At 49.2% G+C, this 82,672-nt stretch carries 64 protein-coding genes (1 of these 64 running past the window's edge); 29 read left to right on the forward strand and 35 right to left on the reverse strand.

Annotated features, from left to right (window positions below; translation table 11 throughout):
- On the reverse strand, nucleotides 1-1,255 hold the 5' portion of the coding sequence (locus IC229_RS14870; protein WP_190887780.1) for an amidohydrolase family protein. The gene continues 170 nt to the left of window position 1, outside the view; only the first 1,255 of its 1,425 coding nucleotides appear in the window; the start codon lies at nucleotides 1,253-1,255; the stop codon falls past the left edge of the window.
- 190 nt (nucleotides 1,256-1,445) lie between these two features.
- A complete protein-coding gene (alaS, locus tag IC229_RS14875) occupies nucleotides 1,446-4,124 on the reverse strand; it encodes an alanine--tRNA ligase (RefSeq protein WP_190887781.1) in 2,679 nt (892 codons plus the stop codon).
- Nucleotides 4,125-4,265: 141 nt separating this feature from the next.
- Between alaS and IC229_RS14880 the strand changes: the two genes are divergently transcribed.
- The 4 genes from IC229_RS14880 to IC229_RS14895 all read left to right on the forward strand — a co-directional run bounded on the left by IC229_RS14880 (nucleotide 4,266) and on the right by IC229_RS14895 (nucleotide 7,895).
- Complete coding sequence (locus tag IC229_RS14880) at nucleotides 4,266-4,625, forward strand: MerR family transcriptional regulator (protein WP_190887782.1); 360 nt, start codon at nucleotides 4,266-4,268, stop codon at nucleotides 4,623-4,625.
- A 140-nt stretch (nucleotides 4,626-4,765) separates the two neighbouring features.
- Nucleotides 4,766-6,478: a GMC oxidoreductase gene (locus IC229_RS14885; protein ID WP_190887783.1), complete on the forward strand. Its 1,713-nt coding sequence runs from the start codon at nucleotides 4,766-4,768 to the stop codon at nucleotides 6,476-6,478.
- 78 nt (nucleotides 6,479-6,556) lie between these two features.
- Entirely contained in the window at nucleotides 6,557-7,681 is a 1,125-nt protein-coding gene (gene dprA, locus IC229_RS14890; RefSeq protein ID WP_190887784.1) for a DNA-processing protein DprA, read from the forward strand.
- A gap of 67 nt (nucleotides 7,682-7,748) precedes the next feature.
- Nucleotides 7,749-7,895 carry a 30S ribosomal protein THX gene (locus tag IC229_RS14895; RefSeq protein ID WP_190887785.1) on the forward strand — a complete coding sequence of 49 codons (147 nt, stop codon included), beginning with the start codon at nucleotides 7,749-7,751 and terminating at the stop codon, nucleotides 7,893-7,895.
- A gap of 193 nt (nucleotides 7,896-8,088) precedes the next feature.
- Here the strand turns inward: IC229_RS14895 and IC229_RS14900 are convergent, their stop codons facing one another.
- Nucleotides 8,089-9,090 (reverse strand): 3-hydroxyacyl-CoA dehydrogenase family protein, encoded by a 1,002-nt coding sequence (locus IC229_RS14900; RefSeq protein WP_190887786.1) that lies wholly within the window; start codon nucleotides 9,088-9,090, stop codon nucleotides 8,089-8,091.
- Nucleotides 9,091-9,113: 23 nt separating this feature from the next.
- On the opposite strand from IC229_RS14900, the gene IC229_RS14905 reads away from it, so the two are divergent.
- Nucleotides 9,114-9,464, forward strand: a complete 351-nt coding sequence (locus IC229_RS14905) for a hypothetical protein (protein ID WP_190887787.1) — start codon at nucleotides 9,114-9,116, stop codon at nucleotides 9,462-9,464.
- 71 nt (nucleotides 9,465-9,535) lie between these two features.
- On the opposite strand, the gene IC229_RS14910 is transcribed toward IC229_RS14905, so the two are convergent.
- Nucleotides 9,536-10,276 (reverse strand): EcsC family protein, encoded by a 741-nt coding sequence (locus IC229_RS14910; RefSeq protein WP_190887788.1) that lies wholly within the window; start codon nucleotides 10,274-10,276, stop codon nucleotides 9,536-9,538.
- 105 nt (nucleotides 10,277-10,381) lie between these two features.
- On the opposite strand from IC229_RS14910, the gene IC229_RS14915 reads away from it, so the two are divergent.
- Nucleotides 10,382-11,143 carry a murein L,D-transpeptidase catalytic domain family protein gene (locus tag IC229_RS14915; protein ID WP_190887789.1) on the forward strand — a complete coding sequence of 254 codons (762 nt, stop codon included), beginning with the start codon at nucleotides 10,382-10,384 and terminating at the stop codon, nucleotides 11,141-11,143.
- Here IC229_RS14915 and IC229_RS14920 read toward each other — a convergent pair.
- From IC229_RS14920 to IC229_RS14935, 5 genes are all read right to left on the reverse strand, one after another.
- Nucleotides 11,071-12,315 (reverse strand): L,D-transpeptidase family protein, encoded by a 1,245-nt coding sequence (locus tag IC229_RS14920; protein WP_190887790.1) that lies wholly within the window; start codon nucleotides 12,313-12,315, stop codon nucleotides 11,071-11,073. The two genes, IC229_RS14915 and IC229_RS14920, sit on opposite strands and share 73 nt — an antisense overlap.
- Nucleotides 12,316-12,520: 205 nt before the next feature.
- Nucleotides 12,521-12,763 carry a hypothetical protein gene (locus IC229_RS14925; RefSeq protein ID WP_190887791.1) on the reverse strand — a complete coding sequence of 81 codons (243 nt, stop codon included), beginning with the start codon at nucleotides 12,761-12,763 and terminating at the stop codon, nucleotides 12,521-12,523.
- Nucleotides 12,764-12,864: 101 nt separating this feature from the next.
- Nucleotides 12,865-15,264: a T9SS type B sorting domain-containing protein gene (locus IC229_RS14930; protein WP_223834002.1), complete on the reverse strand. Its 2,400-nt coding sequence runs from the start codon at nucleotides 15,262-15,264 to the stop codon at nucleotides 12,865-12,867.
- Between the two features lie 227 nt (nucleotides 15,265-15,491).
- Nucleotides 15,492-15,617 carry a hypothetical protein gene (locus IC229_RS35730; protein ID WP_262893390.1) on the reverse strand — a complete coding sequence of 42 codons (126 nt, stop codon included), beginning with the start codon at nucleotides 15,615-15,617 and terminating at the stop codon, nucleotides 15,492-15,494.
- A gap of 73 nt (nucleotides 15,618-15,690) precedes the next feature.
- Entirely contained in the window at nucleotides 15,691-17,121 is a 1,431-nt protein-coding gene (locus IC229_RS14935; RefSeq protein WP_190887792.1) for an FG-GAP repeat protein, read from the reverse strand.
- 205 nt (nucleotides 17,122-17,326) lie between these two features.
- On the opposite strand from IC229_RS14935, the gene IC229_RS14940 reads away from it, so the two are divergent.
- Both IC229_RS14940 and IC229_RS14945 read left to right on the forward strand, forming a co-directional pair.
- Nucleotides 17,327-19,033: a tail fiber domain-containing protein gene (locus IC229_RS14940; RefSeq protein ID WP_190887793.1), complete on the forward strand. Its 1,707-nt coding sequence runs from the start codon at nucleotides 17,327-17,329 to the stop codon at nucleotides 19,031-19,033.
- Between the two features lie 85 nt (nucleotides 19,034-19,118).
- On the forward strand, nucleotides 19,119-20,861 hold the full coding sequence (locus IC229_RS14945) for a tail fiber domain-containing protein (protein ID WP_190887794.1): 1,743 nt from the start codon (nucleotides 19,119-19,121) through the stop codon (nucleotides 20,859-20,861).
- A 192-nt stretch (nucleotides 20,862-21,053) separates the two neighbouring features.
- Here the strand turns inward: IC229_RS14945 and IC229_RS14950 are convergent, their stop codons facing one another.
- The 3 genes from IC229_RS14950 to IC229_RS14960 form a co-directional block, all read right to left on the reverse strand.
- The gene (locus IC229_RS14950; protein ID WP_190887795.1) at nucleotides 21,054-22,310 is read right to left on the reverse strand and encodes an RNA polymerase sigma factor; all 1,257 of its coding nucleotides are present in this window, start codon (nucleotides 22,308-22,310) and stop codon (nucleotides 21,054-21,056) included.
- Nucleotides 22,310-22,939 (reverse strand): CPBP family intramembrane glutamic endopeptidase, encoded by a 630-nt coding sequence (locus tag IC229_RS14955; RefSeq protein ID WP_190887796.1) that lies wholly within the window; start codon nucleotides 22,937-22,939, stop codon nucleotides 22,310-22,312. Before IC229_RS14955 ends, IC229_RS14950 begins: the two co-directional genes overlap by 1 nt.
- Nucleotides 22,940-23,134: 195 nt before the next feature.
- Nucleotides 23,135-23,488, reverse strand: a complete 354-nt coding sequence (locus IC229_RS14960; RefSeq protein ID WP_190887797.1) for a YciI family protein — start codon at nucleotides 23,486-23,488, stop codon at nucleotides 23,135-23,137.
- A gap of 317 nt (nucleotides 23,489-23,805) precedes the next feature.
- On the opposite strand from IC229_RS14960, the gene IC229_RS14965 reads away from it, so the two are divergent.
- Nucleotides 23,806-27,975, forward strand: coding sequence for a hybrid sensor histidine kinase/response regulator transcription factor (locus IC229_RS14965; protein WP_190887798.1), 4,170 nt, complete (start codon nucleotides 23,806-23,808; stop codon nucleotides 27,973-27,975).
- An 87-nt stretch (nucleotides 27,976-28,062) separates the two neighbouring features.
- On the opposite strand, the gene IC229_RS14970 is transcribed toward IC229_RS14965, so the two are convergent.
- Nucleotides 28,063-29,277 (reverse strand): glycoside hydrolase family 88 protein, encoded by a 1,215-nt coding sequence (locus IC229_RS14970; protein ID WP_190887799.1) that lies wholly within the window; start codon nucleotides 29,275-29,277, stop codon nucleotides 28,063-28,065.
- A gap of 169 nt (nucleotides 29,278-29,446) precedes the next feature.
- On the reverse strand, nucleotides 29,447-30,568 hold the full coding sequence (locus IC229_RS14975) for an alginate lyase family protein (protein ID WP_190887800.1): 1,122 nt from the start codon (nucleotides 30,566-30,568) through the stop codon (nucleotides 29,447-29,449).
- A 69-nt stretch (nucleotides 30,569-30,637) separates the two neighbouring features.
- Between IC229_RS14975 and IC229_RS14980 the strand changes: the two genes are divergently transcribed.
- The 6 genes from IC229_RS14980 to IC229_RS15005 all read left to right on the forward strand — a co-directional run bounded on the left by IC229_RS14980 (nucleotide 30,638) and on the right by IC229_RS15005 (nucleotide 39,686).
- Complete coding sequence (locus IC229_RS14980; RefSeq protein WP_190887801.1) at nucleotides 30,638-30,901, forward strand: hypothetical protein; 264 nt, start codon at nucleotides 30,638-30,640, stop codon at nucleotides 30,899-30,901.
- Between the two features lie 41 nt (nucleotides 30,902-30,942).
- Nucleotides 30,943-34,071: a SusC/RagA family TonB-linked outer membrane protein gene (locus IC229_RS14985; protein ID WP_190887802.1), complete on the forward strand. Its 3,129-nt coding sequence runs from the start codon at nucleotides 30,943-30,945 to the stop codon at nucleotides 34,069-34,071.
- A gap of 26 nt (nucleotides 34,072-34,097) precedes the next feature.
- The gene (locus IC229_RS14990; RefSeq protein WP_190887803.1) at nucleotides 34,098-35,867 is read left to right on the forward strand and encodes a RagB/SusD family nutrient uptake outer membrane protein; all 1,770 of its coding nucleotides are present in this window, start codon (nucleotides 34,098-34,100) and stop codon (nucleotides 35,865-35,867) included.
- 19 nt (nucleotides 35,868-35,886) lie between these two features.
- Complete coding sequence (locus IC229_RS14995) at nucleotides 35,887-36,282, forward strand: DUF5018 domain-containing protein (RefSeq protein ID WP_190887804.1); 396 nt, start codon at nucleotides 35,887-35,889, stop codon at nucleotides 36,280-36,282.
- An 18-nt stretch (nucleotides 36,283-36,300) separates the two neighbouring features.
- The gene (locus IC229_RS15000) at nucleotides 36,301-37,296 is read left to right on the forward strand and encodes a DUF4466 family protein (RefSeq protein ID WP_190887805.1); all 996 of its coding nucleotides are present in this window, start codon (nucleotides 36,301-36,303) and stop codon (nucleotides 37,294-37,296) included.
- 203 nt (nucleotides 37,297-37,499) lie between these two features.
- Complete coding sequence (locus IC229_RS15005; protein ID WP_190887806.1) at nucleotides 37,500-39,686, forward strand: polysaccharide lyase family 8 super-sandwich domain-containing protein; 2,187 nt, start codon at nucleotides 37,500-37,502, stop codon at nucleotides 39,684-39,686.
- Nucleotides 39,687-39,856: 170 nt separating this feature from the next.
- On the opposite strand, the gene IC229_RS15010 is transcribed toward IC229_RS15005, so the two are convergent.
- Entirely contained in the window at nucleotides 39,857-48,094 is an 8,238-nt protein-coding gene (locus tag IC229_RS15010; protein ID WP_190887807.1) for a putative Ig domain-containing protein, read from the reverse strand.
- A 473-nt stretch (nucleotides 48,095-48,567) separates the two neighbouring features.
- On the opposite strand from IC229_RS15010, the gene IC229_RS15015 reads away from it, so the two are divergent.
- Nucleotides 48,568-49,038: an FKBP-type peptidyl-prolyl cis-trans isomerase gene (locus IC229_RS15015; protein ID WP_190887808.1), complete on the forward strand. Its 471-nt coding sequence runs from the start codon at nucleotides 48,568-48,570 to the stop codon at nucleotides 49,036-49,038.
- A gap of 93 nt (nucleotides 49,039-49,131) precedes the next feature.
- The gene (locus IC229_RS15020; RefSeq protein WP_190887809.1) at nucleotides 49,132-50,085 is read left to right on the forward strand and encodes an L-threonylcarbamoyladenylate synthase; all 954 of its coding nucleotides are present in this window, start codon (nucleotides 49,132-49,134) and stop codon (nucleotides 50,083-50,085) included.
- Between the two features lie 2 nt (nucleotides 50,086-50,087).
- On the opposite strand, the gene IC229_RS15025 is transcribed toward IC229_RS15020, so the two are convergent.
- The 4 genes from IC229_RS15025 to IC229_RS15040 all read right to left on the reverse strand — a co-directional run bounded on the left by IC229_RS15025 (nucleotide 50,088) and on the right by IC229_RS15040 (nucleotide 53,880).
- A complete protein-coding gene (locus tag IC229_RS15025) occupies nucleotides 50,088-50,432 on the reverse strand; it encodes a carboxymuconolactone decarboxylase family protein (RefSeq protein WP_190887810.1) in 345 nt (114 codons plus the stop codon).
- Nucleotides 50,433-50,563: 131 nt separating this feature from the next.
- Nucleotides 50,564-51,637, reverse strand: a complete 1,074-nt coding sequence (locus tag IC229_RS15030; protein WP_190887811.1) for a phosphotransferase family protein — start codon at nucleotides 51,635-51,637, stop codon at nucleotides 50,564-50,566.
- 63 nt (nucleotides 51,638-51,700) lie between these two features.
- Entirely contained in the window at nucleotides 51,701-52,969 is a 1,269-nt protein-coding gene (locus IC229_RS15035; RefSeq protein WP_190887812.1) for an acyl-CoA dehydrogenase family protein, read from the reverse strand.
- 35 nt (nucleotides 52,970-53,004) lie between these two features.
- The gene (locus IC229_RS15040) at nucleotides 53,005-53,880 is read right to left on the reverse strand and encodes a 1-aminocyclopropane-1-carboxylate deaminase/D-cysteine desulfhydrase (RefSeq protein WP_317171578.1); all 876 of its coding nucleotides are present in this window, start codon (nucleotides 53,878-53,880) and stop codon (nucleotides 53,005-53,007) included.
- A 76-nt stretch (nucleotides 53,881-53,956) separates the two neighbouring features.
- On the opposite strand from IC229_RS15040, the gene IC229_RS15045 reads away from it, so the two are divergent.
- From IC229_RS15045 to IC229_RS15065, 5 genes are all read left to right on the forward strand, one after another.
- Nucleotides 53,957-54,985 (forward strand): RluA family pseudouridine synthase, encoded by a 1,029-nt coding sequence (locus IC229_RS15045; protein ID WP_190887813.1) that lies wholly within the window; start codon nucleotides 53,957-53,959, stop codon nucleotides 54,983-54,985.
- A 31-nt stretch (nucleotides 54,986-55,016) separates the two neighbouring features.
- Nucleotides 55,017-55,373 (forward strand): four helix bundle protein, encoded by a 357-nt coding sequence (locus IC229_RS15050; protein ID WP_190887814.1) that lies wholly within the window; start codon nucleotides 55,017-55,019, stop codon nucleotides 55,371-55,373.
- A 46-nt stretch (nucleotides 55,374-55,419) separates the two neighbouring features.
- Entirely contained in the window at nucleotides 55,420-55,872 is a 453-nt protein-coding gene (locus IC229_RS15055) for a GNAT family N-acetyltransferase (RefSeq protein WP_190887815.1), read from the forward strand.
- A 120-nt stretch (nucleotides 55,873-55,992) separates the two neighbouring features.
- The gene (locus tag IC229_RS15060; protein WP_190887816.1) at nucleotides 55,993-58,275 is read left to right on the forward strand and encodes a transglycosylase domain-containing protein; all 2,283 of its coding nucleotides are present in this window, start codon (nucleotides 55,993-55,995) and stop codon (nucleotides 58,273-58,275) included.
- A gap of 75 nt (nucleotides 58,276-58,350) precedes the next feature.
- A complete protein-coding gene (locus tag IC229_RS15065; RefSeq protein WP_190887817.1) occupies nucleotides 58,351-58,719 on the forward strand; it encodes a hypothetical protein in 369 nt (122 codons plus the stop codon).
- An 18-nt stretch (nucleotides 58,720-58,737) separates the two neighbouring features.
- On the opposite strand, the gene trmD is transcribed toward IC229_RS15065, so the two are convergent.
- From trmD to IC229_RS15105, 8 genes are all read right to left on the reverse strand, one after another.
- Nucleotides 58,738-59,412, reverse strand: a complete 675-nt coding sequence (gene trmD, locus IC229_RS15070) for a tRNA (guanosine(37)-N1)-methyltransferase TrmD (protein WP_190887818.1) — start codon at nucleotides 59,410-59,412, stop codon at nucleotides 58,738-58,740.
- On the reverse strand, nucleotides 59,402-59,992 hold the full coding sequence (gene rimM / locus IC229_RS15075; protein WP_190887819.1) for a ribosome maturation factor RimM: 591 nt from the start codon (nucleotides 59,990-59,992) through the stop codon (nucleotides 59,402-59,404). The genes trmD and rimM overlap by 11 nt, the downstream gene beginning before the upstream one ends.
- Before the next feature lie 115 nt (nucleotides 59,993-60,107).
- Nucleotides 60,108-60,857: a 30S ribosomal protein S16 gene (locus tag IC229_RS15080; RefSeq protein ID WP_190887820.1), complete on the reverse strand. Its 750-nt coding sequence runs from the start codon at nucleotides 60,855-60,857 to the stop codon at nucleotides 60,108-60,110.
- Between the two features lie 261 nt (nucleotides 60,858-61,118).
- Nucleotides 61,119-61,949 carry an alpha/beta fold hydrolase gene (locus tag IC229_RS15085; protein ID WP_190887821.1) on the reverse strand — a complete coding sequence of 277 codons (831 nt, stop codon included), beginning with the start codon at nucleotides 61,947-61,949 and terminating at the stop codon, nucleotides 61,119-61,121.
- A 96-nt stretch (nucleotides 61,950-62,045) separates the two neighbouring features.
- A complete protein-coding gene (locus IC229_RS15090) occupies nucleotides 62,046-62,633 on the reverse strand; it encodes an NAD(P)H-dependent oxidoreductase (RefSeq protein ID WP_190887822.1) in 588 nt (195 codons plus the stop codon).
- Nucleotides 62,634-62,708: 75 nt separating this feature from the next.
- A complete protein-coding gene (locus IC229_RS15095; protein WP_190887823.1) occupies nucleotides 62,709-63,299 on the reverse strand; it encodes a Crp/Fnr family transcriptional regulator in 591 nt (196 codons plus the stop codon).
- Nucleotides 63,300-63,380: 81 nt separating this feature from the next.
- On the reverse strand, nucleotides 63,381-64,334 hold the full coding sequence (locus tag IC229_RS15100) for an alpha/beta fold hydrolase (protein WP_190887824.1): 954 nt from the start codon (nucleotides 64,332-64,334) through the stop codon (nucleotides 63,381-63,383).
- Nucleotides 64,335-64,577: 243 nt separating this feature from the next.
- Nucleotides 64,578-65,891 carry a glycosyltransferase gene (locus IC229_RS15105; protein WP_190887825.1) on the reverse strand — a complete coding sequence of 438 codons (1,314 nt, stop codon included), beginning with the start codon at nucleotides 65,889-65,891 and terminating at the stop codon, nucleotides 64,578-64,580.
- A 356-nt stretch (nucleotides 65,892-66,247) separates the two neighbouring features.
- Here IC229_RS15105 and IC229_RS15110 point away from each other — a divergent pair, with 356 nt between their 5' ends.
- The 4 genes from IC229_RS15110 (at nucleotide 66,248) to IC229_RS15125 (ending at nucleotide 69,489) form a co-directional block, all read left to right on the forward strand.
- The gene (locus IC229_RS15110) at nucleotides 66,248-66,766 is read left to right on the forward strand and encodes a hypothetical protein (RefSeq protein WP_190887826.1); all 519 of its coding nucleotides are present in this window, start codon (nucleotides 66,248-66,250) and stop codon (nucleotides 66,764-66,766) included.
- A 105-nt stretch (nucleotides 66,767-66,871) separates the two neighbouring features.
- Nucleotides 66,872-67,369, forward strand: coding sequence for a deoxycytidylate deaminase (locus IC229_RS15115; RefSeq protein WP_190887848.1), 498 nt, complete (start codon nucleotides 66,872-66,874; stop codon nucleotides 67,367-67,369).
- A complete protein-coding gene (locus IC229_RS15120; RefSeq protein ID WP_190887827.1) occupies nucleotides 67,350-67,946 on the forward strand; it encodes an acyl carrier protein phosphodiesterase in 597 nt (198 codons plus the stop codon). Before IC229_RS15115 ends, IC229_RS15120 begins: the two co-directional genes overlap by 20 nt.
- A gap of 103 nt (nucleotides 67,947-68,049) precedes the next feature.
- A complete protein-coding gene (locus IC229_RS15125; RefSeq protein WP_190887828.1) occupies nucleotides 68,050-69,489 on the forward strand; it encodes a serine hydrolase in 1,440 nt (479 codons plus the stop codon).
- Between the two features lie 29 nt (nucleotides 69,490-69,518).
- Here the strand turns inward: IC229_RS15125 and IC229_RS15130 are convergent, their stop codons facing one another.
- From IC229_RS15130 to IC229_RS15150, 5 genes are all read right to left on the reverse strand, one after another.
- On the reverse strand, nucleotides 69,519-70,958 hold the full coding sequence (locus IC229_RS15130) for a DUF1501 domain-containing protein (protein ID WP_190887829.1): 1,440 nt from the start codon (nucleotides 70,956-70,958) through the stop codon (nucleotides 69,519-69,521).
- A 19-nt stretch (nucleotides 70,959-70,977) separates the two neighbouring features.
- Nucleotides 70,978-74,187, reverse strand: a complete 3,210-nt coding sequence (locus IC229_RS15135; protein ID WP_223834003.1) for a DUF1553 domain-containing protein — start codon at nucleotides 74,185-74,187, stop codon at nucleotides 70,978-70,980.
- Nucleotides 74,135-74,365, reverse strand: coding sequence for a hypothetical protein (locus IC229_RS15140; RefSeq protein WP_190887831.1), 231 nt, complete (start codon nucleotides 74,363-74,365; stop codon nucleotides 74,135-74,137). The genes IC229_RS15135 and IC229_RS15140 overlap by 53 nt, the downstream gene beginning before the upstream one ends.
- A gap of 50 nt (nucleotides 74,366-74,415) precedes the next feature.
- Nucleotides 74,416-75,240, reverse strand: coding sequence for a 1,4-dihydroxy-2-naphthoyl-CoA synthase (gene menB, locus IC229_RS15145; protein ID WP_190887832.1), 825 nt, complete (start codon nucleotides 75,238-75,240; stop codon nucleotides 74,416-74,418).
- Between the two features lie 101 nt (nucleotides 75,241-75,341).
- The gene (locus tag IC229_RS15150) at nucleotides 75,342-75,800 is read right to left on the reverse strand and encodes a DUF2452 domain-containing protein (RefSeq protein WP_190887833.1); all 459 of its coding nucleotides are present in this window, start codon (nucleotides 75,798-75,800) and stop codon (nucleotides 75,342-75,344) included.
- Between the two features lie 116 nt (nucleotides 75,801-75,916).
- Between IC229_RS15150 and IC229_RS15155 the strand changes: the two genes are divergently transcribed.
- From IC229_RS15155 to IC229_RS15165, 3 genes are all read left to right on the forward strand, one after another.
- Complete coding sequence (locus IC229_RS15155) at nucleotides 75,917-76,387, forward strand: QcrA and Rieske domain-containing protein (protein ID WP_190887834.1); 471 nt, start codon at nucleotides 75,917-75,919, stop codon at nucleotides 76,385-76,387.
- A gap of 69 nt (nucleotides 76,388-76,456) precedes the next feature.
- Entirely contained in the window at nucleotides 76,457-77,506 is a 1,050-nt protein-coding gene (locus tag IC229_RS15160) for an AMP-binding protein (RefSeq protein WP_190887835.1), read from the forward strand.
- Nucleotides 77,507-77,521: 15 nt separating this feature from the next.
- Nucleotides 77,522-78,265 carry a hypothetical protein gene (locus IC229_RS15165; protein WP_190887836.1) on the forward strand — a complete coding sequence of 248 codons (744 nt, stop codon included), beginning with the start codon at nucleotides 77,522-77,524 and terminating at the stop codon, nucleotides 78,263-78,265.
- On the opposite strand, the gene IC229_RS15170 is transcribed toward IC229_RS15165, so the two are convergent.
- From IC229_RS15170 to IC229_RS15180, 3 genes are all read right to left on the reverse strand, one after another.
- A complete protein-coding gene (locus tag IC229_RS15170; protein ID WP_190887837.1) occupies nucleotides 78,240-78,905 on the reverse strand; it encodes a class I SAM-dependent methyltransferase in 666 nt (221 codons plus the stop codon). The two genes, IC229_RS15165 and IC229_RS15170, sit on opposite strands and share 26 nt — an antisense overlap.
- An 84-nt stretch (nucleotides 78,906-78,989) precedes the next feature.
- The gene (locus IC229_RS15175; RefSeq protein ID WP_190887838.1) at nucleotides 78,990-81,425 is read right to left on the reverse strand and encodes a tol-pal system YbgF family protein; all 2,436 of its coding nucleotides are present in this window, start codon (nucleotides 81,423-81,425) and stop codon (nucleotides 78,990-78,992) included.
- Complete coding sequence (locus IC229_RS15180) at nucleotides 81,388-82,446, reverse strand: hypothetical protein (RefSeq protein ID WP_190887839.1); 1,059 nt, start codon at nucleotides 82,444-82,446, stop codon at nucleotides 81,388-81,390. The genes IC229_RS15175 and IC229_RS15180 overlap by 38 nt, the downstream gene beginning before the upstream one ends.
- Between the last annotated feature and the right edge of the window lie 226 nt (nucleotides 82,447-82,672).

The raw sequence follows: 82,672 nt of genomic DNA on the forward strand, positions 1-82,672 counted from the left end.
CACCGTATTGAGTTGATTTCCGCAGAAATGCTGGCCCCGGAATAATGGCAGCCTGTAGTGCCTGCAATGGGGTCAACCCCGCTTTTACGAAGTAGCCAAGTTCATTATGTAAGCCCAAACCTGGGTACACGTAGGAATTCAGAAATCCGGCATCGGTTCCGGCCATAATAGTTACACCAGCTTTATGCAAAAGGGGAAGCAGAGAACTTGTTTTTTCATACAGCGCGTGCCGTTCAGCAATGGCGTCGGAGCTATCCTTCGCTACCCGGCTCACTCGCCATGCATATGTATTTTTCAAGCCCTGACCGATATATTGTAGGTATGTATCGTTCTGGTGATTATCCTGATCCAGAAACGCAATGGTACGACTGATCGTCAACGTAGGCACCACGAACGTACCGTTTTTCGCCATCCGCCGATACACCGCCAGCGCCGTAGCTTCATCAAAACTCTGCGCAATCATTGGCAAAGCGACTCGGGTGGTTAATTGCCCCGTCCGCACTTTGTCGGCCACTTCTTTATCCCGTGTTGAGCCAGCTTTGAGCACGTAACTCATGTGTTCAACCGAGCCTAACCCAGCCGACGAAACTTCATCCATCGTAAGGGCAAAGGGCACGTGGCCAGAGGTTTTCATACCTCGTTTTTTGGCTTCCTGCAAAATGTACAGATAAATGTCTGGCTTGATAGCATTATCGGTAATCTTCACAAAATCAACTTTCAGCCCCTGCAAAGAGTCAAGCATTTTGTCGACTTCGGCATTCGTGCTGACTTCAATATCGCCTATCCAGGTTGATTTATAGCCTTCCAGTTTCGGGCCTGATGTAAAGAGCGTTGGCCCAATCAGTTCACCCTTCGCAATCTGGTCACGCCATGTCAAAACGGATGGACTCAGATCGGCAGCGGCATCCCGAATAGCCGTAATACCGTGGGCGATATAAAGCGGCAACAGGTTTTTATTTTCCTCAATTAACGTATCCCCTCCGCCGAAATGAACGTGCATGTCCCAAAGGCCAGGGATGATGTATTTTCCCGAAGCATCGACAACCCTTTTCGCCTGAAAATTCTTCTCCTGCGACGCATCGAATACACCGACAATGGTTTTAGCACGCGTAGCAATCAGTTTGTTTGTCAGAATTTTACCTGATCGCACGTCAATCATATTACCCGATTTTATCAATACGTCGACCGGCTGCTTCTGGGCGTAGGCAGCATGAATCAGGAATGAAAGAAACAGGCAAACAAGAATAGGTCGCATGATACGTTTGCTGTGGGATAGAGTTTCAGGAAAGGCTATGTTTTCCAATTAAATTTCAGAGGCAAGCCCACAAATGAGCATTTTTGTCATGCTGAGGTACGAAGCATCTTAGTGTTTCCTGACTAGTTCGCGTGGATACGTAAAGATGCTTCGTGCCTCAGCATGACAAAAAATCAAATCTAATCAGCCATTACCCCAATAATTCTTTCCCCTGCGCCAGAGCCGCATCCAGCCCCGATGAGTCAGATCCGCCCGCCGTGGCGAAGAAGGGCTGCCCTCCCCCACCGCCTTTGATGTTTTTGGCGAGTTCTTTCACCACCTGTCCAGCGTTCAGGTTTTTGCCTTGAATAAGTGAATCAGGCAGCATGACCGCCAGTTGGGGTTTGCCGTTTATGTCGGCACCCAGCACTACGGCGAGATTATCGACTTTGGCTTTCAGGTCGTATGCCAGTTGCTTGAGCGCATCAGCTGTCGGTACGTCTACTTTTTCAACCAGACGAGAATGCCCATTTACGGTTTCAACTTTAGCCAGCAATTGGTTTTTCAATTGCTGAACCTTCTCGTTCTGAAGCGCTTCGACCTGTTTCTGCAACGCGCTACGTTCCTCCAGCAAAGCTTGTACAGCTTTCACTACCGCGACGGCGGACCGGTCCTTCGGCGCTTTGAGCAATTCTCTCACTTCGTTAAGAACGGCCATTTGCTCATTCACCAGTGCTTCTGCACCCGCCGACGTTTTGGCCTCAACCCGACGAACACCCGTCGATACGGAACCTTCGCCCGTAAACTTGAACAGACCGATGTGGCCCGTCGCCGGTACGTGCGTACCCCCACAAAGCTCAACGGAGTAATTCGGATCGAACGTAATGACGCGAACAAAATCGCCGTACTTCTCACCGAAAAGTGCCGTTGCGCCTAAGGCTTTGGCTTCTTCAATTGGTACGTTACGTTTCTCATCAAGTTTAATGTCTTCGCGAATTTTCTCGTTGACGATACGTTCCACTTCGGCCAGTTGTTCGTCGGTCACTTTGCTGAAGTGCGAGAAGTCGAAACGTAGCGCGTCGGGGCCGACGTACGAGCCCTTCTGTGCTACGTGTGTCCCCAATACGTCACGTAACGCCGAGTGTAACAGGTGCGTAGCGGAGTGGTTGCTACTGGTAAGGCCACGGCGCGACGTATTGATGACGGCGTATACTTTATCGGCTTGCGTTAGCAGGTCGTCAATTCCTGTAAGATCCTCAACGATATGTATGCTCAAATCATTCTCTTTTCGGGTGTCCAGCACCGTCAATGTGCCGATTTGATCAGAGCCATTGAACAGTTCAAGTACGCCCGTATCACCAATCTGACCGCCTGATTCAGCATAGAACGGCGTTTTGTCAAGCACAACCTGTACCTGCGTTCCCTGCTTATTCTGAATTTTCCGATACTTCACAATCTGGGCATACGAATCAGGCTGGTCGTAGCCAACGAACTCAACTTTATTGTCTAATTCAGCCAGTTCAATCCAGTCACCTGCCGATGCCTGTGCATCTTTCCGCGAACGGGCTTTTTGTTCCTGTAATGCTTTCTGAAAACCGGTTTCGTCGATACTCAAGCCTTTCTCGCGCGCGATCAAAGCGGTCAAGTCAGCCGGGAAGCCGAACGTATCGTTAAGTTCGAAAACGGTTTCGCCGGGAATCTCCTTTTTACCATCCGTTGTCAACTGACCAATAATCTGGTCCAAGCGGCCCAAGCCCGTACCCAGCGTCCGCAGGAAAGCGATTTCTTCCTCCCGAATTACCGTAGCGACAAAATCGCGCTGGGCGTTCAGTTCGGGGAATACGTCGGCGAACTGCATAGCCAGCGTAGGCACGAGTTTGGTCATGAACGGCTCCATCAGATTCAGATACGAGTAGCCATAACGAATGGCACGACGCAGAATCCGGCGGATAACGTAGCCAGCTTTGGCATTGCTCGGCACCAGCCCGTCGGCAATGGCGAACGATACGGCGCGGATGTGGTCAGCAATCACACGCATTGCTACGTCCTGCTTCTCCATGCTGCCTGTGTATTTTTTACCGGAAAGCTCTTCGATGACACGTATCGTTCCCGAAAAAACGTCGGTATCATAGTTCGATTGCTTGCCCTGAATGGCCATGCACAACCGCTCAAAACCCATTCCTGTATCGACGTGACGGGCGGGTAATTCTTCCAGCGAGCCATCGGCTTTCCGGTTGAACTGCATGAATACGTTGTTCCAGATTTCGACAACCTGTGGATGATCAGCATTGACAAGTTCTTTGCCAGGTTTCTGCGCTACGTCGTCTTCCGAACGCAAATCAATATGAATCTCGGAACACGGACCGCATGGCCCCGTATCGCCCATTTCCCAGAAATTATCTTTTTTATTGCCGAGAATAATCCGCGATTCATCACCAATGATTTCTTTCCAGAGATCCCACGACTCCTGATCGAACGGTACGTTGTCTTTTTCGTCGCCTTTGAATACTGATACGTAAATCCGGTCTTTGGGCAGCTTGTACACCTCCGTCAGCAGTTCCCACGACCAGTGAAGGGCTTCTTTTTTGAAGTAATCACCAAACGACCAGTTGCCTAGCATTTCGAACATCGTGTGGTGATACGTATCGAAACCTACGTCTTCGAGGTCGTTGTGCTTACCCGACACGCGCAGACATTTCTGCGTATCGGCTACGCGTTTGGCCGGGGGCGTACCGTTGCCCAGGAAAAAATCTTTAAACTGCGCCATGCCTGAGTTGTTGAACATCAGCGTCGGGTCGTTTTTGGCAACGAGGGGAGCCGATGGCACAATCAGGTGTTGTTTGGAGCGGAAAAAATCAAGAAAATGCCGACGTATTTCGGAAGAAGTCATCTGTTTAGTCATTAGTCGATCGTCATCAGTCGATAGTCATAAAACGCTTTCTCTGACGACTCATGACTATTGACTAACAACTAGTCTTGCAAAATTACGCCAAAACTTGCAGGTTTGGCCGAAGCTAGGGAAGTTTGTACTATGGAAGGTCCAGGCAAGTTGTATTACGGCATTAAAGAAGTAGCGGAGAAGTTCGGCATCAACGCGTCTAAACTCCGGTATTACGAGAAAGAATTTCCGACCCTTCAGCCGAAGAAAAACCGCGCCGGAGATCGGGTATACACCCAGGCCGACATCGACCAGCTAACCGAAATTCTGGATTTAATCGACCGGCAAAAATACACCCTTCCCGGTGCCCGCGAATTTCTGAAACAACGCGAAGCCCGTCGTCAGGAAGCCGCTCGCTACGTTGGTAAACTCCAGAAAATCAAATCATTTCTGGAACAGATGCGCGCCGATCTCGACAAACCCCAGGATGATTCTGGTGAAGAATCTGAATAGATTCCCTTCGGAATGTAACGCCAGATTTTGCTTCTTTTGCCCGTGCTACGTTCTCATTTCCACGGCTTTTTCTGATAGGTATAATCGGCCATTTAAGACTTTTAAGGGTACATAACAGGAACATCCTACTCCTTACCCTTATGAACCTAAATCTGAAAGCACAGGCCAATAATACTTTCGATGCCATTGTAGTTGGCTCGGGCGTGAGTGGTGGCTGGGCCGCTAAAGAACTTACGCAAAAAGGTCTCCGCGTATTGATGCTCGAACGGGGCCGTGATCTTCAGCACGTAACGGGTTATACTACCGCCCTGAAAGCGCCCTGGGAATTTGCCCATCGGGGACGTAACATTCTACCGACCGATAAAGAGCCCGTCGATTTTCGGGTTCGCCCGTACAACGAACAGGGCGGTGATTTTTCATTCGACGATCGGAACGCACCTTATAAAGAGATTCATCCATTTGCCTGGTATCGCCCTGACGTACTGGGTGGTAAGTCGATCATGTGGGGGCGGCAGAGTTACCGATTCAGCGAAATGGATTTTGAATCCAACGCCCGCGATGGCTTCGGTACCGACTGGCCGATCCGGTATAAAGACCTGGCTCCCTGGTACAGCTACGTCGAGCGGTTTGCGGGCATTTCGGGTGCCAAAGAGGGGTTGGCGCAGTTGCCTGATGGTGAATTTTTGCCACCCATGGATTTGAATTGTGTAGAGCAGCATGTCCGCGATCGACTGAAAACCAAAATGAATCGCGTGCTCACCATTGGCCGGACTGCCAATCTGTCGAAAGCTAATCCGGTGCATATGGATGTTGGCCGGGCTCCATGTCAGTATCGGAACAAGTGCGCGCAGGGTTGTCCGTATGGTGGGTATTTCAGTACGTTATCTGCTACGTTGCCAGCTGCTAGGAAAACCAATCGGCTAATTGTTCGACCGGATAGTATTGTTTCTGAGGTTTTGTATGATGAGAAAACAAAACGCGCCCAGGGTGTTCGAGTGATTGATTCCAAAACCCACCAAACGACGGAGTACTACGCCCGGATTATTTTCCTGAATGCGTCGGCGATGGCCACGAATTTTATTCTGATGAACTCGGTTTCGAATCGTTTTCCCAATGGGTTCGGGAACGATAGCGGTACGTTGGGCAAATACATCATGGATCACCATTTTCAGGCGGGAGCCAATGCACAGGCCGATGGGATGGGCTTCGACGATAAATATTACTACGGTCGGCGGGCTAATGGCATTTACATTCCCCGTTATCGTAATATTGGTACCGACAAACGGGAGTACCTGCGAGGTTTTGGTTATCAGGGTGGTGCGTCGCGGTCGGGCTGGCAGCGGCTTATTGCTGAAGCTGGATTCGGTACTGACCTGAAGGAAAAAGCGGGTCAACCCGGCCCCTGGAACATGGGTATCATGGGTTTCGCTGAATGCTTGCCCTACGAAGATAATAAGGTGACACTCAACAAGGAGCGACTCGACAAATGGGGATTACCGACGTTGATATTCGACGTAAAATTCCGCGAAAACGAGCATCTCATGCAGAAGGATATGATGAACGATGCCGCTGAAATGCTCGAGGCTGCCGGACTGAAAAACATCAGCACGTACAATAACCACTCCGTGCCGGGTCTTGCCGTTCACGAAACGGGCGGTGCTCGCATGGGTCGCGATCCAAAAACATCGATGCTTAATGCGCATAACCAGGTTTGGGAAGCTAAAAACGTATTCGTTACGGACGGGGCTTCTTTTGCCTCGGTAGCCTGCCAGAATCCTTCGCTAACGTTTATGGCCCTCACGGCCCGAGCCGCTGATTTTGCCGTCAACGAACTTAAAAAGCAGAATTTATAAGCTATCAGCGGATGACCAGTTGAAGGAATTTCGTCTCAACCAAATCCGCTGTCTAGTTTACCATTCATTACGCTTTTTGTGTCAACCGAAACCCAGCATCAAATTGCTCTTAGCCTGATTCCAGGCGTGGGAAGCATTCTTATTCGTCAACTGATTAGTTATTGTGGTTCGGCCACGGATGTCTTTCGATCGCCGTTGTCCCGGCTAGTTAAAATTCCGGGCATTGGCAACGTAACGGCTCGTGCCATTTTAAAAACCAGTACGTTATCCGAAGCCGAACATATCATCAAACAACTGGAAAAATTAGGTGCTACGTCCCTGTTTTATACCGACAAAGCGTATCCCAACCGCCTGAAAACGCTGTATGATGCACCGGCTATCCTCTATTTTCGCGGCTCCGGCGATCTGAATGCGATTCGTACGCTTGGCCTGGTCGGTACGCGGCAGGCTACCGATTACGGGCGACGTATCACGAGTGAAATTATTGAAGCCTTAGTTCCTTTCAACGTAACGATTAGTAGCGGGTTGGCTTATGGAATCGATATTGCCGCCCATCGTGCCAGTCTGACCAATAATTTGCCTACGATCGGCGTGATGGCTAGTGGCTTAGACATTATTTACCCGAACATCCATCAGAAAACTGCACAGGATATGCTCACGTTGGGGGGGCTGCTTACCGAAAGTCCGCCGGGTACCAAGCCTGATGCACATCTATTCCCGGCTCGTAATCGCATTATTGCCGGTCTGAGCGACGTAGTAGTGGTAGTCGAAGCAGCCGCAAAAGGCGGAGCACTCATTACGGCTGAATACGCTAATAATTACCATCGAGATGTATTTGCCGTACCTGGGAAACTAACACAAACGTTCTCAGCGGGTTGCAATAAACTTATTCGGGAGAATAAAGCGCAGATTTACACCAAACCGGGCGACATTATTGAAGCGCTCAATTGGGATAAGCCGGAAACGCATCCTTTAAAATCCATAAAACAATCTATTAATCAGCCAGCTTTACCAACAGATATTACCGACGAGGAGAGCCAGATTATTGCCCTACTACGTCCGGTAGCGGATTTGCACATCGATGAATTGAGCTGGCAAAGTCAGATTCCGATGGGGCGACTGGCTTCCCTCCTGCTCAATCTGGAATTCCGGGGATTTGTACGTTCGTTACCCGGAAAGAAATACGCCGTTGTGTACGTATGATTGTGGATAATTAGGGTAATTTCGAGGCAACGTAGGACCAATCCAATCGTAAACCAGATTATCAATTATGGGCAAAGGCGACCAAAAATCTCGGAAAGGGAAAATTTCAATGGGTTCGTACGGGAACACGCGTCCGCAAAAATCGGCTAAATCAACAGCAGGAAAACCAGTTGCGACTCCGGCTGCTACGTCGGAAAACGAAGGGGAAGCGTAATTAACGTGAATTATGGTTAACTGATTTTTGTCATCCTGACGCAGGAAGGATCTTAACATCTCCTTAGTAAGTGTTAGGAGACGTTAAGATCCTTCCTGCGTCAGGATGACAAAAAACTTCCTGTAAGAATCTGAAAATCAATCAATTTAGAGAAATAGTCAAAACTCGCGTTAATAAGGCATCAATAGTTCGGTTAGCTTTCTGGTGCTACGTCTTTCAATTGTTTTTCGTTTAGCTTTCGTTTGACAACATCTGCCGGATATTTCAGGGCCAGCTTTCGAATTTCGTAGGTAAACTCCGTGAACGTTTCTTCCCAAAGTTTTGCCTCTTCGGGAGTATACTCATGAAACCCCTTCGCATTCGCAATGCCTTTGCCACCTTCTCTGACAATCCGGTCGATGAGTTCGGGTACCTGCGTGCTGTTATTAAGCGTCGGGAGTAAGTCTTTCATCACCGTATGATAAGCCGGAACGCCCGTCAGGTCCATCCAGCGAAACACCCCGACCAACGTCATATAATACCCCGCGTTGTTGCGACACGACCGGTCAACGTCCTCAACCGTAGCATATCCCCCCTCGACCAAACTGATTGCCTCGCGATACATGGCGTACATCAGCCGATTGGTAATAAATCCGGCGATGTCTTTACGTACCAGAATCGGTTCTTTGCCCCACAGTGCCGACAATTCATACAAGTACTCACCAAGTGTTACGTCGCTCTGATCGCCACAGATGATTTCGAGAAAACGAGTTGTGTGCGCCGGTTCGGTCCAGTGCAGGCCGAAAAAACGCGCGGGACGCTGAATGAGTTTTTGCAACGTACTGATCGGAATCGCCGACGTATTGCTGGTTATCAGCGCATCCACCGATACCACAGCTTCTATTTTATTGAGTACCGTATCTTTTATCCCGATATTTTCGATGGTACATTCAATCACCAGTTGGCAGGGACGTAAAGAGTTATACTCTTCTGTAATGGTGAGGTTTTGCGTATAAAATTCGGGCTGTTGTTCAATGAGTCCGTTTGCCAGTGATTGAGCCAGGTGTTCGTCGATACGTTGACGGGCGTGCAACAAGTCATCCGGAATGGGCGCCAGAGCCACTACTGGATGTCCTGATATAAGCAGACACGTAGCAATACTACAGCCCATCAATCCTAAACCGACTACGCCTATTACAATTTCCTGCGGATTCATAGGTCCCATTTAATTGATGCTTTTTGATAACTTTCCTTTTTACGCTGAACTACGTAGCAATGACGATACGCTTTCCTGAACAAGAGATAGAAATGATGAGAAATTACTTTAAAAAAATTGCTTCCGGGGAAACCCAAAAGCAATCAGATGGCTTGCAGCATGATTCGCCTGAATGGACTACTATTTTTCTCTTGCTCCGAAAATTGCTTGCTTACGGTATTCACAACAACGTAGCGACTCTTCAAGGCACAAACTACGTAGCGTTGCAGTCCAAAACTCAGAAATCCAGAGACATGCTGGTGAATGTTCACGCGCACCTGGATGAATTTGAAAATTTATTGGCTACGTATTTAGTTAACCGCAAAGACCGCTAAGGTATTCGCAACGTTACGCGAAGCCCTCTGTGGCTCTTTGCGAATACCTTAGCGGTCTTTGCAGTTAAACTTTACTCCGTCAGAAGTGCTTTTTTCTCGGCGATGAGCCGCATTCGGTAGGCGTTCATGGCCGTTCGACCCAGTTGATTGACCAGCCGATAGTTGACAACGATACCAACGGCGGCACCGATGCCGGGTATGAGTTGAGCCATTTTTGCCAGATCAATGTAATCGCGGTATTCCTGCTGAAACGTGAGCCAGTCAAACTGGTTGATATCATCGGGAAGCTGGCGGCTGTGTTCGGGCCAGTTGGCAATATATTGGTACACCGTCTGCCGACGCTCCTGACTCGAAAAAGCCAGCTGAAATACGTAGAGAATATACACCCGTTCGCGGTAATCCTCAACCGAGTAACCATACAGGCTGGCAATCTCAAAAAGCATTTTCATTTTCAGGGTAAGCAATATCGGAAAGTCGGCCAGACTGAGCCAGAAACCACCCGCCCCCGTTACACCACCCTCGGCCGCACTGGTCTTTTTGTAAAATTCGATACGTCGGGCAACGGCAGCTTCCCGCTCGATGAACGTCATGGATTCGGCAGGTGGTCGGGTCAAAAATTTGGCTCCGAACAGCACGGCTCGGGTCATCTGTTTGATGGTAGCCGTAATGACGTCATGTACGCGTTTAGGAATAATGCGGTTGATGCGCCGTTGCAGCGACGAAGAGAGTCGCCCAAAGCCAGAGGGAGGCTTTTGCATGGCCTGCTGCCAGCGAATTAATTCGGCCTGAACGGATTTTTCGTATGCACTCATGTTAGAAAATGTCGGGAAAAAGTGATACCTTCATCGAATTAAAACGCCTGTAATTCTGTTTCTTTCACATATCCTCATAAAGCCTTACCGTAGCTTTTTGTCTGTATGAAGAATATTTTTTTGCTTCTGGTGGCTCTTGCCGTAGTTTATTTTGCCACCACCGGATCCAAAAGTACCCGTACCGTTGCAAAAGCCGTCCCGGCCACCTCTCTCAAAAAAAATATATCGGTCGGTCATCTCGCCGTATACGATCAACTGAATCTGGAACAGTCTGGTTTACAGAGAGACGTATTCGAATATGCGCTGCGTGGCTGGCAGAAAATGGACACCAGCAAGGCTATGCTGACTATCGTTGACCTCAGCCAGCCCTCCAACCACAAACGTCTGTATGTGGTCGATCTGTTCAATAAAAAATTACTTTTCAATACATACGTATCACACGGACGCAACTCCGGCGACCTGGTTCCGACTCAGTTTTCCAACACGCAGTCATCGTTTCAGAGCAGTTTAGGGTTTTATCAGACGCTTAATACGTACATGGGCCGTCATGGTCTGTCGCTGCAATTGAAAGGGCTGGAAAAAGGCTACAACGATAACGTCTATAACCGCAACATCGTACTGCACGGTGCTGATTACGTGTGTGAGGATTTCATTCGCAAAACGGGCCGTTTGGGTCGTAGCCAGGGTTGCCCGGCTGTTCCTTACGCCGATTCGAAGGCGATTATTCAGGCCGTAAAAGGCGGCTCCTGCCTGTTTGTTTATTCGCCAAATCCCAATTACCTGAAAGAATCGGCTTATTTAGCTTCTCCGTACACGTCTTTAAAAAACTTGAGTTTGCCAGCCGCATCAACGTCAGCAACGTTGTAGGTAATAAACACCGGAAAAGGTTTCGCAATAGGCAGGCTGCGTGGTTTCTGGTCGATCAGGCATTTGTTCATAAACTCATCATCAAAGGTTTCAGCGCCCAGCACCAGGTTGGCTAGTTCAACCGGTTTCTGCACGCGCACGCAGCCATGACTCCGCCAGCGATCTTTGGTGAGTGTAAACAGGTCGCGGCTGTTGGTATCGTGGAGGTAAATAGCCAGCGGATTGACCAATTCGAACTTCAATAAACCCAGCGAATTCTCGCAACCCGACGCCTGCCGAATCCGATACGGAAAATTCGTTTCTGAAACTTCATCCCAGTCAACCTTTTCGGGATCAACTTCGACACCTTTGTCGTTCAAAACCTGAAAGTTCTGGTTGTTCAAATAGGCCAAATCGCGTTTTATGTGGGGCAAAATTTCCTCCAGCGCAATATTCTGCGGTACGTTCCAGTATGGATACGCCACAATTGCCCGAATATAGGTAGTCATGCAGGGCGTTTTCCGGTCGGGTTTTCCCGTTATTACCTGCATCGGTAACAACCGTTTTCCGTTACGGTCAAAAACATTCAATTCACCGGCTGGAATGTTCACCATCACAAACCGGTCGGGGTCGAAGCGATTAACGTATCGGTAAAAGTTGAGCGTCTGCCGAATCAGACGTAGCGAATCGGCCACCGTCGGGTTGTTACGTCCTTTCTTTCGAAGCCGGTTATAGTGTCCAACCAGTTGAGTATAAGGCCTGAACGTAGTGAGGCTAATCAGCGGCTGAGTGGAACGTAGCGTTTTGACTTTGTCGGCCCAGGCCGAATCTACAGCCTCTTGCAAACCACTAAATTCCAGACGCGATGGTTTTTTGCCGTAGCGCGCTTCCAGCAGCAATTGCCGCATTGTTTCTTCGGTTTCCAGAGCCCCACGTTTCGAAGCGTTAACGTAGCGGCTGGTATCTATTCCGACTGAGTCGGCGTACTGGCAGACCTGATGAAACAGCAGCCGGGTTTGTCTGGCTTCGGCTTCGGCCTGTTTCTGTTTTTCCTTGCGCACCTGCTCAAGCCGGGCAGCTTCTTTGGTAGCCTCGCGCTTTCGAATCAGCCATTTTCCTAAAAAGATCAGGACAAACAGGCCCACCACGATAGCAGCCCCTATCACAATCTTTCGCTTATCAATATTGTCCATTAGTCGTTGTCGTGAATGAATTACTTCATCCGTATAACGTAGAAATTGAATGATTGGTTAAGCAAGGCCCTGACAGTCTCTGACTGTCAGAGTCACTCCAGCGACTAACTACATACCATCCGGCAACTCCGATAGCCATAGACTGTCGGGGTCTATATTGGCCATAAAAAAGGGCAACTCGTTGTGAGTCACCCTGATTACGTGCTTAGCTATACGCTGGTTTATCAATATCTGGTTTATCCGGATTGCGGTTCGGATGCGTCATACGCACATTGGCGCTCAGTTCGTCGCCGTCCATATATTCCTCTTCCAGTGCGTCGGGTGCCAGTTCTTCGGGGTCAATCTCGCTACCTATGCCACTGGTTCCTTCAACCGACTGATTGGCCAGTCCTGCTGGCGAAATGGCCTGTTTGGCTCTGATGATGTCTTCTTTATCTTGATTTTCCATAACGTTATTGCGCTGTTTTTATACAAACTTTAACCAGCCAGCGAACGTATTGTTTTATGTAAAATCAGTTCAATTAGTTAAAACGACGTAGCATAATTACGTCAACGAATAACCGTTATCTGGCCTCGATACGTAGTGAAGAGCGGTTCAGCGTTGGTACGTATCTGATACGTATAGACACCCGATGGAACAAACTCCTGATGATACGTCCCATCCCAGGCTTTGGCATAGCCTTTTGAGTAGAAAATCAACTCGCCCCAACGGTCGTAAATAAACACTTCGCACTGCGGAAACGACGTAGCATTGGGAATAATCCATTCGTCGTTCTGTCCATCGCCGTTGGGCGAAAACGCTGATGGAATATATAGTGGCTCAATCACTTCGACCTCTACCGCCAGGGTGGCCGAGCAACCTATCGCCGTAATCGCCGTCACTCGATACGGCGTCGTTACTTCCGGGCTGGCTACGGGACTTGCTACGTTGGCCTGACTAAGGGCAGCAGGCGGGTTCCAGACGTAGCGGCTGACGGGTTCGTTGACCTTCGTAACGAGCTGAACACTACGTCCTTTTACAATCCGATACGTCTCCTGCCCCGTCAGATTCAGTCCGCCCGACACCTCTACCTGTCTGTTTTTTTCAGCACGGCAGCCTTTGTCGGACGTATAGGTATACGTAATGGTATGATGCCCCGGTCCAGCCTGACTTGGGTCGAAACTAGCGCCGGAAACACCGGGGCCGGTGTAGACTCCGCCTGCTGGCTGGCCACGTAACGTAACCGTTCGGGTATAGCCAAAACAAAAAGACGGAATGGAATCAAGTTGCGCTACAGGTTGGGCATACTGAGTCAATGTCAGCGATTCGGAGCCAGCCGTACAACCCGTTGGCGCCGTCACAACCAGTCGATAAACACCCGGCTGATGGGCCACAAACCGGTCGGTCTGATTGGTCTGTCGAGTGTTGTTATACTGCCAGGCGAGGCTGTTTCCGGGAGATTCCGTGGCGGTAATCAGCACCGAATCGGTTGGGCAGAAAGCCAGTACGGGCGCACTGATTTTCGCTACAGGACGCGGATTAACCGTTATACTCAAGGTATCCTGACCTTCACAAACGGCTTGTGTCGGTTTGGCAAATACCTCATACTTTCCTGACTGATAAACCCGAAGTCGGGATTGAATTTCACCCGTCATATCTTTCCCATCGCGTTGCCAGCGATACACATAATTGGGCTGCCCCTGAGCCTGAAGTGTCAACGTATCACCGGTGCAGTACGGTTTTGTAGCCGACAGCGATAGTTTAACTGCTGGCGCCGTTACGAACGTAATTTTGATGCCCTGCGACGTAGTATCGTTGGCACAGGCATTGGCGCGGCTTTTCACAACGGTATACACACCTGAGTCACGCACCCGCAACGTATCGGACGTAGCCCCACTGATGTTATCGCCATCTTTCTGCCACTGATACGCCCAGGCCGAATTTTTCTCAACCGACAATACCAGCGGCTGGCTTCCACACCAGGCCATGTCAATTGCTCTCTTCCCATTAGCCGACACTACGGCCGCCGGTGGCGTATTTTTAGAGCAATCGACCACTGGTAACTGAAAATCCCGACGCACCAGGCCAATACGTTCTCCATTCCGGAACTCTTCGACCTGAACTGTAAATAGATACAATCCTTCCGTAGATGCCCTGATCGACAGCAAACCGGTATTGGGATTGACACTTAGAGGTGGCTTACCTGGAATGACGTTCGTCAGACTGTAACCCGTTCCCCAATTTATAGCCGGATAACTGGTCCGGGCTGTCTCTACGCCGAACGGGTTGTTTTTATTAGTATAGCCATTGAGGGGTGTTACGAGCGAATAACGCAACTGGTCGCCATCGGCATCAACGGCACTGGCATTGAATGTAAAGGGTTTGTTGATACAGATGTAATCGCCGTTGGGTAGCCGGAAATCGGGGGATGAATTGATGAAATTCCCGCCGTTTTTGACCATAGGCGGAAATTCAAGATAAAACGTCATGGCCACTCCATTAACAGTCGATGCCCGGACATTGGTCAGGCCATCGTTTCGGCAGCAACGCTCCCAAACGACATAATAACCGCCCGGATCGGTATACTGACTGACGTTGAACTGATACGTTGCGTAGTAGCGGGCTTCGGTGAAGCTAAGCTTACGGAACTCGGCACAGGCGAGATTATCGAATGTCAGTGGTACCTTTTCCTGTAAACTAATCTCGATACGGTCAATCAGGCGTGGGTTATTTTTCCGGTAAACCAGCATCGTAACGGTTGGGTCCTGATTTCCCGTACCGATCTGAGTTTCATCCCAATATTGATTCAGTTGTATCCTGAACAGTCCTGGGGTAGCCCCTACCGCCCGCATACTGATGTCGCCCCCAATGATATGAATAGCCCGTAGGTCGACCGATACCAGCAAACCAATTGCCAGAATCAGGTATACCAGAAATTCCTGGGGCTTGTTAACATCAACCGCTAGCATACTACCAAGGATGGATTACCAGACTAGTTCAGTAAGCGTTACAGAATTAAACTCTGAATATACTCAGATTTACAGGATGTATGGGTTGGTTACAGCAAATGACTTAGTATTCGGTTACGTAGTAACAGTACGTATGCAGCATGGAAACTGTTGCATTAAAACGAGTTATAAAGTTTTACCGCATGCGAAGCCAACTTTACAACCCTACAACTCTATAACTCTTATAGTTACTTAGAAAACACCCCGCGGGCAATGAGGTACGGAATCAGAATCCACAACAGGCCCTTGATCAGAAAAAACAGAAAGCCCACCCAGCCGACGCGCTTGAGCCAATATTTGAACCGCTCATTCATGCGGTAAAGATAACGATTTCTGAAGGTTACCTTTCACTACGTTGGCTCGCGTGTTCAGGAACGTAGTGAAATCTCAATTAACCGTACCAAAAGCAACTTTACCCCGATTGTTTTGAAAACCGGGTCCGCCGATGATGAACGTACCATTGGATAACCCAACTGACGAACCATTAAACGTATCGGATGTGCTATTATCGGTCACGCTTTGCTGCCGAATCCAGCTACTGCCGGAACGCTTGAATACGTAGGCAGCTCCCTGATACTGATTACTACCAATGGTTTTACTGGCAGCCCCGATGACTGCATAATCCCCTGATATTGAAACGCTTGTACCGAAGTCATCATTGGCCACACCGTCGTTGGCGGTAAGAAGCTGCTGATTCCAGGTACTACCAGTTCGTGCAAACACATAAGCCGCTCCCTGGGCAGAATTGCTATTAACAGTTTTATTAGCTGCGCCGACAATAGCATAATCGCCCGAAATGGCTACTGCGTTACCGAAGTGATCGTTAGCCGCCCCATCGTTAGCGACGAATCGCTGTTGCTGGGTCCAGGTGCCGCCCCCCCGCACAAACATATAGGCGGCTCCCTGATTAGTGTTAGGACTAATAGCTTTGCTGGGAGCCCCGACAATGGCATAATCGCCCGAGATGGCTACACAACTACCGAAATAATCCCCCCCTGTTCCATCGCTGGCGGTAAGTCGTTGCTGCTGGGTCCAGGTGATACCACTACGTGTAAACACATAGGCTACTCCCTGAGAAACGCCGAAAACAAATTTATTTTCGGCTCCGATGATGGCATTATCACCTGAAATAGCTACACTCCAGCCGAAATGGTCACTAGGGGCGCCGTCGTTGGCGGTAAGGCGCTGCTGTAGGTTCCAATTGTTGCCCGATCGCAGGAAAACGTAAGCGGCTCCCTGCGACGTGCTACTGTTAATGGTTTTAAAATGGGCCCCGACAATGGCATAATCGCCCGAAATGGCTACACTACGACCAAATAAATCACTGGCGGCTCCATCATTGGCCGTGAGTTGCTGCAGTTGGTTCCAGCTATTACCACTCCGCACGAATATGTAGGCAGCACCCTGCGAAAGTTTACCGCCAATGGTTTTGCCATTGGCCCCAATAATAGCATAATCGCCCGAGATGGCTACGCTTGTACCAAATTGATCATTCGTTGCTCCATCGGCGGCAGTGCGGCTGGCGGGGGCCAATAGATTAGGATCGGTGGTGAGCAAGGGTAACCAGTTCTGGCCATCGTAGAGATACATGGTGCTTTTATCAGAGTCGTATACAAAAGCGCCCGGTTGCGGGTTGGGTATTGCCTGACGCTGAGCACTGGTCAGACGAGGTGGGTAAAACGCTTTATTATTGGTCGGTGATTGTAGGTCCAGCACCGCTGAGGAATGTGGAGTGCCACTGATGCCAATCTGAGCAAATGAAGCAGGATGACTCAGCAGGAGCGATAAGAATAAAAAGATGTAAATAGTACGCGTCATTAATGTGTTGGTTTTGAGTTAATTACACCTTGAAGATACGTTTTCACCCTCTTTGGCTACGTTGGAGTGGTGCTTTTTTTACTGAATGGCAAAGTATACAGTTCAAACGCGTTCCAAATAAGAAAAACCAATACCGTTAAATAAGACAACTCCCTGATCTCCAGAAGTTATCGATAAATTATCGCCACTTAAACCTCTTCCAGATATGATGCTACGTCTTCTTACGCTACTGCTGAGCCTGTGTCTGGCTCCTTTCACTATATTGCTGGCTCAGATGGGTTTTAACCTGCCCACGAGTGTCCAGCCAGTCAATGATTTCGAATTCTATAGCCGCAATAATTTTGTGGTGAAGCAGAAATATCAGTTCACAACGGTAAACCCAGCGCTTAGCGTCAATAATCTCAGTTGTGCCACTATGCCAGCCAGTATATCTCCTCTGGCGGGTATTCTGAAAGACCCATCTGGCGATGGTCCTTACTCAGCCAATCAGAACTGCTTTCAAAATTTATCACTCGACGATGCTGTAATAGGCATTGAGATTACATTTGAGCAACTGGATACCGAAGCCAACGACGATAAAGTTGTCCTGAACACCGACATTACCAGCCTTACATTTTCCGGTACCAGCCTTCCTCCCACCACTACGTTCGCAGGAAAATATCTCACCGTAACCTTTTTATCAGATGGGGACGCAACCATCGGACAGGGATTTCGGCTGCGCTGGAGAGCCTTGGTTGGCGATAATCCACCATTAACACAACCCGTTGAAGTGGGCAATACACTCCGATTTAATACTGTCGACGGTTGGTTTAAGGCGGGCGGGCCCCGCAACGTAGTGAATGCACAGGCATCGGCTGCAATCGGTGAATACAACACCGTCTTTGGCCCGGTAAGTGCTGCTCTGGGAATCGACAACGTTATCAAAACAGGATCGTCAGCCGCCATTACGTTGGGCAATAGCAATACAGCGGCATCCGCCAATTCGATGGCAATTGGTTATAAGAACGTAAGTGAAAACCTGACATCGGTTGCCATAGGCAGCAGCAATTCCGCCCTATCAAATTCCAGCCTTGCGTTGGGGACAAACAATAGGTCTGATGATAGCCGTTCCGTCGCTATTGGATACCGGAACGTATCGCAGGGCGTTGAAGCAATAACTATGGGCTCCGCCAACACGGCTACAGCTGACCAGAGTGCCGTTATTGGCTGGAATAGCGCTGCTGGCGGTCAGTATACCATGGCAATGGGTCGGCGGGTATCAACCAATTCATTACAGGGTTCCTTTATTCTGGGCGACAATACCAGCACTACGGCAGTGACTACTACTACGAATTCGAATCAATTTACGGCTCGATTTACGGGAGGCTTCCGTATGATAACAGCCATCAATACGTCAGGCGTACCCACGGCAGGCGTCTCGCTAACGGCGGGTGGTACGTCCTGGGCAACCCTTTCCGACTCGTCCCGAAAAGAACTGTTTCTGCCCGTTGATGGCCCCGATTTGCTACGTAAAATTGGAGGAATGAAACTTACTACTTGGAATTACAAAGGCCAGCGGGGCATCCGGCATTACGGACCGATGGCGCAGGAGTTTTTCAGTTTGTTTGGGCGTGATGAACACGGTACAATTGGTACAGACAGATTGATAACTACACAGGATATTGAGGGCCTTACGCTAACGGCGGTACAGGCATTGGTACGTGAAAATGAGCAATTTAAAATCGAAAATGCTGGCTTAAAAAAACGTACCGAACGCCTTGAGCAACAGATTGTCCAACTCAGGAAAGAGCAGAAAAATCAGGAAGATTTTCTGGAAGCCCGGTTCCAGCGGCTGGAAAACAATCTCCCTAAATCACGCAAAACAGTTGCTACGTTGCCAATCGACCAGAAACGTAGTACGCTACGTCCGTAACGCTACGTTCAACTTAGTTTTTTCTACAAACGTAACGCCTGATTATCAAACGTATCATTCACACAATTCCTAAACGAATCCAGAAATGAATACATTACTACGTTACGCTCTGTTACTGAGTTTATTACTGGCTCCATGTACTACGTTGCTGGCTCAGATCGGTATCAATTCGCCAACGGGTGTAAAACCGACCAACGATTTCGAAGTGTATACCCGTGGTAACTTTTTTGTTCAGCAGAAATATCGTTACGTTACAACCGACCCCAATGCCAGCATTAACAACCTAAGTTGCGTTTCACCGTCAGCGAACCTGACAGCGCTGGCCGGGATTTTAAAAGATCCCAACGGCGATGCGAACTACACACCCGGACTTAGTTATTCCTGTATTCAGACAGTTTATTTGGGAAGTATCGATTCCCAAACCCTGGCCGGTGGAGTTATAATAGGCATTGAACTCACCGTCGAAGAATTCGGTACCGATTCTGATGATCGTCTGCTTATCCATAATTCAGATAACAAAAGCGTTATCTACCCGCTGTCGGGCAGTGACTGGGCTGGATTGAAACTGATTGTTACTGGGACTACTGCCAGGTTTTCGTTCATAACCGACAATGATGCAAATGCGGGTTCTGGGTTTCGGATAAAGTGGCGGGCGCTTATTCAGGAAAATTCGGATCCTAATGCATTTATTGTCAACGCGTTTGGAAGTGGATTTTCGTTCGATACGTACAGAAGTTCCTTCCGGGCGGGTATGCTTAACCAAAGTCAGACCGGGGAAGGATTTTTCACCTTTGCAGCCGGTTATCAAAATGAGGTTTCAGGGGCGAGTTCAGCAGCACTGGGGCATCAAAATGACGTAGATGGCACCTCGTCAGTCGCATTAGGCAGAGACAATTTTGTCAATAATTCCGCGTTCGCTGCCATCACGGCTGGAAGAAGCAATACGGCCATCGATGATTATTCCCTTTCAATGGGTGACAATAATCGAGCGGCTGGCGATGCTTCTCTGGCCCTGGGCAGGCAGAATTCTACATCGGCCGTGGGAGCCAGTTCCATTGGCTTGCAAAACCGGGCGCTTGGCGAAGCGGCTCTGGCACTTGGCGAATCTAATACGGCCATCTCGGCCAATGGTGTCGCCATTGGACTGAGTAACATCAGCCAGGGTATATCTGCGGTCACAATTGGTGAATCTAGCTCCGCGCTTGGGCAACGGTCGGTGGCGATGGGGTATAAAGCATCCACCAACAACTTTGCTGGCGCGTTTATTTTAGGCGACAACAGCACCACGACCATCACCAGTACAACAGCCAATCAGTACACAGCACGATTCACCGGCGGCTTCCGTATGGTTACTGCCGTCAATGGCTCAGGCGTACCCACGGCAGGCGTCTCGCTAACGGCGGGAGGTACGTCCTGGGCAACCCTTTCCGACTCGACCCGAAAAGAACTATTTCTCCCTATTGATGGACCCGATCTACTCCGGAAAATTAGTGGTATGAAACTCACTATGTGGAACTACAAAGGCCAGCGGGGCATCCGGCATTACGGACCGATGGCGCAGGAGTTTTTCAGTTTGTTTGGGCGTGATACGTATGGAACAGTCGGTTCAGATAAGCTGATAACCACGCAGGATATTGAGGGCCTTACGCTGACGGCGGTACAGGCATTAGCACGTGAAAATGAGCAACTAAAAGCCGAAATAAAAGCGTTAAAAACCGAACGTAGCACCCAGGCAAATCGAATTGCACAATCCGAAAAACGACTGGACGCCCTAGAATCGATCTTACTGGCGAAACGGCAACGTAGCGCTTACCGGGTAGCGCGATAAGTCAACATGAATAATGGATTAATTGGCCAGTTAACTAACTCTTTTACAGAACGTTGCTGACGCGCGGGACTTCGACAGGCTCAGCCTGACAAACCAGTTTGAGTCAACAAATTCAAGTATACTGTCAGGCTGAGCCTGTCGAAGCCCCGCGCGTCAGCAATACGTTAATTTATAGCCTGGCCAGGCTACAACTCAGCCGGAAAATCGGTTTAGTTTCTTTTGTAGAAGGTCCTTTTCGGCGGAAGCCGTAGTAAGGTCAATGGCTCGTTTATAATGGTTTTGGGCGAGTTCTATCTGATAATTCTGTTCGTATAAATCGCCCAAAATTGCGTGGTAATACTGCATGGTATACAACCCTGACAATGCCAAAGCTTCGGTAAGCGCCTGCTGGGGTCCATGTACGTTTGCGACCACTACCGTACGGTGCAGGGCAACAACCGGTGTAGCCGTTTGCTTCAACAATAAATCATAATACTGGAGAATGGTCAGCCAATCGGTGGCTTCATACGTAGCAGCAATGCAGTGCTGCATGGCAATACCAGCTTCGAAATGGTAATCGCTAAACTGCTCTCCTTCAGCCGACCGGTCCAGGTAGTATTGCCCTTTTTGAATAAGTTTCTGATTCCATCGACTCCGGTCCTGATCGGGTAGCAGTATAATAGCACCGTCCTTGTCGGTTCGGGCATCGAAACGAGCAGCCTGAAAACAGAACAACGCCAGCAGTGCATCCACAACTGGGAATTTAGTACGTGGGGTTTGGGTCAACAACAGGCAAAGTCGCATGGCTTCTTCGCACAAATCCCGCCGAATAAGTTGGTCGGACTGCGACGAATTGTAGCCTTCGTTGAAAAGTAGATAAATGACTCTCAATACGTTATCCAATCGACCAACGAGCTGATTTCCGGCGGGCACTTCGAGTTGTATGGCTTCCTGCCTGATTTTTTCTTTTGCCCGATAAATACGTTTAGCGATGGTTTCGTCGGTCGTCAGAAAAGCGCTGGCAATCTCCCGAACGCTCAGGCCGCACAGAATTTTCAGGCACATCGCCATCTGCGACTCGACCCCAATAGCCGGGTGACAGATGGCAAACAGCATCTGTAACTGACTGTCGGTGAGATCATCGTCGAAAAACACGGGCTGATTCATGGCTTCTGTGGCTTCCTGCTGAAGCAGGTAGTCAACATCCGGGCTAATTTGCCGGAATCGATTTTCGCGCCGTACTACGTCCAGTGCCTTGTTTTTGGCGATCCGATACAACCAGGCGCTTGGGTTATCGGGAATTCCCTGAAAGGACCAGCTACGTAGCGCCTGCATCATGGTATCCTGCACGACGTCCTCCGCCAGATCGACTCGGTCGAAACCCAGCATACAGGTCAGCACAGACACGATACGTCCGGCCTCGTGACGAAACAGGTGGTCAACCAACTGACTTGAATCGGAAGGCGGCATTACAGTAAAAAGGCGATGATTGCGTACGACAACGTATTGCCTAAACCATGCGCCATCCAGCCTGGAATGATGCTGCCATTGGCGAATTTTTCCTTGATGTAACCAATTAGCCAGCCGGCGAATCCCGAAAAGAGAAAGAAGAAAACCAGCGTAAACGGCGACGATTTGACAATCAGCCAGAATAAAAGCAGGTGTACTAAGCCAAAGATTACCGCCTGTGCTACGTTACCTACGTTAAATCCAAGACTGGCTATCAGCCGTTTGGCAATAAATCCCCGAAAGAAAATCTCTTCCGAAAGCGACGTTTTAATCAGCGCGATTAGTAACAACGTAGTAACCGACTCGACCGAAAAACCCATCTGACGAAGTTGCCCCGTAACGCTTTTGGGAGACGTAACGGCCTGTCGGATACCGTCGTCCAAAAAGGCAAAGCCGACGCCAACCGCCAGAAACAACAGCAACGTAGCAAACGTGTACTGCATGGATTTTCGGGTCGGGTTATAGAAACCAATGTATTGCCCAAAAGTGATTTGTTTGTTACGTCGGAATAGAAAAAACAAAAACGGAATCAATGTAAACAATGCTACCTGAAGCACCGCCGAAATGGCTTGATTGATCAATGTCGCCATGCTGCCAACAACGTTTAGAACTTCCCAACAAACGTACTGTGAATCACAATTTACGGATTATGCACCAAGCACACCAGTAATCCACAAATAGTTAATGAGTGGTTTAAACGTAATTGTCTTTGTCATGCTGAGGCACGTCCGGTTCATAGCAGAACCGTGTCCTCATCCACCATGAATGAGGACACGGTTACCGTTTTACTCGAAGTTGATAATAGGCCGAACCTCAACAGTGCCGTCCATATCGAACATAGGGCATCCTTTTGCCAGTTCAACGGCTTCGTCCAGGCTGGCCGCTGTCAGGAGCATATAGCCGCCAACAATCTCTTTTCCCTCGGTAAATGGCCCGTCTGTGACCACCTGCCCTCCTTTCTTCATGACTTTACCGACGGGTGCCAGCGCATCAGTACCTAGCATTTTGCCTTGTGCCGCCAGTCCGCCAATCCAGTTGTTCCACTTCTGAATTTCGGCCTGAATGGCTTCTGGAGATTGCTCAATATAAGCCAATTCCTGCGAATAAGGGGAGTAAAAAACGAGCATGAACTTGTCCATTGTACTTGATTAGTTAGGGTGATTAATTGGTTTTCGTCACTAAGACGAATGAGAATGCCCAAATCGGACACGCATCTGAAAAAAATTCAAAAATTTTCTGAGTCGTTTTTGTCATACTGACGAAGGAAGCATCTTAGGGTACCCTTGACCTCATGTATTGAGACCTTAAATGCTTCCTTCGTCAGCATGACAAAAAAAACTTACTCGAAACGTTAAACAACTTCCGAGTAAAAACATCGCTGTACTCGCATTTTGTATTTGAATTGTACCATCATTCAGCAGAACAATTCAGGTTTAACCCATACCCGTATGCGACCATGAGCTTTACAAAAACCATCCTTTTTTCCGGTCTGTGGGCGGTTTATAGCTTTTCTCTACGTCCGGTTGCGGTTTGCCAGTCTGAGCTACAGACCTTTAGTCATCTCTCGGTTGAGGAGGGTTTGTCGCAAAGCAGTGTGTATGCCATTACGCAGGACACCAAAGGCTTTATGTGGTTCGGCACCCGCGACGGACTGAATCGATTTGATTCACACCGGGTTGCGGTTTACAATACACAGGGCAGCAAAAAAAATAGCCTTCCATCCAATACGATCAACGGTTTACTGGTCGATAAGCGGGGTCAGTTATGGGTCGGCACCAGCAGAGGGCTAACCAGATATAGACCGCTACAGGATGATTTCGAGCGGATTTCGTTCGCAGACAGCCGAGTTGCTACGTTGCCTGATTCCAATATTACCAGCCTTTTCGAAGATCACCAGCAACAGCTCTGGGTCGGTACGTTGCACGGACTCTATCGGCTACACCCGAAAAATCCTAATCAGTATCAACCCATCAAAACGCTGACGAAAAACCCGCTTGACCTATCGAAAGCGTATATCCGAACAATTTATCAGGACCGGGAACATACTCTTTGGGTCGGTACGTCGGCTGGCTTAACCAGACTTCGGCCGATGAAATCCGGCCAGTTTCAGCTAACTAATTATTTTCTGGCTCCTGCCGATTCGATTTACCACGATGTCTCGAACGGCGTCAATGCCATTGCCGAAGACCAATCCGGACGGTTGTGGGTCGGTACCGAACGTAAAGGCATTGCTATATTCGATAAGCGGACAGGGCACGTTGTTTCGTGGCATCCTGCGGCTGGACTGGATTTAAGTATGCAGACCGTACGGACCATTCAGCCTGACGGAAAAGGGAGTTTTTGGGTCGGTACCATGTCGGGGCTGTACATTATCGCACAGGACGGCAACCGGTTCAAAACGTTGACCAATCAGCCCGCTGACCCTGGCTCACTGAGCGACAATTCGATACGTTCACTTTTTCAGGACCGGGACGGTTCCTTCTGGGTCGGTACGTATTATGGTGGGGTGGATATGTACAGTCCACTGGCCCGGCAGTTTGGTTCGTTTCGCCCGCTTGATCGATTGGGGGGAATGCCCTTTAAAATTGCCAGTTCCATTCTGCCAGCACAAAATCCACGTCAATTATGGCTGGGGACGGAGGATAAGGGCCTACTTTTGGTCAACAATAATCAGACGATTGCCCGGCACTTCAAACACGACCCTAAAAATGCGCAGTCGCTGTCGAACGATAAGGTGAAATGCCTGCTGGCTGATGGCACAAAAGGCTTGTGGATTGGCACGATTAAGGGGCTAAATTACCTGGATGTGCGTCGGCAGGTCATTACGCAATTCCTGCACGAACCGACAAACCCGCGCTCACTGCCGAATGACCGTATTTATGATCTCAAACGGGATAAACAGGGAACGTTATGGGTTGCAATCAATCAGGGCGGCCTTTGCCGATATGATCCGATTACGCGCTCATTTGTGTCGTTGGTTCATCAGGCTTCGCAAAAAACTTCTCTCAGTGCCAACAGTATTACTACGTTACTGATCGACAGTCAGGGTGCTTTATGGGTGGGGACTATGGGTGGGCTAAACCGAAAAATGGATGGCAAAGACGAATTTATCCGGTTTATCCACCGTGATGACGATGCTACGTCCATCAGCAGCAATCACATCAGTTGTTTTTTTGAAGATCAGTACCATCGGCTCTGGATTGGTACTCGGGATAATGGTCTGAACCTGCTGCTTCCCGATGGGCGTACGTTTAAACACATCACCAGCAAACAAGGTCTGCCCAGCAATTCGGTCATGGGTATTCAGGAAGATAGCCGGGGCTGGTTATGGATCAGTACCGACAAAGGGCTGGTCCAGTTCGATCCACAGCAGGAATCCTTCATTCGGTATAATAAAAATGATGGGTTGATCTGCAAAGAATTCACCCCAAATTCGACGTATCAGGATACACGTGGGTACCTGTATTTCGGTGGCTATAACGGCATCGTTCGTTTTCACCCGGACAGTATTCGCCGGAACAACAAAGCTCCTTTGCTGGCTTTCACGCAGTTACGTTTGTTTAACGAGCAGGTCACGAATCTTCCGTCTGGTCAAAGCCCGGTTGTGTTCGACGATAAGCAGGGACTCACGTTCACGCACCGCCAGAACGTATTTTCGCTGGATTTTGCTGCGTTTAACTTCATCAACTCGGCCAAAAACCGCTACGCTTATAAGCTTTTAGGCTTTGATAACGACTGGAATTACGTCAGTGAACCCAGAGCCTTGTACATGAATCTGGAACCCGGAGACTACGTATTGCAGGTAAAGGGCGCCAATAACGATGAGGTGTGGGCCAGGAAGCCACTGGAACTGGTGATTACGGTGCTGCCCCCCTTCTGGAAAACGTACTGGGCTTACGCTTTGTACGTAGTAATTTTTGTGATTTTACTACGTCTCTGGTCGGGCTTTAATCGAAGTCGGATGCGGCTTGCTCACGAGTTGGAAGTCGAACATCTGGAGAAAAACAGGCAACAGGAACTCCATCAGACAAAGCTGAATTTCTTTACGGAGATTGCTCACGAGATTCGTACACCGTTAACACTGGTAATCGGGCCGCTCGAAACCCTGACCGAACGCTACGTCGATGAGCCGTTTATTCAGAAGCAGGTCGCCGTGATGCGCAACAGTACCGACCGCCTGCTACGTTTACTGAATCAACTGCTGGATTTTAGAAAACATGAGACGGGTAATGTTCAGCTACATCGACAGCAGACAGACGTAGTGGTTTTCCTACGTACCATCACCGACTCTTTTCTGGATTATGCCCGGTCGCGCCAGATTACGCTGACGAATGAATCGGAGGTTGCTACGTTATTCGCCTGGATCGATGCCGGGGAAATGGAGAAAGTGATTTATAATCTCTTGCTGAATGCGTTCAAGTTTACTCCGGCTGGCAGCACCATTTCGGTACGTCTGCAACAGGATTTTACTAGCAATGGTATTGAGAAAGCCATTATCATCATTGAAGATGCGGGCGTGGGAATTCCAGCCGGTGATTTAGACCACATTTTCAACCGATTTTATCAGGTCAATCAGGCCAAAACACGCGATTCCGGATTTGGGCTTGGTTTGGCCCTCAGCAAAAGCATCGTTGAGCAACACAATGGGCAAATCACGGTAGAAAGTCAGGAGGCCGAGCGGGATAAATTGGGCTTTACGCGCTTCACCATTACACTCCCGCTGCTGAGCAATACTTCTGATTCGATGCCTCCCTCAGCCCAATCGACGGTCCTTACTACGTTGCCGTCTTTGGTAACGGAAACGGCGTTTGAGTCAACAGATGATACGTTGCTGGAAACACAGGTTAGCACGATCGCGGATAAACCGCTGCTGATGATTGTAGAAGATCAGGCAGATATTCGCGTCTACATTCGGGAGTTGTTTTCACGAACGTACCAGATTATTGAGGCTCAAGATGGTCTGGAGGCCTGGGAAAAGGCTTCGCAACTGTTGCCCGATATCATTATTACCGATGTGGCGATGCCGTTTATGGATGGGTTAGCCCTGACACAGCGCCTAAAGTCGGATGAACGTACCAGTCATATTCCGGTGATTTTGCTCACGGCCAAAGATACCGTGGATAACCAGTTAGCAGGTCTGGAAATCAGGGCCGATGACTACGTAGCGAAACCGTTTCACCCTATGCTGCTTCAGGCTCGCGTAAGGAATTTGCTTCGGCTACGTCAGCAGTTAAAAGCGAAGTATCACCGAATCGTTTCCCTACAACCTGAAGCCCCAGAACTGGATCACCCCGACGAAAAATTCCTCCGGCAACTGATGACCTTACTGAATTCACACCTTTCCGACGCTGATTTCAACGTAACGAGCCTGGTTAGCGAAATGGGTATGAGTCGGCCGGTTCTGTTTCGGAAAGTAAAAATGCTGACGGGTTTATCGGTTATTGATCTGCTACGTACTACGCGGCTCAAGAAGGCGGAACTGTTGTTAAAACAGAAAAAAATGAGCGTGGCCGAAGTTGCTTTTTCCGTTGGCTATAACGATCCTAAATATTTCAGCCGTGCCTTCCGCGCTCAATTTGGTCAAACGCCTACGGAGTATATTCATCAACTGGCAGAGTCGGTTTAATGGCTGGGACGCAGAGATACACAGAGATTTATCTGGAATTTCTCTGTGTATCTCCGTGTGTCTCTGTGCATCTCTGCGTTACAACATTTAAAACAACTTCTTTTTTTCGTTTAGCTTTTTAGCCCGCAACAGTGCTTCCAGGAAATAATAATCGGCGTAGATAATTGGAACGTCTACTTCGCTGTTCTGCGGTTTTGACCCTGTGCTGTGCAACAGTAAAAATCCGTGACTCTGCCCTACCGGTGCCAAATAATTCTTAGCCAGATTAGCAATAACCTGATCAGCCTTCTGACGATAATGAGCGCCATTTGCACTGTATGTACTCAACTCGTATAATCCAGATGCCATAATCGTAGCGGCCGATACGTCGCGCGGCTCGTTGGGAATGCCTGGCGCATCGAAATCATAATAAGGAACCAGGTCAGCGGGCATGTGCGGATGGTTGAGTAAGAATTTAGCGACGGCTTCCGCATGTTTCAGAAATTGCGGGTCACGAGTTTCGCGGTAGCAGAGCGTGTAGCCATACAATCCCCAGGCTTGTCCCCGCGCCCATGCCGACTCGTCATTGTAGCCCTGGTGCGTATTTTTCTTCAAAACTTTGCCCGTTAACGTATCGTAATCCACTACGTGAAAGGAGCTATTATCGGGCCGGTAATGGTTTTTCATCGTCGTGCGAGCGTGCGAAACAGCGATCTTGTAATACGTTGAGTCGCCGGTCAGTTGGGTAGCGGCAAAGAGCAGTTCCAGATTCATCAGATTGTCTATAATAACCGGACATTGCCACTGATCTTTATGATGATCCCACGAGCGGATAATGCCCGCAGCCGGTTTGAAACGCTTAATCAGGGTTTTGGCTCCCTGAATGATGACATCCCGATACATATTGTCGCGCGTCAGTCGATAGCCATTGCCATAACTACAATAGAGTTTAAAACCCATGTCGTGGGTAGTGGCATTCATCTTCTCGTTTTCGAGCTTTGCCATGGATTGTTTTGCCTGCTCAGCCCAGCTTTTTTGGCCCGTATACTGATAAAGAAACCACAATTCGCCAGCGAAAAAACCGCTTGTCCAGTCGCGGGCGGACACTAGTTGGAGCGTTCCATTGGCATTTAACGATCGGGGCGATACCGGCACCGGTTTTTTATCTGATGTCGCCTGACTGGCCGCTGCTACGTCCGTCAGCAAAAGCTTCGTTTGTTGCTCGGCGCGTTTGAACAGATTTTCAATCAGCGAATTAGGCACAAAGCTTATTGAAAAGACCGAGAGAATCAGTAGTATGAATGCAGTTTTAACGATTTGCATAAGGTAGGTTGATTAGGGATGAAAAACAGGTGCTTTTTGTCATACTTTTTTGTCATTCTGAGGAACGAAGAATCTTATATCCTCCTAACGCTCAGGTGAGGATACCTTAAGATTCTTCGTTCCTCAGAATGACAAAAGCCAGCATGACAAGAAAGCGCTTCTGCGTAAATTAATTCAGCCAGATAACTGGATTGCGAATGGGCAAATTACGTAGCACCTCCTCTACCTGTGGGTCATGATCTAGCCGTTTCCACGTAGTGAACCACTCGTTTTGCCCATAGGCCAGCGCGCCAAATACCAGGAACGGATGGGCTACCGGCCAATCATTCCAGTACATGATATCAGGCTTCAGTGGCCATTTTGCTTTATTATCAACAAACGGATATAGATACGTAACGCCCGTTCGGATGTTACGTCCGTCGGATGTTTGATACGTCCAGAGGTTGTCAGTGGGCGTTGACAGAATCTGACAGATGGTGGTCATGGCATCGAGGTTGAAGAGCGAATAGCCGTAGGGCTTGGTCCGACGCAGTTCCTGTGGGAAACTCCCGTCGGCGGCCATCTGATCGGGTAACAATACGTTCTTGTAGCGATTTCGACAGAACGTCATCAACGTATCATTTCCCGTCAGCCGGGCGAAGGCGGCCACCTGCATGACCCAGCACGTACCGTGGTTATTTTTGGCATTCATCTCATCGCGCCCGTACGGATGCGTGGTCAGCCAGGTCAGGTAATCGGCAAACCATCGTTTTATAGCAACCACAGCCTTTTTATCAACTGATTTGGCACTTTCCATAACCTGAACGGCCTGCGCTGCTTCCATCAGATGAATCGTATCGATAATGCCGATGCCACGTCCTGTAAATCGTCCTTTGATCGCCTGTGCGTACAGCAGAGATGGATTCATTCGCGTATCGGCGTCTACAAACCAGGCCTTGAGGTGCTGGAACGCCTGCCGAACGTAGCGTTCATCGTGAGTTAGTACGTATGCCGACGCCAGACTTCCCACAATGCGGCTGAAACGTATCATGGCCTGCCGGTGCGCGACAAAATTATCGGGATTAGTCATGCCATCCCGCTGGATGTATGGTCCCTGTAGGTTGGTCGAATCGGGCCACCAGTAATCGCCTTCGGAAAAGAAATCGTGTTTGCCACCCGTACTACGTACCGATGTCTGCGCGGTTACAGTAATGGGTTGCTGCTGCATCGCCCATCGCGCTTCGGCCAGAATATGCGGCTCTAACGTAGTAACTACGGCATCCCGTTTGGGCGATTGACCAGTTACTTTCATAACTACCAATTGGCAGAGAGCGACGATCAAAAGGTATCGATATAGGGCTAGACGTATCATTAGAGTAAAATGGAGAGAAGAAAAACGAGCAGTGTGATGAGCAGCATAAGCGACCCAGCTTCAGCCAATGTTAGTGTAAATCTGTCTTTTTTCACCCGTTCCGATCTGTTACTATTTATCAATGCAAGTTTAGGGACAGGCGATCTCTGCATGGTTATAGCAATTGCTCAAAAAGGAGGACAAACCGTTCAGGCAGGTGAAAGAACGTTCAAAGGGGTGGACGAAGCGTTCAATTTAGATTATTCCGTTATTTTTTATTCACATGGCAATTAATATTGCTTCATCGGGCAATAGTTAACCAACCCTTTATTGCTATGTGTAAACGTTTATTAACCAAATTTCTTAACTGGACACTTTTTGGCTGGCTGGCAATCGTCCTGCTGGCAGGGGGCCATGTGCTGGCTCAGGCGAGTGGACAGGCGCGACCAACGTACCGCTTTTCCGGTCGGGTGCTCGACGAAAAAGGCGCTGGTCTCCCCGGCGCGACTGTGGTATTGAAAAACGATGCCAAAACCGGTACTACGTCCGACGCCGACGGCAAATTCACAATCAATATCCCAACTGGTGGCGGTACGTTAGTGGTATCGGCAATTGGCTACCTAGGGCAGGAAGTGAATGTAACGAGCGAAACCACGCTCGACGTAACGATGGCGCCCGACGTAAAAATTCTGAACGAGGTCGTTGTGGTCGGTTATGGTACACAGAAAAAAGAAAACCTGACCGGAGCTGTGGCCGCTATCACCATCGACGACAAAATCTCAAGTCGCGCCATTGCCAACGTATCGTCGGGATTATCCGGGCTGGTGCCGGGGCTATCGGTGCAGCAATCGACTGGTCAGGCGGGGCGCTCCGGGGCCGCGCTGATTATTCGGGGGTTAGGTACGGTGAACAATGCGGGGCCACTGATTGTGGTGGATGGGATGCCCGACGTGGACATCAACCGGATCGATATGAACGACGTAGCAAGTATTTCGGTGCTGAAAGATGCGGCTTCGGCATCGGTTTATGGCTCGCGGGCATCCAACGGTGTGGTGCTGATTACGACCAAAAACGGTTCGCAGAACAAGAAAGCGCAGATTACGTACACTGGTACGTATGGCCTCTCGCAACCGACCAATTTCTACAATTATTTCGCCGATTATCCGCGTTCGCTGACGATGCATTTGCGCGCTTCGGGGGCTGGTGCTTCTTCGACAACGTATCGGTATGGCACCATCGAAGAATGGCTTTCCAAAGGTCTGGTCGATCCAATTAACTACCCAAATACCGACTGGTGGAAAACGATTCTGCGCGATAATGGGCGTATTCAGACGCACAATATATCGGCTGCGGGTGGCAACGACAAAATGAATTTCTACCTCTCAGCGGGTATTTACGACGAATTGGGCGTGTTGATCGAGCACGATTATAAGCGCTACAACACGCGTTTCAACCTGGATTACAAAGTTCGCGACAACCTCAAAGTCGGTATTCGGATGGATGGCCAATGGTCGAAGCAGAAGTTCGCCAACTCTGAGGGGTTGATTACGTACACCGGTACCGCGGGTTATGACATTCGCTACGCTGTTGCGGGCATTCTTCCGCAAAATCCGAATACCGGCCAATATGGCGGCATCATGGCTTATGGCGAGGATGCATTTGCCCGGAATATGCTCTCGCTGTTCGAGATCAACCACAACTTCCGCGATCGACAGGAAATCAACGCCAACCTGTACAGCGAATGGACGCCCATCGACGGCCTGACGCTACGTGGTGACTACGGGCTACGTTATTACAACCAGTTTACCAAAAGTTACTCCGACCCAACCGACGAGTGGAATTTCCAGACCGGCCTGATTTCACGGAACGTAGTGGCCGCCAGCGCTGGTGTTAGTAACAGCACCAATCAGGGCTACAAAACACTGCTTCAGGGCCGTGCTACGTATAACAAAACCCTGTTTGGCAACCACCAACTCAGTTTATTAGCCGCCTATACCGAAGAATACTGGTTCAACCGGAACCTGTCCGCCAGCCGTCAGGACCGGATTAACCCGCTTCTGAGCGAAATCGACGCAGCCTTGACGACGACTCAGGCCGCTGGAGGTAACTCCGATGCGGAAGGTTTGCGGTCGGCAATTGGCCGTATCAACTACGTAGTGAACGACAAATACTTGTTTGAAGTCAACGCGCGCTATGATGGGTCTAGTAAGTTCCTGCCGGGTTTCCAGTATGGCTTCTTCCCTTCCGCTTCGGCGGGCTGGCGATTCTCCGAAGAGTCATTTTTCAAGAAATTCTCTTCAGTTGTATCGTCGGGTAAACTGCGAGCTTCGATTGGGAAACTGGGGAACAACTCGGGCGTAGGTCGCTATGAGCAGCGCGATATCTTCAACCTGACAAACTACATTCTCAACGGGAAGATTGTGAAAGGGTTCAGTTCGGCCAAAATCATTAACGAAGACTTCTCCTGGGAGGAAACCAACGTAACGAACCTCGGGCTGGATCTCGCATTCTTCGGCGGTCGGTTGACAAGCGAACTTGATTTTTACAACAAGCTGACCACTGGAATGATACGTCCGTCGTCGCTGTCGTCGTTTCTGTCAGGTTACAATGCTCCGCGCGTCAACATCGGCAAACTTCAGAATCGGGGCATGGAACTCAATCTGACGTATCGTGCCAAAGTGCGCGACGCCAACGTGGGTGCTACGTTGAACTTCGCTTACAACAAGAACAAATTGCTGGAGTGGAACGAGTTTCTGGGCAAGGGCTTTACGTACCTGAACCTCCCCTATCACTTCGCCTACAGCCGCGTATCGACGGGAATCGCTCAGAGTTGGGAAGATATTGCCAACGCACCGTTTCAGGGACAATATTTTTCGCCGGGTGATATTCTCTACAAAGATTTAAATGGAGACGGTCAGATTACCGATGAAGACCGTTTGGCACAACCGCAATACAATCGCGACCAACCGCTGGCTACTTACGGCCTGAATCTGTTCGGCAACTGGCGTGGCTTCGACATAAGCATTCTCTGGCAGGCTGCCACTGGACGTAAAGATTACTGGCTGGAACCGTTCAACCAGGTAAACGTACCATCGACCCGGAATGCCTTCCAGGATTTTCACTGGTACGACACCTGGACGCTGGATAACCGCACGGCTTCATTACCGCGTTTAAACAGCGGATCGGGAGGCAACAACCAGGGTGAGTCAACTTTCTGGCTGGATGATTTCAGCTACCTGCGGCTCAAAAATATTCAGGCCGGGTATAACATTCCGAGCAAATTCCTGAGCCGCGTGGGAGCGAGTCGGTTACGTATCTATTTCACGGCAGAAAACCTGCTCACATTCACGAAATATCGGGGCGTCGATCCTGAGAAAAGTACCAGCGTGCAGGATGCCGAGAATAACGACGACCCATTTCCGCTGCTCAAATCGTACTCTTTCGGCCTTAACCTAAGCTTTTAATCCATCCTGATTTTGGGCTTTCACTCATGAAAAAACTCTTTAAACTATATCTGCTGCTGGGTCTAACGATTTTTGCAGCCGCCTGTACCGAAGATTTGCTCGATCAGGTACCTACGACGCAGCTTTCGTCGGATTTATTCTGGAAAACGACCGACGATGCCCTTTTTGCCGTCAACGGCGTGTACGACGCAAACCGAACTACGTTCGACCGGGATTACTATTTCGATGGGGCTGGCGAATTTGTTCACACACGCGGCACCAGCAACAACCAGGGCACGTTTAACCCCGGACCGATTGGGTCTGCTACCGGCCCATTCATCGGAGCAAACGGAACACCGGCCAACACCGGCACCTTCAGTTTTCTGTGGGCCGACTGTTTCCGGACCATCAACCGGGCCAATTACGTGCTGGAAAACATCGGTACGCTACGTGCCACTGCGAAAGCCCCCGCCGACGTAGCACTGATGAACCGGCTTGTTGGTGAGGTTCGTTTTTTGCGCGCGCTCAACTACTTCCGACTCATCGACTTATGGGGCGACGTACCGTTTTTCAACAAAAAGCTGGAAGGAAATCCGGAAGCCTACACGTTGTCGCGGACACCCCGTGCAGTCGTGAAAGATTCGATTCTGGCTGATTTGAGTTATGCGGCCAACGTATTACCCGAAACCTACACGGGCGACAACCTCGGTCGGGCTTCGAAACTGGCAGCCTGGGCGTTTAGCGGCAAAGTGAATCTATATTGGGCCTGCTGGATGAAAACGGCCGGTAATGGTGCTGATGCTCAGAAACATTACACAGCCGCAGCCGCCGATTTCAAGAAGATTATCGACAAAAACATTCCACTTTTCCGTGGTGGCGAACCCGGCCCGGCCGACAACCCGAACTACTGGCACCTGTTCCAGTATTTCAACGAATACGACCCCGAAATCCTCTTCTCAGTTCAGTTTGGCGGGCCGTTACTGAGTCAGGGCGAGGAACTCATGCGCGACTTTGGCACACGTAACACGGGCAACGCGCAATGCTGGGTAGCCCCAACGTATCGCCTGGCAAATCGGTATCAACTGCTGAGCACCGGCGATTTTGCAACCCCGCTCGTTTTATCTCGCACCACGACTCTGGTTAACAGTGCTACAAACCCAAGATCCTACGTCGGTCGAGATTACCGGATGCGGGCCACCATGCTTTGGGATGAGCAAAAAATGCTACGTCTCTCGACTGATGGCCTGACCGTTCAGGATAGCATTCCGTACCGGTTCGGCAGCCGCGATGGTGTTACGTATATCAATTACGATGGCGCACCAGCGGGCTATATTTTCCGGAAATGGGTACGGCAAACGGGTGGCATTGGACGTAGCGACGGGCCGCAGGACATTTACATGATGCGCCTGCCCGACGTCTGGCTGATGTATGCTGAAGCGGTTAACGAAGTGAATGGGGGCCCTACAGCCGAATTATTTACCCTGCTCAACCGCATCCGTCGTCGGGGTAATTTACCCGCGCTGGTGAACACTAAGTTTTCGACGAAAGCCGATTTTTTCAAAGCCATTGAACAAGAACGGATAGTAGAGCTGGTTGGCGAAGGGCATCGTTTCTTCGACATCCGGCGGTGGCACAAAGCGGAAGAAATCTGGCCCGCACCTGGGGGCCAGGTTCTTTACGACTCGCAGGGCACCCGCATCCGCGACGAATTTGTAAACGCTCCTGATCGGAATTACCAGCGTTATTACATCTTCCAGATTCCAACCAGCGAAATCGAAGTAAACGCGAAAATCGTTCAGAATGAACCCTGGTTATAAGCAGGAAATGACTAAAACTATGAAATCCTCAATCCTCCATAAATTTTTCGGGTTACTGACTTTAGTGGCCCTGCTGTCGTGCAGCAAAGACCCGATTGACGAAAACGGTTTGCTGATTACGGGCCGGTCGCAATGCTTCATGACGTTTTTCGATCTGCTCGGTTCTGACCACCGCACGGTATTAGTGAGCGGTCAGACGGTAATCGATACCACCGCCATGACTGTTACGGCTGTAGCCCGGTATGGCACTAATATGCTGCGGCTGAAACCTTATTGCAGTGTCGTAACGGATGCAATTGTCGAACCAACTATGGGCATCTGGACGGATTATAGCCAGCCCCAGAAATACACCGTTGTATCGGGAAATCGGCTGGTTCGTAAAACGTACACTGTCACCGTAACCGTTCAGAAATAATCCCCTAACCTGTTCACTATGAAAACGATAACACGTAGCGTTCTGCCGGTTTTTGGGCTTATTTTTCTGACGCTGAGCTGCAAAACCAAAGACGTAGCACCTGAAGCACTTCGAAATGATTTGCTAAAGAAAACGACCGGCCCCGCCGTAGTTGGTGACCGAATCGAGTTTGCCTATGCCATCGGCACTACCGAAGGTGACCTGAAAAATGTTAAGGCGGAAGCATCCATCGTTGGCGGAACCGGCACCGGATTTACCCGTTTTTCCTGGTTTACCAACCGCAACACGGGTGTCGATCAGCCGGTTCAAACGGCCGCCGATACCATCACGAATGGAGCCACGTCAACGGCCAATATTATCGACGTAGCAACCAACAAAGCGGTAACGCTACGTTATTATTACTACCCCACTGAGGAAGCTAAAGGTAAAGACGTTACGTTCCGATTCAGCGGAACGTCCTCAACGGGTAAAGAAGTTAGCTTTCAGTCGCCTGCTTATCGAGTTAGCCGCATGGACATGAAACGGTCGCTGGCGCTGGTCGATGGGGCAAAAGCGTACGTATCGATTGCCGACATGGCCGTGTACACGAAAGCGGAGGTCGAGCAGAACAATCTGGCGAACAAAATCGACTTTATTTACATCTACCGGGCTACTCTCGGCACTGGCAATTTCGCTTTCGGACACGCGCTGGTGGCCCCTTCCAACGCTGATTATCTGAAAGACGTAACACTGCCAACCGGGCTGGCAAAACCGCGCACGCTCATCGACAAGCGCGTGGATGTGAAAGATGCGCAACTACGTAACACCACCGGTTTCGACGTTTATATTGACGACATCGACCTGCAACAAACCACCTTCCCCAATGCCGCCGATTTTGCCTACGGACTCACCGCCGATCAGGGCGCGTTTGTCAAAACAGCGGATGGTGCGTATGCGGCTTATGTCTACGTCAATTCAGTGAATAATACAGCTAAATCAATGACGATCAGCATTAAGCGATTGAAGTTAAATTGATTTTTGACTTACAGAAAAAGTAAGTTAACGTATTGCTGGCGCTTAGGGCTTCGACAGGCTCAGCCTGACAGGTAACTTGATTTAATGGATTCAAGTTACCTGTCAGGCTGAGCCTGTCGAAGCCCTAAGCGCCAGCAATACACTGTAGATCAATGAATTAATTACTACATAAATATAACTCACGTTAAGCTGAGCAACTTCAAATGAGTAAACAGTCCATTTACAGACTCATAGCATTGCTATTGATTGGTATTAATACGTTGGCCCAATCGACGAATACCAGTAGTCAAGCCTTGAACGATGTTAAAATCATCAAAGAGCGGATTGTGGCCGACCTAATGGCTACAAAAATCAGTGATAGTCAGGTGGAAAGTATTCTCGCTAGGATGAATAATGACGGCAGTTTCCAGGGTATAAACTACGAAGACCTCAGCCGAACAGCCGGTTTTCCACACGGTAGGCATACGCAGGATCTAGTTTATCTGGCCAAAGCGTACAAAAGCAAATCGTCGAAATATTACCAGAACAAACAGCTCAAGGAACGTATCATCAGCGGTCTTGACTTTTGGGTGAAGCATGATTTTGTGGGCGACAACTGGCATGATAACCAGATTACAACCCCCACTAATCTGGGAAATCTGATGCTGATCATCGGAGAGGAACTTCCCAAAGAACTAGTCACAAAAGCGCAGCCGATGATCGGTCGGGCCAACATGAACGCGTCGGGCGCTCGACCAAGTGGAGACCGGATTGTAATTGCCGGGATTTTGGCCAAAAACCTGCTTTTTATGGGTGATTATCAAGAGTTTGATAAAATCATCCAAATCATCGAAGGCGAAATGAAATTCGCGACGGGCGAGCGAGGGTTACAGCACGATTATAGTTTTCACCATCGGGTAGACCGGGTCAATAATACGTCCTCGTATGGCTACGGGAAATTCGCCAATGCTTACGGCGACTGGTCGTACTACGTAGCAGGTACTACGTATGCATTCTCGAAAGAGAAAATAAATCAACTGGTTGATTATTACCTGGATGGCATCTATAAACAAATGGTTTATGGCATTTACGAAGATATTAGTGTCAAGAACCGAAGCATCTCTGGAAAGTCTACGTTTCACCCGCAAAGCACACTTGAAATAGAGCGAGTATTAGTTAGTACAGACTATAGAAAAGCAGAACTGGAAGAAATCATCCGGCTACGTAAAGGCGAAAGTAAGCCCTCAGCCTCCTTCGCTAAATTCTTTTGGCAAAGCGAACATTTCGTCGTCCAACGACCTCAGTTTTACACAACGGTACGTATGTTTTCGACGCGAAATCGAAACATGGAAGAACCTTATAACGGACCGGGCAAAACCACGCATCACCGCGCCGACGGCACCAATTACCTAATGCTCAAAGGTGATGAGTATCACAATATCTGGCCTGTATACAACTGGCAAAAAATTTCGGGGACAACCATTGTACAGAAGCCCCAGCTACCCGGCCCCAATGAAATCCAGAAAGCTGGATTAACCGATTTTGTGGGAGCAGTTACCGACGGTTTATACGGTGCCGTAGTCTTTGACTTTAAAAGCCCACACGATCCGCTGGAAGCCAAAAAATCATGGTTTTTTTTCGATAACGAGTACGTTTGTCTGGGCACTGCGATTAAATCAAATTCTGATTTACCTGTATTCACGACCGTCAATCAGGTTTTAATGCATGGCGATGTACGCATGATGCAGGATGGTGCGCAGAAAAGCGTTCCAAAAGGCAGCCGAACCCTCGACAAGGTGAAATGGGTGTACCACGATAGAATAGGCTATATCTTCCCCCAACCAACCACCATCAACGTATCCAATCAGGCCGAAACGGGGCGCTGGTCGGATATTACAGATCAAAAAAACATTAGTAATGAACTAGTTAGCGAAGACGTCTTCTCGCTGTGGTTCAACCACGGCAACAAACCAAATGGGGCTTCTTATCAGTGTATTGTCGTACCTGCCGTGACAGAACAGCAAGTGGCTGAGACTGCTGCCACCAACCGTTCCATCGACATTCTTTCCAATACGCCTGACCTACAGGTAGTCAGGCACAACCAGTTGGGGATTATTCAGTTAGCCTTTTACAAAGCAGGAGCCATAAACGTAGAGAAAGGCATAGCCGTAAGCCTGGACAGCCCAGGCATGGCCATGCTGAAAATGAACGAAGGGCGACTAAGCGAGTTAACCTTGTCCGATCCCTCCAGAAAGTTGAGCCAAATTTCATTTTCGGTGACTGGTAAATACAAGGCGAAGGGTGAGAATTACCGTACTGAAGTCGATGAAATTAAAAATAGTACGCTCTGTATTGTTGATCTACCTCAGGGCGTCTATGCCGGGAAAAGCGTTACTATAAAGGTTGAATAGATTACCTGTGTACTATTTCAACATGACAAAAAATGCACTTGCCTAAAACCTTACATAGGTAATGCACCTATGTAAAGTTTTAGGCAATTACAATATTCTACTTTTTCATGAATTAAAAAGCCGCCCTAGACACTTTACAGTATCTAGGGCGGCAGTCGTTTTTACCAACTTTATCGCCGTAATAGCTTAACTACTTTGTTTTTCTGCGGAGTACTGACCTTCAGGAAATAGATTCCTCCGTCACTCGGTACCGGCATCTGCACCGTCTCTGTTTCACGAGCCGATTCAACCAACTGTTGTGTCACGGGATTTCCCTGCGTAGTAACCAGTTGGAGCTGCAAACGTTCTCCTGTAGCTCCTCGTATTTCTACCTCAATAGTTGGGCCTTCCACTGGGTTGCCCAGCACCCGAACGTCTAAGCTTTTACCCGCTTCTGCTACACCCTGCCGGGTCGGAGCGTTACAGGCGGCCAGCCAGTTGTAATCGTAACTTGCCTGAGCACCAGCCTGTTGAGCACGTAGTCGGAGCACCGGATTATCCGTGTATATCGTCAGCGAGTAAGGACCTGAAGCAGTGGTAGGCAACAGTTCATTGACGACCGAGAAACTGATCGGGCTACCATCTACTCCGCTGTATTGTGGAGTGAACGTTACCGCACGCTGACCACCATTCACACTCACGCAACTCACTGTTTGCACACCGGTGATAGCAAAGCCACTAGGCGTACCGGCCGGGTTCACCGTCAACAGGAACGTAGCACTCACATTCATTCCGCCGGGATCGGTAGCCGTTACCGTTACCGTACTTACACCAGGTTGAGTAGGCACGCCACCAATCTGATTCGGCTGACTGAAATTCATTCCTGCTGGTAAGCCGCTTACACTCAGCACCAGGCTCTGGGGCGTCTCGTTATCGGTGAAAGTAAGCTGTGGAATCGTGTAGCCAAAGCCCTGACCTACTACGGCCACCTGATTGGTCAAAGGTTGATTGACCCTAGGCGATGTATTGGGCATGGGGTTACCACAGGTCGCCAGCCAGTTGTAGCTATAACTCACTTCACCGGGAGTACCCTGCTGACTAGCCTTCAGGACAATTACCGGATTGTCATTATAGAGCTGCAAGGAGTACGGTCCCGCATCGGTGGTGGGAGCCAGCTCGTTAACCACCGAGAAGCTGATCGGCTGCCCGTTGAGTCCGCTGTACTGCGGAGTGAAACTGATCGCGTAGCGGTTAGACGAAATCTGGTTACAGTTTATCGGACTCACCCCTACGATAGCGAAGCTAGTCCCACTGGGTACGGGTTGTACCGTCAGGTTGAAGCTGGTGCTGGCATTTAGCCCTCCCGGATCAGTAGCCGTCAGGGTAATCGCCGTCGTACCCGTTACAGCAGGTGTACCTGAAATCACGCCCCCTGATAAAGTTAATCCCATAGGTAGGACGCTGCTGGTCAGCGCGAGCCCGTTGGGTGTCTGTGCATCGGTGAACACTTGGCTCACGTTCAAGCTAAAGGGCTGGCCCTGAGTAGCCACCTGATTTGCTACAGGGTTGGCCACCGTAGGAGGTGTATTAACCGAAGAAGGCTGCACCACCGTTAGCTGGAAGCTCGTGCTCACTGTCAGTCCGCCTGGGTCGGTAGCCGTCACACTTACGGAGCTAACACCCGTTGCAGTAGGAACGCCCCCAATCTGGTTAGGCTGAGTAAAGTTTAAGCCCGCCGGTAGCCCAGTCACACTTAATACCAGACTATTCGGTGTCTCATTATCCGTGAAGGTCAACTGGGGAATGGTGTAGCCAAAAGCCTCACCTACCTTAGCCGTCTGATTGGCCAGCGGTTGGTTCACCCGTGGGGCCGTGTTAGGCTGAGCACCGCTGCAAGCCGCTAACCAGTTGTAGGTGAAGGATGCTTCGCCAGGTGTTCCTGTCTGCTGCGCTTTCAGGACAATGACCGAATTATCCGTGTAGAGTTGCAGCGTGTAAGGGCCCGGTGCCGTAGTAGGGAACAACTCGTTGAGTACTGAGAAGCTTACGGGTTGGCCGTTAAGTCCTGCATACTGCGGAGTGAAACTGATGACGTAACGGTTGGCCGCTATCTGCTGACAGTTGTTGGTTGTCACCGACGTAATGGCAAAAGGACCAGACGGTGCAATGGTTTGGTCAACCGTAACGGAGGCAACTCCCTGACAGCTGCCGGTAGTACCCGTCACCGAATATACCCCCGGCGTATTGACTACGATGGTAGGCGTATTAGCGCTGTTGTTCCACAGGTAAGTAGTGGCTCCACTGGCTGTTAACGTAGCACTCTGCCCTTGAGCAATAGTCAACGAAGGCGTAGCTGTTATGCTAACTGATGGCAGTGAGTTATCCTGATTCACCTGAACAGAAGCAACAGCCTTACAGCCATTGGCGGCTGTTGCAGTCACTGAGAAGTTACCTGACGAATTAACAGTAGCGGTGTTTCCCGAAGGCCCTCCTTGCTGAACAGCACTTGCACTGAAAACGTAGCTGGTAAAGCCCGGTGTAGCTGTGAGTGTGACGCTGGTCTGTGCACAGCTCAACGTACCACTGGAAGTCAACGTAACCGTTGGCAAAGCCGTATCCGACTGAACCGTAGTGGTCTGAACAACTGAGCAACCGTTAGCACTAGTAGCCGTTACCGAATACGTACCCCCCACATTGACCACCGCTTGATTACCTGATTGGCTCACCACACCCGGACCACTGAACACATACGTAGTACCGCCACCGGCCGTCAACGTAACGCTGGACTGGTTGCAGCTCAACGTACCACTGGAAGTCAGCGTTATGGTGGGAACTGACGTATTCGACTGAACCGTAGTGGTCTGAACCGCTGAACAACTGTTAGCACTGGTAGCCGTCACCGAATACGTACCACCTGCATTGACCACCGCTTGATTACCTGATTGGCTCACCACACCCGGACCACTGAACACATACGTAGCACCGCCACCGGCCGTCAACGTAACGCTGGACTGGTTGCAGCTCAACGTACCACTGGAAGTCAAGGTCACCGTGGGCGCCGACGTATTGGACTCCACCAAAGTAGTCTGGGTAGCTGTACAGCCGTTGGCACTGGTGGCCGTTACGGAGTAAGTTCCCCCTACACTGACCACGGCCTGATTGCCCGATTGACTGATCGAACCCGGACCGCTAAATACATACGTAGCGCCACCGCCAGCCGTCAAGGTTACACTCGTCTGGGTGCAGCTTAACGTACCACTGGCGGACAAGGTCACCGTGGGCGCTGACGTACTGGATTGAACAGAAGTAGTCTGAACAGCGGAACAGCCGTTAGCACTGGTTGCCGTCACTGAATACGTACCACCCACGTTTACTACCGCTTGATTACCTGACTGGCTCACCACACCTGGACCACTGAACACATACGTAGCACCACCCCCGGCCGTCAGCGTGACACTGGTCTGCGCGCAGCCTAACGTACTACTAGCCGTCAACGTTACGGTGGGAGCTGAAGTATTCGACTGGACAGTGGTGGTCTGAACCGCAGAACAGCCATTGGCGCTGGTAGCCGTCACTGAATACGTACCACCCACGTTTACCACCGCTTGATTACCTGATTGGCTCATTACGCCTGGGCCACTGAACACATACGTAGTACCACCACCGGCCGTCAGCGTTACACTGGTCTGTGTACAACTTAATGTACCACTCGAAGACAAAGTCACCGTGGGCACTGCCGTTTCGGACTGGACAGTGGTGGTCTGAACCGCAGAACAGCCATTGGCGCTGGTAGCCGTCACTGAATACGCACCACCTACGTTTACCACCGCCTGATTACCTGACTGGCTCACCACACCTGGACCACCGAAACTATATGTAGCACCACCACCGGCTGTCAAGGTCACACTCGTCTGGGTGCAGCTCAACGTACCACTGGAAGTTAACGTAACGGTGGGCACTGCCGTCTCGGACTGGACAGTGGTGGTCTGAACCGCAGAACAGCCATTGGCGCTGGTAGCCGTCACTGAATACGCACCACCTACGTTTACCACCGCCTGATTACCTGACTGGCTCACCACACCTGGACCACCGAAACTATATGTAGCACCACCACCGGCTGTCAAGGTCACACTCGTCTGGGTGCAGCTCAACGTACCACTGGAAGTTAACGTAACGGTGGGCACTGCCGTCTCGGACTGGACAGTGGTGGTCTGAACCGCAGAACAGCCATTGGCGCTGGTAGCCGTCACTGAATACGCACCACCTACGTTTACCACCGCCTGATTACCTGACTGGCTCACCACACCTGGACCACCGAAACTATATGTAGCACCACCACCGGCTGTCAAGGTCACACTCGTCTGAGTGCAGCTCAACGTACCACTGGAAGTTAACGTAACGGTGGGCACTGCCGTCTCGGACTGGACAGTGGTGGTCTGAACCGCAGAACAGCCATTGGCGCTGGTAGCCGTCACCGAATACGTACCACCTACGTTTACCACCGCCTGATTACCTGACTGGCTCACCACACCTGGACCACCGAAACTATATGTAGCACCACCACCGGCTGTCAAGGTCACACTCGTCTGGGTGCAGCTTAACGTACCACTGGAAGTCAACGTAACAGTGGGCACTGCGGTGTTAGATTCCACCAAAGTAGTCTGGGTAGCCGTGCAGCCGTTGGCACTGGTGGCCGTCACCGTGTAGGTACCCCCCACACTCACTACGGCCTGATTGCCCGATTGACTGATCGAACCCGGACCGCTAAATACATACGTAGCGCCACCACCAGCCGTTAACGTAACGCTGGTCTGGGTGCAGCTCAATGTACCGCTGGAGGACAAGGTCACCGTGGGAACCGACGTATTAGACTCCACCAAAGTAGTCTGGGTAGCTGTGCAACCGTTAGCGCTGGTGGCTGTCACCGAGTAGGTTCCCCCTACACTGACCACGGCCTGATTGCCTGTTTGGTTCACCGAGCCGGGACCGCTAAATACATACGTAGCACCACCACCAGCCGTTAACGTAACGCTGGTCTGGGTGCAGCTCAATGTACCGCTGGAAGTTAACGTAACGGTGGGAACTGAAGTATTGGACTCCACCAAAGTAGTCTGGGTAGCCGTGCAGCCGTTGGCACTGGTGGCCGTTACCGAGTAGGTTCCCCCCACACTGACCACGGCCTGATTGCCTGTTTGGTTCACCGAGCCGGGACCGCTAAATACATACGTAGCACCACCACCGGCCGTTAACGTAACGCTGGTCTGGGTGCAGCTCAACGTACCACTGGAAGTTAACGTAACGGTGGGAACCGACGTATTAGACTCCACCAAAGTAGTCTGGGTAGCTGTGCAGCCGTTGGCACTGGTGGCCGTTACGGAGTAGGTACCGCCCACACTGACCACGGCCTGACTGCCCGACTGAGTGATTGAACCCGGACCACTGAACACATACGTAGCACCACCGCCAGCTGTCAAGGTCACGCTCGTCTGGGTGCAGCTTAACGTACCACTGGACGACAGGGTCACCGTGGGCACTGCCGTGTTCGACTCCACCAGGGTAGTCTGAGTAGCCGTACAGCCATTGGCGCTGGTGGCCGTCACTGTGTAGGTACCCCCCACACTCACCACAGCCTGATTGCCCGATTGACTGATCGAACCGGGGCCGCTAAATACATACGTAGCACCACCACCGGCGGTCAACGTAACACTAGTCTGGGTGCAGCTTAACGTACCACTCGACGACAATGTAACGGTCGGCACTGCGGTATTGGACTCCACCAAAGTGGTCTGGGTAGCTGTACAGCCGTTGGCACTGGTGGCTGTCACCGAGTAGGTCCCCCCCACACTGACCACGGCCTGATTGTCCGATTGAGTGATCGAACCCGGACCGCTAAATACATACGTAGCACCACCACCGGCCGTCAACGTAACACTCGTCTGGGTGCAGCTCAACGTACCGCTGGAGGACAAGGTTACCGTAGGAACCGACGTATTAGACTCCACCAAAGTAGTCTGGGTAGCTGTACAGCCGTTGGCGCTGGTAGCCGTTACCGAGTAAGTTCCCCCTACACTGACCACGGCCTGACTACCCGACTGAGTGATCGAACCCGGACCGCTAAATACATACGTAGCGCCACCACCAGCCGTCAACGTAACACTGGTTTGTGTGCAGCTCAACGTACCACTCGAAGTCAACGTAACGGTTGGAACGGACGTATTCGACTCCACCAGCGTGGTCTGGGTCGCCGTGCAGCCGTTAGCACTGGTAGCTGTCACTGAATATGTTCCCCCTACACTCACCTCGGCCTGATTACCCGTCTGGCTTACCACACCCGGCCCACTGAACGCATACGTAGCACCACCGCCAGCCGTTAACGTAACACTGGTCTGAGCACAGCCCAACGTACCACTGGACGACAGGGTCACCGTGGGCGCAGCCGTGTTCGACTCCACCAGGGTGGTCTGAGTAGCCGAGCAGCTATTGGCGCTGGTGGCCGTCACCGAATACGTACCGCCTATATTCACCACCGCCTGATTACCCGTCTGGCTCACCACGCCTGGACCACTGAACGCATACGTAGTACCGCCACCAGCCGTCAACGTAACACTGGTCTGAGCACAACTTAACGTACTACTGGCGGATAATGTAACGGTGGGTGGCGCTTCTACAGTCAATGTAAAGCCATTCGAATCTGCAGAGCCATTGGTACCCGTAACGCGAACAAAATAAATACCTTCGTCTTCCTCTTGTACGTTCGTCAGTGATAACGTAGCGTTCGTCTCCCCTGCCAAAGGATTTGACGTATCCCCCGGAGTACCAAAATACCATTGATACGTCAGTGGACCACTACCGGATGCCTGCACAGAAACGCTTACAGTACGACCGTTGCAAACGGTGCTGGCCGAGGCAGGCTGCCCCGTTATGACAGTGGGTAAAGGCGGATCAGCAAATGTATAACTGGCCCAAAAAGCATCACGATCTGCTGCTGCTGTAGTTGTGTTCGTTGGGGAGAACGTAATTGGCACCCCTCCCGTAACGGCTCCAACAACTACCGCTTCCGTAGTACTCTTGGGAACAATACCATTACCATAGTCGAATCCAGACCCTCCGATCTTAACAACCCCTACAAACGAACCAATTGAGCTTAACTTAAGCGCATAGGCATCGTTAGAAATAGTACCTGCTACTGTACCTGCTGCTGATGCAAGAGTGGTTGACGTTGCCGGATCTGGATCAAAATCTACTGTGCCATTAAAACTTCCGGTTAGATAGATATTGCCACTGGCGTCCAAAGCAATACCTCCTACGTCATCGCCAGTTGCACCGCCAATACGTTTCGCCCAACCGAAATTACCCGAAGATTCCAGCTTCCAGATGAAAATATCAGATTGTCCCGCAGAGGTTAAAGCTGCCCCTGGGCCTGGGTTAAAATCCATCGTATTCCGGAAAGTTCCTCCAGCATAGACTTCCGTGTTAGTCGCTACTAAAGCATTTCCTAAAGGGGCCGATACAAACCCAGTTGTAGTGGCAGCAGCTTTCGCCCATTGGTAAACACCACTGGAATTCAATTTTAAGACAAAACAAACCTGATTAACAGCCGTATTCGTCAGGCTAGCTACGCCAGAAGTTATATCAAAATCGACGGCCCCAACAAACCCTCCCGTTAGATAAACGGATGAAGCATCAGGTGACAAAGCAAGGCCTGTAACAGATTCGCCCCCATTATTACCAATTGTACCTGCCCAGTTTGAACTTCCATCTGCGTTTAACTTGAGTACAAAAATGTCATTATTCGAAAAAGGATTTGCAAATTGTTGACCAGTACCGAAATCAATGGTACCCATTCCGTTTGCCAGTCCGGTAAAACTGCCCGTCACGTAAATTTCTGTTCCTGCGCCATTTACCTGAATTATTTTCCCTTCTTCCCCCGTACGTGTCGCTCCAGTACCATAACCACCACCATACGTCTTTACCCAGCCAAAACCTCCGTTTGTATCATATTTGAGGACGAAGATGTCATATAGACCACCAGTTGAACTAACATTACCATTACCAAAGTTGGTTGCACCATTATAAGGACCGGTAGCGTAGACATTACCATTATTATCTACGGCAATTGAATTAACCCAATTCGTAGATCCACTGGAAAGTCTTCTAGCCCATTGAACCGTACCAGAAGAGTTTAACTTACAGATAAATCCATTATGATTGGTCGTGACACCTGTCAATGTAATACCAGGTCCAAAATTGACATCACCGCGAATATGACCAGCTACATAGGTATTACCGAACTGATCTTTGGCAACACTAAAAGACCGGTCATCCCCACCAGCTCCAAAGAGTTTAGCGTAATTGTAAGTTTGAGCCATTGCCGAAACGCCAATTAGCCAGAGCAGCAAGAAGGACAAAAGAGTAGATTGTCTTGGCATAATGCATTTAGTTTTTTAAATTGATTTGGTTAAAATATGCGATTATTTGATTATTATATATAAGTTAAGAAGGAGTTAATCCGATCACATGCATGAACATTTCAACGTTTCAATATTAGAAACAGGTTAACCATTTTCCAAGTATTATATCTAACTTAGTTAAAATTAGATTTTTAATTTATTTTTTGGATACTATAAGTTTTCTATTTTAGTATTTTGGATACAATCTTTAAATTATCAAAAAAATTTTAAACTGACATAAGCCTTGTCTAAAGTTTTGTACATTATAAAGAATTCCCTCCCATGAATTCACTTGAATCCATTAGCAGACTACTTCATTAACCGACCCCCAAAAAGAACCATCAAACCAGACTACAAGCGAAAATTCTGCCAGAATTCACGCAACTTTGCATCCTCACTTGTTGTAATACGTAAAGGGCTGTCGCGAAAGGCAGTCCTCAAACCAATCAATCATGACAATTTCGAAAGACGCAGTGGCTGCCATCCACTATACCCTTCGCGATAGCAATGGCACCATTCTGGACACCAGTCAGGGCCGCGATCCGCTGTATTACCTGCACGGGGCGCAAAACCTGATTCCGGGTATGGAAGAAAGTCTGGAGGGCCGCCAACCCGGCGATCATTTTCAGGTCGAGATATCTCCTGAAAAGGGCTATGGCAAACGCGACCCGAATTTAACGGAACGGGTACCCCGCAAAGCCTTTGGTGGACAGACAGTTGAAGTGGGGATGCAGTTCCAGGCCAACGATGGGCAGATAATCTCCGTTGTTGGCCTGGAACCTGAGTTCATAATAGTCGATGGAAATCACCCGCTGGCCGGCGAGTCGCTGCATTTCGACGTAGAAGTTATCGCCGTTCGCGACGCAACTCCCGATGAACTGGCTCACGGCCATGTGCACGGCCCTGGCGGAGCGCATCATTAAATAGCATGGGGCAGAGAGCGTTGGGCAGAGGGTAAACAGGTTAATATTGGTTCACCTTCTGCCCAACACCCTCTGCCCCATGCCTTTACCCCCATGGCACAAATTAGTACTGACTGGCAGGCAGCCAAAGAATTTCTGGAAGCGGGCAACGTAGTGGGTATTCCTACGGAAACTGTTTACGGACTTGCCGGTAATGCGTTGAATCCAGATGCTGTTCTGACCATTTTTCGGGTCAAAAACCGCCCTTCGTTCGACCCACTCATCGTTCACACCGACTCCCTCGAAAAACTGGATCAGTTCGTTACGTCGGTTCCTGAATCTGCCCGAAAGCTGGCTGATATGTTCTGGCCGGGGCCGCTAACGCTGCTGCTTCCCAAACGCGACCTGATTTCCGATCTTGTTACGTCGGGGTTATCGAGGGTGGCGGTACGTATCCCGAATCATACACTGACGCTGACGTTGCTACGTTCGCTCGATTTTCCGCTGGCCGCTCCGAGTGCCAATCCGTTCGGCTACATCAGCCCGACTACGGCACAACACGTAGCTGACCAATTAGGCGATCAGGTACCTTATATTCTGGACGGTGGTTCAGCAGGAATTGGTCTGGAATCAACTATTGTCGGTTTCGAAGCGAATCAGGCTATTATTTACCGGCTGGGTGGTATGGCGCTGGAGCAGATTGAGCAGGTGATCGGTCCGGTTTCGGTACGTACCCATTCGACGTCGAACCCGAAAGCACCAGGCATGCTGAGTAGTCACTATGCCCCCCGTAAACCGTTACTTTTACTAGCACCCGGCGAAAGTCCCGAACCGAATGCGCGGGCCGGAGCGCTTGTTTTTCGGCAGCCATTTGGCGGCATAAACGCTGACTATCAGCGTACACTATCCCCTACCGGCGATTTAAACGAAGCGGCTAAAAACCTGTTTGCTCACTTACGTACCTTAGACAGCCTGCCAATCGACATCATCTACGCCGAACCTTTACCTAATCAGGGACTGGGCTGGGCCATAAACGACCGACTCCGCCGGGCAAGCGCACAGGAATAAGTTTAACTTTTTTCTGTGCTCATTTCTTCAAAAAGGCGCATAGCCATAAGACCATTCCCAACGGCCCCACCCGCACGTAGCGCAGACGCAATGAATACGGTTTCGGCGATTTCTTCGCGAGTAGCCCCGGCCTCAACTGCATTTTGAATATGTGATTCAATGCAATAGGCACATTGAGTTGTCAGCGCAACAGCTACAGACATCAGTTCCCGATACTTTATCGGAATAACCCCATCTTTTCGTTCAGCCGTATATTTGAGGTTCAGGAATGCCGCAGCCTCTTTAGGAGCAGATTTGATAAGCGTCTCAACGTAGGCGCGATCTTTTGGTGTTTGGTATTCGGTCATGTGAGAGTAGGAAACAGAAGGTTTATAAGCATCACCAACAACTGATAATGACGTGTAGCAAGGTAGAAAAATCAAATGAATCTACCTTCATTCTATTCATGTGAATTCAAGTAGACGGCGTCATTACACAGTTAAATTTCTCCCCGCTCAATCGAATTAGCCGCTTTATCGGCCAGTTCAATAATCATAGGCAACAGGTGGCCGAATCGTGCGTCCTGGCTGTGGCCCTGTTTCCAGCGGGCGTAAATCTGCTGGGCAATCACTGCATTTTTATAAAGACCAAAGACGTAGTAAAACAGGATTGATGTTACGTCGCGTCCGCTACGTTCGGCATAACGACGCACTACGTCCTGGCGAGTGAGGTTGCCGGGCAGCCAGGTCAGATTGAAGTTGCGATACGCCGGACTGTCGCCCGCTTCCGACCAGTACGCCAACGTAGCACCCAAATCCATGAGTGGATCACCGACGGTCGCCATTTCCCAATCCAGCACGCCGGTAATAAATGGAGTTGGTTCGCCAGTGGTGGGATCAGGAGCCAGTACTACGTTGTCGAATTTGTAATCGTTGTGCAGAAAAGCTGGCGATTGTTCGGGCGGATAATTTCCTCGTAACCAGTCACCTACCTGATTCATGGCCGGAATTGAATCGGTTTCGGCAGTTTGATACCGGCGAATCCAGCCCTCTACCTGCCGTTGAACGTAACCATCAGGTTTTCCCAGCTGAATTAATCCCGTCTGCTGAATGTCCAGGGCGTGAATCTCGACCAGATTATCGACTAAAACTTCGGATAACTGGCGCATCAGGGCTTCAGGAAGATTCAGTTTCGAAGCCATCGGCGCCCGCAGAATTATACCCGAAACCCGCTTCATGATGTAAAACGGGGCGCCCAGTACGTCGGGCGATTCGCAATAGACGACCGGCTCCGGAATTTTGTCGTAATTTCCTTTCAGCAGCGACAACACCCGAAACTCACGCCCCATATCGTGCCCGCCTTTGATGTTCGCGCCAAACGGCGGCCGACGTAGCACGTATTCCTGATCCGCCGTTTTCAGGCAATACGTCAGATTCGAGAAACCACCCGGAAACTGCTGTACCGATAGCACTTGTTCTATTTCCGGTACGTGCTGCCGCAGATACGTATTCAGTACTTCTATATCAATCTCTTCGCCCGGACGAATCGGGCGGGGGGCATCGGGTGAGATCATAATTAACAATGGATAATGTACAATGAGCGATCTGACTTTTCATTCTGCATTATTCATTTCAGCTTATCCATTAATCGGTTCAGCGGCCATCATCTGCCGAAACTGCCGCAATTCTTTTGCTTTCTGTTTTATATCCAGGCCGTATTTTTTCAGAATACTGATGGCCAGATTCTGCTTGTGTACTTCATCAGCACCATCCCAGATGCGAGCCCCACGCTCATGCCGGTACATAGCCGCCAGTACGGTATCGTCCGTAACACCCAGCGCACCGTGTACCTGTATTGCACGATCAAGTACGCGCAGGAAGGCGTTGGCAACATAGAACTTGATGGCTGAGACTGCTTCCCGCACATTACCCACACCAACTGTATCAATCATGTGCGCCGTGTTAAGCACGTATAAGCGACAAGCATCAATTTCGGCCCGGCTTTCGGCAATAAAATCCTGAATAAACTGCTTTTCGCCCAGCATTACGTTGTCTTCAATTTCGCGAGTGGCGGCTCGTTTGCACATCAGGTCGAAGGCTTTTTCGGCGTTGCCAATCCAGCGCATGCAGTGATGTATCCGCCCCGGCCCCAGCCGCTCCTGCGCCAGCCGAAAACCCATTCCTTCGCCTGCAATGATGTTCGATATCGGCACCCGGCAATTGGTATACGTTACTTCGGAATGACTGAACCAGCCCTCGCCCGCTTCGCCAAAAACAGGAATGTTACGTTCTATGTTGAAGCCTGGCGTATTGGTCGGAACGATAATCATGCTGGCGCGCTGGTGGGGTACCGCATCGGGATTTGTGACCGCCATTACCACCGCAAACGTAGCGCCATCGGCTGAAGAAGTGAACCATTTTCGACCGTTAATTACATATTCATTTCCTTCCCGAACAGCTAGTGTAGCCATGCGGGTAGGATTTGAACCGGCAAAATCAGGTTCCGTCATCGAAAAACAGGAGCGGATTTCACCCGCCATGAGTGGTTTCAGATACCGCTCTTTCAACTCATCAGACGCAAATTTGTGCAACAGTTCAGTGTTGCCAATATCGGGGGCCTGACAGCCAAATACGTAGTGCCCGAAGAAAGGCGCGTGAGCCAGCACTTCGCTAATCTGCCCAAACTCGCAAAGTGTAAGGCCATGTCCACCTTCCTCCTTCGACAGATGCAACCCCCACAAACCAGCAGCTTTTACCCGTTCGCGTTTCTGGTCGAGCACGGGTATTATCTCGCCCAGTTTATGATGCGAGAAACCCGTTTCGAGCGGAATCAACTCAGAATGAACAAATTCACGAACCTGCGCCAGTAGTGGTCGCACCCGTTCGGTGGTGAAAATCGTTTCCATGTGGGTAAGTTATCGAATTTCTTGAGAGATTGGTTTTACGACTTATCTAACTCTGCGCTCCGTCCCTGCAAGCCACCCGTATGTACCGCCACAACCGTTGCTCCGGCTGAAAAATATCCTTTTCGGGCCAGATCGTAGATGCCGTACAGCATTTTACCGGTATATACCTGGTCGAGTAAAATGCTGGTATTTCGCTCAAAAGATCGGATAAATTCAAGCAGTTCGGGTGTAGTTTTGGCGTAACCACTAAAATGGTAATCCCGGATTTGTGTCCAAGTTGATGGTGAGTCCGAATCAGGAATTTTTAAACTCATAAAGCCCAGAATTTCAGTTGATTCAGATGCAGATTGCGCCAGTCCAGTTACAGTACCGCCCGTACCCACAGGGCAGCAAACGTAGGGGGGTACGTAGCCCAACTGCGCTATAATTTCAGGTAAAATCTCCGACGTACCACGTATCGCCAGCGCATTGGTGCCGCCTTCGGGTAGAACGTAGCACGGACCAAACTGTACCTCTAATTTATCCTGAAAATCAGCCGTTTCTTTACGTTGATAATCGGCCCGGCTAACGAAATGCAGCCGCATACCGAAATGTTCACAGGCAGCCAACATAGCGTTACGTGGTCGCGTGGCCAACTCCTCACCCCGTACAACGCCAATCGTCTGAAAACCAAACTCCTGACCAGCTGCTCCTGTAGCGTACAGATGATTGGAATAAGCCCCACCGAAGGTTAGCAACGTAGTGAATCCCTGCTCACGAGCCGCCAGCAGGTTGTATTTAAGTTTGCGCCATTTATTCCCCGAAATCTGCGGATGAATCAGGTCGTCGCGCTTTAGATACAGGCGAATAGTTACCGGCTCAGGAAACGGATTTTCGATGTATTGTAAAGGTGAGCTGGGTGTCAAATTCACTACGTAGTCGTTTGTAACGGCCCTTCGTTACGTATGTTACCGTAAATTTGCCAAACTTATTCAGAACGTAGCGAATATGACCGAAGCAGTCGAAGAATTTTCGGAAGACGAAGAATTATACGAACATCACCGCATTGTGGTCGATAAAGGCCAGGGGCTGTTACGTATCGACCGCTTCCTGATGGACCGGCTGCAAAATGCCACCCGAACCAAAATCCAGGCCGCTATCGACGTAGAGTCGGTTCGGGTGAATGGCAACGTAACGAAGGCCAGCTACAAGGTTAAGCCGCTGGATGTCATCACAGTTTCGTTGCCGCACCCGCCCCGCGACACGGACGTAAAACCCGAAAATATTCCACTCAATATCGTTTTTGAGGACGATGATTTGCTGGTGCTCAACAAGCCGTCGGGTATGGTGGTTCACCCGGCGCACGGCAACTGGGATGGTACGTTGGTAAATGGACTGGTGTATCATTTTCAGAACCTGCCCACGTCCCGCAACGGCGACATTCGTCCTGGGCTGGTGCACCGTATTGATAAAGATACATCGGGCCTGATGGTGATTGCCAAAACCGAATATGCCATGACGCATCTGGCGCGGCAGTTCTTCGAGCATACTATCGAACGTACCTATAATGCGCTCGTGTGGGGAAATCCAAATCCGCCAGATGGCACCATTACGGGCTACATTGGCCGATCAGTACGTGATCGAAAAGTGCAGGCCATTTACGACGAAGAGACTAAAGGCAAATGGGCCGTTACGCACTATAAAACGCTGGACGATTTACGCTACGTTACGTTGCTTCAATGCAATCTGGAAACGGGTCGTACGCACCAGATTCGGGCACACCTGAAACACATCGGCCACCCGCTGTTCAACGACGCTACGTATGGTGGCGACCGAATTCTGCGAGGCAATCCGGTGGGGAGTTACAAAGCCTTTGTTGAAAACGCGTTCAAATTGTTACCCCGACAGGCGCTACACGCCAAATCGCTAGGCTTCATCCATCCGAAAACCAGGCAATGGCTCCAATTCAACTCCGAATTACCCGACGATTTTCAGGCTGCGCTCAATAAATGGCGGAAACGAATGAATGATGAATGATGAATTTTGTCGAAAAAATATGTCTCGTGCAATGAAAAAAGATAATATTGTTCTCGAGAAAAGTTTCCGTTTCGCAATACGTATTATAAGGCTCTATCAGCGCCTTAAGGAGACCCAACATGAATACACGTTGAGTAAACAAATGTTACGTTCGGGTACCTCAATTGGTGCTAACGTCCGGGAAGGAAATAACGCTGAAAGTAAAGCTGATTTTATTCACAAAATGGGCGTGGCCCAGAAGGAAGCTGATGAAACCATTTACTGGCTTGAGTTATTAAAAGAAACAGACTACTTGACAATCAATGAATTTGACAGTATGTATCACGATGCTGATGAATTGTTAAAATTAATCCGTAGTATTATTCCTACAGCAAAGAATAATCGCTAATAGGCATTTCATTCATCATTCATCATTCATCATTCATCATTCCAAAATGATCATCATCCGCCCCGGCACCCTTGAAGATACACCCGACGCCTTTGAATTAGTTATGGAGTTAGCCATTTATGAAAGGGCGGCCGATCAGGTTTCCAACACGGTTGAGCAAATGGCTTTAGATGGTTTTGGCCCTAATCCGCTGTATGGTATGATCATGGCCGAAGATTCTGAGACAAAAAGAATTGTTGGCATGGCGCTTTACTTTTTCCGGTATTCGACCTGGAAAGGAAAACGCCTGTATCTCGAAGATATCATTGTTACTGAATCCTTTCGCGGATATGGAGTTGGCAAACTGCTATTCGATGCCACCGTTGAGATGGCTCACGAAACCAACTGCACGGGCATGATGTGGCAGGTACTCGACTGGAACGAACCCGCCATCGGCTTCTACAAACAGTTTGGCACCCGCTTCGACGACGGCTGGACAAACTGCCACCTTGATTTTTAGCAGAGGGAAAAGGGGGTTGGGTAACGGGTTACTAACCCTATTCCCTTTGCCCTCTGCCCTTACCCCTATGCCCCATGCTCATAAAACGTTATCTTTGTAGCTCGCGAATAGTGACAAAGCATGACATATCGTCAACAGAAAGCCTTGCGAATTGCGGGCTGGGTGTTTTTAGGTATCTTTTTAATTGCCTGTGTGGGAGCGGGTATCGCCTACTCCAAACGGGAGAAACTTCTTCAGTCTACCCTCGAACGGGCTATCAAAAAGGCCAAGCGCGATTATAAACTCGACGTACGTATCGGTTCTGCCCGATTTACAGGACTCAGTTCGGTAGCGTTCACAAATATTTCGGTTGTTCCTGAACAACGCGACAGCCTGGCACGGATTGGGCGGGTTGAAGTGGCCGTTCGCTTCTGGCCGCTTTTGTCGGGAAAGATTGGGTTATCGGGGATGACGCTCGAAAATGGGTTGATTCAGGTAATTAAACGCGATACGCTGACCAACATCGATTTTTTGCTCCGCAGGCAACGTGACTCAACACAGGTTGAAGAAACGCCACGCGAAAACGGACGACGTGCTGACTTATCGGAAGTAGCTGAAAATCTGATCGATAATATTCTGTCTAAAATTCCTGACGACCTGAACGTAACAAATCTGGAATTTCGGGCGATGGACAGCAATGATACGTTGAGCCTGCTGACGCAAACGGCTCTTATTGAAGACGAAGCGGTCACTTCGACCATAAAACTCAACGGCAATCAGGCAACCTGGCACGTAGCAGGTACCGCCGATCCTCGTAGCCGTGAATACGACCTGGCTTTGTATGCCGATGGAAAGCCGATTGAGATTCCCTATATCCAGAAAAAATACAATCTTAAAGTTCAGGCGGATACGTTACGGGCACAACTTCGTGATGTAGATCGCTCGGAGGGAGAGTTTCGCCTGGAGGGAGCCGGTTCAGTACAGAATCTACGTATCAATCACCCCGCCATTGCCCGCACCGACGTACTGGTGAAGCGAGCTGCCATGGACGCCAATTTGTTCGTAGGTGAGAATTATATTGGAATCGATAGTTCATCGACACTGTATCTGGGTCAGATTAGTGCCAAGCCATTTTTGAAATACACCCTTTCCGAAAACAACGAGCCACCCCAGGTTAAAGCGGTACGTAACACGTCAGACAAAACGCCCGTCTCCAACAAAGTATATGAATTACAGCTACATACTGGCTCAATGGACGCGCAGGCGCTGATCAATTCATTCCCACAAGGCCTGTTTGAATCATTGGAAGGAATGCAGGTTGCAGGTAAACTGAAATATGATATGTCGTTTCAGTTGGATACTGCTCTGCCTGATTCAGTTAAGTTCAATTCGGGTATGACCTCCGAAGGTTTTAAGATACTACGAATGGGGCAAACCGATTTTTCATCTATAAATCGTCCTTTTATTTATACGCCTTACGAAAAAGGGAAGCCCGTCCGTGACATCATTGTTGGGCCTGAAAACCCGAATTATACACCGCTTGAGGAGATTTCGCCCGACCTACGTAACGCCCTGCTCACCTCGGAAGATTACAATTTCTTCACACATAAAGGTTTTAACGAAAAAGCCTTTCGGGTATCTATTGCGACAAACTTTAAAGAGAAGTCGTTCAAACGGGGCGCCAGTACGATTTCGATGCAGTTGGTGAAGAACGTTTTCCTGAATCGAAACAAGACACTTTCGCGCAAAGTCGAAGAAATTCTCATCGTCTGGCTGATTGAAAATGAGCACATTGTGCCAAAATCCCGGATGTATGAAGTCTACCTGAACATCATTGAATGGGGACGTAACAAATACGGCATCGGAGAAGCAGCCCGCTATTATTTCGATAAAAGTCCGGCCAATCTGGACCTGGGCGAAAGTATTTTTCTCGCTTTTGTAGTCCCTCGACCGAAACGGGCGCTCGACTGGTTTTTGCCCGATGGTACGTTGCAGACCAGGAATGTACGCGGCTATTTCAGGCTCATCGGACGTATCATGGCCCGACGTGGTCTGACGGCGCCCGATTCAGGAGCCTATGGTTTTTATAATGTCCGGCTTCGGGAAGGATTACGTCAGCAGGTCACTCCTATCGATTCGATATACCAGCCTGATTTGTTGTTTCCAGATCCGAATACTGAAGAAATTGATGAAGATGAAGGAACTGGTATTGGCAATTTCTTCCGTCGCCTGTTCAAAGGCAAGAAAAGCGAAGAGAAGCCCGACAACGAACAAGTCACTGAACCACAGCAGAATAATATCCCTTCGAACGAGCCAGCCCCTACCGATACGGTTAAAACACGGAAACAGCTCCGACAGGAACGACGTGAACAAAAACGAAGAGAACGCGAAGCCAAAGCTCAACAGGAAAGCTCGAATAATTAGAAAGGAAATAGCTTTCTGTGCTACGTATCGTTTAGTATAATCCTGACAATCGCGGATGGATAATCCGCATTACACATGAAATCATTAATTAAACTCTTATTAATACTTGTTGTTGTCGGTGGCGTAATTCTCTACTTTGTTTCACAACGTAACAACACCTCATTTTCACCATCAACCATTGATCTAAGTGTTGACTGTTCGGAGGTAGATAACGTATTGGTTACGTCGACGGTGAACGTAGTGGTGAAGAATTTTTCGTCTAGAACGCATTCTGACGTATCGGTGAAACTTGTCGCCTATGATGATAATGACAAGGTAATTAAGGAGAAATTCACTACGTTCTCGCGCACGCTATCTCCACAAAGCACTTTCGATAAACCCGTTACGTTACCCGCCGAAACCAAACGCTGCGACTGCAAAATCGTAAGTTCGCATCCGCATTGAGTACGTTTAATCGTTGGGTTATTCCAATAAATCTGGACGACGGGCCTGTGTGCGGGCCAATGCCTGTTCGTACCGCCACTCATCAATTTTTGCTTCGTGACCGGACAGTAAAATAGCCGGTACCTGATGGCCTTCAAATTCGGCTGGGCGGGTATAGACGGGAGGAGCAAGTAAGTTATCCTGAAACGAGTCGGTCAGCGCTGAGGTTTCGTCGTTCAGGACGCCGGGCAACAGACGAATAATAGCATCTGACAGCACACAGGCCGCTAGCTCTCCCCCACTCAATACGTAGTCGCCAATACTGATTTCTTTGGTAATGAACAGTTCACGCGCCCGCTCATCGACGCCTTTGTAATGACCGCAAAGTATAATCAGATTCTGACCTAGCGAAAGTGTGTTCGCCGTTTTTTGATTCAGCCTTTCGCCGTCGGGTGTCATGTAAATGATCTCGTCGTAACTACGTTCGGCCTGCAACGACCGGATACAACGGGCAATTGGTTCAATCTGCATCACCATGCCTGCGCCCCCACCAAAGGCATAATCGTCCACGCGCCGGTGTTTGTCGAGCGTATAATCACGCAGGTCGTGTACGGCGACCGTTACGTACCCACCCTGTTGCGCCCGTTGCAGAATCGAATGCGCAAAAAAACTGTCCAGTAATTTGGGGAGGCAGGTGATTATATCAATCCTCATCGGTATCATCTGCTACGTCGCCGTGCGTTTCTGGTTTATCATTACTGGTATCGTCCATGTAGATTTCCAGCAAACCGTCGGGTAGTACTACGTTCAATTTCTGATTGGCCCGATCTATCGTCCGAACGATGTCGCTGTTAATCGGAATCAGGACTTCTTTACCCTGATAATCCATTGCAATCAGGTCCTGCGCATTCATGGCATACACCCCCCGCACAGTACCCAGCTCGCCCGAATTGGCATCAACTATCTGATAACCAACGATCTCGTGAAAATAAAATCGACTTTCGTCAGTAATAGGCTCCAGTTCGTCAAGGGGCAGAAATGCTCCGCAGCCAATCAGCCGCTCAGCCTGTTCGATGGTATCAACGTCTTCAAAAGCAATAATAGCGCGGCTTCCTTTCACGATTGCGATCGACTCCATAAAATACGGAATGAGTTCGCCTTTTACCTCCAGCAACACCGATTCGAGATCGGCATATTCGTCAGGCTGATCTACATCCAGAAAAAGCACCAGTTCACCATTAACGCCATGCGTTTTGGTGATGTGACCCAATTGATAGCAATCGTCTTTTGTCATATTCTTAATTACGAGTTACTACGTTAATAGAAGAACGTAGTGCGTAAATAAAATAAGCCCGTTCAAATGCGAACGGGCTCGTTGTTTTTTTGCCGGGTCGCCGGTACGTCAGAACCTATTCGGCAGCTGGTTTTTCTTCAGCTTTAGGCGCTTCTTCAGCAGGTGCTTCGGCTACTGGTGCAGTTTCCGCTGCGACTTCCTCAGCAGCGGGGGCAGTTTCCACAGCGGCCTCTTCAGCAGCGGGGGCTTCGGCTACAGGAGTAGCAGTTTCTTCAGCAGCAGGTGCTTCCGTTACTACTGGTGTTTCTTCAACAACAGGTGCAGTTTCCACGGCGGCTTCCTCAACGGCTGGAGCTTCTTCAGCTACTGGCGCTTCTACTACAGCAGTTTCCACTACAGGCTCCTCAACTTTGTTTTTCTTGGCAATTGCTTCAGCACGAGCGTCGTTCACCTTTTTCTCAGCTTCCAGACGAGCAGCACGAGCTTGTTCTTTGGTTTGTGCTTTGGTGTCGGCAGCGCCAGCTTTGCGATTTTCCTTGTCGCCTTTCCAGGTTTCGAATTTTTCATCGGCCTGATCCTGCGAGATAGCTCCCTTGTTTACACCTACTTGCAGATGTTTACGGTACATGATGCCTTCATGCGACAATACCGAACGAGCGGTATCGGTCGGCTGAGCACCTACCATGAGCCAGTACAGAGCCCGTTCCGACTTCAATACGACCGTCGAAGGGTCGGTGTTGGGGTTGTACGTACCGATTTTTTCGATAAACCGGCCATCTCGTGGAGAAACTGATTCAGCCACTACGATGTCGTACATCGCCATTTTCTTGCGTCCGCGACGCGCTAAACGAATTTTAACAGCCATTTGTGCTTGTTTGGTTTTGATGGAGGACGCATCCCCCCTGTAAAACGTGGCCGCAAAGGTACGGAAAAAATCGTTACGTCCTAACCGAAGCTTATAATCCCACAAGGCTTTTTTATAAATAAACGTAACGGTTTATAAGCCGATAAGACGGGCTTTTTTACCGTTACGTTCCTTACCAACGTATTGATGACGATCCAATCGTCATCAATACGTTGAAAATCAGACATATACTTGATTATTCAATCCATAATTCACGTTACCTTAAGGTACTACGTTAATGCCTTTTCCAATTTTGAGCAATAGGTCCGATACGGCACGTGGTTGAGCCAGGAAGGGCGAGTGGCTCGTATTAACCTGATAAATCGTTTTGATGCCTGCCCCGGCGATCATTCGGTCCTGAAGACTTGGTGAAATCACTACGTCCTGGAGGGTTTTGATATACACCTTTTCTACAGCACCGAAATTTTCTTTGGTCAGCGTTACCTTATTGGTAAATGGAATGGCCGGTTCAGCCCGATAATTGGCAATCACCCGGTCTTTTTCAGCTTGTGATCCATCGTTAATAAAGAGCGCGGTCAGTTCCTCACGTTTCACATCAAGCATCAATTGATCGGCCGAGGGAACTAATGCAGGACCTAATTTTGAATCAGGGTCAGAAAAGGCCAGATCCGTAAGTGCCTGCCCTGATGCCGGAAGGAAAGCACCGATATAAACCAGTCTGCTGATTTTGGTGGGGACTTTCTCGGCCACATTTGTAATAACCATGCCGCCCATGCTGTGTCCTACCAGCACAACTTTACCATCGACTTTTGACATTGCTTCGATAACCTTATCCCGGTACGTATCCAGGGTCAAAGTATGCGGTGGCGTTTTATCAGCGCCATGACCCGGGAGTTCTACGACAAGTACCTTTTGACCACTAATGATCAAATCGGAACGTACCGCATCCCAAACGTAGGGGGCTTGCCATGCACCATGAACCAGAACATAAGTGGCTGACGTAGCGGCTGGAATTTCATCCTCTTTAGCACATGAGGACAACGACGAAAGGGCAACTGCTGCTGATAACAGCAACGAAACTGAAGTTTTCATTTTGTTTGAACTATTTGATTGTTAGATAATTAATGTTAAAAACTTGTAGGTAATCGAGTGGAAAGCTGTGGCTATCAACTGGCTGACAAAAGGGGGTTATCGGGCCTGTTCACCTAATTCTTCGACTTTTTGCAGCCAGTTGCTACGTTGCCTGTCGGTTGATTTTCGGATGAATCCAAAGGTGGAGAACCGGATGGGATCGAAGCCCACATACCCGAACACGATACGTTTAAGTATCTGGTACTGCGATGCTCTGTAAATCAGGTAGAACCACCACGTTGGCGTATCCATCGTGACCAGTAGTCGGATGCTTTTTCCCGTTAAAAGTTTTTCAGGAAAGATTTTCCCGGAGTGATGTTTGAAGGCAAAACCGGGCAGAAAGAGTCTGTCTATGAACCCTTTAGCAATGGCAGGCATAAAACCCCACCAATTGGGATAAGCCATCACTACGTGGTCGGCCCATTGGATGAGTTGCTGAGAAGCGACCAGATCCTCTTCAAGCTCCAATGCGTTTCCGGTTTTATAGCCGTCCGACAGATTTACATCAAATTTCAGTTTGGATAGGTACAGTGTTCGGCAGGTCGCTCCTGCCCGTTCTGCACCGTTTTGGTAGGCTTCCAGGAGCGCTTTGCAGAAAGAATTTTCTGAAGGATGCCCGAGTATGAGTAGTATGTTCCTTGCCATTGCAGTTTCTAGTTAATTGACACTGCAAAGGTGGACTATAGAGGAGAGGGGTTACTGACACAAATGTGTCAAAAACTATTTATGCGCTAATTTCTGGCGAATTCGGGTAAGTGATTGACGTTCAACACCCAGATAGCTGCAAAGGTGAGACAGAGAGATTCTGTTAAACAGGCCTGGTTGTTGTTTGATAAATTCGAGGTAGCGCTCTTCGGCTGTTTCAAATATGAAGCTTTCAATACGTTCCTGTTGCCGCTTCAAAACCTCTTCTGCGATGATTCGCCCGTATTTTTCAAAGTTTGGCGACTGTTGGTAAATCCATTGCATGTCGTCAAACGAAAGACAAACGAAGGTCGTTGGTTCTAAACATTGGATGGAGTAGCGACTGGGTTTCTGCGTAATAAAAGCGGGGTAATGCGTGGCATAATCGCCCTCAGCATAAAAGCCTACCGTTCGTTCATTGCCTTCCTGGTCAATAAAAAAAGCGCGGATCAATCCTTTCGTTATAAACCCAATCACTTTCTGGATTTTACCTGACTGGATAAAAAAATCTTTCTTATTTAATTCGTTAACAGTGAGTTTAGCCGCAAACTGAGCTAGTTCAGAATCAGTCAGGTTAGGGCAATTTTCCCGAACCGATTTTAGATAGATTTCTGTTTGTGCTTCCATTTTCGGTCTATCGGTTGCTCATAGTATATCCCGGATTAGTAAACGTTTATGAGAAACATTTACTAACGATTCACCGATTCTTTATTTGCTTAAGAATTCACGTATCAGTTCGAATGTTTTAGCTGGTTCTTCAACGAACGTATTATGACCACTACGTTCAAACATCACAAATTGCGCCTGAGGGCAATATTCTTTATACTTCACCATCATCCAGGGAACAGCAACCCGATCATACCGGCCCGCCATAATCAGGATTGGCATAGGCAGTTTTTTCAAGTCTTTCCTATAATCGAAGCTTCCGATATCACTGCCAACGGTAAAATCTCCATCTTTTCCCACCATTTGATAATACAATTTAGTGTTGTATCTATTTGGGTAGGGAGCGCTTCTGGTACCCGTAAAAAGTGTGGGGTTGTAGGTATAGAAAAACTCATACGGTACGCGTCCATAGATCGCCTGATGCAGCGAATCACTGGACTTGTAACCTTGTTTGCGGATCACCATCAGCGTATCCCAAACCTCCGGGTAATTGGTCTTTATTTCTCTATTATAATTATCGTCATTTTCCTGCCACATCGCATTACTGTGAAACGGTGCGGAAAGGAGCAAATGGCTAACATTTTGTGGATATTGAATGGCGTATCCCTGCGCGACAACAGTACCGTACGAATGACCCAGAACGTTTATTTTGGTAAAACCCATTGCCTTTCGCAATCCTTCAAGGTCTTCAATGTCTCGTTTCAGGCTATATTCTTTCACCTGTTTAGCCGTATCCGACTTTCCTCGTCCGAAACCATCAAAGTAAACGAGGGTGCAGCTCGTGTGCAACGAATCAAACCGTCTTAAACCTGGATGCGCACCACCCGGACCTCCCGGAATGATAAATAAGGGCTCCCCTTTCCCAAAGCTGACTGTCCAGATTTTAGCTCCGTTGACGGTGTAATATTTGCCATCGGTTCGGCTATCAGGAAACGTTTGCGCTAGCAGACAATGCATGCTCGTTAAAAAGGCAAAAACAGCAACGATAACTCGCATAACAGCTTGGTTGATTGTTCAATAATAGGAAGCAAAGTAAACGTTAGCTTTTAGATTAGAACCCGGCAATTTTTGTCATTCCCCGTAGAATAAGCGTTGCTTTTTTCTACGGGGGAATAGTCTGATCTCAAGTTACCCAAAAGTAATTCCTACCAATACAAAGGTTGGCTGATTTATCGCTCAGAACCAGCCTGAATGAATAACTGGTGGGTTTAAAGGAATTCCTGGTGATTATTGTCTTTCCTACGCCATACTACGTGCCTGTTCGTGCTTATCCAGTACGTCCATCAGGTGATTTTCGCAGAGGACTAACGTATCATACTGGGTGAATTCCGTAGCCAGGTTTACTACGTTATCGCGGTACTGTGAACTGCTCAACACCTCTTCAACACTCCGGCGAATGCTGCCTGCTTTGGGGGTTTCCGTATTCAATCGCAATCCTAACCCAAAATGACTCAGGCGAGCTGCAATTTCGTTTTTCCCTTCATAAACGCCTGCAACGACCATGGGTAAGCCATTTTTGATACTTAGCAGAACTCCGCCGTAACCACCGTTGGTGACAAAAACACTCGCATACGGCATCACGGCGTTGAAGTCGATAAAGTCTTCAATAATAATATTGGATTGAGGGTATTTGCTACGTAGTTCAGCCGTCTGAGAACCGCCTGTGGTGGCAATTACTAACGTATCATTCTCGTTTTTAAAGGCTTCGAGCGTCGGGATGATAATTTTACCGGGATCGCGTTCGACGGTTCCCTGCGTTACCAGCACCACTCGCCGGTACGTACAAGCCAGTTGCGCATGCCGGAACGGACGCTTATTACCCGATTTATGCGGCAATAGCGGGCCAACAAAATGAACATTTTCGCTTATGTCGGAACGCTTGTACTCGAAACCGGGCGTACCACTTTGCAGGTATCGATCAGCTTTCGTCACGGCAATATCGAAAAGCAATCCTTTTTCGGGCGGCAGTCCAAATGGACGTATCACTTCGTTGTAAACATCGGTGCATTGGCGCATCATTCGACCCACGACCATACGTAGCAAACTTTGTACGTGTCGGCCCATCCATGATTTTGCTGGCGTCATGCCGATGCCGTTAGGAGGCAAGTCGCGGGAACTCTGTGGCAACGGCACAATACCCATAACCACAACCGGTACGTCGAAGACGTGCTGCATAACCGAAATAGCCGAAAATCCGATATCGCACACCACCAGATCGAAAGAGAATAGCTGATGAATTTGTCGCAAATCGACCATATAGTCCTGAATAGGACGAACGAATACGTTATTGATATCGAACCGGATACGGTTGATAGCTCCTTTAATCTGTGTTCGTTCCGGGAATAATTTGTCCAGATTGTCCTGATTAATGACTCGGGCTTTTTGAAATGGGTAGACCGGAATTCCCAGCCGATCTGCCCGGTCGGCATACGAACCGCCTGTGTACCAGCGAACATCATGACCTTGTTGTTTGAGGTGAACGGCCAGGCCGGTAAGCGGATTAAAATGCCCGTCCATGGGCATGGTTGCAAAGAGGATTTTTCGGGGTGTCATCGTAAGTTGTTGTTTAGTTGTTCCAGAAAGGTCTCGGCAAAGGTGAGGCTTTCTGATACAGCCAATCAATCACGGATACGACGAAGCGACACTTCTACACGCTGAACTGCCTGAAGCCCCGCCTAAACCGGCGCTTTTAGCCATTTGAGCCATTATTAAGGCTGGAATCAACTATTTCTCCGAGTCGAAAGAGAGTACATACACTTGATAGTTCGTTTTCTACACTTCGCCCATAACTTCTTACGGTTCGTCAGCCATCGCCTTTCTGAACGGGCACTAACCCACCAATTTTGAATCGGCAACGCACTAAAGCACTGCCTGAACCATCCTCTTTTTCTAAAAACAACAACTACGACATGAACACGTATTCTATCTCAACCCGCTTATTTGGCCTTTGCCTGCTCGGTCTTGTATTGACAATGACTGCCTGCAAAAAAGAAACGGAAATCGTTAATCCTATCGATGGCGGCAGCGCACCTGCTTTCGTCGATAAAAACCTACGTATCACGGCTGTTACGTCCGATCCGCTTATCGATATTGATGGCGACGGCAAACTGGACAAAGACCTGCTGCCTTACCTGCGTCCCTGCGACCTGGACAACACCATTCGTTTCGAGAAAAGCGGTCGATTGTCGGGCAACAGCGGTTCGAACAACTGCAACGACGGTTCCGAACAGGCTAGCGATAGCAAACCCGGTACGTGGACGTATGACGGCAAATCGCATATTCTTCGCCTGATCACGACGGTTGATTCCAAACAGAACGTAGCAGAATGGGAAATTCTGGAAGAATCGGCCAGTGGTTTAAAAGCAAAAGTAAGCGCTCAGGGAAGCACGGATGACTTCCGGCTCGTTATGACCTGGCGGGCGCAGTAGTGGGGATGTAAAGAGTGAAAGCGCGAAAGAATGAAAGAGCGTGTAGAACGGGACGCTCTTTCATTCTTTCGCGCTTTCACTCTTTACACCTACTTTTACGGCAAGATGCTCCCAACCCCGACAACCAAGCCTCGTTTCGATGATATTTTCATGGATCTGGCCACTAATCTGGCCCGCCGATCACATTGCATCAAAGCGCAGGTAGGTGCAGTACTCACCCGCGATACCCGAATTATTTCCATCGGTTATAACGGCCCGCCAGCGGGTACGCACAACTGCGACGAGGAATTTCCGGAAGTGGGCTGCCCACGCGATTCCAAAGGCTCCTGTTCGCTGGCCCTTCACGCCGAACAGAATGCCATTCTGTATGCCGCCAAAAACGGTTCGGAAGTGGAAGGAGCGACGATCTACGTAACGCTTTCGCCCTGTATTGCCTGCGCCCGCATCATCTACAGCATGAAGATCGCCCGCGTGGTTTACCTGAATTCTTACGCCGAATATAAAGGCATTGCGTCCGACGAAGGCGTTGATTTTCTACGTCGGTTTGGCGTTACTGTTGAACGCTACGTGCCAATCCAACACCATGAACATACTGGCACATAGCTACTTATCAGGGAAAGACACAGGTCTTATTATTGGGAATTTTATCGGCGATTTCATAAAGGGCGATCCGACTCATCCGCGCCATCAACTTAATTCCGGCGAAATACTGGGCGTGCGGCTACATCGTGCTATTGATTCGTTTACCGATAATCATCCGGCCGTCGACGTAGTACGGGATTTACTTCACCCGCGCTGCCACAAGTATGCAGGGGCGGGCGTCGATATTTTTTTCGATCATTTTCTGGCTCTCCATTTCGAAACACTGACTGGTCAAAAACTCACTACGTTTGTTCAGGCGTTTTATCAGACGTTACAGCTCAATCAGTCCCGGCTACCAGCAGCAGCTGTCCGTATGACCGACTACATGATACGTCAGGACTGGCTCACCAATTACCAGTTTGCCGAAGGCATCGACCGTTCGCTTAAAGGACTCTCGCGCCGAACAGCCTACCCATCCGGCCTGGATACGGCCATCGAAGATTTCACTACGTATTACGACCTGATTGGCAGCCAGTTCGCCCGATTTTGGCCCGATTTGGTAGCCCATACCGAACCGCTACGTTCGGGCGTGGTTTAATTTCGTAATTTCTGGCCCAGAACTAACGTAACGTTTTGGCTGCTACGTCGATAAGCAGTAGACCGATTGTGATTAATAATGATTCGTATTCCTTCGCCAGACTATGCGCTCAATAAAAATAATTACGCTACTTATCAGCTTAATTAGCTGGGAAACAGGGACTTCTCAGGATAAAAAAAGTAAGTTATCCGAACTGATGAAGGCGTATCACAGCTATAATATGTTTGACGGGGCCGTCTTAGTCGCCGAAAATGGAAAAGTAATTTATAAAGACGCCTTTGGTTTAGCCAACAGAGAATGGAACATTCCAAACACGACTGATACAAAGTTCATGATTGGCTCTGTTTCAAAGCCATTAACAGCCGTGTTAATGCTATTACAAGTGCAAAAAGGATTAATTAAATTAGACAAAACTATCGAAGATTATTTGCCAGAATTTAAAAATAAACCGGCAGCAAAAGTCACAATAAGTCAATTACTAAATCATACGTCCGGCATTCCAAATTATGATATTATCAACGATTTCTTTCCCAGAATAAGCCGTCAACATTATACCCGAGAAGATTATTTAAAAACATTTATTGATTCGTCACTTGCCTTTAAACCCGGCACTCAATACGCTTATAGTAGCTGGGGCTATTTTACACTGGGCTATATTATGGAACGAGTAACAAAAAAATCGTACGCTCAACTTATGTCCGATGATATTTTTAATAAAATAGGCATGCGTAATTCAGGGTCGTATTATCATACCCAAATTATACCTAAACGAGCTACAGGCTATGATTATAGTTTTGGTGGATATACATCATCAGATTTCCGAGACCAGTCGAATACAATGGGAACGGGCGACATTTATTCAACAGTGGACGACCTTTTCAAATTTCACATGGCCTTGACCGATAATACGTTGCTTAATAAGGAGTTAACCACCGAAATGTTTACATCTGGAATTGCTCCTGCTAATTATGGGTACGGCTGGTTTAACAAACAATTTAAGTATACAGCTACCGATAGTGTTGCGTCAAATTTTCACCTGGGCATGACGGATGGGTTTATTTCGTTTATTCGTCGGATTCCGTCAACAAAAAGTCTGGTCGTCATTCTTTGCAACAGTTCACCAACTGATTTTTTTGGGATAACAACTAATTTATATAAAATACTGTATAATAAACCTGTTTCGTTGAAAGAGCCTGCACATAAAAAAATGGAAGTATTTATAGAAAAACTAGGCACCGAAAAAGCAGTTGTTGAATACAAAAAGATGAAGATAGATACGGCACATTATTATATTGACTGGATTTCTATGAATTTCATAGCCCAGCAATTACTAGCTTTAAAACGATATGAAGATGCAAAAGTAATTGCGGAAAATAATGTGAATGAATTTCCAAATAAAGATTTAATGCTGGTTACGATGGGCAATGTTTATCTCGCCTTAAATAAAAAGGAAGACGCTGTCCGATTTTATAAAAAAGCGCTTCAAATTACACCTACGTTCGAGGAAGCAAAAAATAGGCTAAAGGGGTTGGGAAGTCAATAGACAATCCATTACGTATCAATACGCTACGTTTAAGCCAGAATACCTTTCACGAGTTTGCCTTCTACGTCGGTCAGCCGGAAACGGCGACCCTGAAATTCGTAGGTTAGTTTTTCGTGATCGATGCCAAGCAAGTGCAACAATGTAGCCTGAAAATCATGCACATGAACTGGGTTATGGGCAATGTTGTAGCCGAATTCGTCCGTTTCACCGTACGTAATACCTGATTTTACGCCACCACCAGTCATCCACATTGTAAAACATCGCGGGTGATGGTCGCGACCGTAGTTGTCTTTCGTCAGTTTTCCCTGTGAATAATTCGTCCGGCCAAACTCCCCCCCCCACACAACAATAGTGTCATCGAGTAAACCTCGTTGCTTCAGGTCAATCACCAGTGCTGCCGACGCCTGGTCAGTAGCTTTGCATTGTTTAGCTAATCCTTTGGGCAGGTTACCGTGCTGATCCCAGCCCTGATGATAAAGCTGTACGAATCGAACATCGCGTTCGATCAACCGACGGGCCATGAGACAGTTAGCTGCATACGTACCGGGTTTTCGGGCGTCGGGTCCGTAGAGATCAAATACCCAGTCAGGCTCTTTCGACAGATCGGTTACGTCGGGAACGGATGTCTGCATTCGGTACGCCATCTCATATTGTGCAATCCGATTGACGATTTCAGGATCACCGAAACGGTCGGCCTGTACCTGATTGAGTTGTTTCAGCGCATCCAGCATGGCTCGTCGGTCGTTACCCGCATAACCAGTAGGATTGTTCAGGTATAGAACCGGGTCATTTCCCGACCGAAACTGTACACCCTGATGCCTTGACGGCAGAAACCCATTTCCCCACAATCGGGCATATAACGGCTGATCCTGTGGCGCGTTATTCGACACAAGTACTATGAACGCCGGTAAATTCTGGTTGATCGAACCAAGTCCATAACTCACCCACGAACCGATACTTGGGCGGCCCGCCAGTTGGTTACCCGTCTGAAAAAACGTCAGCGCCGGGTCATGGTTTATCTGCTCCGTATACATGGATTTGACAAAGCAGAGATCATCGGTAATTCGACTCGTATAGGGTAACAATTCACTGACCCAGGCCCCACTTTTTCCGTGCTGACGAAACGCATAAGGTGAACGTACCAACGGCAGGGCTGACTGTTGCGCACTCATGCTCGTGAGCCGCTGTCCTTTTCGCACCGAAGCGGGTAAATCCTGCCCATGCATTTTAGCCAGCATCGGCTTATAATCAAACATTTCCAGTTGCGACGGCCCTCCACTCTGAAACAGGTAAACCACCCGTTTCGCCTTCGGTGCGCGGTGCGGACGGTCATCAGATAGCGAGGCCGAACGTAACGTTTCCGGCAACAATGAACCCAGCGCAAGGGTGCCAAGCCCTAACGATGTTTTCCGCAGAAAAGCCCGTCGGTTGAACGTATCGGCAATGAGTTGGTCCAGTTGGTGGTTCATAGTTGTTTCGAATCAGCTGTTAACGCCGGGTAATGAACGCATCCGAATTCATGATCGCGCTGGTCACCACTGTGCGGGCAGCCAGTACTGATAAATCATTTTTTCGGCCAGCGCGATACGTTCCAGAATTGAGCCAGCCCGCCATTTTGGCCGGATTTCGCTTAAACTTCTCGTATTCAGATTGATACAAACGTAGCAATACGTCCATTTCCCGCGCTATTGGACGCTGCCCTGTTAAAAGACGATAGCAGTACAGGATTTGCTCTTTAGGAGATTCATTCCGCACTGCCACCCGTTCAGCCACCACGCGAGCTGCTTCTACAAACTGAGGGTCGTTGAGCAAAATCAGCGCCTGTAAGGGTGTGCTGGTTTTCTGTCGCTGAACGACGCAGTAACTTCGGGATGGCCCATCGAAGGTGTTCATGGATGGTGGCGGATTCGTACGTCGCCAGAAGGTGTATAAACTTCGTCGGTACAAACCTGTACCCGTATCTGGTTTATAGACAGCATTATTTACTGCCCACAAACCCTCTGGTTGATAGGGTTTCACGCTTGGCCCACCAAGTTTACGGACTAACAAACCACTGGCCGCCAACGCATTGTCACGTACCATTTCGGCCGTAAGCCGGAACGATGGACCACGAGCCAGCAACGTATTATCGGGATCTTTACGCAGTAATTCGGGCGTAGCCTGCGACGACTGGCGATACGTTAGCGACATAACAATCAGTTTTTGCAAAGCTTTCACATTCCAACCGCGAGGCAGTTCCGAAGGCGACATAGCAGTTGGCTTCCGGAACGTAACGGCCAGCCAGTCGAGCAATTCCGGGTGGCTGGGTATTCCGCCCTGATTACCGAAGTTATTCGCATTCTTTTGAAGACCCGCCCCAAAATAGTTCTGCCAGTATCGGTTCACGATGACCCGCGCCGTGAGCGGGTTATTGGGATGCAAAAGCCACTGCGCCAATCCTAGCCGGTTCTTCGGAAAGTTTTGAAAGGATAATACACTGGCCGGAGCATCTGGGTGGACTTCGGGGCCGTGTGCATCATATACTCCTCGCTTGAGCAGGTACGTTGGCCGGCGCGTTTTCATTTCGTCCATCACCATAATTTCCGGAATAGTATCTACGTAACGGTTCCGTTTGGAACGTAGCGCTTGCAACGTAGCGGCTTGCTCCTGATACGTTTTCGAGTAATTTGCTACGTAGTATTTCGCCAGGTCAGGTATAGAAGACGAAGGTAACAAATTTGTACCGCCCTGATTTTGCACGAGTTGTGCTATTTCGGGCGCTGTCAATTCGCGGGTGTAGATGACCAGTTCATCCATTTGCCCGTTTTTGAAACCGGCCCCGCGCATGTCGGCTCCCAGTTGCAGACCGGGCTGCTCGCTACCGATCAGGTTTTCCTTGCTGAGCAGAATGTCTTTGTAGAGATTATCTTTTTCAGTAAGCATTCCCGCTTCCCTCCCATCAACGTAGAGCCGCAGGCCATTGGCTTTGCTAGAGCCATCATACGTCATCATCAGATGCACCCATTTCTCCTTTGGGAGTGTCTGCTGACTCACCCGAACAATGCTGTTATAGGGCCAGGTGTGCGCCATCAGCAGCTCGGCCCGACCGTCGCGCAGGTTCAGGAAATAGCCCCGGAAATTATAGAGTATATCGCCCATTCCTTTGTGAAAAATCACCCCTTTATTCAGGTCTTTCGGGATGTTGACCCACAAACCCACCGAGAACGGCTGTGACCGGTTGAAAATACCGACTTTACCAAGCTTCAATACGTCGTCGCCGTTCGACTGGAAGGCTTTACCCAGCTTGCCGGGAACCAGCTTCGGTTCTTCGACTTTCCCTTTGGCTTTGGACGATACGTTATTGATGAACTGATTATCAACAAGTTTATCAAACGAATAATGTGCCTGTAGACCTTTCTTTACATCAAACGTTGGCGTTTTGCTGGCCGACGTTTGCCAGTTGGTAAAAGCCGTTTTTTCTCGTTCGGCAGTCTGACGTAATGCAGTTTCACTGGCTTTAATCTGGCCGTCCAGAAATGTCAGCAAACTATCCTGTTTTTTCTCCGTCAACAGCATCGTAGGAACCGGCATGGAGTTATCCCAGGAAATCTGACCGGCTTCGTCGATGTTGTTGAAAAAAGCGAACAGCGAGTAATAATCTTTCTGTGAAATCGGGTCGAATTTATGATCGTGACAGCGGGCACATTCGACCGTCAGGCCCAGAAATGCCGTTCCAATCGTATTCGTTCGATCAGCTACGTACTCCACCCGGAACTCTTCATTGACAATGCCGCCCTCCATGTTCTGCGAGTGGTTGCGATTGAAAGCCGTAGCCAGTCGCTGCTCTTTCGTGGCATTTGGCAGCAGATCGCCAGCCAGTTGCCAGGTCGTAAACTGATCGAACGGCATGTTCTGGTTAAATGCCTTGATCACCCAGTCGCGCCAGGGCCACATTGGTCGGTAGCGGTCGACTGTGTATCCATGCGTATCGGCAAAGCGCGCTGCGTCCAGCCAGTCAACAGCCATTTTCTCGCCGTAATGCGGAGATTTCAACAGCCGATCCACCACTTTTTCGTAGGCATTCGGTGAATGGTCAGCCAGAAAAGCGTCGATTTCCTCAACGGTTGGTGGCAGGCCCGTAAGATCCAGCGTAACCCGACGTAGCAGGGTTTCTTTATCCGCTTCGGGAGCGGGTTTGAGTCCTGCTTTCTCCAGCGAATTAAGTACAAAAAAATCAATCGGATTTTTGGGCCAACCTGCGTTATTAACCGTTGGCAACGTAGTAACTTCAGGTTTAATGAGGGCCCAGTGCTGTTTATATTCGGCCCCCTGCTCAATCCATTTCATCAATAATGCTTTCTCATAAGGCGTCAGAAACCGATTCGACGCGGGGGGAGGCATCATTTCATCAGGATCGGTGGCAATCAGTCGGTAATACACTTCGCTGGCGCCCAGGTTGCCCGGTACGATAGCGTGTTTTCCTATTGAATTTTTCAGGGCGGCATAGGCTCCTTCTGGAGTAGCCAGTTCAAGGCCACCTTTCTGAACCGCTTTATCGGGCCCGTGGCAGAAAAAACATTTGTCGGATAGAATAGGCTTTACGTGCCGATTGTAATCGATGGTTTCGGGTAACTGGGCGTCGAGTCGAGCGATTTCGGCTGGTTTTTCAATACGAGTACACCCCTGCCAAATCAGGCTGACGCAGATAAGCCAATTCAAGCACAACCAGTACGTTCGATGCCGCCATATCCGCATATTGACTGTTTACGTTTGCTTTTGTCGGGTTAATTATTGTCTGTTTCCCGGAAATAATAGACACAAATATAGTTGCTTTGGATGAAATAGACCGGAATAGCAATAGGTAATTCACCTGATTAGCAACAAAAACGCCGACCATTTCTGACCGACGTTTTTATTTATACTATCAAATACATACCACGTAGCACACTACGGGAATTTCGGAAATTTACTGAAATCCGGCTTGCGCTTTTCCAGAAAGGCGTCTTTACCTTCCTTGGCTTCTTCTGAAAGATAATATAGCAACGTAGCATCACCAGCCAATTGCTGGATACCTGCCTGCCCGTCGAGTTCGGCGTTGAAGGAGGCTTTGAGCATACGTAGCGCGATAGGGCTTTTCTCCAGCATTTTGCGGCACCAGCCTATCGTCACTTCTTCTAACTGATCGAGCGGTACTACCTTGTTAACCAATCCCATATCCAGTGCTTCCTGCGCATCGTACTGGTCGCAGAGGAACCAGATTTCGCGGGCTTTTTTCTGACCAACGATACGTGCCAGATAACTAGCTCCGAATCCACCATCAAACGAACCAACTTTAGGGCCGGTCTGCCCAAAACGAGCGTTTTCGGCAGCAATCGTCAGGTCGCATACTACGTGTAATACGTGCCCTCCTCCGATGGCGTAGCCAGCCACCATCGCCACAACAGGCTTCGGAATGCGTCGAATCTGCATTTGTAAATCCAGTACGTTCAGGCGCGGCACTTTATCTTCTCCAACGTAACCACCATGCCCCCGAACCGACTGATCTCCGCCCGAACAGAAGGCATCTCCGCCCTCCCCGGTCAGAATAACAACGCCAACTCGTTCGTCCTGACGAGCCAGTTCCATGGCTTCCGACATCTCCCTGACTGTCAGCGGGGTAAAGGCGTTCCGTTTATGGGGGCGGTTGATACTGATTTTGGCAATTCCGTCGTAATAACTAAACAGAATCTCCTGATATTCTTTAATCGTTTCCCAGGGGTAATTGCTTTGCATATTTAATGAGTGAAAGAGCAACTTTAAAGAGCGAAAGCGTGACTGAGTGAAAGAGCGAAGTTCCAGTGCCATTCGCTCAGTCACGCTTTCGCTCTTTAAAACTACTCATTATATGAAACTTCGTGATACTCCACATCCCACGTATGGTCGGCCATCATGCGGACGGTGGCGAGACAACGCTCGAAAGGAAATTTGCGTCCCCATTCGTTTGGTGCCACCATGGATAGTACGTCCTGACCGTTTTTGCGGGTATAGAAATGATACGTTTTGCCCACTACTGGCTCAAAGCTCATCTGAGCCGCGTAAATCCGCTCCGAAATTTCAACCCGGTGCCGGATGGCCGTAGCCTGTTCGGCCAACAACTGCATTTGTTTGTAGAGCTGGCTCAACTGCATGTCGGTCTGCTCGCGCATGGCGGCAACGGCCCGACCGGTGATTTTGCCTTTGTCTTCGGGCCGAATCACGGCCCCTCCTGCTGTGTGTGCGTAGGCCAGCAATCCTGGCGCATCCGCAACTTTATCCGGCGAAATCGGATTGATGAAAACTTTCGCTTCTTCCATTTTTGTAAATTGGGGTTACCGCCCGGCGAACGTAATGTTCGCTGTCGTTGAATGACAAAAAATTTATCTTTATACCGAAATTCGACATAGAACCACAAAAATACGCGAAAACCGCTATGGAAACCAGTTTTTCCTCCCTCGATAAGTCCACGATGCCACGACACAAGTTTTTCCGTGTTCTGGGTACTGGCATTGGCGCACTCCTCTTAACTGGTTCAGCATCAGCCTGCACCCCGGAAGAAAACCCGATAATTGACACGACGGACGCTGTCCAAAAAATTGATTTTACGCTACGTCTGGACGATAATGCAAACCAGAATCTGAAAACAAAAGGCGGCTACGTAGTAGTAAACAACATCATTGTTGCTCAGACGAACGACGGAAAATTTGTAGCAGCTTCCTCAAAATGCACGCACGATAACACCCTTTTGGTGTATCGACCGTCCGCCAATGAGTTTTATTGCGCTCTCGATCTTTCCCGTTTTGATATAACCGGAAAAGTAATAGCTGGCCCTGCCACAAAAGCACTCACGCTTTACAACATCGATTCCAATCTAACCGCTGGTACATTACGCGTTCATAATTAGCAGTGGGCAAAGGGCGTTGGGGATAGAGTAGAAAATGTACCCATACCCATTGCCCATGCACTCTGCCCCATGCCCCATGCCTATCAAACTGAAGCCCAGGAATTTTGTCAGTCCTGGCTGAGTGGTCAGACGTTGTTTACGCTTCATACATCGGGCTCTACAGGTACACCGAAGCCCATTCAGCTTACACGAGCGCAGATGCAGGCAAGTGCCCGTCTGACCGGGAGAACGCTTGGTTTACAGGCGGGTGATACGTCGCTGGTTTGTCTGAATATTCGCTACGTTGCTGGTATTATGATGCTCGTTCGTGGGTTGGAACTGGGGTTATCCATGACCATCATCGAGCCATCCAGTAATCCACTTGCCGACTTCGACCCGACTAACGTAGCGTTTGACTTTACGGCGCTGGTGCCGCTTCAACTGCAAACAATTCTGACCCAGACGCCCGAAAAACTGCCTATTTTGAACAGAATGAAGGCGATTTTGGTGGGTGGTGCAGCTACCAGTCCGGCGCTGGAAGAAGCGTTGCAAGTCATTACGTCTCCGGTTTATGCTACGTACGGCATGACCGAAACAGTGTCGCATATTGCCCTTCGGCGGCTGAATGGCCCTACCGCTACGACCGTTTTTACGGCATTGGAAGGTGTAGAACTAGGTACTGATGATCGAGAGTGCCTGCACATTCGGTCGGCGGCTACAAATTTTGACCTTATTCAGACGAACGACGTAGTGGAACTAATTGACGCTACGCATTTTCGACTGCTTGGACGTGCCGATACCATCATTAACAGCGGTGGCGTAAAAATACAGCCCGAACAGGTGGAGCAGATTATCAGCAACGTACTAGGTCAGGCGGGTTTATTCTGGCGTGTGCTAGTTGTTGGTCGGCCAGATGCCTTACTGGGCCAGCGAGTTACCGCACTCTATGAAGCTACAGAATTCGCCAGAACGGCGTTTTTTGACGAAGAGAACGTAGCACAGGCCATTCGCCAGCAGCTTGGAACATACGCGGTTCCGAAAGAATCCATCTTCTTACGTACTACCTTTGTGGAAACGGCAACTGGCAAAATCGACCGGAAGGCAACCGAAGCCACAGTTTTTTCCAGGCCACAATCCTGACCCGTTTCCTAACGTATGTCTTTCCAACGTCTCCAGATTCGCTATCAGACGGCGCGCTCATTGCCAGCGCCTTACGCTTATTTTTATACCCTTAGCCTGACATCGGCAGGCGCTAGCGGCCTTCAGGTCGAACTCGCTATTACGTATCCCGACCGCGAAGACATCGACGACGATGAACTGATTGCCGAAGGTTTCACACGCGACGACGATTTTAGCTGGTCGGGCCAATTGCCCAAAGTCTGGCTGGAAACAGTTGCTGCGTTAGTGACGAAAACGCGCCTTCGCCCCCTGAACGAAGATGAGCTGGGCGAAGATGATGATTTCTGGGAAATTACCGTCGATACGCAAGGCAAAGAGCAACAAAAAGGCGCGCCCGCTAATGCTGATCAATGGCAATATCTGGTGCAGGAGCTGATACAGGCCGCCTACGAAGTCATTGGCCGCGAACACCCGTTTCACCTGACGTACCTGGACCTAAACAGCCGTCGGAGCGATACGAAACTGGATCTGACAGCCTCTTTTGTAGATCGTAACGTTAGAATTGTCAGTAATTTAAATGGTCAGGAACGTAGTAAAACGATGCCCTGGGCTACGTTACAGAAGCTAATGGGTCAGGTTTATGAACACGATTATGATCCTGAAGAAGCCTTATTAAAACGCCCGAAACGCGATGGTCAGTGGCTAAACCTGGGCGGTGAAGAATGGTATGATATCAGCGATTTTCGAAAGCTGATCAATCAATTAACTGACCTGCTGTAAAGGCGTTACGTGTTCGCAAATTCCAGATTTCAGCAGTCGCCATTCCGTCGACCTGCCTGCTACGTTGCTGAACGGCCAGTCCTGATTCGTTCATAATGGCTTGCCAGTCGGCTAGTTGTTTGGTTTCGATACGTGCCGTCAGTCGGAAGAAACGTATCATTAGCCACAAAAGCCCTTTTTGCCACCGACTATTGGGTTGAACAAAATCTGTTACGTGCCACTGTCCATCTGGTTTCAGTACGTTGCGGAGTTGGGGAATCATTCGGGAACGTAGCGTTTCTTCGGTGAAAAGGTCCAGCAAAAAAGGGGTCATCACTACGTCGTAACGTTCATCAGATTGCAGCGTCTGCTCATCACCAATCCTGAATTCCACCGAGCCTATTTGTCTGCTCTTTATGATACGTCGGACTGCCCGATTAACCATCTGGCGCGAGGTTTCGAGGTATAATACCTGTCGAGGCTGACAATGCATTAACACCTGTTGAAGTAGCCAGCCTGTTCCACCACCAACGATTAAAATGGACGCATCAGCCGGAATCTGATGAAGCCAGACCACCTGCGCACGCTGAAGGCGTCGACCAAAAACCAACGTAGCCAACGCATCATAAACCGGCGCAACCAGATCGAAACCATCAAACATACTATATGATTTATGAAGTATGATGTAGAATACATGATGGATGTTTCCTGCTATACATCCTATATCATACTTCATACATCACATTTATTCTCCTTCTGCCATAAAATCTTTATAAAACGGGCATTCCTGAAGCATTTCCGAGTGGAAAGCGGATTTTGTGTGATTGGTCAGGTAGTCGGTAAAATCTCTGGAAAATTTCGACTTACGTATCGTTTTCATCTTTTTCACAAAAGTCGAATCTTCCTCGTAGACGTAGCCGTTCCGAACTTGCTCAATCGACTGTTGCATTGTAAACGCGTTGGCTTCACAACGAGCAGCCATATACGCCGAGCGGTCAGCCAGAGCTTGTGTTTTAGCTATTTTGACCGATTTCTCGAAGTAGTTTCGGGCGTAGGTCGTTGTGTAGTAATCGGTTTGGGCAAGTGCTTCGAACCGTTTCTGCTTCGCCGTCGGGTCGGTGGGGAGGTCGTAGAGGGAAAGTTCAGCACCACTCCAGTACGATTTAGCAACGAGCCAGGCGTTTCCGTACCAACTCAGATTCCAGGCACCACAACCCAATTGATAATACAGTTCGGCGGCTTTATCGCCTTTTGCGGCTTTGGCCTGTTGTTCCAGTTCAGCCATTTTTCGGACAAACGTTACTGGCGAGTATGGGTTCTCATCCACTTCGGCCGGGAAGTTCATGTTTTCAGCAGGATCACTTAATTTGGGCATTTTCACGGCAAATGGGTTAGTCTGGAAATACATCGAGAAGTTTCCATCATCCCAAACTTTGGCATCTACTTTGGCAAATGCCTCAGCCGCTTCGGAGTATCGATGATCCATGATCAGCCGACGGCCCAACAGCAAATTCAGATCATGGGTTGTCAATCTCGATAACGCAATCAACCGCTTGTCGAAATCAGATTGATTTCCCTGATTGGCGTAGGCAATTACGGCCTGAACGGTAGATACCCGAACAGTATCTTCAATGTAGCGCGGATCGGCCGTGCTGGCGAAATAGGTTTCGGAGCCGGGTTGCGACGTAAGCATCGTCATCAGATAGGATTTGGCCTGACTGGTTCCGTCTACTAGTTCTGTTTTAGGCCGACTACAACCTGATAACCAGCCGGTTTTCGCGTCAGCTTTATTCTGGTAAAGGTCGGCAAAGCGCTTGCAGACGGATACGAAGGCGTTGTTCAGTCGAAAATTACCGGTGCTGTCAAATTCTTCCAGATACGTTATCAGTTTGTTTTCGACTTCGGGCGTAACATTTTCAGTTTGAGCCGCCAGCAGAAGCATTTGCTGTACGGTTATCTGTGTTTTCAGAACTTTATTAGAAGTCGATGCCTTTTCAGCCTGCTCCAGATGCGTTTGGGCGGCCTTGTAATCTTTCACGGCGTAATCCAGATAAGCCCCCGCTGTGTACCAGTAAGCGGCATTACCAAGCTCCTTATTTTCAGCCGATTCGAGGGCAAACGTTCGTAGCTTCTCAAAATAAGGAGTGGATTCGGTTTTTCGACCTTCGAATTGCGTCGAATCTGGGTGATGCGGCAATCCATAATCAATAAACTCCTGTGCAGGTTCGAAGAAATAATACTCGTTTCGATTGATTTCCCGCGCCATCACCAACTCGACCAGTGGATTTTTAGGTGCCAGATGTACCAGCGATTTCAGCAAATCCAGCCCATCCTGCCCTGGCTGAATGGCGCATAACGCATAAACAGCCGCCCGTTCGGTGTCGTTGGTGGCGTATTGCAGCGCGTCTTCCCGGAAATGAATCCCGTATTTACGAAGGCTCAACTCGGCGGCTTCCCGTCGCGAAGGGCAACGGGCAAACACCTGCGCAAACTCGTAAATAGCCCGCGACGTATCGCCCAGCGCCAGCGATGCCCCCGCCCGACGACTCAGTGCCCAGTCGCTGATGAAGGTTTTCTTTGGTAAGGGTTTCACCAGTTGGTCGAAGAGTTGAGAAGCCTGTTTAAAATCACCGATCTGGCTGGCCAGCTTCACCGCCTGAAACGCGTATCGTTCTTTCAAAAAACCATCGCTCGTCGTTTGATACGTTGTTTTGGCCTCTTCAAGCTGCTGAGGCAGTCTGGCGCTATCGACCGGCGTAGCGGCTGCATCCCACGGACTACTCTGCCCGTTGTCGGTCGACCAGGCAAAATTCAGGTACGTAACGGCGGGGGCTGACAGTTTCGATTTCAACGTATTGACTGCCGCTGCGTCTTCTGCATACAAGGCTTTGCTGACAACTTTTTCCGGTACGTTTCCGTCCGCATAGGCCGCCCAGGCCCGTACGTTTTCATCCACTACAAGGGTGTCTTCCTCGGACGCTACGTCCCATTCGGTATCAGCGTAGAGTTGGGGTGAAAACATATAGCGCTTGTCACCCGGCGACATGGTTGCGGATTCAGGCATGAAAAAACTCATGAACTCGCTCGGGTCGAACGAGGGGCCGCAGGCAAGGCCAAGCCCTACGGCTATTGTGAGAAACGGTTTACGGAAGCGGACGAAAAAGTGTCTGAAGGATTTCACGGGAATAAGGTGCTAAAACAAGTGAATCAAGATGGTATAAAGCGAACGTAATGGGTTGATTATCCAGCTTTTGGAGTAATTGTTCTTTAGCCGTCAGCAACGCCTGATGAGAAACAGCTTCGGCCCGAAACAAGTCGCCCCGACGTACCGAAAACCCAAACGCTGACGTATCGTTTCGGGCTACAAATCGGTTAGTATCAGGAAGGGCATTCAGGAATGTTCGGTTGGCCAGTTCGTTTCGGTCGATGTTATTCAAAAACGTCAGGAAACGTCCGTTGCGATATACGACGGTCCAGCGGAACAGCGGTAACACTACATCGAGCGGCAACGGATACGTAGCGACAAACGATACGTATTGACCAGCTACCTCCGCGTCGTAAATGGAGTTGCGGGTCGACGGATTTTTCCAGTCTGCTACGTTGTAGAGCATCAGCATCCCCCGCGCTACGGGCGGAATGCCAGTCTGATCCGTATATTTTACCTGATGAAGTCGGATGGTGGCCGAAATAGGGCAGTTGAGCTGGTTACTGAGCAGACGTAACAATTTAAAATACCGGTCGCGGGTGCTCACGCTCCAGTCACAGTCGAACTGAACTTCTTTGAATGTAATCGTTTGTTTTTGAGCAATCTGGCGAATCATTTGCGTTACGTGACCAGCCAGTTCGGATAGGGCAGCAGGCGTAAGCAGCGTGAGCGTCCGATTGGTGATGAATACCACCGGCACTACGTTACCCATTGGTTTTTGGGCGAAACGTAGCAGTGCTTTGGGTATTGGCTGACGGGTTTTCGGGTCCCAGTCGACATCGAAAAAATGAACGTATAGCTTATTGACGTTCAGTCGCTTAATTTCTTCTATTTCAGACTGAGTTGGGTTGTACGTCGCTTTCCAATGGTAAAAAGCGGGCGTAATCGGGATAGCCGATTCTGTGCTACGTTGCTCCGACGATTGACACGCAAACAGCCCCATCCCGATCAGGAAATAAGCTATGATACGTATAAATCGACCTCGCGACGTTTTCATTCGGGGCGAAAATACGAATCTTCAACTTCTGGTCCTGAAAGACTTCTCAAGCGGTTGATTACGTCTGCTGGCTTAAAAGCCTTTTTGTCATGCTGACGAAGGAAGCATCTTAAGGCATCCAAATTTGAGGGTAAGGAAATCTTAAGGGATTAAGCAAATATTTTAGTGTATTTTAGAGGACCTTTCATCTCCTCTGCCATGCTCAAAATTACACTCACCGCTGACC

The sequence above is a fragment of the Spirosoma profusum genome (genome assembly GCF_014699005.1).
Classification (GTDB): domain Bacteria; phylum Bacteroidota; class Bacteroidia; order Cytophagales; family Spirosomataceae; genus Spirosoma; species Spirosoma profusum.

Bases quoted from the DNA above. Each gene is read 5' to 3' on its own strand.
- alaS (WP_190887781.1), bottom strand. From the start codon at position 4,124: ATGACTTCTTCCGAAATACGTCGGCATTTTCTTGATTTTTTCCGCTCC.
- IC229_RS14880 (WP_190887782.1), top strand. From the start codon at position 4,266: ATGGAAGGTCCAGGCAAGTTGTATTACGGCATTAAAGAAGTAGCGGAG.
- IC229_RS14885 (WP_190887783.1), top strand. From the start codon at position 4,766: ATGAACCTAAATCTGAAAGCACAGGCCAATAATACTTTCGATGCCATT.
- IC229_RS14895 (WP_190887785.1), top strand. From the start codon at position 7,749: ATGGGCAAAGGCGACCAAAAATCTCGGAAAGGGAAAATTTCAATGGGT.
- IC229_RS14900 (WP_190887786.1), bottom strand. From the start codon at position 9,090: ATGAATCCGCAGGAAATTGTAATAGGCGTAGTCGGTTTAGGATTGATG.
- IC229_RS14910 (WP_190887788.1), bottom strand. From the start codon at position 10,276: ATGAGTGCATACGAAAAATCCGTTCAGGCCGAATTAATTCGCTGGCAG.
- IC229_RS14915 (WP_190887789.1), top strand. From the start codon at position 10,382: ATGAAGAATATTTTTTTGCTTCTGGTGGCTCTTGCCGTAGTTTATTTT.
- IC229_RS14920 (WP_190887790.1), bottom strand. From the start codon at position 12,315: ATGGACAATATTGATAAGCGAAAGATTGTGATAGGGGCTGCTATCGTG.
- IC229_RS14925 (WP_190887791.1), bottom strand. From the start codon at position 12,763: ATGGAAAATCAAGATAAAGAAGACATCATCAGAGCCAAACAGGCCATT.
- IC229_RS14930 (WP_223834002.1), bottom strand. From the start codon at position 15,264: ATGCTAGCGGTTGATGTTAACAAGCCCCAGGAATTTCTGGTATACCTG.
- IC229_RS35730 (WP_262893390.1), bottom strand. From the start codon at position 15,617: ATGAATGAGCGGTTCAAATATTGGCTCAAGCGCGTCGGCTGGGTGGGC.
- IC229_RS14935 (WP_190887792.1), bottom strand. From the start codon at position 17,121: ATGACGCGTACTATTTACATCTTTTTATTCTTATCGCTCCTGCTGAGT.
- IC229_RS14940 (WP_190887793.1), top strand. From the start codon at position 17,327: ATGATGCTACGTCTTCTTACGCTACTGCTGAGCCTGTGTCTGGCTCCT.
- IC229_RS14945 (WP_190887794.1), top strand. From the start codon at position 19,119: ATGAATACATTACTACGTTACGCTCTGTTACTGAGTTTATTACTGGCT.
- IC229_RS14950 (WP_190887795.1), bottom strand. From the start codon at position 22,310: ATGCCGCCTTCCGATTCAAGTCAGTTGGTTGACCACCTGTTTCGTCAC.
- IC229_RS14955 (WP_190887796.1), bottom strand. From the start codon at position 22,939: ATGGCGACATTGATCAATCAAGCCATTTCGGCGGTGCTTCAGGTAGCA.
- IC229_RS14960 (WP_190887797.1), bottom strand. From the start codon at position 23,488: ATGGACAAGTTCATGCTCGTTTTTTACTCCCCTTATTCGCAGGAATTG.
- IC229_RS14965 (WP_190887798.1), top strand. From the start codon at position 23,806: ATGAGCTTTACAAAAACCATCCTTTTTTCCGGTCTGTGGGCGGTTTAT.
- IC229_RS14970 (WP_190887799.1), bottom strand. From the start codon at position 29,277: ATGCAAATCGTTAAAACTGCATTCATACTACTGATTCTCTCGGTCTTT.
- IC229_RS14975 (WP_190887800.1), bottom strand. From the start codon at position 30,568: ATGAAAGTAACTGGTCAATCGCCCAAACGGGATGCCGTAGTTACTACG.
- IC229_RS14980 (WP_190887801.1), top strand. From the start codon at position 30,638: ATGGAGAGAAGAAAAACGAGCAGTGTGATGAGCAGCATAAGCGACCCA.
- IC229_RS14985 (WP_190887802.1), top strand. From the start codon at position 30,943: ATGTGTAAACGTTTATTAACCAAATTTCTTAACTGGACACTTTTTGGC.
- IC229_RS14990 (WP_190887803.1), top strand. From the start codon at position 34,098: ATGAAAAAACTCTTTAAACTATATCTGCTGCTGGGTCTAACGATTTTT.
- IC229_RS14995 (WP_190887804.1), top strand. From the start codon at position 35,887: ATGAAATCCTCAATCCTCCATAAATTTTTCGGGTTACTGACTTTAGTG.
- IC229_RS15000 (WP_190887805.1), top strand. From the start codon at position 36,301: ATGAAAACGATAACACGTAGCGTTCTGCCGGTTTTTGGGCTTATTTTT.
- IC229_RS15005 (WP_190887806.1), top strand. From the start codon at position 37,500: ATGAGTAAACAGTCCATTTACAGACTCATAGCATTGCTATTGATTGGT.
- IC229_RS15010 (WP_190887807.1), bottom strand. From the start codon at position 48,094: ATGCCAAGACAATCTACTCTTTTGTCCTTCTTGCTGCTCTGGCTAATT.
- IC229_RS15015 (WP_190887808.1), top strand. From the start codon at position 48,568: ATGACAATTTCGAAAGACGCAGTGGCTGCCATCCACTATACCCTTCGC.
- IC229_RS15020 (WP_190887809.1), top strand. From the start codon at position 49,132: ATGGCACAAATTAGTACTGACTGGCAGGCAGCCAAAGAATTTCTGGAA.
- IC229_RS15025 (WP_190887810.1), bottom strand. From the start codon at position 50,432: ATGACCGAATACCAAACACCAAAAGATCGCGCCTACGTTGAGACGCTT.
- IC229_RS15030 (WP_190887811.1), bottom strand. From the start codon at position 51,637: ATGATCTCACCCGATGCCCCCCGCCCGATTCGTCCGGGCGAAGAGATT.
- IC229_RS15035 (WP_190887812.1), bottom strand. From the start codon at position 52,969: ATGGAAACGATTTTCACCACCGAACGGGTGCGACCACTACTGGCGCAG.
- IC229_RS15045 (WP_190887813.1), top strand. From the start codon at position 53,957: ATGACCGAAGCAGTCGAAGAATTTTCGGAAGACGAAGAATTATACGAA.
- IC229_RS15050 (WP_190887814.1), top strand. From the start codon at position 55,017: ATGAAAAAAGATAATATTGTTCTCGAGAAAAGTTTCCGTTTCGCAATA.
- IC229_RS15055 (WP_190887815.1), top strand. From the start codon at position 55,420: ATGATCATCATCCGCCCCGGCACCCTTGAAGATACACCCGACGCCTTT.
- IC229_RS15060 (WP_190887816.1), top strand. From the start codon at position 55,993: ATGACATATCGTCAACAGAAAGCCTTGCGAATTGCGGGCTGGGTGTTT.
- IC229_RS15065 (WP_190887817.1), top strand. From the start codon at position 58,351: ATGAAATCATTAATTAAACTCTTATTAATACTTGTTGTTGTCGGTGGC.
- trmD (WP_190887818.1), bottom strand. From the start codon at position 59,412: ATGAGGATTGATATAATCACCTGCCTCCCCAAATTACTGGACAGTTTT.
- rimM (WP_190887819.1), bottom strand. From the start codon at position 59,992: ATGACAAAAGACGATTGCTATCAATTGGGTCACATCACCAAAACGCAT.
- IC229_RS15080 (WP_190887820.1), bottom strand. From the start codon at position 60,857: ATGGCTGTTAAAATTCGTTTAGCGCGTCGCGGACGCAAGAAAATGGCG.
- IC229_RS15085 (WP_190887821.1), bottom strand. From the start codon at position 61,949: ATGAAAACTTCAGTTTCGTTGCTGTTATCAGCAGCAGTTGCCCTTTCG.
- IC229_RS15090 (WP_190887822.1), bottom strand. From the start codon at position 62,633: ATGGCAAGGAACATACTACTCATACTCGGGCATCCTTCAGAAAATTCT.
- IC229_RS15095 (WP_190887823.1), bottom strand. From the start codon at position 63,299: ATGGAAGCACAAACAGAAATCTATCTAAAATCGGTTCGGGAAAATTGC.
- IC229_RS15100 (WP_190887824.1), bottom strand. From the start codon at position 64,334: ATGCGAGTTATCGTTGCTGTTTTTGCCTTTTTAACGAGCATGCATTGT.
- IC229_RS15105 (WP_190887825.1), bottom strand. From the start codon at position 65,891: ATGACACCCCGAAAAATCCTCTTTGCAACCATGCCCATGGACGGGCAT.
- IC229_RS15110 (WP_190887826.1), top strand. From the start codon at position 66,248: ATGAACACGTATTCTATCTCAACCCGCTTATTTGGCCTTTGCCTGCTC.
- IC229_RS15115 (WP_190887848.1), top strand. From the start codon at position 66,872: ATGCTCCCAACCCCGACAACCAAGCCTCGTTTCGATGATATTTTCATG.
- IC229_RS15120 (WP_190887827.1), top strand. From the start codon at position 67,350: ATGAACATACTGGCACATAGCTACTTATCAGGGAAAGACACAGGTCTT.
- IC229_RS15125 (WP_190887828.1), top strand. From the start codon at position 68,050: ATGCGCTCAATAAAAATAATTACGCTACTTATCAGCTTAATTAGCTGG.
- IC229_RS15130 (WP_190887829.1), bottom strand. From the start codon at position 70,958: ATGAACCACCAACTGGACCAACTCATTGCCGATACGTTCAACCGACGG.
- IC229_RS15140 (WP_190887831.1), bottom strand. From the start codon at position 74,365: ATGGTCGGCGTTTTTGTTGCTAATCAGGTGAATTACCTATTGCTATTC.
- menB (WP_190887832.1), bottom strand. From the start codon at position 75,240: ATGCAAAGCAATTACCCCTGGGAAACGATTAAAGAATATCAGGAGATT.
- IC229_RS15150 (WP_190887833.1), bottom strand. From the start codon at position 75,800: ATGGAAGAAGCGAAAGTTTTCATCAATCCGATTTCGCCGGATAAAGTT.
- IC229_RS15155 (WP_190887834.1), top strand. From the start codon at position 75,917: ATGGAAACCAGTTTTTCCTCCCTCGATAAGTCCACGATGCCACGACAC.
- IC229_RS15160 (WP_190887835.1), top strand. From the start codon at position 76,457: ATGCCCCATGCCTATCAAACTGAAGCCCAGGAATTTTGTCAGTCCTGG.
- IC229_RS15165 (WP_190887836.1), top strand. From the start codon at position 77,522: ATGTCTTTCCAACGTCTCCAGATTCGCTATCAGACGGCGCGCTCATTG.
- IC229_RS15170 (WP_190887837.1), bottom strand. From the start codon at position 78,905: ATGTTTGATGGTTTCGATCTGGTTGCGCCGGTTTATGATGCGTTGGCT.
- IC229_RS15180 (WP_190887839.1), bottom strand. From the start codon at position 82,446: ATGAAAACGTCGCGAGGTCGATTTATACGTATCATAGCTTATTTCCTG.